This window comes from Paraburkholderia sp. GW821-FHT02A12 (assembly GCF_059422005.1).
The window spans coordinates 573,745-686,225 of sequence record NZ_JBWKWA010000001.1; the positions used below are offsets into that span (position 1 = coordinate 573,745).

105 protein-coding genes, 1 tRNA gene, 7 pseudogenes and 1 riboswitch (2 of these 114 only partly in view) are annotated in these 112,481 nt (G+C 62.2%); of the genes and pseudogenes, 59 read left to right on the forward strand and 54 right to left on the reverse strand.

The genetic code is table 11. The features are described 5' to 3' along the window. Together dnaJ and pabB are read left to right on the forward strand one after the other, a co-directional pair. Window positions 1-630, forward strand: partial view of a molecular chaperone DnaJ gene (gene dnaJ / locus AC07WT_RS02635; RefSeq protein WP_492593976.1) — the 3' portion only. Its footprint begins 513 nt before the window's first position; 630 of the gene's 1,143 nt are visible here — the last part of the coding sequence; its start codon lies off the left edge, out of view; it ends in the stop codon at window positions 628-630. A gap of 25 nt (window positions 631-655) precedes the next feature. Beyond that, the gene (gene pabB / locus AC07WT_RS02640; protein ID WP_494945940.1) at window positions 656-2,542 is read left to right on the forward strand and encodes an aminodeoxychorismate synthase component I; all 1,887 of its coding nucleotides are present in this window, start codon (window positions 656-658) and stop codon (window positions 2,540-2,542) included. 49 nt (window positions 2,543-2,591) lie between these two features. Here pabB and AC07WT_RS02645 read toward each other — a convergent pair whose 3' ends face one another. The 8 genes from AC07WT_RS02645 to AC07WT_RS02680 form a co-directional block, all read right to left on the reverse strand. Further along, a complete protein-coding gene (locus tag AC07WT_RS02645; RefSeq protein WP_492593974.1) occupies window positions 2,592-2,729 on the reverse strand; it encodes a hypothetical protein in 138 nt (45 codons plus the stop codon). A gap of 137 nt (window positions 2,730-2,866) precedes the next feature. Then, window positions 2,867-3,682 carry a 3-methyl-2-oxobutanoate hydroxymethyltransferase gene (panB, locus tag AC07WT_RS02650; protein ID WP_492593973.1) on the reverse strand — a complete coding sequence of 272 codons (816 nt, stop codon included), beginning with the start codon at window positions 3,680-3,682 and terminating at the stop codon, window positions 2,867-2,869. A gap of 39 nt (window positions 3,683-3,721) precedes the next feature. Then, on the reverse strand, window positions 3,722-4,402 hold the full coding sequence (locus AC07WT_RS02655; RefSeq protein WP_494945941.1) for a deoxynucleoside kinase: 681 nt from the start codon (window positions 4,400-4,402) through the stop codon (window positions 3,722-3,724). Continuing rightward, window positions 4,399-4,947, reverse strand: a complete 549-nt coding sequence (gene folK / locus AC07WT_RS02660; protein ID WP_492593971.1) for a 2-amino-4-hydroxy-6-hydroxymethyldihydropteridine diphosphokinase — start codon at window positions 4,945-4,947, stop codon at window positions 4,399-4,401. Before folK ends, AC07WT_RS02655 begins: the two co-directional genes overlap by 4 nt. Before the next feature lie 48 nt (window positions 4,948-4,995). Next, window positions 4,996-6,603, reverse strand: coding sequence for a polynucleotide adenylyltransferase PcnB (gene pcnB, locus AC07WT_RS02665; RefSeq protein WP_494945942.1), 1,608 nt, complete (start codon window positions 6,601-6,603; stop codon window positions 4,996-4,998). After that, complete coding sequence (locus tag AC07WT_RS02670) at window positions 6,600-7,286, reverse strand: histidinol-phosphatase (protein WP_494945943.1); 687 nt, start codon at window positions 7,284-7,286, stop codon at window positions 6,600-6,602. The genes pcnB and AC07WT_RS02670 overlap by 4 nt, the downstream gene beginning before the upstream one ends. Then, window positions 7,279-8,040, reverse strand: a complete 762-nt coding sequence (gene hda / locus AC07WT_RS02675; protein ID WP_494945944.1) for a DnaA regulatory inactivator Hda — start codon at window positions 8,038-8,040, stop codon at window positions 7,279-7,281. Before hda ends, AC07WT_RS02670 begins: the two co-directional genes overlap by 8 nt. A 62-nt stretch (window positions 8,041-8,102) precedes the next feature. Continuing rightward, on the reverse strand, window positions 8,103-9,179 hold the full coding sequence (locus AC07WT_RS02680) for an AI-2E family transporter (protein ID WP_494945945.1): 1,077 nt from the start codon (window positions 9,177-9,179) through the stop codon (window positions 8,103-8,105). Between the two features lie 94 nt (window positions 9,180-9,273). Between AC07WT_RS02680 and purM the strand changes: the two genes are divergently transcribed. Continuing rightward, the gene (gene purM, locus AC07WT_RS02685) at window positions 9,274-10,329 is read left to right on the forward strand and encodes a phosphoribosylformylglycinamidine cyclo-ligase (protein ID WP_492593966.1); all 1,056 of its coding nucleotides are present in this window, start codon (window positions 9,274-9,276) and stop codon (window positions 10,327-10,329) included. Between the two features lie 73 nt (window positions 10,330-10,402). Here the strand turns inward: purM and miaA are convergent, their stop codons facing one another. After that, window positions 10,403-11,350: a tRNA (adenosine(37)-N6)-dimethylallyltransferase MiaA gene (gene miaA, locus AC07WT_RS02690; protein WP_494945946.1), complete on the reverse strand. Its 948-nt coding sequence runs from the start codon at window positions 11,348-11,350 to the stop codon at window positions 10,403-10,405. 43 nt (window positions 11,351-11,393) lie between these two features. Continuing rightward, window positions 11,394-13,427, reverse strand: a complete 2,034-nt coding sequence (gene mutL / locus AC07WT_RS02695; RefSeq protein ID WP_494945947.1) for a DNA mismatch repair endonuclease MutL — start codon at window positions 13,425-13,427, stop codon at window positions 11,394-11,396. Between the two features lie 214 nt (window positions 13,428-13,641). On the opposite strand from mutL, the gene AC07WT_RS02700 reads away from it, so the two are divergent. Next, entirely contained in the window at window positions 13,642-14,316 is a 675-nt protein-coding gene (locus tag AC07WT_RS02700; RefSeq protein WP_492593963.1) for a DedA family protein, read from the forward strand. Between the two features lie 97 nt (window positions 14,317-14,413). On the opposite strand, the pseudogene AC07WT_RS02705 reads toward AC07WT_RS02700, so the two are convergent. From AC07WT_RS02705 to AC07WT_RS02715, 3 genes and pseudogenes are all read right to left on the reverse strand, one after another. Continuing rightward, window positions 14,414-15,225, reverse strand: a pseudogene (locus AC07WT_RS02705) (mechanosensitive ion channel family protein). Between the two features lie 258 nt (window positions 15,226-15,483). Continuing rightward, a complete protein-coding gene (locus AC07WT_RS02710) occupies window positions 15,484-15,666 on the reverse strand; it encodes a hypothetical protein (RefSeq protein ID WP_492593961.1) in 183 nt (60 codons plus the stop codon). Between the two features lie 542 nt (window positions 15,667-16,208). Continuing rightward, window positions 16,209-16,457, reverse strand: coding sequence for a helix-turn-helix domain-containing protein (locus AC07WT_RS02715; protein ID WP_492593960.1), 249 nt, complete (start codon window positions 16,455-16,457; stop codon window positions 16,209-16,211). A 107-nt stretch (window positions 16,458-16,564) separates the two neighbouring features. Between AC07WT_RS02715 and AC07WT_RS02720 the strand changes: the two genes are divergently transcribed. The 5 genes from AC07WT_RS02720 to AC07WT_RS02740 all read left to right on the forward strand — a co-directional run bounded on the left by AC07WT_RS02720 (window position 16,565) and on the right by AC07WT_RS02740 (window position 22,253). Continuing rightward, entirely contained in the window at window positions 16,565-16,837 is a 273-nt protein-coding gene (locus tag AC07WT_RS02720; RefSeq protein ID WP_494945948.1) for a hypothetical protein, read from the forward strand. 1,174 nt (window positions 16,838-18,011) lie between these two features. Next, a complete protein-coding gene (locus AC07WT_RS02725) occupies window positions 18,012-19,124 on the forward strand; it encodes a porin (protein ID WP_494945949.1) in 1,113 nt (370 codons plus the stop codon). Between the two features lie 354 nt (window positions 19,125-19,478). Further along, window positions 19,479-20,276: a tyrosine-type recombinase/integrase gene (locus AC07WT_RS02730; protein WP_494945950.1), complete on the forward strand. Its 798-nt coding sequence runs from the start codon at window positions 19,479-19,481 to the stop codon at window positions 20,274-20,276. Between the two features lie 46 nt (window positions 20,277-20,322). After that, entirely contained in the window at window positions 20,323-21,561 is a 1,239-nt protein-coding gene (locus tag AC07WT_RS02735) for a tyrosine-type recombinase/integrase (protein ID WP_494945951.1), read from the forward strand. Continuing rightward, a complete protein-coding gene (locus tag AC07WT_RS02740; RefSeq protein WP_494945952.1) occupies window positions 21,558-22,253 on the forward strand; it encodes a tyrosine-type recombinase/integrase in 696 nt (231 codons plus the stop codon). Before AC07WT_RS02735 ends, AC07WT_RS02740 begins: the two co-directional genes overlap by 4 nt. Window positions 22,254-22,488: 235 nt before the next feature. Here the strand turns inward: AC07WT_RS02740 and AC07WT_RS02745 are convergent, their stop codons facing one another. Continuing rightward, window positions 22,489-23,508, reverse strand: coding sequence for an IS110 family RNA-guided transposase (locus AC07WT_RS02745; protein WP_492592818.1), 1,020 nt, complete (start codon window positions 23,506-23,508; stop codon window positions 22,489-22,491). Between AC07WT_RS02745 and AC07WT_RS02750 the strand changes: the two genes are divergently transcribed. Together AC07WT_RS02750 and AC07WT_RS02755 are read left to right on the forward strand one after the other, a co-directional pair. Continuing rightward, entirely contained in the window at window positions 23,389-23,931 is a 543-nt protein-coding gene (locus AC07WT_RS02750) for a site-specific integrase (RefSeq protein ID WP_494948459.1), read from the forward strand. The genes AC07WT_RS02745 and AC07WT_RS02750 overlap by 120 nt on opposite strands. Next, window positions 23,928-24,572, forward strand: coding sequence for a tyrosine-type recombinase/integrase (locus AC07WT_RS02755; protein ID WP_494945953.1), 645 nt, complete (start codon window positions 23,928-23,930; stop codon window positions 24,570-24,572). The genes AC07WT_RS02750 and AC07WT_RS02755 overlap by 4 nt, the downstream gene beginning before the upstream one ends. 27 nt (window positions 24,573-24,599) lie before the next feature. Here AC07WT_RS02755 and AC07WT_RS02760 read toward each other — a convergent pair whose 3' ends face one another. From AC07WT_RS02760 to AC07WT_RS02770, 3 genes are read right to left on the reverse strand one after another with little or no spacing between them, the layout of a single operon-like run. After that, window positions 24,600-25,613: a site-specific integrase gene (locus tag AC07WT_RS02760; protein WP_494945954.1), complete on the reverse strand. Its 1,014-nt coding sequence runs from the start codon at window positions 25,611-25,613 to the stop codon at window positions 24,600-24,602. After that, window positions 25,606-26,553 carry a tyrosine-type recombinase/integrase gene (locus AC07WT_RS02765; protein ID WP_494945955.1) on the reverse strand — a complete coding sequence of 316 codons (948 nt, stop codon included), beginning with the start codon at window positions 26,551-26,553 and terminating at the stop codon, window positions 25,606-25,608. The genes AC07WT_RS02760 and AC07WT_RS02765 overlap by 8 nt, the downstream gene beginning before the upstream one ends. Beyond that, window positions 26,550-27,809, reverse strand: a complete 1,260-nt coding sequence (locus tag AC07WT_RS02770; protein ID WP_494945956.1) for a site-specific integrase — start codon at window positions 27,807-27,809, stop codon at window positions 26,550-26,552. Before AC07WT_RS02770 ends, AC07WT_RS02765 begins: the two co-directional genes overlap by 4 nt. A gap of 170 nt (window positions 27,810-27,979) precedes the next feature. On the opposite strand from AC07WT_RS02770, the gene AC07WT_RS02775 reads away from it, so the two are divergent. The 5 genes and pseudogenes from AC07WT_RS02775 to AC07WT_RS02795 form a co-directional block, all read left to right on the forward strand. Continuing rightward, window positions 27,980-28,423, forward strand: coding sequence for a tyrosine-type recombinase/integrase (locus AC07WT_RS02775; RefSeq protein WP_494945957.1), 444 nt, complete (start codon window positions 27,980-27,982; stop codon window positions 28,421-28,423). Window positions 28,424-28,715: 292 nt separating this feature from the next. Next, entirely contained in the window at window positions 28,716-29,594 is an 879-nt protein-coding gene (locus AC07WT_RS02780; protein WP_494945958.1) for a tyrosine-type recombinase/integrase, read from the forward strand. Between the two features lie 8 nt (window positions 29,595-29,602). Further along, complete coding sequence (locus AC07WT_RS02785) at window positions 29,603-30,811, forward strand: IS91 family transposase (protein WP_494945959.1); 1,209 nt, start codon at window positions 29,603-29,605, stop codon at window positions 30,809-30,811. Window positions 30,812-31,190: 379 nt separating this feature from the next. After that, window positions 31,191-31,355 (forward strand): annotated as a pseudogene (locus AC07WT_RS02790) (tyrosine-type recombinase/integrase); the annotation flags it as partial. Between the two features lie 19 nt (window positions 31,356-31,374). Beyond that, window positions 31,375-32,319, forward strand: a pseudogene (locus AC07WT_RS02795) (IS91 family transposase); the annotation flags it as partial. A 42-nt stretch (window positions 32,320-32,361) separates the two neighbouring features. On the opposite strand, the gene AC07WT_RS02800 reads toward AC07WT_RS02795, so the two are convergent. Continuing rightward, window positions 32,362-33,630, reverse strand: a complete 1,269-nt coding sequence (locus tag AC07WT_RS02800; protein ID WP_492596521.1) for an IS256 family transposase — start codon at window positions 33,628-33,630, stop codon at window positions 32,362-32,364. Window positions 33,631-33,687: 57 nt separating this feature from the next. Between AC07WT_RS02800 and AC07WT_RS02805 the strand changes: the two are divergent. Further along, window positions 33,688-33,921, forward strand: a pseudogene (locus AC07WT_RS02805) (IS91 family transposase); the annotation flags it as partial. A 595-nt stretch (window positions 33,922-34,516) separates the two neighbouring features. On the opposite strand, the gene AC07WT_RS02810 reads toward AC07WT_RS02805, so the two are convergent. Further along, window positions 34,517-34,783: a hypothetical protein gene (locus AC07WT_RS02810; protein WP_494945960.1), complete on the reverse strand. Its 267-nt coding sequence runs from the start codon at window positions 34,781-34,783 to the stop codon at window positions 34,517-34,519. Here AC07WT_RS02810 and AC07WT_RS02815 point away from each other — a divergent pair. From AC07WT_RS02815 to AC07WT_RS02825, 3 genes are all read left to right on the forward strand, one after another. After that, window positions 34,782-35,270 carry a hypothetical protein gene (locus tag AC07WT_RS02815; RefSeq protein ID WP_494945961.1) on the forward strand — a complete coding sequence of 163 codons (489 nt, stop codon included), beginning with the start codon at window positions 34,782-34,784 and terminating at the stop codon, window positions 35,268-35,270. The two genes, AC07WT_RS02810 and AC07WT_RS02815, sit on opposite strands and share 2 nt — an antisense overlap. 165 nt (window positions 35,271-35,435) lie before the next feature. Further along, window positions 35,436-35,615 carry a hypothetical protein gene (locus AC07WT_RS02820; RefSeq protein WP_494945962.1) on the forward strand — a complete coding sequence of 60 codons (180 nt, stop codon included), beginning with the start codon at window positions 35,436-35,438 and terminating at the stop codon, window positions 35,613-35,615. Between the two features lie 322 nt (window positions 35,616-35,937). Next, window positions 35,938-36,201: a helix-turn-helix transcriptional regulator gene (locus AC07WT_RS02825; protein WP_494945963.1), complete on the forward strand. Its 264-nt coding sequence runs from the start codon at window positions 35,938-35,940 to the stop codon at window positions 36,199-36,201. A 98-nt stretch (window positions 36,202-36,299) separates the two neighbouring features. Here AC07WT_RS02825 and AC07WT_RS02830 read toward each other — a convergent pair whose 3' ends face one another. From AC07WT_RS02830 to ydfG, 13 genes are all read right to left on the reverse strand, one after another. Further along, a complete protein-coding gene (locus AC07WT_RS02830; RefSeq protein ID WP_494945964.1) occupies window positions 36,300-36,872 on the reverse strand; it encodes a helix-turn-helix domain-containing protein in 573 nt (190 codons plus the stop codon). A gap of 372 nt (window positions 36,873-37,244) precedes the next feature. Further along, window positions 37,245-37,430, reverse strand: a complete 186-nt coding sequence (locus tag AC07WT_RS02835) for a hypothetical protein (RefSeq protein ID WP_494945965.1) — start codon at window positions 37,428-37,430, stop codon at window positions 37,245-37,247. 159 nt (window positions 37,431-37,589) lie between these two features. After that, entirely contained in the window at window positions 37,590-38,966 is a 1,377-nt protein-coding gene (locus AC07WT_RS02840) for a site-specific integrase (protein ID WP_494945966.1), read from the reverse strand. Between the two features lies 1 nt (window position 38,967). Continuing rightward, window positions 38,968-39,279, reverse strand: a complete 312-nt coding sequence (locus AC07WT_RS02845; protein ID WP_494945967.1) for a hypothetical protein — start codon at window positions 39,277-39,279, stop codon at window positions 38,968-38,970. 92 nt (window positions 39,280-39,371) lie between these two features. After that, window positions 39,372-39,447 (reverse strand) — tRNA-Lys (locus tag AC07WT_RS02850). Between the two features lie 188 nt (window positions 39,448-39,635). Beyond that, window positions 39,636-40,385 carry a tol-pal system protein YbgF gene (gene ybgF, locus AC07WT_RS02855; protein WP_494945968.1) on the reverse strand — a complete coding sequence of 250 codons (750 nt, stop codon included), beginning with the start codon at window positions 40,383-40,385 and terminating at the stop codon, window positions 39,636-39,638. Window positions 40,386-40,404: 19 nt separating this feature from the next. After that, window positions 40,405-40,914 carry a peptidoglycan-associated lipoprotein Pal gene (gene pal, locus AC07WT_RS02860; RefSeq protein ID WP_492593957.1) on the reverse strand — a complete coding sequence of 170 codons (510 nt, stop codon included), beginning with the start codon at window positions 40,912-40,914 and terminating at the stop codon, window positions 40,405-40,407. Window positions 40,915-40,947: 33 nt separating this feature from the next. Then, a complete protein-coding gene (tolB, locus tag AC07WT_RS02865; protein WP_492593956.1) occupies window positions 40,948-42,240 on the reverse strand; it encodes a Tol-Pal system beta propeller repeat protein TolB in 1,293 nt (430 codons plus the stop codon). A gap of 148 nt (window positions 42,241-42,388) precedes the next feature. Further along, on the reverse strand, window positions 42,389-43,399 hold the full coding sequence (tolA, locus tag AC07WT_RS02870; RefSeq protein ID WP_494945969.1) for a cell envelope integrity protein TolA: 1,011 nt from the start codon (window positions 43,397-43,399) through the stop codon (window positions 42,389-42,391). Beyond that, on the reverse strand, window positions 43,396-43,842 hold the full coding sequence (gene tolR / locus AC07WT_RS02875) for a protein TolR (RefSeq protein WP_492593954.1): 447 nt from the start codon (window positions 43,840-43,842) through the stop codon (window positions 43,396-43,398). Before tolR ends, tolA begins: the two co-directional genes overlap by 4 nt. Window positions 43,843-43,852: 10 nt before the next feature. Then, window positions 43,853-44,530 (reverse strand): protein TolQ, encoded by a 678-nt coding sequence (gene tolQ / locus AC07WT_RS02880; RefSeq protein ID WP_012431821.1) that lies wholly within the window; start codon window positions 44,528-44,530, stop codon window positions 43,853-43,855. Window positions 44,531-44,686: 156 nt separating this feature from the next. Beyond that, window positions 44,687-45,166, reverse strand: a complete 480-nt coding sequence (ybgC, locus tag AC07WT_RS02885) for a tol-pal system-associated acyl-CoA thioesterase (RefSeq protein ID WP_492593953.1) — start codon at window positions 45,164-45,166, stop codon at window positions 44,687-44,689. An 82-nt stretch (window positions 45,167-45,248) separates the two neighbouring features. Beyond that, window positions 45,249-45,995, reverse strand: a complete 747-nt coding sequence (gene ydfG, locus AC07WT_RS02890) for a bifunctional NADP-dependent 3-hydroxy acid dehydrogenase/3-hydroxypropionate dehydrogenase YdfG (RefSeq protein WP_494945970.1) — start codon at window positions 45,993-45,995, stop codon at window positions 45,249-45,251. 238 nt (window positions 45,996-46,233) lie between these two features. Next, a riboswitch (ZMP/ZTP riboswitch) is annotated at window positions 46,234-46,342 on the forward strand. Between the two features lie 166 nt (window positions 46,343-46,508). Between ydfG and glyA the strand changes: the two genes are divergently transcribed. From glyA to AC07WT_RS02925, 7 genes are all read left to right on the forward strand, one after another. Then, window positions 46,509-47,756, forward strand: coding sequence for a serine hydroxymethyltransferase (glyA, locus tag AC07WT_RS02895; RefSeq protein ID WP_492593951.1), 1,248 nt, complete (start codon window positions 46,509-46,511; stop codon window positions 47,754-47,756). A gap of 6 nt (window positions 47,757-47,762) precedes the next feature. Continuing rightward, the gene (nrdR, locus tag AC07WT_RS02900) at window positions 47,763-48,245 is read left to right on the forward strand and encodes a transcriptional regulator NrdR (RefSeq protein ID WP_115103844.1); all 483 of its coding nucleotides are present in this window, start codon (window positions 47,763-47,765) and stop codon (window positions 48,243-48,245) included. A 213-nt stretch (window positions 48,246-48,458) separates the two neighbouring features. Beyond that, a complete protein-coding gene (locus AC07WT_RS02905; protein WP_494945971.1) occupies window positions 48,459-49,025 on the forward strand; it encodes a GspH/FimT family pseudopilin in 567 nt (188 codons plus the stop codon). After that, a complete protein-coding gene (locus tag AC07WT_RS02910) occupies window positions 49,022-49,468 on the forward strand; it encodes a type IV pilus modification PilV family protein (RefSeq protein WP_494945972.1) in 447 nt (148 codons plus the stop codon). Before AC07WT_RS02905 ends, AC07WT_RS02910 begins: the two co-directional genes overlap by 4 nt. After that, window positions 49,465-50,274 (forward strand): PilW family protein, encoded by an 810-nt coding sequence (locus AC07WT_RS02915; RefSeq protein WP_494945973.1) that lies wholly within the window; start codon window positions 49,465-49,467, stop codon window positions 50,272-50,274. Before AC07WT_RS02910 ends, AC07WT_RS02915 begins: the two co-directional genes overlap by 4 nt. Continuing rightward, on the forward strand, window positions 50,265-50,795 hold the full coding sequence (locus tag AC07WT_RS02920) for a pilus assembly PilX family protein (protein ID WP_494945974.1): 531 nt from the start codon (window positions 50,265-50,267) through the stop codon (window positions 50,793-50,795). The genes AC07WT_RS02915 and AC07WT_RS02920 overlap by 10 nt, the downstream gene beginning before the upstream one ends. A 10-nt stretch (window positions 50,796-50,805) precedes the next feature. After that, the gene (locus tag AC07WT_RS02925) at window positions 50,806-51,234 is read left to right on the forward strand and encodes a type IV pilin protein (protein WP_494945975.1); all 429 of its coding nucleotides are present in this window, start codon (window positions 50,806-50,808) and stop codon (window positions 51,232-51,234) included. Window positions 51,235-51,550: 316 nt separating this feature from the next. Here the strand turns inward: AC07WT_RS02925 and AC07WT_RS02930 are convergent, their stop codons facing one another. The 3 genes from AC07WT_RS02930 to AC07WT_RS02940 form a co-directional block, all read right to left on the reverse strand. Continuing rightward, window positions 51,551-52,033 (reverse strand): DUF3318 domain-containing protein, encoded by a 483-nt coding sequence (locus tag AC07WT_RS02930; RefSeq protein WP_494945976.1) that lies wholly within the window; start codon window positions 52,031-52,033, stop codon window positions 51,551-51,553. 106 nt (window positions 52,034-52,139) lie between these two features. Then, window positions 52,140-52,526: a phage holin family protein gene (locus AC07WT_RS02935; protein ID WP_492596279.1), complete on the reverse strand. Its 387-nt coding sequence runs from the start codon at window positions 52,524-52,526 to the stop codon at window positions 52,140-52,142. Between the two features lie 136 nt (window positions 52,527-52,662). Then, entirely contained in the window at window positions 52,663-52,965 is a 303-nt protein-coding gene (locus tag AC07WT_RS02940) for an ElaB/YgaM/YqjD family protein (RefSeq protein WP_091796641.1), read from the reverse strand. Between the two features lie 372 nt (window positions 52,966-53,337). On the opposite strand from AC07WT_RS02940, the gene AC07WT_RS02945 reads away from it, so the two are divergent. Beyond that, window positions 53,338-53,976 carry a peroxiredoxin gene (locus AC07WT_RS02945; RefSeq protein WP_494945977.1) on the forward strand — a complete coding sequence of 213 codons (639 nt, stop codon included), beginning with the start codon at window positions 53,338-53,340 and terminating at the stop codon, window positions 53,974-53,976. Window positions 53,977-54,129: 153 nt separating this feature from the next. Here AC07WT_RS02945 and AC07WT_RS02950 read toward each other — a convergent pair whose 3' ends face one another. Continuing rightward, window positions 54,130-55,320, reverse strand: coding sequence for an acyl-CoA dehydrogenase (locus AC07WT_RS02950; RefSeq protein ID WP_115103859.1), 1,191 nt, complete (start codon window positions 55,318-55,320; stop codon window positions 54,130-54,132). A gap of 105 nt (window positions 55,321-55,425) precedes the next feature. Here AC07WT_RS02950 and AC07WT_RS02955 point away from each other — a divergent pair, with 105 nt between their 5' ends. Next, entirely contained in the window at window positions 55,426-56,211 is a 786-nt protein-coding gene (locus AC07WT_RS02955; RefSeq protein ID WP_494945978.1) for an IclR family transcriptional regulator, read from the forward strand. A gap of 80 nt (window positions 56,212-56,291) precedes the next feature. On the opposite strand, the gene AC07WT_RS02960 is transcribed toward AC07WT_RS02955, so the two are convergent. Next, on the reverse strand, window positions 56,292-57,125 hold the full coding sequence (locus tag AC07WT_RS02960) for an EAL domain-containing protein (protein WP_492596283.1): 834 nt from the start codon (window positions 57,123-57,125) through the stop codon (window positions 56,292-56,294). Between the two features lie 240 nt (window positions 57,126-57,365). Between AC07WT_RS02960 and AC07WT_RS02965 the strand changes: the two genes are divergently transcribed. From AC07WT_RS02965 to fahA, 3 genes are read left to right on the forward strand one after another with little or no spacing between them, the layout of a single operon-like run. Next, on the forward strand, window positions 57,366-57,548 hold the full coding sequence (locus tag AC07WT_RS02965; protein WP_494945979.1) for a hypothetical protein: 183 nt from the start codon (window positions 57,366-57,368) through the stop codon (window positions 57,546-57,548). A gap of 60 nt (window positions 57,549-57,608) precedes the next feature. Beyond that, window positions 57,609-58,964 (forward strand): homogentisate 1,2-dioxygenase, encoded by a 1,356-nt coding sequence (gene hmgA, locus AC07WT_RS02970; RefSeq protein ID WP_494945980.1) that lies wholly within the window; start codon window positions 57,609-57,611, stop codon window positions 58,962-58,964. Further along, entirely contained in the window at window positions 58,961-60,259 is a 1,299-nt protein-coding gene (gene fahA / locus AC07WT_RS02975) for a fumarylacetoacetase (RefSeq protein ID WP_494945981.1), read from the forward strand. Before hmgA ends, fahA begins: the two co-directional genes overlap by 4 nt. Window positions 60,260-60,268: 9 nt before the next feature. On the opposite strand, the gene AC07WT_RS02980 is transcribed toward fahA, so the two are convergent. From AC07WT_RS02980 to AC07WT_RS02990, 3 genes are all read right to left on the reverse strand, one after another. After that, window positions 60,269-62,008 (reverse strand): PQQ-binding-like beta-propeller repeat protein, encoded by a 1,740-nt coding sequence (locus tag AC07WT_RS02980; RefSeq protein WP_494945982.1) that lies wholly within the window; start codon window positions 62,006-62,008, stop codon window positions 60,269-60,271. A gap of 280 nt (window positions 62,009-62,288) precedes the next feature. Continuing rightward, window positions 62,289-63,455 (reverse strand): MFS transporter, encoded by a 1,167-nt coding sequence (locus AC07WT_RS02985; protein WP_494945983.1) that lies wholly within the window; start codon window positions 63,453-63,455, stop codon window positions 62,289-62,291. Window positions 63,456-63,677: 222 nt separating this feature from the next. Then, window positions 63,678-64,502 carry a crotonase/enoyl-CoA hydratase family protein gene (locus AC07WT_RS02990; protein WP_492596289.1) on the reverse strand — a complete coding sequence of 275 codons (825 nt, stop codon included), beginning with the start codon at window positions 64,500-64,502 and terminating at the stop codon, window positions 63,678-63,680. 62 nt (window positions 64,503-64,564) lie between these two features. Between AC07WT_RS02990 and AC07WT_RS02995 the strand changes: the two genes are divergently transcribed. Then, the gene (locus tag AC07WT_RS02995) at window positions 64,565-65,176 is read left to right on the forward strand and encodes a plasmid fertility inhibition factor family protein (protein ID WP_494945984.1); all 612 of its coding nucleotides are present in this window, start codon (window positions 64,565-64,567) and stop codon (window positions 65,174-65,176) included. 17 nt (window positions 65,177-65,193) lie between these two features. On the opposite strand, the gene AC07WT_RS03000 is transcribed toward AC07WT_RS02995, so the two are convergent. Continuing rightward, entirely contained in the window at window positions 65,194-66,384 is a 1,191-nt protein-coding gene (locus tag AC07WT_RS03000; protein ID WP_494945985.1) for a 2-hydroxyacid dehydrogenase, read from the reverse strand. A 13-nt stretch (window positions 66,385-66,397) separates the two neighbouring features. Here AC07WT_RS03000 and AC07WT_RS03005 point away from each other — a divergent pair, with 13 nt between their 5' ends. Then, window positions 66,398-67,621: a pyridoxal-phosphate-dependent aminotransferase family protein gene (locus AC07WT_RS03005; protein ID WP_494945986.1), complete on the forward strand. Its 1,224-nt coding sequence runs from the start codon at window positions 66,398-66,400 to the stop codon at window positions 67,619-67,621. A gap of 117 nt (window positions 67,622-67,738) precedes the next feature. Here the strand turns inward: AC07WT_RS03005 and AC07WT_RS03010 are convergent, their stop codons facing one another. From AC07WT_RS03010 to AC07WT_RS03020, 3 genes are all read right to left on the reverse strand, one after another. After that, a complete protein-coding gene (locus AC07WT_RS03010; RefSeq protein ID WP_494945987.1) occupies window positions 67,739-69,007 on the reverse strand; it encodes an IS256 family transposase in 1,269 nt (422 codons plus the stop codon). 322 nt (window positions 69,008-69,329) lie between these two features. Further along, on the reverse strand, window positions 69,330-69,497 hold the full coding sequence (locus AC07WT_RS03015; RefSeq protein WP_494948367.1) for a hypothetical protein: 168 nt from the start codon (window positions 69,495-69,497) through the stop codon (window positions 69,330-69,332). Between the two features lie 150 nt (window positions 69,498-69,647). Beyond that, a complete protein-coding gene (locus AC07WT_RS03020) occupies window positions 69,648-69,998 on the reverse strand; it encodes a hypothetical protein (protein ID WP_494945988.1) in 351 nt (116 codons plus the stop codon). 237 nt (window positions 69,999-70,235) lie between these two features. On the opposite strand from AC07WT_RS03020, the gene AC07WT_RS03025 reads away from it, so the two are divergent. The 13 genes and pseudogenes from AC07WT_RS03025 (at window position 70,236) to AC07WT_RS03085 (ending at window position 88,749) form a co-directional block, all read left to right on the forward strand. Continuing rightward, window positions 70,236-71,567 (forward strand): IS4 family transposase, encoded by a 1,332-nt coding sequence (locus AC07WT_RS03025; RefSeq protein WP_494945989.1) that lies wholly within the window; start codon window positions 70,236-70,238, stop codon window positions 71,565-71,567. Between the two features lie 92 nt (window positions 71,568-71,659). After that, a complete protein-coding gene (locus AC07WT_RS03030; RefSeq protein WP_494948368.1) occupies window positions 71,660-73,174 on the forward strand; it encodes an IS1182 family transposase in 1,515 nt (504 codons plus the stop codon). 427 nt (window positions 73,175-73,601) lie between these two features. Further along, on the forward strand, window positions 73,602-74,792 hold the full coding sequence (locus tag AC07WT_RS03035; RefSeq protein WP_494948369.1) for a carboxylate--amine ligase: 1,191 nt from the start codon (window positions 73,602-73,604) through the stop codon (window positions 74,790-74,792). A 97-nt stretch (window positions 74,793-74,889) separates the two neighbouring features. Next, window positions 74,890-76,143, forward strand: a complete 1,254-nt coding sequence (locus tag AC07WT_RS03040) for an NAD(P)-binding domain-containing protein (RefSeq protein ID WP_494945990.1) — start codon at window positions 74,890-74,892, stop codon at window positions 76,141-76,143. A 110-nt stretch (window positions 76,144-76,253) separates the two neighbouring features. After that, complete coding sequence (locus tag AC07WT_RS03045; RefSeq protein WP_494948370.1) at window positions 76,254-77,138, forward strand: polysaccharide deacetylase family protein; 885 nt, start codon at window positions 76,254-76,256, stop codon at window positions 77,136-77,138. Between the two features lie 148 nt (window positions 77,139-77,286). Beyond that, window positions 77,287-78,528: a glycosyltransferase gene (locus AC07WT_RS03050; protein ID WP_494948371.1), complete on the forward strand. Its 1,242-nt coding sequence runs from the start codon at window positions 77,287-77,289 to the stop codon at window positions 78,526-78,528. A gap of 1,021 nt (window positions 78,529-79,549) precedes the next feature. Further along, a pseudogene (locus AC07WT_RS03055) lies at window positions 79,550-79,754 on the forward strand (polysaccharide biosynthesis/export family protein); the annotation flags it as partial. An 88-nt stretch (window positions 79,755-79,842) separates the two neighbouring features. Continuing rightward, a complete protein-coding gene (locus tag AC07WT_RS03060; RefSeq protein ID WP_494945991.1) occupies window positions 79,843-82,059 on the forward strand; it encodes a GNVR domain-containing protein in 2,217 nt (738 codons plus the stop codon). A 144-nt stretch (window positions 82,060-82,203) separates the two neighbouring features. Further along, window positions 82,204-83,304, forward strand: coding sequence for a glycosyltransferase (locus AC07WT_RS03065; RefSeq protein WP_494945992.1), 1,101 nt, complete (start codon window positions 82,204-82,206; stop codon window positions 83,302-83,304). 4 nt (window positions 83,305-83,308) lie between these two features. Continuing rightward, window positions 83,309-84,508 carry a hypothetical protein gene (locus AC07WT_RS03070; RefSeq protein ID WP_494945993.1) on the forward strand — a complete coding sequence of 400 codons (1,200 nt, stop codon included), beginning with the start codon at window positions 83,309-83,311 and terminating at the stop codon, window positions 84,506-84,508. A 137-nt stretch (window positions 84,509-84,645) separates the two neighbouring features. Then, on the forward strand, window positions 84,646-85,539 hold the full coding sequence (locus AC07WT_RS03075; protein ID WP_494945994.1) for a glycosyltransferase family 2 protein: 894 nt from the start codon (window positions 84,646-84,648) through the stop codon (window positions 85,537-85,539). 217 nt (window positions 85,540-85,756) lie between these two features. After that, window positions 85,757-87,382, forward strand: coding sequence for a hypothetical protein (locus AC07WT_RS03080; RefSeq protein WP_494945995.1), 1,626 nt, complete (start codon window positions 85,757-85,759; stop codon window positions 87,380-87,382). 47 nt (window positions 87,383-87,429) lie between these two features. Further along, entirely contained in the window at window positions 87,430-88,749 is a 1,320-nt protein-coding gene (locus AC07WT_RS03085; RefSeq protein WP_494945996.1) for an oligosaccharide flippase family protein, read from the forward strand. Between the two features lie 63 nt (window positions 88,750-88,812). Here AC07WT_RS03085 and AC07WT_RS03090 read toward each other — a convergent pair whose 3' ends face one another. After that, window positions 88,813-90,024: an MFS transporter gene (locus tag AC07WT_RS03090; RefSeq protein WP_494945997.1), complete on the reverse strand. Its 1,212-nt coding sequence runs from the start codon at window positions 90,022-90,024 to the stop codon at window positions 88,813-88,815. Window positions 90,025-90,412: 388 nt separating this feature from the next. Here AC07WT_RS03090 and xdhA point away from each other — a divergent pair, with 388 nt between their 5' ends. From xdhA to xdhC, 3 genes are read left to right on the forward strand one after another with little or no spacing between them, the layout of a single operon-like run. Continuing rightward, entirely contained in the window at window positions 90,413-91,924 is a 1,512-nt protein-coding gene (gene xdhA, locus AC07WT_RS03095; RefSeq protein WP_494945998.1) for a xanthine dehydrogenase small subunit, read from the forward strand. Window positions 91,925-91,953: 29 nt separating this feature from the next. Continuing rightward, complete coding sequence (xdhB, locus tag AC07WT_RS03100) at window positions 91,954-94,320, forward strand: xanthine dehydrogenase molybdopterin binding subunit (protein WP_494945999.1); 2,367 nt, start codon at window positions 91,954-91,956, stop codon at window positions 94,318-94,320. A gap of 38 nt (window positions 94,321-94,358) precedes the next feature. Further along, entirely contained in the window at window positions 94,359-94,925 is a 567-nt protein-coding gene (xdhC, locus tag AC07WT_RS03105) for a xanthine dehydrogenase accessory protein XdhC (protein ID WP_494946000.1), read from the forward strand. A gap of 57 nt (window positions 94,926-94,982) precedes the next feature. Here xdhC and AC07WT_RS03110 read toward each other — a convergent pair whose 3' ends face one another. From AC07WT_RS03110 to AC07WT_RS03120, 3 genes are all read right to left on the reverse strand, one after another. Next, window positions 94,983-95,975, reverse strand: a complete 993-nt coding sequence (locus AC07WT_RS03110; RefSeq protein ID WP_494946001.1) for a LysR substrate-binding domain-containing protein — start codon at window positions 95,973-95,975, stop codon at window positions 94,983-94,985. Window positions 95,976-96,055: 80 nt separating this feature from the next. Beyond that, window positions 96,056-96,700 (reverse strand): 2-hydroxychromene-2-carboxylate isomerase, encoded by a 645-nt coding sequence (locus AC07WT_RS03115; RefSeq protein WP_494946002.1) that lies wholly within the window; start codon window positions 96,698-96,700, stop codon window positions 96,056-96,058. A 183-nt stretch (window positions 96,701-96,883) separates the two neighbouring features. Beyond that, the gene (locus AC07WT_RS03120) at window positions 96,884-98,428 is read right to left on the reverse strand and encodes a TAXI family TRAP transporter solute-binding subunit (protein ID WP_494946003.1); all 1,545 of its coding nucleotides are present in this window, start codon (window positions 98,426-98,428) and stop codon (window positions 96,884-96,886) included. Between the two features lie 524 nt (window positions 98,429-98,952). Here AC07WT_RS03120 and AC07WT_RS03125 point away from each other — a divergent pair. Continuing rightward, complete coding sequence (locus AC07WT_RS03125) at window positions 98,953-99,306, forward strand: BON domain-containing protein (protein WP_494946004.1); 354 nt, start codon at window positions 98,953-98,955, stop codon at window positions 99,304-99,306. Window positions 99,307-99,622: 316 nt separating this feature from the next. Continuing rightward, complete coding sequence (locus AC07WT_RS03130; protein WP_492594128.1) at window positions 99,623-99,871, forward strand: hypothetical protein; 249 nt, start codon at window positions 99,623-99,625, stop codon at window positions 99,869-99,871. Between the two features lie 25 nt (window positions 99,872-99,896). Here the strand turns inward: AC07WT_RS03130 and AC07WT_RS03135 are convergent, their stop codons facing one another. Beyond that, window positions 99,897-100,685 (reverse strand): sulfite exporter TauE/SafE family protein, encoded by a 789-nt coding sequence (locus AC07WT_RS03135; protein WP_494946005.1) that lies wholly within the window; start codon window positions 100,683-100,685, stop codon window positions 99,897-99,899. Between the two features lie 225 nt (window positions 100,686-100,910). Next, window positions 100,911-101,546, reverse strand: coding sequence for a LysE family translocator (locus AC07WT_RS03140; protein ID WP_494946006.1), 636 nt, complete (start codon window positions 101,544-101,546; stop codon window positions 100,911-100,913). A 275-nt stretch (window positions 101,547-101,821) separates the two neighbouring features. On the opposite strand from AC07WT_RS03140, the pseudogene AC07WT_RS03145 reads away from it, so the two are divergent. From AC07WT_RS03145 to AC07WT_RS03155, 3 genes and pseudogenes are all read left to right on the forward strand, one after another. Continuing rightward, a pseudogene (locus tag AC07WT_RS03145) lies at window positions 101,822-101,968 on the forward strand (hydroxymethylglutaryl-CoA lyase); the annotation flags it as partial. After that, the gene (locus AC07WT_RS03150) at window positions 101,965-103,188 is read left to right on the forward strand and encodes a CaiB/BaiF CoA transferase family protein (RefSeq protein ID WP_494946007.1); all 1,224 of its coding nucleotides are present in this window, start codon (window positions 101,965-101,967) and stop codon (window positions 103,186-103,188) included. The pseudogene AC07WT_RS03145 and the gene AC07WT_RS03150, both read left to right, overlap by 4 nt. Before the next feature lie 236 nt (window positions 103,189-103,424). After that, window positions 103,425-103,574, forward strand: a pseudogene (locus AC07WT_RS03155) (MFS transporter); the annotation flags it as partial. A 42-nt stretch (window positions 103,575-103,616) separates the two neighbouring features. Here the strand turns inward: AC07WT_RS03155 and AC07WT_RS03160 are convergent. Together AC07WT_RS03160 and AC07WT_RS03165 are read right to left on the reverse strand one after the other, a co-directional pair. Then, entirely contained in the window at window positions 103,617-103,760 is a 144-nt protein-coding gene (locus AC07WT_RS03160) for a hypothetical protein (protein ID WP_492594124.1), read from the reverse strand. A 130-nt stretch (window positions 103,761-103,890) separates the two neighbouring features. After that, on the reverse strand, window positions 103,891-104,805 hold the full coding sequence (locus tag AC07WT_RS03165; protein WP_494948372.1) for a helix-turn-helix domain-containing protein: 915 nt from the start codon (window positions 104,803-104,805) through the stop codon (window positions 103,891-103,893). Window positions 104,806-105,149: 344 nt separating this feature from the next. Between AC07WT_RS03165 and AC07WT_RS03170 the strand changes: the two genes are divergently transcribed. Together AC07WT_RS03170 and AC07WT_RS03175 are read left to right on the forward strand one after the other, a co-directional pair. Beyond that, window positions 105,150-105,926: an SDR family NAD(P)-dependent oxidoreductase gene (locus tag AC07WT_RS03170; protein WP_494946008.1), complete on the forward strand. Its 777-nt coding sequence runs from the start codon at window positions 105,150-105,152 to the stop codon at window positions 105,924-105,926. Between the two features lie 69 nt (window positions 105,927-105,995). Continuing rightward, the gene (locus tag AC07WT_RS03175) at window positions 105,996-107,534 is read left to right on the forward strand and encodes an amino acid permease (protein ID WP_494946009.1); all 1,539 of its coding nucleotides are present in this window, start codon (window positions 105,996-105,998) and stop codon (window positions 107,532-107,534) included. Between the two features lie 127 nt (window positions 107,535-107,661). Here the strand turns inward: AC07WT_RS03175 and AC07WT_RS03180 are convergent, their stop codons facing one another. Continuing rightward, on the reverse strand, window positions 107,662-109,203 hold the full coding sequence (locus AC07WT_RS03180) for a hypothetical protein (RefSeq protein WP_492594120.1): 1,542 nt from the start codon (window positions 109,201-109,203) through the stop codon (window positions 107,662-107,664). On the opposite strand from AC07WT_RS03180, the gene AC07WT_RS03185 reads away from it, so the two are divergent. Together AC07WT_RS03185 and AC07WT_RS03190 are read left to right on the forward strand one after the other, a co-directional pair. Then, window positions 109,178-109,594 carry a hypothetical protein gene (locus AC07WT_RS03185; RefSeq protein ID WP_494946010.1) on the forward strand — a complete coding sequence of 139 codons (417 nt, stop codon included), beginning with the start codon at window positions 109,178-109,180 and terminating at the stop codon, window positions 109,592-109,594. The two genes, AC07WT_RS03180 and AC07WT_RS03185, sit on opposite strands and share 26 nt — an antisense overlap. 761 nt (window positions 109,595-110,355) lie before the next feature. Continuing rightward, the gene (locus AC07WT_RS03190; RefSeq protein WP_494946011.1) at window positions 110,356-111,441 is read left to right on the forward strand and encodes a glycosyltransferase family 4 protein; all 1,086 of its coding nucleotides are present in this window, start codon (window positions 110,356-110,358) and stop codon (window positions 111,439-111,441) included. A 49-nt stretch (window positions 111,442-111,490) separates the two neighbouring features. On the opposite strand, the gene AC07WT_RS03195 is transcribed toward AC07WT_RS03190, so the two are convergent. Continuing rightward, a protein-coding gene (locus tag AC07WT_RS03195; protein WP_494946012.1) for a ricin-type beta-trefoil lectin domain protein crosses the window boundary here: on the reverse strand, window positions 111,491-112,481 show its 3' portion. Its footprint extends 1,394 nt past the window's final position; the window shows 991 of its 2,385 coding nt (coding positions 1,395-2,385); its start codon lies off the right edge, out of view; the stop codon is at window positions 111,491-111,493.

Here is a 112,481-nt window from a genome sequence, read left to right on the forward strand (position 1 = left end):
ACCTGTAGCGGTTCGGGTTCGGTGCGGATGTCACAGGGTTTTTTCAGCATCCAGCAGACCTGCCCGAAGTGCCACGGCGTCGGCACCTATATTCCTGACCCGTGCGCGCATTGCCACGGCGCGGGCAAGGTGAAGGAAACCAAGACGCTGGAAGTGAAGATCCCGGCAGGTATCGACGACGGCATGCGCATCCGCTCGGCCGGCAACGGCGAGCCGGGCATCAATGGCGGTCCGTCGGGCGATCTGTACGTCGAGATTCATATCAGGCAGCACTCGGTGTTCGAGCGCGACGGCGACGACCTGCACTGCCAGATGCCGATTCCGTTCACCACGGCGGCGCTAGGCGGCGAGATTGAAGTGCCGACGCTCGCGGGCCGCGCCAGCTTCACCGTGCCGGAAGGCACGCAGTCGGGCAAGACGTTCCGTCTGCGCGGCAAGGGCATCAAGGGGTTGCGTTCGAGCATTGCCGGCGATCTGTACGTGCACGTGCAAGTCGAAACGCCGGTCAAGCTCACTGAGCCGCAGCGCGATCTGCTCAAGCAGTTTGAAAAGGCACTGGTGGAAGGCGGCGCGCGGCATAGCCCGCAAAGCAAGAGCTGGTTCGATCGGGTGAAGAGCTTCTTCGATTAATGGCAGTTTGAAGTTGGCGGTAAGCATGACGGCAGATGAGCGCGACGCGGTTTTCGCCTTGCTCGACGATTGCGGCGCGACGGCGGCGCGCCGCTCGAGTCGTCTGTACGCGGGTTTTGCGCATGAGCGGGTCTGTACGGACGCATCGCGACTCGAAGCAGTGTGTGAAGCCGTGGCTGCTGATACGCAGCGCGGTTTGCATGCCGTTGTGCTCGCCGACTATGAATTCGGCCGGAATCTTGTCCTCGGGGACGTCCTCAGTTCGGGATTGGAAAAAACGCAGCGTGGCGATGCCACACTGCGTTTTTTATTGTTCGAGCGTTGTGTAAAGCTTTCGCGCGACGAAGTCGATGCGTGGCTGCTGCAGCGCGACGGCGGCGCGGCTGAGGCGTCGGTGGCGGGCACGGCGAACCTGCGCGCAAGCGTCGACCCAGCGCAGTTCAACGAAGCGATCGAGGCAATTCATGGCGCCCTGCGCGCGGGCGATTCGTATCAGGTCAACTACACGTATCGGCTCGGCTTCGATGTATTCGGCTCGCCTACGGCGCTCTATCGCCGGCTGAGAGTCCGTCAGCCTGTTCCGTACGGCGCGCTGATCGCGTTGCCGGACGACAGGTGGGTGCTGTCCTGCTCGCCGGAACTGTTCGTCGAGAAGGAGGGCGCCATGTTGCGCGCCCGGCCGATGAAAGGCACCGCGCCGCGTTCGGATGATCCGACGGCCGATCGCGAGGCAGCGCAGTTCCTCGCCGACGATCCCAAGAACCGCGCCGAAAACGTGATGATCGTCGATCTGCTGCGCAACGACCTGTCGCGCGTGGCGCAGACAGGTTCGGTCAGCGTGCCCGCGCTGTTTTCGGTCGAGCCTTATGCGTCGGTGTGGCAGATGACGTCGACCGTGCATGCGACGTTGCGCGCGCACACGTCGTTTGCCGGCATCATGCGGGCGCTATTTCCGTGCGGCTCGATTACCGGCGCGCCGAAGCATCGCACGATGCAACTGATCGATACGCTCGAAAGCACGCCGCGTGGTCTCTACACCGGTGCGATCGGCTGGCTCGATGCGCCTGCCGCCAATTCAAACGATAACGCTTGCGGCGACTTCTGCCTGTCGGTCGCGATCCGTACGCTGACGTTGAATGCCGTCACCCAGGACGGCGGGCGCCACGGCACGATGGGCGTCGGCGCGGGCATCGTGCTCGACAGCGTCGCCATCGACGAATATGCGGAGTGCCGATTGAAGGCCAGTTTTCTGACCGGCGCCGAACCGGGCTTCGAACTCTTCGAAACGATGTATGCGACGCGGGAGGACGGCGTGCGGCATCTATCGCGCCATCTCGCGCGACTTTCGGCAAGTGCCGCAACGCTGGGTTTCAATTTCGACGAGAACGAAATCCGCACGTCGCTCGCGGGGAAATGCGCGGCGCTGCCGGCGCAAACGCCCCATCGCGTACGCGTTGCGCTGAACAAAAGCGGCGCGGTGCAGATAACCGCCGCGGTGTTGGCGCCGCTAGCCGAACCAACTGTCGGCGTGCTGCTGGCGCCTGAGCATGGGTTCGCCGCAATGGAGGCAAACGATCCGCTGCTGCGTCACAAAACCACCCGTCGCGCGGAATATGATCGCGGCTGGCGCGAAGCGGAAGCGAAGGGCGCATTCGAAACGCTGTTCTTCAACGAACGAGGCGAGTTGACCGAAGGCGGCCGGTCGAACGTGTTCGTGAGACTGGCGGGGCAGTGGTGGACGCCGCCGCTGGAGTCTGGCGTGCTGCCTGGGATCATGCGGAGTGTGCTGCTCGAGGACACCAGCCTTCACGCCGCGCAGCGTGTGCTGACTCGAGCCGATGTGCAGAATGCCGAGGCGCTTCTGGTGTGCAACGCACTGCGAGGCGCAGTACCGGCACGGATTGTGGACTGAGGCTGAGAACGTGCTGCCGGCTTCGAGCGGCGCGAGCCCCGGCTGCGCCTCAGCGCTGGCGAACGTGCAGCAGGCGCGCCAACCAGTCAGTCAGGCGCGCGTGCCAAGTGGTGGCTTCACGCACGTCATGCGGTGCGGTGGTATGGTCGCGGATTCCCGCTACGTCGATCAGGCAAAAGGGGCTCATGGTCATCTCTCTTCGGCTCGCGGCAGGACCGCGTTAACAAGTAGACGAAGATAGACGACCGGGTTTCCATTCGAGATGGGACCGCTCTCAAAACGAGCTCAAATGCCCCGGATTAGTCTGATTCGCTGTCGGGGTGGTTAGAACGTGTGTTCCGGCCCGGGAAACGAGCCGTCCTTCACCGCGCGTACGTATGCTTCGACAGCAGCCAGAATGCTCGGCTGTCCCTGCATGAAATCCTTTACGAAGCGCGGCCGCTTGCCGGGGAAGATTCCCAGCATGTCGTGCAGCACCAGCACCTGACCCGAGCAATCCAAACCGGCGCCGATGCCGATCGTCGGAATCCGCAGTTGCTTCGTGACTTCGCTTGCGAGCAGCGTCGGAATCGCTTCCATCACGATCAGTTGCGCACCGGCGTCCTGCACGGCGAGCGAATCGCGCAGCAACTGGCTCGCGCCCGCCTCGGTTTTGCCTTGCACCTTGAAACCGCCGAACGCATGCACCGATTGCGGCGTCAGACCGACATGCGCACACACCGGGATCGAACGCTCGACCAGAAAGCGCACCGTGTCCGCGAGCCACTCGCCGCCTTCGAGCTTCACCATCTGCGCGCCCGCGCGCATCAATTCGACTGAACTCCTGAAGGCATCCTCCGGCGTGCCATACGTGCCGAACGGCAAGTCGGCCACCACCAGCGCCGACGGCCGCGCCCGCGCGACGCTCGCCGTGTGATACGCGATGTCCGCGAGCGACACCGGCAGCGTGGTGCTCTGGCCTTGCAGAACGTTGCCGAGCGAGTCGCCGATCAACAGCACGTCGACGCCCGCGCGATCCAGCAGCGCGGCGAAGCTTGCGTCGTAACAGGTGAGCATGGCGATTTTCTCGCCGGCGTCGCGCATCGCCTGCAGTTTCGGCACGGTGATGGCGTTCCGGCTCGCTTCCTGCAAATAGGTCATGGAGTCAATCCGTTGGAAAAGAAGAGGAGGCCGCGCGGCTTACAGCGACGTGCCTTTGACAAAGAATTCCTTACGGCCGCGCATGGTTCCGATGCGGTCGGCGAGCAGCGCAAGGTCCGCGTCGGAGTCGAGCGGATTCAGATGTTCAGCGTTGACCGTCAGCACCGGCGTCTGGTCGTAGTGATAGAAAAACTCGTTGTAGGCGTCGCACAGCGCGTGCAGATAGGCATCGGAGATCTGTAGCTCCATCGGCACCGCGCGCTTCTGAATGCGTGCGAACAGCACCTCGGGACTCGCTTGCAGATAGACGACGAAATCCGGCGTCGGCGCGCTCACGTCGATGCGCGCGGCAAGCGCGCGATACAGCTGCCACTCGTCTTCCTGCAGCGTCAGACGCGCGAAAATGTCGTTCCTCTGCGTCATGAAATCGGCGATCAGCGGCGTGCCGGACAGCTGCGCCGCGGCCACTTCCTGCGCCTGGCGCGCGCGTTGCAAGGCGAAATGCAATTGCGTGGGCAGTGCATAACGCGCAGTGTCGCGATAAAAGCGTTCAAGAAAGGGATTGTCCTGCGGACGCTCGAACAGTTCATGCATCGACCAGCGCTCAGCGAGACGGCGCGCGAGCGACGTCTTGCCGACGCCGATCGGCCCTTCGACCGCAAGATAGCCGAACGGCGGACGCAATTGCGGCGCGGTGACGGTGAGCGGCGGCGTGTTCATTCGCAACGGCCTTTAGCCGGCGTGCCGCTGCCGGCAGCCAATGCATTGAGCATCGGGCACTGACAGGGCGACTTGACCCTTTCGATGCGCTGATCGGCGACGCCGGCAAGCAGTGCATCGGCGCGGCCATGTAGCGGGATGATCAGCGCCGCATCGATTTCGACCAGCGGCACGAGGGCAAAAGCGCGTTCGATCAGACGCGGATGCGGCACGATCAGATCGGCTTCGTCGATCGATTGATCGCCGTAGAGCAGGATGTCCAGATCCAGCGTGCGCGGTGCATTGCGAAATGGCCGCTCACGGCCGAACTGATGCTCGATCTTGTGGCACAGCGCAAGCAGATGGCGCACGGGGAGCGTCGTATCGACCTTCACGACGCAGTTGAAATAGTCGTCGCCGCCCGCGTCGATCGGGGCAGTTCGATACAGGCTCGACTTGGCGAGCACGGTGATGGTGTGCTGTTGTGCGAGGCACACCACCGCGTCTTTCAGGGTCTGGCGCGCGTCCCCGAGATTCGCGCCGAGGCCGAGATAAGCAACCGTCATGGCATAACTTCCTGCAACTATCGTTCGACGGCTTCAGCGAACGCCGCGTCAGTCTTCGTGTGAGCCGTTGTGGCCCGCTTCGTTGACTGTGCGTTCGGCTGGCGTGCCGCCCTCCATTCCGTCACCCAATTTGCGGTTTCTTGCGCCACTGCTGCGCCGCCGGCGTTTTCTGGGGCTTCGGTCCTTCCCGCCTTGCGTAAGCAATGCCTCGCGCGCGGCGACGTCTCCTTCAATGAACTCCGTCCACCATGCACCGACTGACTCGTCGAGTTCGCCCGATTCGCAGCGCAGCAGGAGGAAATCATACCCCGCTCTAAATCTTTGGTGTTCCAGCAGCTTCAGCGCGCTGCGGCCCGAGCGTTTCTCGAGGCGCAGCTGCAGGCCCCAGATCTCGCGCATATCCGACGAGAAGCGCTTGTGAATCGCAAGTTTCTCGGTTTGCATGTCGAGGACTTCGTCCATCGCGCGATGCAGCGCGGGCACTGGATATTCGCCGTTCGCTTCAAATTGTTGCCAGCGCTGCTGCACGTCGTGCCACAGCAGCGTGGCGAACAGGAAGCCCGGCGACACCGGCTTGCCGGCGCGTACACGAGTGTCCGTGTTGGTCAGCGCGAGCGTGATGAATTTTTCGCCGATGGGCTGCTCCAGCACCACGTCGAGCAGCGGTAGCAGGCCATGATGCAGGCCTTCATGGCGCAGGCGTTTCAAACACGCCAGCGCATGGCCCGAGAGCATCAGCTTGAGCATCTCGTCGAACAGACGCGCGGCGGGCACGTTGTTGACCAGATCGGCCATTTTGGCGATCGGCGCGCGGGTCGCTTCTTCGATCTCGAAGTCGAGCTTCGCGGCGAAACGCACCACGCGCAGCATGCGCACCGGATCCTCGCGATAGCGCGTGGCCGGGTCGCCGATCATGCGCAACAGGCGCGCGCGCATGTCGGCCATGCCGTTGTGGTAGTCCAGCACGGTTTGCGTGGCCGGATCGTAGTACATCGCGTTGATCGTGAAGTCGCGGCGCGTGGCGTCTTCGTGCTGCTCGCCCCAGACGTTGTCGCGCAGCACGCGGCCGCTGGCGTCCACCGCATGGGTGCGGCGGTCGAGCTCGTCGCGCTTCAGGCGGCGTGGCGGCGCGGCGTCGGCCGCGGGCGGATCGACCAGCGCGCGAAACGTCGAAGTTTCGATGATTTCCTGACCGAACTGCACATGCACGATCTGAAACCGGCGGCCGATGATGCGCGCCCGGCGGAACAGCTTCTGCACCTGTTCGGGGGTGGCGTCGGTGGCGACGTCGAAGTCTTTCGGCGCGACGCCGAGCAGCAGATCGCGCACCGCGCCGCCGACGATGAACGCGCGGTGGCCGGCCTGCTGTAAACCTTCGGTGACGCGAATCGCGTTCCTCGAGATCAGCGAGGGATCGATGCCGTGGACGTCGTGCGGAATGATGACCGGCACGTCCGGGTCGCGCACGATTCTGGCGGCGGCGGGCCGCGCCGGTTTGCGGCGTGCTTTGCTGGCGCCGGACGCGCCAGCCGCGCTGCGTGCCGATGCGCCGCCGGTTTCGTCGGCGGTGGCTTCGGCGGTGGCTTCGGCGGGCGCGGTGTCGTCAGCGGGCGCCGGGTCCTGGCCGAATAGCTTGCGGATAAGTTTTTTGATCACGAGGGTTGGAAGAGTTCGAGGATGCGCCAGCCTTTGGCCTGCGCATGGGCGCGCAATGTGTCGTCGGGATTGGTCGCGATCGGATCGGTGACCTTTTCGAGCAGCGGGATGTCGTTGTGCGAATCGCTATAGAAATAGCTGTGCTCGAAGTCGCTCCAGGTTTTGCCGAGGGAGGCGAGCCACGCCTCGGTGCGGACGATCTTGCCTTCCTTGTAGCTCGGCGTGCCGGTGGGGCGGCCGGTGTACGGCGAATGCGGGTGGCCGTCCACGGTTTCCGCTTCGCAGGCGATCAGCGCATCAACGCCGAACGCTTGCGCGATGGGGCGGGTGATGAATTCGTTGGTGGCGGTGACGACGCAGCAAAGATCGCCTGCCTCACGGTGCTGCTTCACCAGTTCGAGCGCGGCGGGAAAGATCGCCGGCTTGATGACCTCATGCATGTACTGCGCGTGAAAGTCGGCGAGCTGCGCGCGCGTGTATTTCGCGAGCGGCGTGAGCATGGCGATCAGATAGGCGTGAATGTCGAGCTTGCCGGCCTTGTAGTCGGTGAAAAAGCGGTCGTTTTCACGCGCGAAATTTTCCGCATCGACCATGCCGTGTTTCACCATGAAGCGGCCCCATTCGTGGTCGCTGTCGGTGGGGATGAGCGTGTGATCGAGGTCGAAGAGTGCGAGATTAGCCATGGGGGCCTATTTTACTTGAAGCGGCGGATGAAGCGGATGAGGCGGGCGCCGTTCGCCGCTCGTCGGCGTCGGGCGATGCCAGCATGGTGCGCAGCAGCGGCAGCGTGACGGCGCGTTTCTGTTCGAGCGAGAAGCGGTCGAGCGCGTCGAGCAGCGCCATCAGGCTCGGCATGTCGCGGCGGAAATGCGTGAGCAGGTAGGCGGGGACGTCGTCGGCGAGCATGATGCCGCGCTCGCGCGCCGCGTGTTTCAGCACTGCGGCCTTGCCCTCGTCCGGCAGCGGCGCGAGATGGAACACGAGACCCCAGCCGAGGCGCGTGCGCAGATCTTCGCGCACCGTCATGCCGATCGGCGGCGCGTGGCCGGCGGCGACCAGCGCGCTGGTCGGATGCGCGCGCACTTCGTTGAACAGGTTGAAGACGGCGATCTGCTGTGCGGCCGACAAACCATCGCAATCGTCGACCGCATACAGTGCGACGCGCGGGTCGAAGGTGAAGGCGGCGAGACTGCTTTGCGGACCGGCATAGCGCGCATGACCCGGCGGCGCTTCGTGGACGAGCGCCTGCAACAGATGGGTGCGGCCGCTGCCGGCTTCGCCCCATAGGTAGAAGGTGCGGTCGGCCACCGGGCCGGCCGCGAGCGCGTTGTCCAGCTCGCGCAGCCGCGTGACCAGCTCGGCGTTGGCGCCGGCGAAGAAATTGTCGAATGTCGATGGCGGCGGAGTGCCGAGATCGAGCGTCAGTTGACGAAGCACAGTAGGTTAATGCCGAAAATGAGGCTCAGGCCGCAATGGCCCGTGCCTCGGGCCGAAAACAGTCAGTTGTTGTAAAGCGTGCTCGTCAGGTAGCTTTGGCGCAACTCGCGCAATGCCACCGACAGAATGGCGCTGACCGGCAGCGCCAGCAACACGCCGAAAAAGCCGAACAGCTGTCCGAACGCGAGCAGCGCGAAGATGACCGCGAGCGGGTGCAGACCGATCCGTTCGCCCACCAGCCGCGGCGTGAGGTAAAAGCTCTCCACGATCTGGCCGAGTCCATAAATCACCGCGACCGCGCCAAAGCCGTACCAGTCGCCGAACTGTAGCAGTGCCGCGAGCAGCGCCAGCGCCAGACCGGTTGCAAAGCCGATGTATGGGATGAAGACCGCGAGACCCGTGAAAATGCCGACCGGCAAGGCAATCTCGAAGCGGGCAAGGGTCAGCGCGATCGCGTAGTAGGCCGCGAGCACCGCCATCACGAGCAACTGGCCGCGCAGGTATTGCGACAGCATCTGGTCCATGTCGCGGGCGAGTTGCAGGGTCTTGTCGAGCCAGCGGCGCGGCACCACGATCTGCATGCGCGCGAGCATGCGGTTCCAGTCGTACAACAGATAGAACAGCACGAGCGGCACCATCACGACGTTGCCGATCACCGTGATCATCACGTTGCCGCTGGTGCGGATCGAGGTCCACGCGTAGCGCGCGACGGTCTGCGCGCTGCCTTCCAGTTGCCCCATCACGAGATCGCGGATGCTGGCGAAATCGAGCGAATCGGCGAGGCCCAGCAGGGCGAGTTTCGGCTGCAGCCACGCGCTGACATGCGCGAACAATACCGGCACCTGCTGCTTCAACTGCGGGCCTTCCTTCTGGATGACGGCCAGCACCAGCAGCACGAGCATCGTCATCATCAGCGAGAACAGCAGCATCATCAGCAAGGCGGCGACTCCGCGCGGCACGCGCCGGCGCACCATCCACGCGACGCCCGGTTGCAGAATGTACGCGAGAATCGCGCCGAGCAGGAACGGCGTGAGGACCGGGCTCAGTAGCCAGAGCAGAATGCCGACGCCCAGCGCAATGGCTAGCCAGATGAAGGCGCGGCGCTGAACGGGCGTCAGAATCGAGGGGTTTTGCTGCAAAATGAGTTTCCCAGGTGGCTGGCGCGGGTGAAAGTCCAGCCAACCGGCCGGCATCGGGTAAAATCGCATTTTACCGACCTTCTCGCTCTTCCCCATGAATCAACCGAAATCCGCCCCTGACGCCCAAGGTTTGTCGTATCGCGACGCCGGCGTGGACATCGACGCGGGCGACGCCCTTGTCGACGCGATCAAGCCCTTTGCCAAAAAGACGATGCGCGACGGCGTGCTGGGTGGCATCGGCGGATTTGGCGCGCTCTTCGAGGTGCCGAAGAAATACCGCGAGCCGGTGCTGGTCTCGGGTACCGACGGCGTCGGCACCAAGCTGCGACTGGCGTTTCAGCTGAACAAACATGACACGGTCGGCCAGGATCTGGTGGCGATGAGCGTCAACGACATCCTCGTGCAGGGTGCCGAACCGCTGTTCTTCCTCGATTATTTCGCGTGCGGCAAGCTGGACGTCGGCACCGCGGCAACGGTCGTCAAGGGTATCGCGCACGGCTGCGAGCTGGCCGGTTGCGCGCTGATCGGCGGCGAGACGGCTGAAATGCCGGGCATGTATCCGGACGGCGAGTACGATCTGGCCGGTTTTGCGGTCGGCGCGGTGGAAAAGAGCAAGATTATCGACGGCAGCACGATTGCCCCGGGCGATGTTGTGCTCGGTCTGGCGTCGAGCGGGATTCATTCGAATGGTTTTTCGCTGGTGCGCAAGATCATTGAGCGTGCGCAGCCTGATTTGAATGCCGATTTTGACGGGCGCTCATTGGCTGATGCATTGATGGCGCCTACGCATATTTATGTGAAGCCGTTGCTGTCGTTGATGCAGCAGGTTGCCGTGAAGGGTATGGCGCATATCACCGGCGGCGGGCTGGTCGAAAATATTCCGCGGGTGTTGCGCGAAGGTTTGACGGCAGAGCTGGATCATCAGGCGTGGCCGTTGCCGCCGTTGTTCTCGTGGTTGCAGAAACACGGCGGTGTGGCCGATGCTGAAATGCACCGGGTGTTCAATTGCGGGATCGGGATGGCTGTGGTTGTTTCTGCTGCCGATGCGGATGCCGCGATTGGGGTTCTGGCTGCCGCCGGCGAGCAGGTCTGGAAGATTGGCGTGATTCGCGAGAGCGCGGTTGGCGAGGCTCAGACCGTCGTTGTTTGATTCTTTTGCCTGACGCGGCGCAATGGGCTGTTTGCCTACGGTGAACAGCCAAAGCGCCGCGAGCGGCAAAACCTCAAATTAACCCTTCAACAACGCTAACAACCCGCGCGGTAGCGCCCCCATCGCAGCAATCGACAACGATCCTCTCAGGCATGCTCCGCAGCCACGTGAGTTGGCGCTTGCACAATTGCCGGGTGGCGAAAATCCCCTTATCCCGCATGGTCGGATAATCGATAACCCCATCGAGATATTCCCAAACCTGCCGATACCCGACACACCGCATCGACGGCATCCCCGGCGACAAATCCCCGCGCTCGCGCAACCTCGCGACTTCATCGACGAATCCGTCAGCCAGCATCGCATCGAATCGCCGTTCGATCCGGGCATGCAGCACGCTGCGATCGGAAGGCTCCAGCGCTATCGGCACGAATCGCCATGCCTGTGCAGCATCATCGGAGCGCGGGGGCGCCGCCAGCAGAACGGACATCGCCTGCCCGGTCAGCATGAACACCTCGAGCGCACGCTGAATTCGCTGCGAATCGTTCGGCGCGAGGCGCGCAGCAGTAGCAGGGTCGAGCGCGGCAAGCCGCGCATGCAGAGCCGGCCAGCCATCGCGTGCGGCGTCGGCATCGAGCGCCGCCCGGACGTCGGCGTCGGCGGCAGGCAGGTCGTTCAGCCCCTGCGTGAGCGCCTTGTAGTACAGCATGGTCCCGCCGACCAGCAGCGGTACCCGCCCGCGCGCGCTGATCTCGCCGATCAGGCGCAGCGCATCGGTGCGAAAATCCGCTGCTGAATAGGCGTCAGCCGGATCGACGATATCGATCAGATGATGCGGCGCCAGCGCGCGCTCTTCCACAGTCGGCTTCGCGGTGCCGATGTCCATCTCGCGATAAACCAGCGCCGAGTCGACGCTGACGATCTCCACCGGCCGCCGTGCGGCCAAAGCCAGCGCGGCAGCGGTTTTGCCGGATGCGGTCGGGCCCAGCAGGCAGGGGACGGGCGTGGGAATACGTGAAGTCATAGGCGAGCCGGTGCGTGCGGCAAAAACGTGATCGGGCTCACCCTCATTGTCCGCGCATGAACAGCCGGTCGAGATCGGACAGCGTCAGTTGATACCAGGTCGGACGCCCGTGGTTGCACTGGTCGGCGCGCTCGGTCGCTTCCATCTGGCGCAGCAGCGCGTTCATTTCATCGAGCGTCAGCCGACGGTTCGCCCGCACCGCGTGGTGGCACGCCAGTGTGCCGAGCAGCTCGTGCTGGCGCTCGGTCAGCACACGCGAGCCGCCGAACGCGTGCAAGTCGGTCAGGACCGCTCGCGCGAGCGCCTGCAAATCGGCGTCTTTCAGCAAGGCCGGCACCGCGCGGATCGCGAGCGTGGTCGGCGACAGCACGGCAAGGTCGAAACCGAGCGCGTCGAGCGTGTCGCGCTCTTCTTCTACCGTGCCGATTTCGATCGGATCGGCCTGCATCGTCTGCGGAATCAGCAGCGGCTGCACGGCGATCGTGCGATCGGCCAGCGCGTTCTTGAACTGTTCGTACAGAATGCGCTCGTGCGCGGCGTGCATGTCGACAATCACCAGCCCATGCGCATTCTGTGCAAGCACATAGATGCCGTGAATCTGGCCGAGCGCAAAACCGAGCGGCTGTTCGTCGGATGCGTGGAACGCGGGGGGCGCATACGGCGCGGACGCGTTATACGGCGACGGCGTTTCGGCGGCGGAGTCGCGCGCCTCGAAGAGCGTCGCGCCATCGGCGGTGCCGGCGTTCGTGTCTTTACGGCCGAACAGCGCGTCGTAAAACGCCAGCGGTTGCGCCACCGGGAGCGTGCCTTGCGTCATGCGCGCCTGGCGCATCCACGTATTGCCTGGCTGCGAGCCAAATCCACCACCGAGGCCGCCTGTTCCAGCGCCTGTGCTTGCACCTGCACCGAAGCCGCCCGTGCCCGCGCCACCGAGCGGCGTAGCGCCAAACGACGCCGGACCACCCGCCGCAGGTTCGAGGTGAGCCGCGTGACCGCCCGCCGTCGTTTCCGGTGACGCACCCGCATGCCGCGCCAACGCGCGCTGTACCGCGTGGAACACGAACTGGTGAATCGAGCGCGAATCGCGAAACCGCACTTCGATCTTCGACGGATGCACGTTCACGTCGACCGCTTCAGGCGGCAGGTCGAGAAACAGCACATAGGACGGATAGCGGTCGCCATGCAGCACGTCTTCGTATGCGGCGCGCACGGCATGCGTGAGCAGCTTGTCGCGAACGAAGCGGCCGTTGACGAAGAAATACTGCTGGTCGGCGCGCCCGCGGCTTGCGGTCGGCAGGCCGGCGCAGCCATAGACGGCAAGCGGTCCGGCGGATTCGTCGAGCGGCAGATGGGCCGTCGCAAAAGTCTCGCCGAGAATCTTCGCGACCCGCACAGGCGGCTCGCTGGCGTTCCAGTGCTCAACCGCGCGGCCGTTATGCAGCACCGAAATCGCCACGTCCGGCCGCGCCAACGCTGCACGGCGAATCTGTTCGAGGCAATGGCCGAGTTCGGTCTGCTCGCTTTTCAGGAATTTGCGGCGCGCGGGGGTGTTGAAGTACAGCTCGCGGACTTCGATCGTGGTGCCCTGGGTGCCGGCGGCAGGGCTCAGCACACCGGTTTGCGCGTCGATGCGCACGGCGTGCGGCGCGTCGGCGGTGCGGCTCGTTATGAACATCTCCGCGACCGACGCGATCGACGCCAGCGCCTCGCCGCGAAACCCCAGCGTGGCAACTGCTTCGAGTTCGGCGAGCGAGCGGATTTTACTGGTCGCATGGCGCATCAGCGCGAGCGGCAGTTCGCTTTCGGGGATGCCGCAGCCGTCGTCGGTAATCGAGATGCGTTTGACGCCGCCTTCGTCGAGCACGATGCGCAGGGTCTGCGCGCCGGCATCGAGCGCGTTTTCCAGCAACTCCTTGACCACCGAGGCCGGCCGCTCGACCACTTCGCCGGCGGCAATCTGGCTGATCAACTGGTCGGGAAGGGGCTGGATCGCCCGCAACGGGCGCGGGACGGGCGCGGCGGCGGGAGCCGCGGCCGCGGCGGCGGTGTCGGCAGGCGTTTGGGAGAATTCAGGCATGGCGAAATTATAGCGATTCGGCGCGCGCCGGCCGGAAGCGGGCGGAACCGGGACTACCCACGCGTCGCAGATTTTTAATCGCGCCCGGGCACTTTCGGTATCATGACGCGGTCAATTTCCGGCGGTAAGCTTGCGCTCGCCGCCCATCGCTCGCAGGCCCGCTAACGCGGCCCTTCTCGCCACCCGCACACATTCGCTCTATAAAGGACGCTTTTTGGACACGCTGCTGCAGTTCGCAAACCTTGTCTTGCACATCGACAAGTTTCTGGGAGTCTTCATCCACCAGTACGGCGCCTGGGTCTACGCGGTGCTGTTTCTGATCGTGTTTTGCGAAACCGGGCTTGTCGTACTGCCGTTCCTGCCGGGCGATTCGCTGCTGTTCATCGGCGGCGCTTTTTGCGCGACCGGCGAAATGAATGTCGGTTTGCTGATCGTGCTGCTGCTGGTGGCGGCAGTCTCCGGCAATACGGTCAATTACATGATCGGGCGGGCCATCGGGCCGCGCGTGTTCAATACGCACATACCTTTTCTGGAGCGCTTCCTCGACCGCAGCGCGTTGCAGAAGACCCATGATTTCTATGAGAAGCACGGCGGCAAGACCATTGTGCTGGCGCGTTTCATTCCGGTGGTGCGGACCTTCGCGCCGTTCGTTGCCGGCGCGTCGCAGATGACAGTTAGCCGGTTTCAGCTTTTCAACATCCTGGGTGCGCTGTCGTGGGTGTTGCTGCTGGTGCTTCTTGGCTACTTCTTCGGCAACATCCCGTTCATTCGTCAGTACCTGAATGTGATCGTGCTGGTGGGTATCGGCGCGGCCGTGGTGCCGATTCTGCTCGGCGCGCTGTGGAAGATGACGCGCAAAAACGCAGCCAAGACGACGGACAGCCGCTGACACTTCACACAGTGTGTGGCTCCGACGAACAAACGGCGTCGCGAATCTCGCGACGCCGTTTTCATTTGATTTAGAGAAACCCGTTGCTCACACGACCTCAGGTCACGGCGCGCGGCGCAAGCGGTGTTTCCGGTGTCGGATAGCCCGCATTCTTGAAGGTCTGGATGATCGCGCGATTGGTGTCGAAATAGACCTGCCAGTAGTTGCTGTTGTGCGTGTAGGGCCGCACGCACAACAACGGTCCTTCCGGTGTGAAGCTCAGCACTTCGATGTCCGGCGCGGGACTCTCGACAACGTTCGGAATCTTCGTCACCGCCGCCTTCAGCCGATTCATCGCATCCGTTGGATCGACGCCGTTGGCGATCTTCGCGGTCAGCTCGACGCGCCGTACCGGCAGCGCGCTGTAGTTCGAGATCGTGTCGGAGAAGACCTTGTTATTGCCGACGATGGTGGTCACGTTGTCGGGCGTCACGATGGTCGTGCCGAACAGGCCGAGTTCCGAGACTGTGCCGGTAACCCCGCCCGCCGTGACGAAATCGCCGACCTTGAACGGCCGCAATACCTGCATGAAGATGCCCGCAGCGAAGTGTGCGAGCAAGCCGCCCCACGCGGTACCGATCGCGAGGCCGAGGCCGGCGAGCAACGCGGCGAACGAAGTAGTCTGGACACCGAACACCTGCAGAATCGCGAGGATCAGCAGCAGGTTGAGCAGGGCGCCGAGAATCGAGCCGAGGTAATGAGCGAGCGTGGGATCGACATGGCCGTTGCGGGCCAGCACTTGCGGAGCATCCCGGTGATCAGGCCAATGATCCAGCGGCCGACGATCCACAAGACGATCGCGCCGACGACCTTGGTGCCGAGGTCGATGCCCCGGGTCACGATGAACACGCGTATGGTTTCGAGATCCAAGATGTCCTCGTTGGTTGAGTTGCCTTCGACTGATTGAATGGAGGTGGCGTAATACAGCGGCAAATACCCAGCGACGGGCGCAAACGGTAACTCTCGGTCTTGGGAAGTTATAGGCGACGGCTCGCGCGTACGCAAGGACCGTTCCCGTCTGTTATGCGGATTGCCTGGCCGGAGAAACGAACGGCGCAGCGGCTCCAATCTGAATGGATTGGGCCGGCCGCGCCTGGGTGTTTGTGGTGCCTGTTATCGTGCTGTGGGCTACGGTGTTCGGGGGTCTCCTGGTCTTACAGCAGCGTGTTTTCGTGCCGCAACCAGGTTCGTGAAGAAATCGAACAGAAAATTGGTCATGTTGACGGAATGAAAGCGCAGGAATCTGCGGCGTTGCCAAAGCGTCTGCTTACGCGGCGTTGCGGCGTGTTGTGCAGAATCGGCGGCGATCATTGTAAATCTCCACGTCTCAATAAATATCAACGTTCGGAGTCCGTTGTATTGGATTTTTTTTGAGGGCTGACGCCGTATCGATGTGAGAGGGCGGGCAACGGAGACAGCGCCGCGCCGCGCTCGACGACGGCACGGCGGTAGGCGAGGACGGCGGCGTTTTGTGCCGCTGCGATTCGTCCTTCAGCGATTCGAACGCGTCGTGCCGTTCGTTGCGGTGATCCATTGCGTGTGCGGGAAGCGAATCGAGCTCGATGTCGAACGGCGGATACCGATCGACGGGGCCGAATTGCGCTTGTGGCGCCGCGTGCACCGCGTGATCCGGATAGAGCGCGAGTGCTTCCCATTCGTCCGCGCCTTCGGTGTCGACCGTAGACGGAACGGGGGATGTGCGCCGAGCCGTACATCATGGAATGTCGTTTTGACGTGTGGTGACGGAATTGGTGAGCCCAATTTTAACGATGTGATTGCGCTAATTTCACGTGTATGAGTGTTGATGCAACATGGTTGCACTTAGCAGCGACCCGAGTTGCCGGCAATACTTCTCAAGCTCGGAGTCTCCCGTTGGAGATGATATGACCAACTTTGGCGTCGATCGCAGTTGCACTCGGATCGGCGGCGCCCGTCTCTACTCGACACGACTGCAGATAGGTTTTAAGGTCGTCGCTGCTGAATACGATCCCGCCACCGATTCGATAGCACAGAATGGGACCATCAGGCGCCGCAAGGTCATAGATGTGTCTCGGCGAAATTCCAGGGAACACGGCGGCTGCGTTTGCGTTGAGCATGTCCATGACGGTTCCGTAGTTTTCTCGGCTTGACCGAGCCGGCGGATGAAGCGGCCTCGTGATCGGCGTAGGATAGGCACATCAAGCAACGCTTCTGCGGTCGGAGAATTCGCATGGGAACGTTCTGCGTTGTTAACTCGCACAGCAAATGGAAAGGCGGCTATCCAGTTGCCCCGTTCGTAAGACTAGGAATCATGGGGTACGGCCAAGTTGAAGGCGTCGCGCTGACGTTAAGCCCGGATTTGATGACTGACGCGGAAATCGACGCGGAGATTGATCGTCTCAGGAAGGATTTGGATCGAATCGGGCTTGAGGCGAAGAGGACGCTCCACCGCGAAGAAGCTAGGGTGCTTGCGGCGGTGACGAGCAGCAGATCGGGCGAATAGCCTTGCTGTTCCCCGCAGCCAATCGTCAGGCGGCCAATTGCATTCAGCGGTTTAAGCGCGGATTTTTACAAGCGGCCCGGTTGCGGCGCAAACGCTACTGGACTGCCGATCGATCGACTCTCGAAGATTTTCGAGTATCCGCGCTGCCGACAGTCAGATGAATACATTGATCGCAGCAACCGTATTTTCTTCCTGAGTGGATCAGTTGCTGCATAGCAGTTGACCGAAAACTTGGGGCGGAAAAGCGGGGCGCACACCACCGACGACAGCATTCAAGGCAAGGACGGTTGCCCGAATCCGGTTGCCCAGCGGTTACGCGACGCTGAAAAAGAAAAGGGCTTACGACGCAAACGCGTGTAAGCCCTTGAATCTTTTGGTAGGCCGTACGGGATTCGAACCTGTGACCAACGGATTAAAAGTGCGAATCAGGGTATAACGCTGCTTGCGTATTCTACTAATAATCAATGACTTGGCGCAACTGGGCCGCAGTCGTCCGCAGTCAGAAGCAGGTGTTCGCAGCTCTGTCTGCCTCCCAATCTGCCTCCCGATTCCGCCGGCTCAGGCCCGTCACACGGGCAGTCGGCGGGGTGTGTGGGCGATCCGAGGTGGGTCGGGATGAGCATGCGTCGACGCTGTACCGAGTGAGATAGCGGAGTAGTCGAAACTGGCACACGCCGATTGGCAGTTCGACCTTTTTCGTAACAGTTGACCGAACCCAGCGGCTGACTTCGGTTTGGCCATTGCGGTGGTCCGCAACCCGTCGTGTCCCGCGCTCAGCGAACGGCCGCTTACGAGCGAGGCCTAGGACCGGAGTCGACCCATCTCAGACGGTCGTCCATGCAGCATCTAGACGACAGCTTTCGAGGTCAAACGGCCACCCTGGCTATTCTGGCGTCTAGTCGCGTTTCTGCGGCTTTGTGCCGTCAGCCTGGCCTGCAATCGGCTCAACAACGATGAGCAGCACGCATAACAGGGCAGGGCTGTTTCGACCATATACAAGAATTCGCTGGCAGTGTCCGGTGATACGAAAGTCAATCCAATGTTGTAAACGGGAGACACAAAAATTGAAAACAGGTCCCGATTTAATTTGGCGGAAATATCATTGCGCGCGGGCCAAAAGCCGCGCATGAACCGCAGCGGTTATATAGACCAGCGGCTTGCCTTACAACTAAACATGGGGAGACACTCTGTGAAGAAAACCATCAGCGCCATCGGCGGCGCACTTATCGCCATCGCGGCCCAATCTGCTTTCGCGCAGAGCTCAGTCACGCTGTACGGCATCGTCGACACGAGCGTCCGCTATCTCACCAACGCCAATGCGAACAACGACAGCCAGGTATCGATGGGCGTCGGCCCGATCACCGGAAGCCGTTGGGGCTTGAAGGGTTCTGAAGATCTGGGTGGCGGCCTGTCTACGGTGTTCCGGCTTGAGAACGGCTTCAACCTCTGGAACGGCCAGTTTGCGAGCCAGAATACCCTCTTCAACCGGATGGCTTATGTTGGGCTGTCTAGCAACCAGTATGGCACGGTGACCTTCGGTCGCCAGAATACGCCGCTATTCGACCAGCTAGGGAACGTCTACGACCCGCTGACCGTCGGTAACTACGATCAGGACGGCTGGCTGCCTGGCGCACTCGGCTACGGCCTGCGCCAGAACAACTCCGTCAAGTACAACGGCCAGTTCGGCGGCCTGAACGTGGAAGCCATGTATAGCTTTGGCGGTGTGGCCGGCAGCACCGGCGCGAACAACATGTACGGCTTGACGGCGTCCTATACGTACGGCGGCTTGTCCCTTGATGCCGGCTTTCAGCAGAACAGCGATGCGCACAACAACAAGTTCAATGTTGTCAACGTGAGCGCTGTCTATGCGTTCAGCACGATCAAGGCCTATGCAGGCTGGCTGCATGCGCAGGACAATACCGGCATCGTCGACCTTTACATGGCGGCCGCAAACTCGCCGGCTGCCGGCTTTTCGACGCCGGTGACGAATACCAACCGCATCGACGACGGCTTCTACGTCGGTACCACCTGGCAGGTCACGGCGCCGCTGCTGCTGACTGCGGCGGCCTACTACGATCACTCCCGCAATGCGTTGAACGCCGACGGCACCACGCTCGGCCGCGGCGTCCGCTACTCCGGCGTGCTGCTAGCCGAATACTCGCTGTCCAAGCGGACCGAAGTGTATGGCACGGTCGATTTCATCCGCGGCACTGGCGCGGCGAAAGCAGACTTTCCGGGCCGCAACAACCAGGCCGGCGTCGCGCTCGGCCTTCGCAACATATTCTGATTCGTGCTGCCCGGTTTGCCGCCGGGCGTCGCGCTTCCGAACCACCGGCGCGCGCCCAATGGTGCGCGCTTTTTCTATACGTGCGTAGGCGTGGCGCAATGTGTTGCGGATGACCGCTCCGGCCGACAACACGCCTGACGTGTGCTGCGCACGAAGGGCCGTTATCGAGGCGGAGCGGTCCTTCGAACGTCCGGGTGAAAGCGTGGGCCAACGTCCGTAGATGGCCGGCCGAACGAAACCGCTCGCGCGGTAGAGGGCTCCGGCCAGCGCGTGTGGTTCACGGGAGGTCCGCCGCGCGGTTCCGTATGTTGGCGAATGAGGCAATCCGCCTCGTTCTCCAGCAGGAGCCCAATCATGACCTCCCCACAGGCAAACGCCAGTCCACTGCGCATGCGCATGATCGACGACATGCGCATGCGCCAGTTGTCGCCGAAGACGCAGGACATCTATCTGCGCATCGTGCGCGAATTTGCCCGGTTTCTCGGGCGCTCACCTGACACGGCCACCGTCGAGGACCTGCGGCGCTATCAGCTGCATCTCGTCGATCACGGCACCTCGCCCGTGTCCCTGAATCACGCCATTACCGGCCTGAAGTTCTTCTTCGAGGTTACGCTCGACCGGCCCGACCTGATGGTCAGGATGCACCCGGTGCGCGTGCCCCGCACACTGCCCGTCGTGCTCAGCCCCGACGAAGTGCGGCGGCTGATCGAGGCGGCCGGCAACCTCAAGCACCAGACCGCGCTATCGGTCGCCTATGGAGCCGGGCTGCGCGCAAGCGAAGTGGTGGCGCTGAAGGTCACCGACATCGATAGCCAGCGTATGACGCTGCGCATTGAGCAGGGCAAGGGCCGTCGGGACCGCTATGCGATGCTCTCGCCGGTGCTGCTCGAGCGCCTGCGCGTCTGGTGGCACGTGGCCCGGGCCCAGGGCAGGATGCTGGATGGTGGGTGGCTCTTTCCCGGGCTCGATCCCGTCGACGCGCTCAGCACGCGACAGCTGAACCGCGCCATCCATGCCGCCGCGGAGGCCGCACACATCGACAAGCGCGTCTCCATGCATACCCTGCGGCACTATGTGCCGTTCCGGACTATGTCGGGTAATCCGGAGATAGCGCGGATTTCACGGGCGATTCAAGCGATCGGCTGGAGATAGTCTTGACTCCTTCCACCAGCCCCCGCATGTCGGGAAGGAGCTCATCGTGAAGTACGTCGTCCATGATCAGGTTGTGCTGTCGCGACCGCCTGAAGGGCCGCTTGCGGCCTATATCGCATCATTTGCGAGATCGCTCAGTGAGCAGGGATACAGCGCAGGATCACTGAAGCAGCAAGTACGGATCGCAGCGGGGTTTAGCCGTTGGCTTGAACAGACGGGTCTCGGAGTGCGCAGCATCTGCGCTGACCACGTGATACGGTATTTACGATATCGTGCGCGACATGTTCGGCCCCGCCGGGGGGACCAGGCTGCGTTCAGACACCTCATTAATTTTCTGCGCCAGGAGCAACTGACTCCTGCGGAGCGGGTATCACTGCCCCGACTGCCGTCTACTGAGTGCTGCGTACAGGCATACGTGGCGTACTTACGCGAAGCGCGTGCCTTGGCCACAGCGACGATCGTCAACTACGTGCCGTTCGTCCGCGGTTTCCTTGAAGACTGTTTCGGTAAAGGACGGGTCACACTCTCTCGCCTCTGTGCTGGCGATGTCGTGAGATTTGTACAACGTCAGGCGCCGCGTTTGCAGCCGAAGCGTGCGAAGCTTCTGACCGCTGCGTTGCGATCCTTTCTACGTTATGCGCGCTATCGCGGCGACATTACACTGGATTTGGCCGCCGCAGTTCCAGTCGTGGCCAACTGGTCGATGCCGTCAATCCCACGTGGGATCGCCCCAGATCAAACACGGCAGTTGTTAGCCAGCATCGATCAGCGAAGCGGAACCGGTCGTCGAGACTATGCCATTTTGCTTTTGCTTGCTCGATTGGGGCTGCGCTCCGGGGAAGTAGCGTCGCTTGAGCTGGATGATATCGACTGGAGCGCGGGACGTTTGAGTGTGCGCGGTAAAAGCGGGCAGCGCAACGAATTGCCATTGCCCGCCGACGTCGGCAAGGCGATCGCTACATACCTGATTCGTGGGCGACCGCGTAGCACTTGTCGTCGTGTATTTTTGCGCGTCCGGGCTCCGATCACAGGGTTTAGCGGGGTAAGTGGGGTTGGTTCGGTTGTGCGGCATGCTCTCCAGCGCGCCGGCATTGACGCTCCAACCATGGGGGCTCATCAGTTCCGTCACGGATTGGCCACCGAGATGCTGTGCCATGGTGCCTCGCTCGGTGAGATAGGAGAGTTGTTGGGGCATCATCACCCGCAGACCACGAAGATCTACACCAAGGTCGACATCAAGGCATTGCGTACGCTGGCTGTGCCGTGGCCGGGAGGTGTGCAATGAACACGCTCCGGCAGGCAGTTGCTCAGTATCTCAGTCTTCGACGCAGTTTGGGTTTCAAGCTGCACGATGCAGGCAAGGCGTTACTCGATTTCGTCACTTTCATGGAACAGCATCGCGCCCCCTACATTACCCAGGCATTGGCTCTCGCCTGGGCGCAACAGCCATTCGAAGCCCAACCCGCACACTGGGCGAAACGACTCAGCTTCGTACGCGAGTTCGCACGTCATCGCAGCGCCACCGATTCGCGCACGCAGATTCCAGCGCAAAGCCTGTTGCCGTTCCAACCGAAACGGGCTCGACCGTACCTCTATTCGGACGATGAGATTCGCGACTTACTGCGGGCCGCCCTTCAAATACCATGCCGCTATGAGCGCAGTGCACTGCGGCCCTGGACGTTCTATTGCCTGCTTGGGTTGCTGAGTGTGTCGGGCATGCGTCTCGGGGAAGCACGCAATCTTGAGCTTCGGGACGTGGACCTCACCACTGGGGTGCTAACAATCCGTGGCACCAAATTCGGCAAGTCCCGGCTCGTGCCTTTGCATGACTCGACTCGCGAGGTGCTCGCCGATTACATCGTGCGACGTAATCGTCATTGGGCCGGTCGGCCAGTGTCTTCCTATCTGTTCGTTTCCAACCGGGGTAATCTATATGAACGCGTCCCGTTTGCGCTAGTTTCTCGTGTGTTCCGATAGACAGGATGGGCTGCGGATCTATATCCGGCCTTGATGCAGCCACGACGTCTGCTGCTGGCCCCTATGAAATACGCTGACTCGATCCTCATTCGTCCGGCGAGCTCAAAGCTCGTATTACCCCTCAGGTCTATCGAGTCCCGGTCCTACCTGGCTTGTCATTACACTCGATTGCTGCGCAACCTTTCGACGTTCACCCTGTGCTAAAAGTTGATCTTCTACATCGTGTGCGAGCCTTTCAGACCGGCTTCACGCTCACATAGTCCTTCTGGTAGGGCCGGTCATGGGCCAGCACCGCCCAGATCGTTCGGGCCATCTTGTTGGCCAATGCGACGACCACAACGTTCTTCGGCCGTCGCGTCTTCATCTGCTCAACCCACTCGCCGGGCGCCTTCCCGCGTGTCACCACACTCCGTGCGCCGTGAATCAGCAGTGTGCGCAGATACGTGTCGCCCCTCTTGCTGATCCCGTGCAGGTTCACCTTGCCGCCCGAGCCCGTCTGCTTCGGCACGATCCCAATCCACGCGGCAAACTCCCGCCCCGAACTAAATGCTTTCGGATCGCCCATCATCGCGACTGCCGCCGTTGCTGTCAGCAGCCCCACGCCGGGAATTTCACTGATTGCCTTCACCGCTTTGTCTTCCTTCTTCCACTCGCGCATACGTCGCTCGATCTCGGCAACCTGTTCGTCTAGCTTCGTCAGGGCGTTCCACTGCTCACGAAACGTATCAATCAGCACGGCGGGCAGACGCTCAGCCAACCGTTCGAGCACAGCCGGTGTTTCCTTGTCCAGCTTGCTCCGGCTCTTGCTCATCACTTCGCCGTATTCCGTGAGCAGCCCTCTCAGGTTATTGATCTGCATCGTGCGGAACTTGATCAGTTGCTGCCGCATCCGGTGCAGCGCCAGCATCGCCTGCTGCATCTCGGTCTTCACTGCCACTGCCTTGCTCGGTTGCTGTACCGCCAGCCAGATCGCCCGTGCATCCGCCGCATCGTTTTTGTTCCGTATGTTGAACGCCTTGACGAACTCCGCTGGCATCAGCTTGACTTGGTGTCCCATCTTCGCCAGTTGCCGGGCCCAGTGGTGCGCTCCGCCGCACGCCTCCATCCCGATCAGGCATGGCGCACGATTCACGAAGTGCTCGAGGAACTTTGCCCGCTTGATCGGCCTGTTCACGATTTCTCCGGTTTCCTGATCGATGTAATGCACCTGAAAAACCGACTTTGCGATGTCAATCCCAACAGGCGTAAGCTTCACGATGGATCCTCCGGTTTGCCTGGAAAACTTCGTATTTTCCACGTGGGCACATCGATGCCGTTGGCCCGTGAGGATCCACCTTTCTTTGCTCACCTGGTCACGGGGTGGGACGCGTTCATTTCAATTCGTCTGGATGGCGCAGAGGTACATCGGACTTTCTATGCGCTGTCACGACAGGTCGGTCTGCGCGGCGTTTCCGACCATCATGGACCACGCCTGCACGATATGAGGCATGCATTTGCGACGAACACGCTTGTGCACTGGTACCAGTCTGATCAGGATCCAGCGCGTTGCCTGCCGATTCTGTCAGCCTACCTCGGCCACGTCCATGTCGCCGATACGCAGTGGTATTTAAGCGGCTCACCGGAACTGATGCACGAGGCCATGCGCCGGCTCGAACAGCGCTGGGAGAACCGGCCATGACCACGTCCGCCAGCTTCGCTCCGCTGATCGAGCGCTTCTTTACGCAGCGACTGATGCAGCAGCGCCAGGCTAGTCCTCACACAATCAGTTCCTATCGCGATACCTTCCGTCAATTTCTGAAGTTCGTACAGCAGCGTTTGCATAAGCTACCGTCACGCCTGAATATCGAGGAGATCGACGCCCCTTTGATCGTCGCGTTTCTGGACGACCTTGAGAAGCACCAGGGTGTTAGCATTCGCAGCCGCAATCTGCGCCTCACGGCAATTCACTCCTTCTTCCGTTACGCTGCCCTCGAAGCACCGGCGCATTCCGCACAAATCCAGCGGGTGCTTGCCATCCCCAGCAAGCGCTTCACCCGCAACGTGGTCAACTTCCTGACGCGGCCGGAAGTCGATGCCTTGCTTGCAGCGCCTGACCAGCGTACCTGGTCCGGTCGGCGTGATCACGCCTTCATACTGGTAGCTGTGCAGACGGGACTACGTTTGTCCGAAATGACCGGACTCAAACGCGAAGACCTCGTCCTCGGAACCGGCGCGCACGTGCGTGTGATCGGCAAGGGCCGTAACTATGACGATCTCGGGAATATGCGCAGTTCCGCGCCACGCAGACTCGTTTGTCCTTCTGCGATGGGCTATGCATAGCAGTTCCGTGGTGTGAACTGCGCATAATTACAGGTTTTCAAGGAACTGCATCAGACGATCGGGCGGTCGATACCGCGGGATTCCGCTGCGAGGTGGCTGCAACTTGTTGAGCGCACGCTCCTTCATCGCGAGGTCGGCCTCGACGTACATGTGAGTCGTAGCTGGGCTTTCGTGTCCAAGCCACAGTGCAATGACACTCAGATCAACGCCCGATTGCAGCAGATGAGTCCCAGTCGAGTGCCGGATGACATGCGGTGAAATGGGATGGCTTGATAGTTGAGGACATTGCCTTGTGGCTGTCTGCGCTGCGAGCTTGAGCCGATCCGTAACGTTGGAGCGCGTCATCGGATTCCCCGAGCGATTGGGGAACAGCATCTGGTCAGGCGATGACCCGATCCGGCGCAACCAGCTTCTGATTTGGCTCGCTGTCGAGCGCCACAAAGGTACGGTGCGCTGTTTCCGGCCTTTGCCGTGGATATGTGCACAGGGCGCCTTATCCAGAACGACGTCACCCACCCGCAGACCGATCAGTTCGGAAACGCGTGCGCCAGTATTGTATAGCGTTGCAAACAGTACCCGGTCCCGCTGCCCGCACCAGGTGTTGGGGTCAGGTGCGGCGAGTAGTGCCTCGATCTCGTCACGCGACAGGTGGCCGATGGGCGGCCTGTCGAAGCGCTTCATTGGGATAGCTAAAGTGCTTTGGATAACAGCCAGCGCAGAAATATCCTTGAGTGCCGCGTACGTCAGAAATGAACGGATGGCAACAAGTCGCGCATTCCGGGTGCGCGCGCAATTATGCCGATCGTCCTCCAGATGACGAAGGAAGGCGAGCACCAGATTCACGTTGATGTCCGCTAACGCCAGGTCGACAGGCGCCTTACGGAGACGCGCCTGAGCAAACTGAAGGAATAGTCGAAACGTATCCCGATAGCTGGCTATCGTCTGCGGGCTGACTGCCCGTTGTTGCATCAGGCGCTCAACGAAGAATTCCTGTAGCAGCGCCGCGAAGTTTGACGACGAACAATGCCTGTGCCTAGACATGACAGACTCCTTCTGTAAAGTGCTCAAAGCGCTGAGCCGCAATTGCCATCAGTTCCGGGATGCCCGTCAGATACCAATAGGTGTCGGTCACCTTGGCATGCCCTACGTAAGTCGACAGCATGACCATCGCGTTGTCGACGTCCACTCCTTGCTGGTACCAGAGCAACACCCGTCGGCAGATAAACGAGTGCCTCAGATCGTGGATGCGTGGAGCAGGATGATCACCACGGGCGACCCATCCCAACTGTGAACGCAAGGACCCGAAGACATCCTCAACCGTACTGATCTTCATGCTGCTTCCGTGCACGATGAAGAAGTGATCGCTTAGCGTGATGGGCCAATCTCGATCCCGCAGCTTTACGTAGCGTGCGAGTGCTCGCACGACGGTTAGATGAAGTGGAATGACGCGGGACTTACGATACTTCGTTTCCCGAATCATCAACAGGCCATGATCGAGGTCGACGTCTGCGCGTCTCAGATTAAGCGCCTCGGAAATCCGCAGTCCGGTGGCCGCGATCAGCCCGAACAGGGTTGAGTAGGTCACGGGCCGCAGTTTCTCCTTCGAGGGCAAGGTCAAAACGGCGGCGAGTAGTGTCCGGATCTCCTCATCGGTATAGATGTGCGGTGTCAGACGGCGATGGCACCGGCCGAACAGGTCACCTGCAGGGACCTCGGTGGCGGGGTCAAATTGTTGGAGATACCTGGCGAACGGGCGAACGATCTCGATCCGGCGGCCCCAGGTAATGGGCGTTTGAAGTGGTCCGGACCGCGCCCAGGACACTGCCAGATTTACGGTCAACGGGCCTTGATGAGCGGCCCGGTCGGAGAAGCGGGCAAAGTCAAGGAGCCGGCGTCCCGAGCACCGCAGGTCGAAACCGAGACGACGTCTTGATGCAAGGTAGTCCTCAGCGAGCGATACCATCCTGACTGTACGCTTCATGATGCTCTCCCCGGCCAGGGCAGCGCGACGCGGGCGAGGCTGCTGATATTGATCGTGGTGTAAATCGCGGTAGTATCCAGGCAGCGGTGTCGAAGGATATCTGCGATCTCCTTCATGGGAACGCCTGCCTGGACCAATCGGCCTCCTACGCTGTGTCGCAGAACATGGGTTCCCCGCCGATGTGGATCATTGCCGCATCGCGCGTGAGCGGCACGGACAGTATTGCGAACGACGCTCGAACCGACCGGTTCAATGAGTGGAGCGCGATGCCGCAGAAATACCGCCCGGCTATCGGAGACCGGGCGGCCGTCAGTCAGGTATTGAGCAATTGCGCGGCCCGTCCGGGGCGGTAATGGAAGCACATCTGTTCGCCGCGCCTTGCCTGCTTGTAACCGCAACGTCCGGTCGTGCCAGTTCAGATCGTCCAGCTGTAGCGAAGCCACTTCGCCGGCGCGTAGTCCCAAGTCGACCATACACCGGGCCATCGCGTAGTCTCGGCGGCCGATCGCGGATTTGCGATCGAATGCTTTGAGAAACCGTTCCAGCTCCGCCTCAGATAGCGTGTCTGGTAACGATTCGAACCGCCACTGGGCGATTTGCGGAATCCCGGCAATAAGGCTCAGGACGCGATCTCCGTGCATACCCCGGAAACGCAAGTAGCTCCGTAGTGCAATCCCAAGGACTTTGCCGGTGCTCGGCTTGCATCCTTCGAGGTGACTCACGACAAATCGATGAACATGTTCCGGTTTGACCTGCGCCATATTGATTCTCGATGCACCGAACCGTTCCGACAGAAATGTCCGTACGATGCGCGTGCGCGACCTCCTCGTCGATGCGGCCAGCCCGCAGACCTGGTCAAGGTGTGCGTCAAATTCCCTGATCTCCCCCTGTATCCCACGGGGCGTGAAATCAGGCCGCCGGGATATGTCCGCCCTCTGGCGCAGCACGACAAGCAGATGCTTCAAGGCCTGCCTAACATGGTTCCTGGATCGTGGTGTGCGCAATGGGCAGTCGCACTGAGGTAAGTGTTCATCCAGAAAGTAGCGTATCAACGCTTCGTCAATCTGACTGAGTTTGGCGCGTCGCTTGCGCAGCCAATACGCAAAGTGCGCGACGCAGCACGAATACTTACGGACGCTCCACGACGAATATCCTCGCCCAATCAAATACGTCAAATACGCTTGATAGCTGGGTTCGAGCACGCCGTCCATCAACCATGCCCGGGTCCGCTGCAGTAATACGACATCGTTGTCCATGATGTCCCTCCTCAAAAAACCGAACTACCTCCTGAGGAAAGCACTTTTATTATGCGCAGTCCACTACTGGCGGCAGCCGTGGAAAACCCATCGCAGAAGGACAAACGAGTCTGCGTGGCGCGGAACTGCGCATATTCCCGAGATCGTCATAGTTACGGTCATGGAAATATTTGCATGAGAACAAGGAACGCTGCACTCCCATCGCCAGATCCACGCTCGCAGTGCTGAAGGACTGGCTACGAGAACCTCAACGCGGGAGTGGTGAAGTGCTGTTTCCGAGTGCTAGGGGCGAACGTCTGAGCGTCCACGGTGTGCAGTACCTGCTAAACAAGCATCGCGAGGCTGCGTCCCGAGTTTGCCCTTCGTTGAAGCAGAAACGGATCACCGTCCACCGCTTGAGGCACACGATGGCCATGGAACTTCTGCAGGCCGGCGTTGATCGTTCAGTGATCGCGTTGTGGCTCGGGCATGAATCGGTGGAAACCACGCAGATCTATCTCGAAGCAACCCTTGCGATGAAGGAGCAAGCCCTTGCGAAGACATCTCCGCCACGGGGCAAGTCGGTTCGCTACCGGCCGCCAGACCAGCTCCTCGGCTTCCTGAACAGTCTGTAGGATAGACAAACTATGTCGCGTGATGCAGAGGGCTGCCTTGCGCGACGACGCACGAGTAGGGGGTGATCGTAAAAGCCCGGTCTCGTTACCCGACATAATCCGGAACGGCACATAGTGCCGCCTGTACTAAACCGCTGACGCGGTAGTGGGAGGTGGGCACAGGTCTATGGCTGACGTTTCATGAAGAGGGTTGTCTGGCGCTGGATCCCAGCGAGGTGGTGAGCGGTGTCGCCGGGAGCAGTATGTGAACGCCCGGTTGGGCATTCCACCCACTGCTTCCAGGAGGCTCGCCATGACGCCACTGCGCCAACGCATGCTGCACGACATGCAGATCCGCAACCTTGCTGTCAACACGCAGAAGACCTATCTCCTGCAGGTTTCCGGTTTCGCCCGACACTTCCGGCGCTCACCCGAGGTGCTCGGTCCCGAGGAGATCCGTGCCTGGATTATCCACCTGACCAACGAACGCAAGCCCGCGCCAGCCAGTGTCCAACTGGCCGTAGGCGCGCTGCGCTTCCTGTACCGCATCACGCTCAGGCGGGACTGGTGCGACGAGGACTTTCCGCTGCCCAAACGGCCCGTGAAGCTGCCCGTCATCCTGAGCTTCGAGGAAGTCACGCGTTTCTTCGAGTCGATTCCCAGCCTGAAGCAGCGCGCCATCCTGATGACGGCCTATGCGGCCGGCCTGCGTGTCTCCGAAGTCGTGCATCTGAAGGTCACCGATATCGACAGCCAGCGGATGATGATCCGTGTCCGCCAGGGTAAAGGCCGTAAGGATCGCTACGTAATGCTCTCGCCGCGTCTGCTCGAGGTCCTGCGACTGTACTGGCAGGACGCCCACCCGAGGGAATGGCTCTTTCCAGGGAGCATTCCGGGGCGGCCCATCAGCCGCCATGCCGTGGGCGACGCATGCCAGCTTGCACGTGAGCGCAGCGGCATCACGAAACCCGTTACACCACATTCTTTGAGGCACGCGTTCGCCACTCATCTGCTGGAAACCGGTGCCGATGTACGCAGGATCCAGCTGCTCATGGGACATCGCAGCATGGCGACCACGGCACGGTACCTCAAGCTGGCGACGAGCACCGTGTGCGCCACCACCAGTCCCTTCGACCTGCTGCCGCATCCCGCACCCGTTCCACCCCAGCCGCCTGCGCCCGAGTACTTCTGAAGCCGGCGATGCGACCGGCGCTCGAGGTGGCGGACATCTTCCGCCGCTGCGGCCCTCACTACCGGCAGACCCATGCCGACGCCCTCAGTCGTGCCCAGCGCCGCGCGATGAGCGCCATCGAGCTGTGCCGCACCGCCGCGCTCGGCGGTCATGCCGAGCAGTGCGATGCCTGCGGCCATCAGCGCATTGCCTACGACTCGTGTCGCCATCGCTGCTGTCCGAAGTGCCAGTCGCTTGCCCGCGCGCAATGGCTCGAACGCCGGCGCGCCGAGCTGCTTCCCGCGGTCGAGTACTTCCACGTCGTCTTCACACTCCCCGAGCCCATCGCCGCACTCGCGTACCAGAACAAGAAGACCCTCTACGATCTGCTGTTTCGCACCAGCGCCGAGACGCTGCGCATGATCGCCGCCGATCCGAAACACCTGGGCGCGGAACTCGGCTTCATCACGGTCCTGCACACGTGGGGGCAGAATCTGCTACACCATCCGCACGTGCATTGCGTGGTACCGGGCGGCGGCATCGCCCCGGCCGGCGAACGCTGGATCGCCTGCCGGCCAGGCTTCTTCCTGCCCGTTCGGGTGCTCTCGCGGCTCTTCCGGCGGCTCTTTCTCGACCAGCTGCGCCGCGCGTTCGACGCCGGCGCGCTGCGCTTCCATGGCCTGCTCGAGCCGTTGCGTGATCCGCGAGCGTTCGCCGCCTGGCTCGCGCCCACTGCTCACGCGGAGTGGGTCGTTTACGCGAAACCACCGTTTGGCGGCGCCGCACAGGTGCTCGATTACCTGGGCCGCTACACGCATCGCGTCGCCATCTCGAATAACCGGTTGCTGCGCTTTGATGGCGATTCGGTCCTGTTCCAGTGGAAGGACTACCGTCACGAAGCCCGCCACCGGACCATGACGCTCACGGCCGACGAGTTCATCCGCCGCTTCCTGCTGCACGTGCTGCCCGCCGGCTTCAAGCGCATCCGCAGCTACGGGTGGCTCGCCAACCGCCATCGGACAGCCCGCCTCGCCACCTGCCGGCGGCTGCTCGGCGTCGAGCCGCCTGCCGCTGCGTCACCCACCATCGGGGAAGACTACCGTGACCGTTACCAGCGGCTCACCGGCAGATCACTGCGCGACTGCCCCGTGTGCGGCAAGGGCCAGATGGTCCGTATCGAAGGCGGTGTGCCTGGCATCCTGCCGCGGGCTCCACCTGACCCGAGCCATGTGCACTGACCGGCATCAGCACCACCCACGCGCACGTTGGTCTTCCCCCATGCCGCCAACGCGAACCCACTCGTGCCTCAGCGTCGTCGCACCATCACAATGCCGCGAAACTCTGCATTCCCTGCCCATTGACGTCCGCATTCCCGCTGCGTTCGCACAATGGGCTCCGACAACCGCCGGGTTCCAGCGTGCGCCAACCGTGCGCCGGGCATCACAAATCACCGCGACGATCATTCAACGCCCATAAACGCCAGCGCCTGCGGAGCGGTTTAGCACAAACATTTTTTTGATTACCGATCGCGGACTGGCCCCGACCGGCATGTTCACGGGTCAGTAGCCGCGATCGCCAACCAAAAAAATCTCTGCCCTATCTACCCAGCGACATAGGCGCCACAGTTTTGCGACCCACCTGCTTGAACAGAAGGTGGATATCCGTGTGATCCAGGTGCTGCTCGGGCACGCGAAGCTGGAGAACACCGCGCTCTACGTCCAGGTGGCGACAGACCTGCTGCACGAGGTCACCAGTCCGCTGGACCGCCTGCCCGCCGGGTAAGCTCGCGCTGCAGCGCCTCATGCTGGAGGTTGCGGATATCTTCCGCAGTCGCGGGCCAGCGTGGCGAGCCACGGCACACCTGAGCCTGGGGCAGCTGAAGGTCATGTCGGCCATCGAACAGTGCCGCACCGCGGCGCTGGGCGGGCATGTGCTGCGCTGTTCCGGCTGCGACCACATTGAAGTCGCGTACAACTCCTGCCGCAACCGGCACTGCATGAAGTGCCAGGCCAGTGCCGCACGCCGCTGGCTCGAGGCGCGCCAGGCCGACCTGCTGCCCGTGGAGTATTACCACGTGGTCTTCACGTTGCCCGCGCCAATCAGTGCGATCGCCTGGTACAACAAGGCGGTCATCTACGGGCTCCTGTTCGACATCGCCGCCGAAACCCTGCGTACCATCGCCGCAGATCCGCGACACCTGGGCGCACAGATCGGCGCCACGCTGGTGCTGCACACCTGGGGCTCAGCGCTCACGCATCATCCGCACGTGCACGGTATCGTTCCCGGCGGTGGCCTGTCGCCCGATGGCAAGCGGTGGATCGCCTGCCGCCCCGGCTTCTTCCTGCCGGTGCGTGTGCTCTCGCGCCTGTTCCGCCGGCGCTTCCTCGAAGCACTCGCAGACGCACACCGACACGGCCAGCTGCAGTTCTTCGGCGAGTACACGGGACTTGCCAATGCGGCTGCCTTTGCGCGGTGGCTTGCGCCGCTGCGCACCTGCGAGTGGGTGGTCTACGCCAAGCGTCCCTTTGCAGGACCGCAAGCGGTACTCGAGTACCTCTCACGCTATACGCATCGCGTTGCGATCTCCAACCAGCGCCTGGTCGCATTCGATGAACGCGGCGTCACCTTCCGCTGGAAGGACTACCGTGCAACGGGACGCACCCGCTACAAGACCATGACGCTCGAGGCCGGCGAGTTCATGCGCCGCTTCCTGCTGCATGTGCTGCCCAGCGGCTTCCATCGCATCGGAGGTGTCAGGAATTTTGTGTGCTGAGGTCGGTTAAAAATCTCAGCTGATGGCGGCGGTGAAGCGCTCGCCGAACAGAATGGCGAACTGATTGACTGCTTGCCGCCAGGTAATAGGTGGCATCTTCCAATCCTTTTCGATGTTGCGCAAGGCCAGGTACAGCAGTTTGCTGGCGGCTTCGTCGCTGGGGAAGTGACCGCGGTTCTTGACGATCTTTCGCAGCTGCATATGCATGCTCTCGATCGCATTGGTCGTGTATATGATCTTGCGTACTTCCGGCGGATAGGCGAAGAACGGGATGACTTGCTCCCATTGGCGCTGCCACATCGCGGCCACGGTGGGGAATTTGCGCCCCCACTCGCCTTGAGAGAAGGCTTGCAGGGCGACTGCCGCCGCTTCGGCCGTGGCAGCCTGATAGATCGGCTTGAGCGCGGTTGCCAGCGGCTTACGGTCCTTCCAGCTCGCCAGATTCAGCGAATTGCGGATCAGGTGCACGATGCACGTCTGGATCTGCGCGGCTGGATACACCGCTTCGATCGCCTCGGGGAAACCGCGCAAGCCATCGACGACGGCGATCAGGATGTCGTGCAAGCCACGGTTCTTCAGTTCGTTGAAGACCTTCAGCCAGAACTTGGCTCCCTCGGTTTGCTCGATCCACAAACCCAGCACTTCCTTGCGGCCGTCGGCGCGAATGCCCAGCGCCAGATACACCGCCTTGTTCCTGACCGTGCCTTCGTCGCGGATCTTCAGCCGAAGTGCGTCGAAATACACGATCGGATACATTGCCTCAAGCGGGCGTTGCTGCCACTGTTCGACCTCGGCCAGCACCTCATCGGTGACAGTCGAAATCAGATCGGGCGACACCTGCAGGCCATACAGTTCCAGCAAATGGCCCTGGATCTCGCGCACGCTCATGCCGCGCGCGTACATGCTGATGACGTGATCGTCGAAGCCCGGCAGCCGGCGCTGATATTTGCCCACCAGTTGCGGCTCGAATGTCGCCTGCCGGTCACGCGGAATGTCCAGATTCAGTTCGCCGTTGGGCGTGATGACCGTCTTGCGGCTCGTGCCGTTGCGGTGGTTGCCGGCCTTGCCTTGCTCCGCCTCGTTCTCCAGGTGATGCGTTAGCTCCGCCGCCAGCATGCGCTCAGCCAGTTGTTTCTTCAGTTGCCCGGCCAGGCCCGATTCGCCGAGAACCGACTCCGCATCCTTGTTCTGAATCTGCGCCAGCAGTTGATCGATCAGTTCATCGGGGAACAGCTTCGGCGCCTTCGGGTTCTTGATCTTTTTAGTCACAGTTGCTTCGGTCATAGGACGTTGTTTCCGTTATCGTCTCATGACCTCGGCACACTAAAATTCTGACAGGCTCATCGCATCCGTCACTACGGCCTGCTCGCCAACCCCGTGCGTCGCGCCAGCCTCGCCAAGGTGCGTGAGTTGCTGGACGTCGTGCCCGAGTTCAACATGCCGCCGCAAGACGCGGTCGTCGCAGCCCGCCCCGCCTTCGTCTGCCGGCACTGCGGTGCGCCAATGATCGTCATTGAGATCCTGGAACGCACGGCGCCCATTCGCGCACCACCCATGCGACGAGATGCGACATGAGCGCAACGCTTCCTGCACCTCCAACCCGACCGTCGGCTTTGCGGCAACGCGGCCCACGAGCGGACGTCTGCGCCTGTCGCCTCGCGCAGTCCCTCGCACGTCCGCTTCACCGCCACAATTGCGCCACTGCACCGCTTCATCACTGCGTCAGCGCGCATCCAGCATCCCACCGCACCACGCATCCATCAACATTGCTGGCCATCCCGGCCTATCAATCGCCATAGCATCCAGGACTCCGACCGTATCGGAGCACTCCGCGGTTTCCTCCATCGAGGCTCGTTCGACGCCTGCCAGCGACGCACGGCGGCGCACTCACATTCCTGCGGGCGATGGCAGGCATCGACCAACCCTAAACGGCCACTGCCTCACGTGACCGCTTGTGATCGGCCTTGGCGGACGTTGGCCGATTGTGATTTCAGCGTCCGCTGTAGTTCACCAACCCGACGAAGGATGAACGGGCCAGTCGCAAATGGCCCGAATGAGGCCACTGGGCCAAGAGCGGGCAATAGCCTAGGCGGTGCTGTCAGCAGCTATCGAAATGAGCTGTCGATTGTCATGCTGAAAGTTTGGCTACCGCCAAAGGCGATTACTCTCCTTACTTTCGCCAGCGCTCGATGACCTGCGCGAAGACAATATCGCGCCATTGTTCCTTCCACTCCTTATGAACCGCTACGCTTTGCGAATGTGGTTCAGGGACCGGCAGCGGCATCTTGATCACGGCCGGCAGCAGCACCGCGTCACCGACCACCACGCACTCGCCCGGAGCAAGATTCGGAAGAATGTCCGTGATCGCGTTAGCGTTGTCGGGAAAGAGGCGCCGCACGTAGGTCTGATCCGCGTCGTTCGTCAGGCGCAGGGACATGAAGTTGTTGCACTGGGCGAATATCGTCTCCGATACTTCCGAGGGCCGCTGGCTCACGACCATCAGGCTCAGGCCATATTTTCGCCCCTCTTTTGCGATCCGCTCGATAGGCTGCGCGGTCGTCCCGTGGAACGTAGTTGTGTGCTTCCTCGCAAACGAGCATAACCGGGATGTCGTTGAGCTTGCCCTGGGCATGCCGCAGCTTGGAATAGTGGAAGCAGAAGTCGAAGATGAGGCGAGAGATCAGACTGACGGTGATGCTGAGAACCTCGAAAGGAACGCCGCTCAAGTCCACTATCGTGACGTTCGCCTTGTCAAGGTAGCCGATGAACTGCTTCATCAGCGTCTCGAAGTCCCCGGTGACATGGGCCTGCCCGTCAGCCCTCTTCGCGTTCAAAAGGAACCGCAGGCGCTTGTCAGCCAGTTTAGCCTGTCATTGATGAAGCGCTGGCGTTTCACTGGTTCCTGGACGCCAGCGATGTTGTAACCTGGAAAGTACTTGAAGCCTGGGACGGACAGGGCGGATTCCAGATTCTGGTTCACCACGAGGCCGAAGACGAGACCCGGCCACTGGTGATGCGCCTCGTTGACGGAGAGCACCTCGGTTCAACATTTTCCCGCATGCGCCACTATCGTGGGCGGGATATGACGGTTGAGTTCCTTGCGTGTGCCAGCTTCGCGTGCTGGCGACCGGGAACTGGACGAATCGTTCAGGGACTCTTTCCCGAAACTGGTCTATCAGAACTCGTTCATCTTCGCGACGCCGAAAGTGTTCGAATGCACCGCGGCGTTGCTGATGACGAACGACATCGGACCCCAGGTGCTGGACTAGCGTTCGCGCCGCGTCCGGTCAACGTTTCCGGCTGCACGCGGCAGCGTTCGGGCCGGGAATATACGGGAGTATTTCGCGTGCATCGTTCCGGCGCCGGTCGTAACGCCGGTTGGCGGGGACCGGTTTTCGCATCCGGCCGGTGTCCCGCATGCACGGGGCTTCTGCTCCGGCTTCCGTCTGCTCAAGACGCTGGTTCATCGGTCAGGGGACGGCGATCAGGGTAGCGTGCGAATCCTGTCCGGATTGCCGCTACCGCTTACAGCGGCCTGCGCGGATAAAACCGGTCGCTCTACTTCCCATCACATCAGCACTGGAAAGCATCATGCAAACACTGGATAAACCGGCGGTCTGCGAGCAGCTCGCCATCTCTGAGCGCACGCTGGACGGGTGGGTTCGCGAAGGACGGTTTCCACCGCCGGTACGGGTGGGCAAGCGCTGCTACTGGGCGGTCGAGGCAGTGCAGACCTGGTACGAGGCGCTGTTTGCAACGCAGCTCGCGTTTAACCCTTCGCTCGGTCGCCGGCCGGTCGAAGCCCCTGGCCCCGCAGGGCGGAAAGTGAGCCGAGGTACCAGGCCGGGCACTTAGTCTGTTGAAAACTCATGTTCGCCCGCTCGACCGTTCCGTCGGGATCTGTCAAAGGAAATAATGTCGCTTGAAACGTTCTGGCTTTTACTTTGCCATTGTCAACTCTTCCGGCGGACAGGCAATCCTTCAAGCTCCTTGTCGTAGAGGCCCATGCGCTCAGAAGCCTGCGTCGTACTGGCAAGCCCCTTTTTCTGTTTGGCTTTGGTCACTTCCTTGTACGCCAGCACAGCGGCCCGCTCTATCCGTCGATGACCTCCCTGGGTGTGACGGATCCCACCCAGCTTGCCTTCATCGACGAGTGTGTTCAGATGCGTACGGGAGACATGAAGAAGTTTCGCAGCTTCTTCACTCGTGACTTCACCAGCCTCGGGTGTGGCTTCGGCAATCTTCCGTGCCCGATCGCGTTGGGGCGCTATTGCAACGACCGGCTCCTCAAGGCTCCTTAGCTCGGCGGTACTGAGCAGATGGGCAAGCAACGCCCTGCGCCGACGCGTCAAGCCACCCGAACCCAGGAATTCCTTCACGAAGGCGTCCTCCAGAGCCATTGGGACCGTTGCTGCCAGCAATCTCTCCCACTCGGCCCAGTCCTTTATTGAAGCGCTCTGCTTTTTGAGGTGAGACCTCAGTTTCAGAAAAAGAGATTTAGTCAGTCCACTGATCACGTCGTGCACATCCTCACGTAACCATCCGTCGATTACGGCGGAACCTTGAGGTTTTGTTGGGACGCGACCCCCGGCGTCTGACCGACTCTTCCTCGAATGGCTATCGGCACGCGTAGTCATCAATACTCCTCGGCTGAAAAGTCATTGTAGCCAGAATCGACAAAAGCGTCAAAATCGAAAGCGGTCGACAGCAATACTGCGAGAGAAAGTGCGGGTATGACAAAGCCCCTGTAAGTCGCTGACCGCAAGAGCTTCTGTTGCAACCGGAGCGGCCGTCGACCGGTCCAGGCGGCCGGCTTGCGAAGGTGCGCGTAATCCGGCGTCGCCGCCGGAACTTCACCGGTCACCACGAAAAGTTTCAGCGCTGAAACTGGCCACCGCTCAGAGGTCAGAGCCCTCGCCATCCAGTCCGTCCAGAAATTCGTCAAGGTCACGAAAGTTGCCGGCGCGGATGTCTTGCTGCCCCATCTCCAGAATCTGCGGCAGCGCCTCCAGCTGCTCCATCCGTGCGTGCGCCTGGTTGTCCCGCGCAGCAATGTCAGGTGGTTTGCCCCGCGATGGTTTCACATCTACTCCATGAGTCCAGTTTGTTGAGGTCACTATTGCCTCCGCGTCGGATGTTCCAGCTGCGTGGTGGGCTCGCAGTGATTACGCGGACCGTTCGCCATGCACAGAAGCACGGTCCCGCTTGTCGGGGCCGTGCTGAAATGTCACGCGTGCGTCCGGTCAGGCGGCGCGCCGACGGTTTCGGAAATCGACCGCGACGATACTTCCGTTTGTCCCGGGCGAATTGGCAGAAGGAGGGGTGGGTTGTGCGTCCGGTGTGGGTTCGGCTGTCCCGGGCACGGATGCGTTCTCTTCCGCATGGGGGCGCGCATTGAGCCGCCGCGCCTGTGTTGCTGCGCGCGCCTTGCTGGCCGACTGCCCACGCAGGTCGGGTGGCAGGGGCGGCGTCAATGAGGGCTCGGTGGCATCGAGTGCATCAAGGACGTCATCCACGAACAGGTGCGTGTAGCGTGCGAGCATCGCGTCTGTCTTGTGACCGGTGATGCGTTTGAGCATCTGAGGATTGCGCAGCCGCCGCGCATGACGTGTGGTGCCAACGTGTCGCAGGTCATGAAAGCGCAGGTCCGGCAGTCCCGCCTCGGATGTTGCGCGATCCCAGGCGGAGTCGAGCGCGTCGGCGGTCATCGGGAAGACGCGTCCGTCGTTTTCTTCGCGCGGCAGGCGGGACAGGATTTCGACTGCGCGCTGTGTGAGCGGGACAATCTGGTTTTCGCCGGCCTTCGTGAGCCGCAGTGTCGCGGTGCGCCCGGTGAGGTCGACATCGCGCCAGCGCAGTTTCAGCAGACTGCCTCGCCGGCTGGTGGTTTCAATCGCGAACTGGACGATGGGGAGGATAAACGGGTTGTCGCACCGGCCCAGCGCTCCGAACAGCGCCTGCTCGGCGTCTTCGTCGAGGACAGCGGAGCGGCCCGGGCCGCCCTTTGGAACCGCGACGCTTGCCATCGGGTTTTCGAATCCCGCCCAGTTCCAGTGTTTCTGCGCACAGTTGAACGCGTGCTTGAGCAGCGCCAGTTCCTTCTGGATGGTGCTGTCAGTGAGCCCGTCCTTGCGCATCGCGGACATGAACCTGAGCATCGTCTGTGCGCTCACCTGCGCGACTGGCAGAAGGGCGAGCCCGGCCCGAAAGGCGTTGTTGCTTTCACGCGAGGCGGCGCGCTTTGCCCGAAGGCCGGCGAAACTGAAAGGCAGTTCCGTCGCAGGCGGCGCATCGGTCAGGTCGACACCGCCCTGTTCGGTGGCCTGCAACTGCAGGGTCGGCAGGCCGCCTGCCAGGAGGTAGCGGTTGATGAGGTTGATTTCCTGTTTCGCGCCGCGTTTGTGGATGGTGTAGAGGTGCGCGTATTCATAGAGCGTGCGGCCCACGGTTGCCTTCGCGGGACCTCCGAGCAGTGGTGCGTGAGCGTTCTGGAGTTCGCCGTGCAGTTGCGCGGCCCAGGTCTCGGCCTCCTTGCGGGTGCGGAAATTTTTCTTGTGGTTGGCGCCAGCGACGGTGACGCTGGCCTGCCACGCGTTGCGGTGACGATAGATGCTGGCCATGTCACGCCTCCTTGTGAGGAACGGTGACGACGGCAGGACGGCAAACGGGATACGGACAGGTACGGCTCATGGGCTGCTCCGGTAGTGAGTGGAGCAACGTGTAGCCCTGGGTTTTATTCGCGGCTTCGCGACCGGTCACCACACCGAACAGCACGTACCTCGTGACGTCGTGGCGGCCAATGGCCCGGGTGTCGGTTGGCCGGATACCCAACGGACCGGAGCGCGGATCGCTGAAAAAACGGTCCGCATCCGGCAGCAGTGGGGCGCAGTCAACGGTAGCGTGCTGCGGCCGACCGAAGTGGACCGCAGTCATTGCTGCCTCCCGATCTGCCTCCCACGGGCACCTGAAGTACAAAAAACAAAGGGCCTGCTTGCGCAGGCCCTTTGTTTTACTACAGGAATCTTTGGTAGGCCGTACGGGATTCGAACCTGTGACCAACGGATTAAAAGTCCGCTGCTCTACCAGCTGAGCTAACGACCCAAAAGAGAAGCGAAATTATAGCGATAGCCCTTGGGGGCTGTCAACCCGCCGCGGCCATTTCAGCACGCGGGCACTCCGGATAGCGGAAAGCCTGAGGTATTACTACCTCGGGCTTTCCGGCGAGAGGCGCGCGTGGCTTTTGACGACGGACACTGCGCGTTTACCGCGAACCGCTAAACGTCAAACAACTACTTGATCTGCGACAGCTTGCTTTGTGCCGTTTGCGCGACGTCCGAACCGCCGTATTGCGCGACGATCTGCTCCAGCGTCTTCTTGGCCGCAGCCTTCTGGCCTTGCTCGAGCTGATTGTTCGCAATCGCGAGCAGCGCTTCCGGCGCACGCGGATGCTGCGGGTAATTCTTCACGACGCCTTGCCACGTTGCCGTCGAGCCCTTGTAGTCGCGCAGTGCGTACAGCGCGTTGCCGAGCCAGTACTGCGCGGTCGGCTGGTAGGGGCTGTTCGGGAACTTGGAGATGAAGCTGCGAAACGACGCTGCCGCATTCTTGAAGTCGCCGCTGCGAAACTGCTGCGAGGCCGCGTTGAACGACTCCGTTTCACCCGGCTGAACCTCGCCCTGGACGCCCTCCACCGTCTGTTGCTGCGGCTCGAATTTCTTGAGGCGCGTATCCAGATCGGTGTAGTAGTCCTTCTGCTGCTTCTGCAGCGTGGCGAACTGGTTGGCCATGTCTTCGTTCTGCCCGCGCAGCGTCGCGACCTGCTGATTCAGCTGGTCGAGACGGTTGGACTGATCGAGGATCGTGCGCTGCGCCGCCGACAACTGGCTCGACAGGCTATCGGTCTTCGAACGCAGATCGAGAATGGCCTGACGGGCCTGATCGTCGTCGAAGATGCCCGCATGCGCGGGCACAGCCGCGAGGGCCGTGCCCGCGACGCAGGCCGCTGCGGCAAACCGCAGCCAGGAGAAACGATGCGTCATTCGGCTCACCACTCGTTACTTACTGTTGGTACACGAGGTCGGCGCGGCGGTTTTGTGCCCACGACGATTCGTCATGACCGGTTGCTTGCGGCTTTTCCTTGCCGAGGCTCACGGCTTCCATTTCCGAGTCCGTCACGCCCATCAGCGACAGCGAACGGCGCACAGCTTCAGCACGCTTCTGGCCGAGTGCCAGGTTGTATTCGCTGGTGCCGCGTTCGTCGGTGTTGCCCTGAATCAGGACGTGGCGTTGCGGATGGCTCTTCAGGTATTGCGAGTGTTGTTGCAGCAGCGATTGGTAATCGTCCTTGACCGAGTAGCTGTCGAAGTCGAAGTAGATGCTGCGCTTGGCGAGCGGGCTGTTCGGATCGTTCAGCGGATCGACGTTGACCTGTGCGACGTCGGTCGGGTTCGGTTGCGTACCGATTGCGCCGCCCTTATTGGCGTTTTCGTCGAGCTTGACGCCCGAATGGCATGCAGCCAGCGCACCGACCATCAATACGGCAAATGCGAAACGAAGTTTAGACATCATTTGTTGCTCTCCTTGTGTGTTGTTGCATAAACGTTATTGCATAAACGGGCCCCAGGACGGCTCACGTACGCTGCCGCCCTGAACGGACAGGACCTGCCGAGTGCGACCATCGGTCGAAACAGCGGCCAACACGCCACGGCCGTTCACCTGTGTGGCGTAAAGAATGTACTGACCGTTCGCCGCGAAGCTCGGCGATTCGTCATGTATGGTGTCGGTCAGGCCGGTGGCCGTGTTGCCCTGCAGGTCCTGGATATACAGCTTGAACCCGCCGCCGACGCGCGAAATATAGGCAAGCTGCTTGCCGTCCGGGCTCACGCGCGGGCTGGTGTTGTAGCTGCCCGTGAAGGTCACGCGTTGCGCGCCGCCGGCATTCTCGCCCTGGGCCGACATCTTGTAGATTTGCGGTGCGCCGCCGCGGTCGCTCGTGAAGTAGATCGACTGGCCGTCAGGAGAGAAGGACGGTTCGGTGTCGATCGAGCTGCCTTGCGTCAGGCGCCGCAGGCCGCTGCCGTCCGCATTGACGGCGAAAATCTGCGTGTTGCCGGTGCGCGAAAGCGCGACGGCCAGCGTGCGTCCGTCCGGCGACCATGCCGGCGCACTGTTATTGCCCTTCTGGTCCGATACGACCACACGACGGCCCGTGGGCAGATCGTGGATATAGACGACCGGCTTCTTCTTCTCGAACGAAACGTACGCGACCTTGGTGCCGTCGGGCGACCACGCCGGCGAGATGATCGGCTCGGGGCTCGACAGCGCGATGTGCGCGTCCTGGCCGTCGGAATCGGAAATCTGCAACTGATAACGGCCACCGGTCTTGATGACGTACGACAGGCGCGTGGCGAACGCGCCGCGGCCACCCATCAGCTTCGCGTAGATATAATCCGCGACCTTGTGCGCGCTCATGCGCAGCCCGCTTTCCGGGCTCACCAGCACGAGGCCGCCGAGGCTTTCCTGCTTGACGGTGTCGTACAGCTTGAAGCGCACTTCGTACTGGCCGTTCGGCAGGCGGTTCACGCTGCCGGACACGAAGGCGTTGGCGCCCTTGGCCTTCCAGCTGCCCAGGTCGACGGAATCGGTTTCGGAAACCGGCGTGCTGCCCGCGTCGATATTGGTGAATTTGCCGCTGCGCTGCAGATCCTGACGCACGATTGTGCTGACCTGCTGCGGCGAGTTCGCTTCATTGGCGAAATTCGCCGTTGCGATCGGAAACTGGGTGGACCCAACGCCCGTCACGAGGACGTTGAGTTGTGCGTGGGCGGCACCGCCCGTGGCGATCAGGCACGACGCTACAAGTGTCCGCAGGCCTAGCTTGGTCATCAAACTCATGCTGTATGGATTCCCCAAAAACGGTTTTACTAACACTTCACGACTGCAGACAGACCGGAAAACATCCAATTCGTTCCCGGGCGCGCCACGCTGGGCGGGGCGCTGCGTCTGCTGTCAACTCACCTTCACGTGGCGCTCCGCTTTCGCATCAACCGGCCGGCCGCAACGTAATCTTGAAGCTGGCGGGCGTCTTGCCGTCGATGTCCTGCGGCATTGGATCGGAGCGCTGGACGGCCCGCAGCGCGGCGTCGTCCCAGGCCGGATTGCCGCTGCTGTGCGAGATCGTCGCGCTCAGCAAGGTGCCCGTCGGCGAGCAGCGCACGGAGATCACGGTCTCGAGACCCTCCGTTTCGCCGCCCCACGAGATGTTCGGACGCACCACGCGACGCACCTTGTCCGCGTAACCCGGCGATGCTGCATTGCCGCCCGAGCCGCTGCCCATGCCGGTCTTGCCGAGCCCGTTGCCGGTCGAACCTGCGCCGCCGGCCATGCCTTGCATCTGTGTAAGGCGCGCAGTACGTTCCGCGTCGAGCTTCTTCGCTTGCGCGGCGGCATCGGCCTGCGCCTTGGCTTTCGCCGCTTTCTGCGCATCGGCCTTCTTCTGAGCCTCAGCTTCAGCCTGCTTCTGCCGCTCTTGCTGCTGCTGTTCTTTCAGTTGCTGCTGCTTTTGCTGCTCGGCCAATTGCTGTTGTTTCAGCTTGTCGGCCTGCTGCTGTTGCTGCTTCTGTTTGGCTGCCGCGGCTTTCTGCGCGGCGAGTTGCGCCGCCTGTTCAGCAAGCTGCTGCTGACGCTTGGCCTCGGCTTCCTGCTGGGCCTGCAGCTTCTCTTGACGCTGCCGCTCCGCGAGTTGCGCCTGACGCGCGGCTTCCTGTTGCTGGCGTTTCTTCTGCTGCAGCGCGATGTCGGCCTGTTCGTCGGGCAGCGGCGGGGCCGGAGCCACCGGAACGGGCGGCGGCGAGGGCACACGCGGAATCGCCGTGTCCGGCACTTCGGTCCACAGTTCGGCTTCCGCGCCTTCGGGCGTGCTGTTCTGCCATTGAATGCCGTGGTACAGGAAAAATCCGAGCAGCACATGCATCACCAGCGCGAACACAAAAGCTCGCCCGGTGCCGCGTTCACGCGGTGGCTGGAGCGGATATTCGGATTTCTTGCGGATCATTGCGATTTGACGAGCAATCCAACGCGCTTGACGCCCCGGGCTTTCAACTGGGACATCACGTTCATCACGACTTCGTACCTCACGGTCTTGTCGGCGGCGATCACGACGGGCTGATCAGGATGCGTCTGCGCGCGATCGGTGATGAAGCCGTTCAGATCAGCCTTCGTCATGTCTTCCTGCTGCTGTGCGCCCGCGTCGTCCTTGTATTTGACGCTCATATTGCCGTCCGCGCGAATGTTCACGATCACGGGCGGGGTTTGCTGCTGCGGCGCGGCGCCGCCGACGGTCGGCAGATTGACGATCGACGGGGCAACGAGCGGCGCGGTCACCATGAAGATCACGAGCAGCACGAGCATCACGTCGATGTACGGCACGACGTTGATGTCGGCCATCGCGCGGCGCGAGCGGCCGCCGCGCATGCTGGAGGGGCGAGAGCCTGCCATCGTGGACTCCTTACTGTGCCTGGCGCTGCAGAATGTTCGAGAACTCTTCGATAAAGGTCTCGAAGCGGATCGCCAGACGGTCGATGTCGTGTGCGTAGCGGTTGTAGGCGACCACGGCCGGAATCGCGGCGAACAGGCCGATTGCGGTAGCGGTCAGCGCTTCGGCAATGCCCGGCGCGACGTTCGCAAGGGTGGCCTGCTGCACGTTGGCGAGGCCGCGGAACGCATTCATGATCCCCCACACCGTGCCGAACAGACCGATATAAGGGCTGACCGAACCGACCGACGCGAGAAACGCCAGATTTGCTTCGAGCACGTCCATTTCACGCTGGAACGCGGCGCGCATCGCCCGGCGTGCGCCGTCGAGAATCGCGCCCGAATCGTTCAGGCGCTTTTCCTTGCCCTTCAGGAATTCGCGCATGCCGGACTCGAAAATCCGTTCCAGCGCGCCGATCGTATGACGGTTGTTCGCGGCGCTCTGGTAAAGGGCCTGCAGGTCGCCCCCCGACCAGAAATCGCGTTCGAAGCGTTCAGTTTGCGCGCGCGCCCGGCGGATCGCAAACCACTTGCGGAAGATGAATGTCCACGACAGCAGCGACAACAGCAGCAACAGCGCCATGACTGCCTGCGCCAGCAGGCTCGCATTGAGTACGAGAGAAACGATCGACAGATCTTGTGTAGTGTTCATAAAGGTTCGTTTTAACGTCCCGGAAGGGGGCGTCCGGCCTGCAAGGCCGCTCGAAGCTTGCCGTGAGCAAAACGGAAGCGTCGGCGACATGGCAAGCCGAACCATGCTTTGTGTTGCTTGATCGATACGAGTTCACTGGCCCCGTAACAACGGGGTTCAGACGTTGTTCGTTGACATGCCGCCGTCGTTCACGCCCGGCCCGCGCCGCAAGGCGGCGAGCACGGATGGAGGAATCGCGGCCGGCCGCAGCGCGGTGCGCTCGACGCAGCCGACCCGGATGGAACCGGCCGCAAGCAGCGTGCCGTCACGCCACGCCTCCTGCGCGAAGTCGACCGACGCCCGGCCAAGACGCTCGATCCGGCTCACTACCTTGACGATGTCGTCGAGCCGGGCCGGCGCCCGGTAGTCGACGGCAGTGCTGCGCACGATGAAGAGCGCGCCGGTTTCGTCCGCGAGCCGGTTCTGGTCGACGCCGCAAGCGCGCAGCCATTCGGTGCGCGCCCGCTCGAAAAACTTCAGGTAGTTGGCGTAAAACACGATGCCGCCGGCGTCGGTATCTTCGTAATACACGCGGATTGGCCACGTGAAGCCGATTTCCGTGCCTGGCTGGCTGGTCGACATATTCATGCGGCGCATTTTACCGGAACGCGCACCCCGAGGTCTGTTTCAAGATGTGCGCCCCGCCTGGCGGGCTTCTGCAGCAATTTCAGCCGAAAATTCAGCCGCGGTGAATCGCCAGGCCGGCGAACGACTGGGCCACCGGCATCAGCTCGATCGTGTTGATGTTGACGTGGGCCGGGCGCGTGGCGATCCAGTAGATCGAGTCGGCGATATCTTCGGCCGTCAGCGGCTGCACGTTCTGGTAGACATTGGCAGCTTTCGCGTCGTCGCCGCGAAAACGCACGTTCGAGAACTCGGTGCCGCCGCACAGGCCCGGCTCGATGTCGGTCACGCGCAGCGCGGTGCCAGCCAGATCGGCGCGCAGGTTCAGGCTGAACTGGCGGACGAACGCCTTGGTCGCGCCGTACACGTTGCCGCCCGCGTACGGCCAGCGGCCGGCTACAGAGCCGAGGTTGAAGATGTGCCCGCGGTTGCGCTCCACCATGCCGGGCAAGAGCGCGTGCGTGACCTGCACGAGGCCCGTGCAGTTGGTGTCGATCATGGTGTTCCACTCGTCCAGGCTCGCCTTGTGCGCCGGCTCGACGCCGAGTGCGAGGCCGGCGTTGTTGACGAGCACGTCGATCGCGGCGAATCCGGCCGGCAGCGCAGCCGGCATGGCTTCGACGGCGGCGCGGTCGCGCACGTCGAGTTCGAACGGCAGAAGTGCGTCGCCGAGTTCGTCGGCGAGCGCCTGCAGGCGATCCTTACGGCGCGCGGTGGCGACGACCCGATGGCCGCCGTTGACAAAAGCGCGAGCGATAGCGGCGCCGAATCCCGCGGACGCTCCGGTGACGAACACGATCATTGCAGTTCCCTGGTCGGTAAGAGAGAAAGGTCCCAAGCCTACTTCCAATGCGGCGCTGCGGCAAGGATGAACGAGCCGCACAAGTGGCTGTGACAGGGGCTCGGCCCGGCTTGCCAGCGAACTTTTGTCAGATGTTTGCGAAGCCCGGGCGCCGGCGCCGGGATACGTCCCGCGAGTGCCCGCCGGGGCGGCAGGAAGCCGGTTGCCTATTCGATCCGCTTCCAATAAACTAACGCGCTCATCCCTGCGTGACTGGCGATAGAACCGATACAACCAATCGGGTTCAAGGTGGAGCAACCCACCGTGAAGCGCAGGGTGCCGTTTTGCCGTTCGCCTGGGCAGCCGTAATCCGCGCGCATTGATCTGCGCTGACGGTGGCTGTCCTGCCTCGCGTGTGCGGCGTCTCTCCATCCGCCACGTCAGGGCTGGCCCAGCCGCCAGCAGCGCCGCGTACCCTCTACGCAAGATTCGGCGCACGATCCGGTCAACCTGAACACACTCAACGGAATCCGTATGTTTGACAGAGCCCAAAGCACCATCGCCAACGTCGATCCTGAACTCTGGAACGTCATCCAGCAGGAAAACCGCCGTCAGGAAGAGCACATCGAACTGATCGCGTCGGAAAACTACACGAGCCCGGCTGTGATGGCCGCGCAAGGCTCGCAACTCACCAACAAATACGCCGAAGGTTATCCGGGCAAGCGCTATTACGGCGGCTGCGAGTTCGTCGACGTCGCCGAGCAACTGGCGATCGACCGCGTCAAGCAACTGTTTGGCGCGGAAGCCGCGAACGTCCAGCCGAACTCCGGCTCGCAGGCGAATCAAGGCGTGTTCTTCGCCATGCTCAAGCCGGGCGACACGATCATGGGCATGAGCCTCGCGCACGGCGGTCACCTGACGCACGGTTCGCCGGTCAACATGTCGGGCAAGTGGTTCAACGTGGTGAGCTACGGCCTGAACGAAGCCGAAGACATCGATTACGACGCGGCTGAAAAGCTCGCACAGGAGCACAAGCCGAAGCTGATCGTGGCCGGCGCGTCTGCGTTCGCGCTGCGTATCGATTTCGAGCGCTTTGCGAAGATCGCCAAGTCGGTCGGCGCGTACTTCATGGTCGACATGGCGCACTACGCCGGCCTGATCGCCGCGGGCGCCTATCCGAACCCGGTGCCGCATGCCGATTTCGTCACCACCACCACGCACAAGAGCCTGCGTGGCCCGCGCGGCGGCGTGATCCTGATGAAGGCCGAGTTCGAAAAGCAGATCAACTCGGCCATCTTTCCGGGTATCCAGGGTGGCCCGCTGATGCACGTGATCGCCGGTAAGGCCGTCGCATTCAAGGAAGCGCTGTCGCCGGAATTCAAGGCGTATCAGCAGCAAGTCGTCGAAAATGCACGCGTGCTGGCCGAAACGCTGGTCAAACGCGGTCTGCGCATCGTCTCGGGCCGTACCGAAAGCCACGTGATGCTGGTCGACCTGCGCGCGAAGAAGATCACCGGCAAGGCTGCGGAAGCGGCGCTCGGCGCGGCGCACATCACGGTGAACAAGAACGCGATCCCGAACGATCCGGAAAAGCCGTTCGTGACGAGCGGCGTGCGTCTCGGCTCGCCGGCCATGACCACGCGCGGTTTTGGCGTCAAGGAAGCGGAGCAGGTGGGTAACCTGATCGCCGACGTGCTGGACAACCCGGAAGACGCAGCCACGATCGAACGCGTGCGCGGGCAGGTCGCCGAGTTGACCCAGCGCTTCCCGGTCTACCGCTAAGCCGTCATGCACTGCCCCTTCTGCCGGCATGCCGATACGCAGGTTGTGGATTCCCGCGTATCTGAAGACGGCGCGACGATTCGCCGGCGCCGCCGCTGTCCGGCCTGCGACAAACGTTTTACGACGTATGAGCGGGTCGAGCTGGCGTTGCCGTCGGTCGTCAAGAAGGATGGCAGCCGCACGGAATTCGACCGCCGCAAGATTGTCGCGAGCATGCAACTGGCGCTGCGCAAGCGCCCGGTGGCGGCGGACGAGATCGACGCGGCAGTCGCCCGCATCGAGTATCAATTGCTCGGCAGCGGCGAGCGCGAGGTGCGCAGCGAGCGCCTCGGTGAACTCGTGATGAACGAGTTGCGCGCGCTCGACACGATTGCCTATGTGCGTTTTGCCTCCGTATACCGGCGCTTTGAAGACGTTTCCGAATTCGAAGATGTAATCGAAGAATTTCGCCGCGCTTCCTCCCCGCCCAAGCCTCCCCGCAAGCGCTGATTGATATCGCGCCCGGACTCGCGTTCGAGTTTCTGGTTTTTGTCGCGCTCTTTGTCGCGCTTCTTCGCGTATTAGCATCTCCACCCCCCCGTTATGGTTCGTCACGCGTGCATTGTTGCGCGGGAGCGTGTCTGAGTGCCACCTGGCCATTCGGCCGATTGTTGGCGCGTTTCCAACTCGTTAGATTGACTGCATTCTTTGAAACGATCAGGGATGCAGATGAAATGGGATGCAGTCTGTTTACGGCCGCGTCGCGGCTTTACGCTTATCGAGACGCTGGTTGTCGTCACGCTGCTGGCGGTGATCGCGGTGATGGCGACACCGTCCTTTGTAGCGTGGCACCTGCGGGATCAGGTCGACGCGCGCGCGAAAGCGCTCGCTTCGACGCTTGCCTATGCGCGCAGTGAAGCATTGCGGCGCGGTGCGCGCGTTACCGTGTGCCGGATCGACGCTGCGCGGCGTTGTCTTGCCGCGGGGCAAGCGTGCGCCGATGGCGTGACCGACTGGTCATGCGGCTGGGCCGTACTGGCTGAGCGCGGCGGCGCGCTTTTACTGCTGCGCGCGCACCCGCAGCTTGCGGCGGTCAGCATCACCGGGGCGCAGACGAATCTCACGTTCACGCCGCCCGCCGGGCAGTTGATCGGCACATTTCGCAGCTTCGACATCGCGCCGCGCGATCCATCGAAAGCGACTCAGGGCGACAAGTGGCGGCGTTGCATTCGTATTGCGGCGGGTGGCCGCGCGCGGATCGTCGAGGGCGCATGCGGAGCGACATCATGAACCGGCATTCATTCAAGGTGAAGCTGCGCCGCTACGCATTAAAGCGTGGCGGCAGTTCGCTGATCGAAGTCATGCTCGCCGTAGCACTGATGGCGGTGACGGCGCTCGGATTGATCGCCGGTCAATTGTGGACTGCACGTGAAGCGCGCGCGGTGGCAATGCGCGAGCACGCCGCATGGATAGCCGATTCCGTCGCCGAGGCGATGTGCGTGCCGTCTGCGGGCGAATCCGCGCTCAGGCAATGGAGTGCGCGCGCGGCGTCCCTGTTGCCACACGGCGCAGCCTCTGTGGGTGAAAGCGGGGGCGTGTCCTCCGCGCGCGTGATGTGGGCGGCGCTGCGCGACATGCCGCGCTCCGGCGACGTAATCGACAAGCCTGAGTCCTGTGGCGGCGTGGACATTCCCGCAGGCTCCTCATGCGTTGCAATGGCGGTTGCGAAATGACGCAACGTTTGCTTGTTGCGCGCGGCCATACGCTGGTCGAGCTTGTGATCGCAATCGCGCTGGGACTGGTGGTGACGGCGGGCGCGGTGTCGCTCTATACCACGCAGCGGACCGCATTCGTGCGCGCGGGCGATGCGCTGCGGATCCGCGAAGCCGGCCTGACCGCGCTCACGCTGATCGGCCAGCAGCTTCAGATGGCCGGTTTCGTGCCCGCGGACGTCGCGAGGTTCAACAGTCCGCCACCGTTGTTCGGGTGTTCGGGTGGCCGTCCGATCGGCGCGGACGACAGTCTCGCCTGCGAGGCGCTGGCGAATCGTTCCGACGGCGTCGCGGTCCGCTATGTCGGCGACAACGTGTCGACGTGGCCGTCGGCGGCCGGTCAATCCACCGATTGCCTGGGGCAGGCCGTGACCAGCAATAGCGCGGCGCTTGGTGGCCAGGGCGTGTCGATCGTCAATCGCTATTTCGCCAGAATCAGCGGCTCGACGGGCGAACCGGAGTTGTACTGCGAAGGCAACGGCAAGGCCGGATCCGCGCAGCCGCTGGTAGAAGGCGTCGAGCGCGTGCGGCTCCGGTACTGGCTGGCCGGCAGGCTGAGCGCGATTGACGCCTCGGCGCTGAGCGCCGATCAATGGACGAAGGTCGTCGCCGTCGATCTCTGTGTACTCGTACGAGGCGCGCCGCAAGGGCGGCGTGTGCGCTACGTCGATTGCGACGGCGCGAGCATCGTCGGCGCCGATACGAGGCCGCGGCAGGCGTTCTGGCGACGAGTCGCGATCCGCAATCAGGCGGAGGATTGGCTGTGACGAGCCGCACCGATCACATCTCCCGACTCCGCAGCGGCGGCGCTGTTTTGCCGATTGTCCTGCTGATTTCCGCGATGCTGTTGGCCACCTCCGCTGCCTGGTTCGAGACATCGCTTGCGGCGGCGCGCGGCACGACCAACCTACGCGACTATTTGCAGGCATTTCACGCCGCGGATTCGGCGCTGACTTTGTGCGCCCGCAGCGTCGTCGCAGCAGCAGCCGTTGAGGCGGCGGCCGCTGCGCCGGTCGCAATCGGTGAGCCTACGCAATGGAAGCTCGAAGCCGCCTTCGAGACGGGCGCCGTCACGCCCGTCTCACACTGGCCCGGCTCGCTGCGCGCGCCGCAGTGTCTGATCGAAGCGTGGCGGCTCGGCACGCGTGCCAACGCCCGCGCGTATTTACTGACCACGCGTGGTTTCGGCCGGGCGAGAGAGTCTCAGGTGTGGCTGCAGATGGAACTCGTGATTGACGGCGCGCGGATCGAGCGGCATTGGCGGCGCGTTGTCGCGCGGCCATTCTGAAGGGAGGTTCATGACGAAGCCGTACGCATTCGCATTCACGCTACTCGAACTCATGATCGCATTGGCGATAGCCGCGACGCTGGTCGTGTTTGCGGTGCCGTCGTACCGGAGCCACGTTGCGCGGACGCACAGAATTGATGCAGCAGCCGCACTTTATCGGGCAGCCCAGTTCGTCGAAGGAACGGTAGGCGGGAGCGCTGCGACATTGCCGCCCGGCCTGAATCAGGCGCCGCAATTCGGCACGCCGATCTATCGGCTGCGGGTGCTGCCGGCTGACGACGCAAACGGCGGGTACACAGTGGAAGCTGCGCCCACCGAGCCCGGCCCGATGCGGGACGACGCCTGCGGCATCTTCACGCTCGATGCAACGGGTCTGCGAAGCAATAGTGGCGCAAGCGGCGCGGTGCTGGCCAGCGCCGAATGCTGGAATACGAGTTAGAGGAGCGAGCTGAAGGGTGCTCGCTGGGCAGCGAAACGAGCCGGCGTTCTTCAGCGCCGCCGGCTCGAAGGCAAGCCAGACTCGAAGGCAAGCCAGACTCGAAGGCAAGCCAGACTCGAAGGCAAGCCAGACTCGAAGGCAAGCCAGACTCGAAGGCAAGCCGGACTCGAAGGCAAGCCGGACTCGAAGGCAAGCCGGACTCGAAGGCAAGCCCGACTCGAAGGCAAGCCCGACTCGAAGGCAAGCTCGGCTCGAAGGCAAGCCACACACACAGATCGATCGATCAGCTATCCCGAGAACTTCGTAGCCGCGCGGTTCAGGGGCCGCCATCGGCAGGTCCTGCTTTGCCACCACCAGCGGACGCATTGGAATCGTTCTTTATCTGCTGCCAGATCCGGTACGCTTCCCAGCCGGCAAGCGCAAGGCCGCCCCACTTGATCACAGGTTTCGCGCTGGCCAGGACGGCCGCGCGTAGCGGCTTGGCCAGCAAGATCGAGGCGATCGAACTGATGAGCGGGTACTGTTTGAGTAGCACGCCGATGTTTGCTGCGTTCAGGATGCCTGCTTTCGATCCGCTGCCCACGCGCATGCCGCCGAAGCCCGGCACGATGAATTTGAGCCAGCTGAAGTGCGTCACGGCTTGCCGCAGTTCGACGGTTGCCTGAGCGAGTTCCACCCGCTCCACGTCCGCGCGCACCATCAGCAGTTCCTTGCGCAACGCGCGCAGATGCGGCGCGCTCAAATCTCTCGCCTGGTGGCGCTTGTTGCGGAAAGCGGTATCGGAATGGCTTTGGCTCATGGCGGGTGGGCGGCAGTAATGGAAGGCAGTAAGACGGCGCTGCTAAACGCTGGCGGCAGATGCGGAAGGCGCAGGGCGCTTCAATCACCGCTTACGCGTAGCCGTGTCACTGTTTGCGGAAGATATCCCGGTCTTTCTCGAACTCGGCAATAGTGGCTTCGAAGACCATCGGCGCATTGCGCAAACCGCTGCGCGCCTTCAGCGCACAGGCCAGTCCGGCAATCGCATAAACCGCCGTGATGCCGGCGAGCGCCTGCCATCGGTACGTGTCCCAGAACGCGATAGCAATCAGCGCCGTCAAGGCGACCAAGGCCATCGTAGCGAGCATCATGGCGGCCAGGCAGAGGAACAGCACGCTGAGCAGACGGTCTTTTTCTTCGGCGAGTTCGATGCCGACCAGTTCAAGCCGCGTTTGCAGAATGGCAAACACAGAACCGATGATGCGGCGCAACGGACTGTGTTCTCCGCGCTGCGATTGTGTATCGATCGTCATGGCAGTGGGCGTTGCGTGTGAAAGCCTAACCGGCGCGGGAGCGAGCGCGCCAGGAAAAGCGGACCGGCCGGGCATGCGCCGGTCAACTCCATTTGCTGGTGTGCCGGACGTCGTTCGCCCGGCAACGGGACCGGTTTTACTTGCGGTTGATCAGCAGTCCCAGCAGCACGCCGGCGCCCGCTGCGATGCCGATGGATGCCCACGGATGTTCGTGCACATAGTCGTCGGTGGCGCGGGCGGCCTTTTTGCCTTTTTCGACCACTACGACCTGCACGTCAGCCGCCTTCTCCCGCGCCTGCTTCAAACGCGTAAGCGCCGTTTCGCGCAGTTCCGAAGCACGTTCGCCGGTGGCGCTCGCGGCCTGTTTCAGCAGATCTTCAGCGTCCGCGAGGACGGTTTTGATATCCGACATCAATCTCTCCTTGTTGACTTCCGACATTGACAGCTCCCCTTCGTGTCACGCCACGCGTGAATCGTAACCAAAGAAACGGCCGCTGGCGAGCACAGTGCCCGATTCGTCAAAACAGACGCACGAACCGTTCCCGGTTGAGGTAAAGCCAGAAAATTCCACGATCGAGTACACCGTGCAGCAAAGTTTGCCTGAGATGGAGTTGATCTGTCCCGCAAAGTTTCCACCAAAGCAGTGAAAATTACAAAAACGCATAAAGTAGTGACGCAATCTTGGTTCGTCGTGTACGGCCGCCCCCGTATGCTGTATTTTTTGCGGGGCGCGCCTAGCGGGGCGCGCCTTAGCGGGGCGCTGCGGGCGAACGCTCGCGCGAAATGTCCGAATACATCAAGGAGCTGCAACATGAGTCTACGTCTTGGCGACATCGCACCGGATTTCGAACAGGAGTCGAGTATCGGCCGCATCAGATTCCACGAATGGCTGGGCGATAGTTGGGGCGTGCTGTTTTCGCACCCGGCGGACTTCACGCCGGTCTGCACGACCGAACTGGGGTTGGCGGCCAAGCTGGCCGGCGAGTTCGAAAAGCGCAATGTGAAGACGATCGCGTTGTCGGTCGACAGCGCCGAGTCGCACAAGGAATGGATCAAGGACATCAACGAGACGCAGGCCGCGAGCGTCGGATTCCCGATTCTCGCCGACGGCGATCGCAAGGTCGCCGAGCTCTACGACATGATCCATCCGAACGCCAACGAAACGCTCACGGTGCGCTCGCTGTTCGTGATCGATCCGAAGAAGAAGGTGCGGCTGATCATCACGTACCCGGCCAGCACCGGCCGCAACTTCGACGAAGTGCTGCGGGTGGTCGACTCGCTGCAACTCACCGACAACTATTCGGTTGCCACGCCCGGCAACTGGAAGCAGGGCGATGACGTGGTGATCGTGCCGTCGTTGAAGGACGAGGAAGTGATCAAGCAGAAATTTCCGAAGGGCTATAAGGCGCTGCGTCCGTATCTGCGTCTGACGCCGCAGCCTGACAAATAAGCCGCGAAGCAAACCGCGAAGCAAGCAACGAAATAAGCCACGCAGGAAGCCGCGGCATAAAGCCGCGACACAAAGCCGCGGCGCTACAACGAAGAAGGCCGGTTCGAAAGAACCGGCCTTCTTTATCGCGCGACGCCAACTAGCGACGCATCATCAGAAAAACGCCTGAATCCCAGTTTGCGCGCGCCCGAGAATCAGCGCGTGAATATCGTGCGTGCCTTCGTACGTGTTCACCACTTCCAGGTTCACCAGATGCCGCGCGATGCCGAACTCGTCCGAGATGCCGTTGCCGCCGAGCATGTCGCGTGCGAGACGCGCAATGTCGAGCGCCTTGCCGCATGAGTTACGCTTCATGATCGAGGTGATTTCGACAGCCGCGGTGCCTTCGTCCTTCATCCGGCCGAGGCGCAGCACGCCTTGCAGACCGAGCGTGATTTCGGTTTGCATGTCGGCGAGTTTTTTCTGGATCAGCTGGTTCGCGGCGAGCGGCCGGCCGAACTGTTTGCGATCCAGTACGTACTGACGCGCCGTGTGCCAGCACGATTCAGCCGCGCCAAGCGCACCCCAGGCGATGCCGTAGCGCGCCGAATTCAGGCACGTGAACGGACCGCGCAAGCCGCTGACTTCCGGGAAGCGGTTTTCTTCCGGCACGAACACTTCGTCGAGCACGATCTCACCGGTGATCGAAGCGCGCAGGCCCACCTTGCTATGAATGGTCGGCGCCGACAGCCCTTTCCAACCCTTCTCGAGAATGAAGCCGCGAATCGAGTCCTTGCCGTTTTCTTCGAGCTTCGCCCACACGACGAAGACGTCGGCGATCGGCGAATTGGTGATCCACATTTTCGAGCCCGACAGCGAGTAGCCGCCGTCGACCTTCTTCGCCCGCGTGACCATGCTGCCCGGATCGGAGCCGTGGTCCGGTTCAGTCAGGCCGAAGCAGCCGATCCACTCGCCGGTGGCGAGCTTCGGCAGGTACTTCTGCTTTTGCGCATCCGAGCCGAATTCGTAGATCGGCACCATCACCAGCGACGATTGCACCGACATCATCGACCGGTACCCGGAATCGACGCGCTCCACCTCGCGCGCGATCAGGCCGTACGCCACATAGTTCAGACCGGGGCCGCCGTATTGCTCCGGAATGGTCGGGCCGAGCAGGCCGAGTTCGCCCATCTCGCGGAAGATCTCGATGTCGGTCTTCTCATGACGGAACGCTTCGAGCACACGCGGGGCAAGTTTGTCTTGCGAGTATGCGGCGGCGGCGTCGCGCACCATCCGTTCGTCTTCAGTGAGCTGCTGATCCAGCAGCAACGGGTCTTCCCAGTGAAACTGCGCGGCCTCGGCCATGACGTATCTCCTGATTTCTGTGACTTGAGTTTGCCTTGACGAACTTGACTTAAGTTCCGCTATGCGAAACAATGTTCTGCAAACTACGATCGAGTGTATCACCACATGACGCCCACATCCACTCTCTCCGAACCGCTCGACGAGCGCAAATTCGTCGTCGCCCTGGCACGCGGGCTGGATCTGCTGCGCGCGTTCAGGCCGGGCGAAACGATGCTCGGCAATCGCGATTTCGTCGAGCGAACCGGCTTGCCGAAGGCGACCGTCAACCGTCTCGCCTACACGCTCACCGTGCTCGGCTATTTGCGGCTCGACGAATCAGTCGGCAAATATGCGCTTGATGCCGGCGTGCTGTCGCTCGGTTTTGCGCTGCTGTCGGGTACCGACACGCTCGAACTCGCGCGCCCCCATATGCGCACGTTTGCACGCGAAGTGGGGGCGGCGGTGTCGCTCGGTTGCCGCGACGGCCTCGACATGATTTACCTCAATACCATCCGCAGTGAAACCGCGCTGACGCTCGGGCTCGCCTCCGGCTCAAAACTGTCGATGCTGACGAGTTCGATGGGACGCGCTTATCTCGCGGTGCAGCCGTCCGACGTGCGCGTGGCCTTGCTGGCCGAACTGAAAAAGGCCGCGGGCAAAGACGGCCCGGCTTTAGTGGCCGACGCGGAAGTCGAAATCGAAGCCTTCGCGCAGGAACGCTGCTGCTATTCGTTTCGCGCCTGGCATGACGATGTGAACGCAGTGGCGGTGCCGTTTCGCGAGCCGCGCGAAGGGCGCTGGCTGGTGCTCAGTTGCAGCGGACCGGCGTCGTCGATGGGAGAGGAGGTGTTTCGGGAAAGCGTCGCGCCGCGCCTGAAAGCCCTGGCGCGACGCCTGGGCGATACGGGTTGACGTGGCGGGTGAGGCGCTAATCGGCCAGAACTAATACTCAAGCCAAAAACGCAGCGGCAACATAAAAATGCTCGAGCGCCTCAAGCCGCCCGATCGTGATAATGCGCGTTGAACAACGGCCCTTGCACGAAGCGCACGTCGTATTGCTGAAGCGCGTCGAACTGCGGGCCGTCCATGACGCGATTGAAGATCAGCGGAATCCGTAGCCGGCTCGCGTAACCCACGAGCGGTTTGACCATCGATTCGCGCAACGCGACTGCCGCATCCATCTTGATGAAGTCGAGCCGCGCTGTATCGGACACCGACAGAATCTGCCCGGCATTCGACAGATTGCCCGCCACCTTGAAACCGTAGCGCTGATAGCTCCTGGTCAGATAGCCGAGGAAGGTCTTGTGCGCGACCGCTGCCGCCGGCAACTCAATCACCACGCGTGACGGATTCAGTCCGAACGACACCAGCACGCTCGAAAAATGCCGTCCGTGGTCGTACTTCACGCTCTTCAGCAAGCGCTCATGCACGCGCAGAAACAGCAGTCCATGCCGCTGCGTGCCGAAGAAATTGATTGCGTGCAGCGCGCGTGACATGCGGTCGAGCGCGACCAGCTCCTGATCGTCGGCAATCTGATCGAATGGGTCGAAGACGTCGAACGGCTCGCCATCGAGACGCTGCGTCACCGCCTGAAAACCCAGTTCATCGCCGAAACGGTCCACGCCCTCGGGACCCGACGAAAGCGACTGCGCCAACGAATGCACGCTGATATCGAAGATCGGCTCATAGGCGCTGCCGAGTCGGATGCCGTCGAATTCGGCCATGGCGTATTCGCTATGCACGCCTGTTCCCATCGCCAGATGTTCGCCGAGAAACGGGTGACCGGCGGCGCGGGCAATGAGGTCGGGGATGGTCGGCGGAATCATGAAGGACGAATGGATGGCAGTAGATGCGCACTCGGCGCTCGGCAGCGCGACTCGATTGCCGCATTTCCTGATGGTAGCAGTCCGCACCGCGCGCACATGAACAAAATGCTCATAACGTTATCGGCCGAACGCTTGTGCCATGGGCCGTTCCGGCTTCCGGACAGATCATTCAGGGTATACGTTAATTTCACTATCCGTAATTGGTTTTACTATACGTAAATTCAAGCGCGACTGCGATGGGTGAGTGCGTATGCTGGTGCTAAAGGGGCGCAGCGCGCGCTGCGCTGGCTCGCGAACTTCGATCCGACGCCGCCGATCGATGCGAACACACGTGTCGTCGTACGTGAGAAGCGTAACGACGGCGCGCCGCTCGCCGGGCTGTTCCGCGCCGGCCGCGGCCCAGCGGCGCCGCAGACCGCCTGACGTAGACAGCTCGCGTCGGCAGCTCATGTCGACAGCTCAAGTATCAACGGAGAACCTTGCATGAATACCGCAACAACCCCATCACGCACGCCGAATACCGCCAGTTCGCGGCTCGAAATCGAGCCGGGCTATCAGTCGGGTTTTGCGAACGAATTCGCAACCGAAGCACTGCCGGGCGCGCTGCCCGAGGGCCGTAACTCGCCGCAGCGCGCGGCCTATGGTCTGTATGCCGAACAATTGTCGGGCACCGCGTTCACCGCGCCGCGCGGCCATAACCGCCGTTCATGGCTGTACCGGATTCGTCCGGCCGCGGTGCATAAACCGTTCACACCGCTGCCGTCGGACCGGCTCGTCGCCAACTTTGCCGAAGTGCCGCCGACGCCGCCGAACCAGTTGCGCTGGGACGCGTTGCCGATGCCCGCCGAGCCGACCGATTTCATCGACGGCTGGGTGACGATGGCGGGCAACGGTTCAGCGGAAGCGATGAACGGTTGCGCGATCCATCTGTATGCGGCGAACCGGTCGATGAAGGACCGCTTCTTCTATAACGCGGACGGCGAGTTGCTGATCGTGCCGCAGGAGGGGCGGCTGCATATCGCGACCGAGTTCGGCCGGCTCGATGTCGAGCCGTTCGAGATCGCAGTGATCCCGCGCGGCGTGCGCTTTGCGGTGAGCTTGCCGGATGGCGCGGCGCGCGGCTACCTCTGCGAGAACTTCGGTGCGCTGCTGCGCCTGCCGGATCTCGGCCCGATCGGCTCGAACGGCCTCGCCAATCCGCGCGACTTCCTCACGCCGCATGCCGCCTACGAAGACCGCGAAGGCGCCTTCGAACTCGTCGCGAAGATGAACGGCAATCTGTGGCGCGCGGACATCGGCCATTCGCCGCTCGACGTGGTGGCGTGGCACGGCAATTACGCGCCGTACAAATACGATCTGCGCCGCTTCAACACGATCGGCTCGATCAGCTTCGACCATCCGGATCCGTCGATCTTCCTCGTGCTGCAAGCGCAAAGCGATACGCCGGGCGTCGATACGATCGACTTCGTGATCTTTCCGCCGCGCTGGCTCGCTGCCGAGGATACCTTCCGCCCGCCCTGGTTCCATCGCAACGTCGCGAGCGAATTCATGGGCCTCGTGCACGGCGTGTACGACGCGAAGGCCGAGGGGTTTGTGCCGGGCGGCGCGAGTCTGCACAACTGCATGTCGGGTCACGGCCCGGACGCGGACACCTTCGGAAAGGCTTCGCATAGCGATACGTCGACGCCGAACAAAGTCCGCGACACGATGGCCTTCATGTTCGAAACCCGCATGCTGATCAAGCCGACCCGTTTCGCACTCGAAACCGCGCAATTGCAGGCGCATTACTACGAGTGCTGGCAAGGTCTCAAGAAACATTTCAATCCGGAGCAACGATGAACGCATTGAGCGATCTTCAGGCGACGCTCGATCCGTCGCGCAAGAGCTGGATCGAATCGGCCAACGAATCGACGAACGATTTTTCGATTCAGAATCTGCCGTTCGGTATTTTCAGCGACAGGAACAATGCCGCGCGCCGCGTGGGCGTGGCGATCGGTGACGAGATCGTCGATCTGGCGGCGCTCGAGGCGGCTGGTGTGCTGAAGGTCTCGAAGGATGGCGTTTTTGCCCGCGACACGCTCAACGATTTCATCTCGCTCGGCCGCGATGCATGGCGCAGCGTGCGCATTCAGTTGAGCAGCCTGCTGGCGCGCGACACGGCGAGCTTGCGCGACGATGCTGCCTTGCGTTCGAAGGTGCTGGTGCGCCAGGCCGACGCGCAACTCCATCTGCCGGTGCAGATTCCCGGCTACACCGATTTTTATTCGTCGAAGGAGCACGCGACCAACGTCGGCTCGATGTTCCGGGATCCGAAGAATGCGCTGCTGCCGAACTGGTCGGAGATGCCGATCGGCTATAACGGGCGCGCTTCGTCGGTGGTGGTGAGCGGCACGCCGGTGCGCCGTCCCAACGGTCAACTGAAGCTGCCTGATCAGGAGCGCCCGGTATTCGGCGCGTGCCGCAAGCTGGATATCGAACTGGAGACGGGTTTCGTGATCGGTCGGGGTAACGCCTTGGGCGAGCCGATCGCATGCGCCGATGCCGAAGCGCATATCTTCGGCATGGTGCTGCTGAACGACTGGAGCGCGCGCGATATCCAGCAGTGGGAATACGTGCCGCTCGGACCGTTCAACGCGAAGACTTTCGCGACCACCATCTCGCCGTGGATCGTCACGCTCGACGCGCTCGAGCCGTTCCGCGTCGCGCAGCCGGTGCAGGAACCGCAGCCTTTGGCGTACCTGCGTCACGACGGCGAGCATGCTTTCGACATCTCGCTGGAAGTGAAGCTGCGGCCACAACACGCGAAGCAGGCGAGCACGATCGCGCGGACCAACTTCAGGCACATGTACTGGACGATGGCGCAGCAACTCGCGCATCACACCGTGTCGGGATGCAATACGCGCGTCGGCGATCTGATGGGTTCGGGGACGATTAGCGGTCCGGCCGAAGATTCATTCGGCAGTCTGCTGGAGCTGACCTGGAATGCGAAGAAACCGTTGGCCTTGGAGGATGGCGGCACACGTGCGTTTATCGAAGATGGTGATGAGCTGACCCTCGCCGGGTGGTGCCAGGGGGATGGCTATCGAGTCGGGTTTGGCACGTGCGTCGGGGAGATTTTGCCGGCGCTCCGGTAGCGCCGTGGCTCACTTCGCCAGCAATCCAAACACGGCAACCCCGTTCGTCGTACCGACATAAACCTTCCCATTGGCAATCATCGGCGTGATGAACTTGTTCCCCACGCCGAACTGGTCGCGCGTACCCATCTGATTGCTGTTATACAACTCGGTGGCAAGATTGCCGGGATCAAACGCATGCAACGCCGCAACGTTGCCATTCTCAGCCGCCCACACAATCCCGTTGGCAGAACCATTGGCCGAAATGCTGGGCGTCGTCCCAGGATAAACAAAAGTCATCGCGGTCTGACTGGAAGGCGTCGCCGATAACCGCGCATTGGTGATCGTGAACGCCTTCAAATGATCGCTGACGGAGCCAAAATAAACCGTGTTGTTGAAATAGGCCGGCATGCCGAATTCGCCGCCGCTCAACTGCGATGGAATTTCCTGGTAGATGTTGTCGCCGGCCGGATTGAATTTGCCCATCGAGTCGCGATTCAGGACGTAAATAATGTCGTCCTTACCCGTGCCCAGCGTGAGATGGTGAACCGCGCCGCCCGCATCCGCGAGATCGGGCAGCACGAGCGCGCCACCCGAGCCGAGATCCTCGTCGGCGTTCGACTCCTGAACGACGCTCGACATCGCGAAGTAATCCGCGACCGACAGCCCGCCAACCGTGCCGAGTTTCAGATACGTATTGCCATAGTCGCCTTGAGCGGGAAAGCCGCTGGCGTTGAGCGTCGTATCGAACGTGCCGTTCGCGTCGAGCAGATAAATCGACGATCCGTCCGACGCGGGGCCGGCGCCGCTCATCCAGATCGCGCCGTCAGAACCATTCGGCGTGACGTCGAGCACGGAAGTCTGCTGCAAGGTATCGGCGCTGTAGCCGATGATCCAGCCGGTGTAAGCGCCCGCGTCGCAATGCGAGGTCCACGTCGTGTAAATGACGCCGTTGAGCAACAGCAACGCCGCGCGATCCGCGTAAGACGACGGCGCGAATATGACGCTGCCGTTCGAATTGTTGGCGCCGCTGCCCGGATACGACGCAGTGACTTCGGTCGGGCCGTTCAGCAGTTCGGCGCCGCTCGCGAGGTCGAGCGCGTGCACGCGCTGGTGGTAGGCGCCGGCCGCGTCTTTCGTCATCGCGACAACATAGATCGTGCCGTGCGCCCCGCGTGAGCGGTCGATTACCGGCGTCGACGTGATGCCGATCTCCGGGGTGATCCGGGGGCAACCGAGATCGTCGCTCGGCGTTTCGCCGACGCGGAGCGCCGATACTTTCCACAGTTGCGCGCCGGTATCGGCGTCGAATGCAAATACGCTGTCGTGCTCGGTCACGACGTACAGCACGTTATGCGTGCCGCCGGCAATCGCCAGCGATCCGACGAACAGCGGCTCGCCATCCACCTTGCCGTCCACCGTAAAGAAGCCGACTTTGCCGAACGTAGTCGCGTTGACGTTCGCGGGGGTGAGGATCGTTTCGTTGAGGTTCTGGCCGGTGCGCGCGATGTCGTTGTGGTAGGTCGCGACATCGCCGGCCGCGGACGTCACTGTGCCGCCTGACGACATGCCTGTACCCGAAGTGCCCGTGCCGCCCGTCGTGCCCGTGCTTCCCGTTCCACCGGTTGCGCTGCCGGTGCCGCTGCCACCGGCGCTGGCCGCACCTGAAGTCCCGCCGCCACCGCCGCCCCCGCAACTCATGAAGATCGACGCGCAAACAATCAGCACGCTCAGCAGGAAAAAACGACGCGGGATGGGCAGAGTTGGCATGGCGTTCTCCCCGATGCCGGCCACTGTGCCATGAGACGTCGGCTGTCCTGGCGAAGCGCCGTGCAAAGTGGCACCAAAATTAGCACCAAACGTGCAATCGGAAGCGCCAAAAATCAGTGCCGGAGCGTCATCCGATCGCGCGCAGCGGCGCCCGCCGGTCATTCACATCTTTGCGGGGCCTGGTGTGGGGCTTTGCGAGGATTGGGCGAACGCGGACGGTGGCCGCGTTCGGCGGTATTTTCCAGGGGCGGCCGGGGCGATCCGCCGGCCGCGTCAGTGCTCAACCCGGCACGGCCATCCGTTGCGTACGCCGGTCGATCGACACCGACCACAGCGTCAGCATCAGCGCGCCGGTCGAGGTCGCGACGCCGACCCACGGCAAGGTAGTCAGCTGCGCGCCCGCGCCGATCGCCATGCCGCCGAGCCAGGCGCCCGTCGCATTGCCGAGGTTGAAGGCGCCCTGATTCAAGGTCGATGCCAGATTCGGCGCATGGTTCGCGCGGTCGACGATCAGCATTTGCAGCGGCGGCACAATCGCGAAGGCCAGAACGCCCCACACGAAGATCGTGATCATCGCCGGAATCTCCGCGTGCATCGTGCCGGCGAAGACAGTCAGGATCACGACGATCGCCAGCAAAAACGCCACCAGCGACGGCAGCAGCCGCCAGTCGGCCAGCTTGCCGCCGAGCGTGCTGCCGACCGTCAGGCCGAGGCCGAACAGCAGCAGCACCAGCGTGACCGCATGCGGGGTGAAGCCGGTCACGTCTTCGAGAATCGGCGTGATGTACGTGAAGGTCGAAAAGAGGCTGGCCGATGCGAGCACGCTGATGCCGAGCACCATCAGCACTTGCGGATTCTTCAGCACGCTGAACTCGCGCACGAGGCTGGCCTTCTGCATGTCGATTTTCGACGGCAGGCACACGGCGAGCGCGCCCGCGGCGAGCACGCCGATGCCGGTGACCGCCCAGAAGGTCGCGCGCCAGCCGACCGCCTGGCCGAGCGCGGTGCCGAGCGGCACGCCGAGCACGTTGGCGAGCGTGAGGCCGGTGAACATCAGCGCAATGGCTTGCGCGCGGCGGTTCGGCGCGACCAGACCGGCCGCGACCACCGAACCGATGCCGAAGAACGCGCCGTGGCAGAACGCCGTGACGATGCGCGCGGCCATCAGTACCGCGTAACCCGGGGCGACCGCGCACAGCAGATTGCCGACGATGAACACGCCGATCAGGCACATCAGCGCCTTCTTGCGCGGCATGTTCGCCACCGCGATCGCGACGATCGGCGCGCCGATCGTGACGCCGAGCGCGTAGGCCGACACCAGCATGCCGGCAGCGGGAATCGACACGGCCAGGTCGCGCGCGACATCGGGCAGCAAGCCCATGATCACGAATTCAGTGGTACCGATTCCAAAAGCGGCAACGGCAAGGGCGAGCAGGGGTAAAGGCATGATGATGGAGCGAGAATCGGCGTGGCGGGGAGCGCCACGCGGCAGGCGCGCGTTTTCGGGGCGAAAAGCGCATGCGCCGTGCAAGGGGTAAACAGTAAGGGATTCTACCTAAGTCAAAACGGCTTTGCTGAGCGTCAAGCGGACTGTTGTTTTTCGCTGAAAGACGCGGCGGGGCGGGCTTAAACGGCGATGGTCCGGTGTTTGGCCGGTGTTTGGCCGGCCCTAGCGGCCGCTGCCGCCGGGGCCGAGCGTTTCGCCGTGGCGGCCGGCGCCGTCGGCGAAACGGGCGGCGCCCGCGACGCCTTCGTCGAACACCGCCTGATAGCCGCCGGCGCCTTCGCGCCGCAGCGCGTCGGCGAGATCGTCGAGCATGCTGTGCTCGAACGCGGAGCGGCGGTCGGCCAGCAACGCCGCTTGCGGAAACGCTGCCAGCTCGGCGGCCAACTGTTCGGCCGCTGCGCGCGCCTCGCCCGTGCGCACGATGCGGTTGGCCAGACCGAAGCCGAGCGCTTCCTCGGCATGCACGGCGCGGCCGGTCAGAATCAGGTCCAATGCGCGCGAGAGCCCGATCAGGCGCGGTAGCCGGATCGTGCCGCCGTCGATCAGCGGAATGCCGACACGGCGGCAGAACACGCCGAGCACCGCGTCTTCTTCGACCACCCGCAGGTCGCACAGCGCGGCCAGTTCCAGACCGCCCGCGACGGCGTATCCGGCGATCGCCGCGATCACCGGTTTGCTGAAGGCCATGCGTGTCGGTCCCATCGGGCCGGGGCCGCTGCCGTCGGCATGCAGTTCGTTGCGGCGCGCGTCGTCGGCGAGCGCGGTGAGGTCCGCGCCGGCGCAGAAGGTGCCGCCCGCGCCGAACAGCACCGCCGCACGCCACGCCGGTTCTGCTTCGAAGCGGCGGAAGGCGGCGCTGAGCGCATCGGCGGTAGGGCGGTCCACGGCATTACGCCGGGCCGGACGATCGAGCACGATAGTGGCGACGCCGGTAGTCTCATTGGCCTCGATGCGCACGTGGTCAGTGAAATTTTGGGTGGATATCATCGTTGTCTCCGTAAGACCTGCGGACGCCCGCCGATGCCGGGTGATTAAACCACTGGCTTGTCATGCTTCTTACACAATCGACTCGTAGCGTAGGCGCTCTTTTAACCCGCTGGCGCTTGCGCGCTGGCTTATCGAGCCTGCCTTTGCCATTGTCCAACCCATCGTCCGCTGCCGCGCCGGCCGGTGCCGAGCCGGTCTGGATCGTGCCTCTGCATGACCATCCATGGTACGACCATGTGCGTCTGAAGCGCGTCTTCGTCACCGACGGCACGCGGCATCAAGTGGTATTGGTCGACGCGCGCAAGCTGCTGGCGTGCGCGGATCGCGACGACACCGGTTACGTGTTGAGGCCGGTCGCCGAATGGCATTCGGGCAAGATGCGCGGCATCCGCGAGTTTCTCGATCCTGACAACCCACGCATTCCGGCGATGCCGTACGTGACGGTCACGACGCGTCGCGCGCCGGGTTTGTTGGGCTGGTTGGGTCTGGAGCGCGAGGGCGTGGTGGCGTTTCGCAATGGCCAGCATCGCGCGCGCTATCTGGCCGATGCCGGCGCGCGCTGGTTTCCGGTGGAAGTGCACGAACGTGAGGCGGCGTTGCTGCGCGCGGTGTGCGGCGCCGCGGACGATGCCCGCACGGCGATTCGCTCGATTACGGTGGAAGGGGGCGCCTAGCCGGGGGCGCCGCCCGCCTAACCGCGCGCCTGCACAACATTGCGCGGCGTACCCGCCTGCCATGCCGCGACGTTATCGAGCGTGGTCTGCGCGATCTCGCTCATCGCCTCGCGCGTGAAGAACGCCTGATGCGCGGTGACGATCACGTTCGGAAACATCAGCAGACGGGCCAGCACGTCGTCCTGCAGCGGCAGGTTCGAGTGGTCTTCGAAAAACAGGCGGCCTTCTTCCTCGTACACGTCGAGTCCGAGATGGCCGAGCTGCCCGTCCTTCAGCGCGCCGATCAGCGCATTGCTTTCGACGAGGCCGCCGCGCCCGGTATTGATCAGCATCGCGCCCCGTTTCATCTTGGCCAGCGCGCGGCCGTCGATCAGATGGTACGCGCCGGGCACCAGAGGACAGTGCAGGCTGACGACATCGGCTTCCGCCAGCAGGGTATCGAGCGGCACGTAGCGAGCGCCGAGCGCGAGCAGGTCTTCGGCGGGCGTGCCGGGGTCGTGCGCGAGCACTTGCATGCCGAAGCCCGCCATGATGCGGCCGAACACGCGGCCGATCATGCCGGTGCCGATCACGCCCACGGTCTTGCCGTGCAGATCGACGCCGAGCAGTCCATGCAGGGAGAAGTCGCCTTCGCGCGTGCGCGCGACCGCGCGCGGCAGCCGCCGGTTCAGCGCGAGAATCAGGCCGGCCGCATGCTGGGCGACGGCGTGCGGCGAGTAGGCCGGCACCCGCGCGACTGTGATGCCGAGACGCTCGGCCGCGGCCAGATCCACATGATTGAAGCCTGCAGGGCGCAGCGCGATCAGGCGCGTGCCGCCGGCATGGAGTCGCTCGAGCACGGCGGCGTCGACGTTGTCGTTGACGAACGGGCAGACCACTTCATAACCCTGCGCGAGGATCGCGGTTTCGCCATCGAGGTGCGATTCCTGGAAGTGCAGTTCATAGCGATGCCTGCCGTTTGCCTCGGTGAACGTGTCGCCGGCGTTCTGAAGTTGCTGGTACTGGGTCTGCTGTCGCTGTGGCCACCGGCAAGAAACTCGACAAGAGCAAGGTGAAATGACGCATTGATCTGTACATTGATCGACGTTTCCGGGCGCTGAGGCATAGTCAAAAAACTTGCGCAATCGCTCGGATCGGTGAATGATCGAATCGACGGCCTCGCCAATGTCATCGTTGGCGAGGCCGCTTGTTCCTTTGCGCTCGGACATTCACGTATCGATCATGCCGACCTCATCATCCAATTCCGCGTTCCCCGCAGTGCCCTGTCCGGTTGTCGAATCGCTCGACGCCATTCTTCCCGAAGAGCCGTTGCTGATGATGGGCGCCGGCCCGGTGCCGATTCCCGCCGCCGTCGCCAAGGCCAACACGGTCGTGATCAATCACCTGGGCGGCACGATGGTGAAGGTGATCGGCCAGGTGAAGACGATGGCGCGCTACGTGTTCCAGACGAATTCGAAATGGGTGCTGGGCGTAGCGGGTCCGGGTTCGGCCGCGATGGAAATGGCGATCTCCAATCTCGCGTGGGAAGGCACGCGGGTGCTGAGCATCAAGAACGGCTTTTTCAGCGAGCGCATGGCGGAGATGGGACGGCGGGTAGGCGCGCAGGTGACGACGTTGGAGGTCGCCGACCGCTCGGTTGCGAGCCTCGACCAGATTGCCGAGGCGATCCGCCGCGAGCGTCCGGAGATCGTGACGGTGGTGCAGGGCGAGACGTCCAATACGGTGTGGAATTACCACTTGAAGGACATTGTGGCGTTGGCGAAGGCCGCGGGCGCGCTCGTGATCGTCGACGCGGTGTGCACGTTGAGCACGATGCCGCTCGAGATGGACGCATGGGGGATCGATGCGGTGATTACCGGCGGACAGAAGGGGTTGTCATCGATTCCGGGTGTGTCGCTGATTGCGTTTTCCGATGCGGCCTGGGAGCGGGTGAAGGGCCGCACGGCGCCGAATGCGCATTGGTGTCTCGACGCATCGCTCGCTGAGAACTTTTGGCATAACGCGGGGTATCACTACACTGCGCCGGTGTCGGGCGTGCTGGCATTACACGAGGCTTTGCGTCTCGTGTGCGCCGAGACTTTGGAAAAGCGTTTCGCGCGGCATTTGAAGTGCTCTTTGGCCTTGCAGGAAGGCGTGACGGCTTTGGGCTTGCAGTTGTATACGCCTGCGGCTTGCCGGTTGAATTCGGTGGTCGGGATCGAGGTGCCCGTTGGGTTGAGTTCCGCGGATGTTTGCTCGCATATTTCGCGGCAGCATCAGGTGGAAATTTCGGGTTCGTTTGGATTGCCTATTGTCCGGATCGGGCAGATGGGGGAGCAGTGCCGCGAACATAATCTGTTCCGCACGGTGCATGCGCTGGGAAGGACGATGGTGGATCTTGGCGTTAAGGTTGATTTGCCGGCGGGTGTGGCAGCGCTTGAGCGCGGGTTGTCGGAAGGGAAGTAAAGGTTGTTTGCCTGCGCGGTGGTTTGTTATGGTTTCCAGGGGCTGGTCGTTGCTTGTTCTGGTTTCTTTGGGCGCGGAGGTGTCAGGAATTTTGTGTGCTGAGGTCGGTTAAAAATCTCAGCTGATGGCGGCGGTGAACCGCTCGCCGAACAGAATGGCGAACTGATTGACTGCTTGCCGCCAGGTAATAGGTGGCATCTTCCAATCCTTTTCGATGTTGCGCAAGGCCAGGTACAGCAGTTTGCTGGCGGCTTCGTCGCTGGGGAAGTGACCGCGGTTCTTGACGATCTTTCGCAGCTGCATATGCATGCTCTCGATCGCATTGGTCGTGTATATGATCTTGCGTACTTCCGGCGGATAGGCGAAGAACGGGATGACTTGCTCCCATTGGCGCTGCCACATCGCGGCCACGGTGGGGAATTTGCGCCCCCACTCGCCTTGAGAGAAGGCTTGCAGGGCGACTGCCGCCGCTTCGGCCGTGGCAGCCTGATAGATCGGCTTGAGCGCGGTTGCCAGCGGCCTACGGTCCTTCCAGCTCGCCAGATTCAGCGAATTGCGGATCAGGTGCACGATGCACGTCTGGATCTGCGCGGCTGGATACACCGCTTCGATCGCCTCGGGGAAACCGCGCAAGCCATCGACGACGGCGATCAGGATGTCGTGCAAGCCACGGTTCTTCAGTTCGTTGAAGACCTTCAGCCAGAACTTGGCTCCCTCGGTTTGCTCGATCCACAAACCCAGCACTTCCTTGCGGCCGTCGGCGCGAATGCCCAGCGCCAGATACACCGCCTTGTTCCTGACCGTGCCTTCGTCGCGGATCTTCAGCCGAAGTGCGTCGAAATACACGATCGGATACATTGCCTCAAGCGGGCGTTGCTGCCACTGTTCGACCTCGGCCAGCACCTCATCGGTGACAGTCGAAATCAGATCGGGCGACACCTGCAGGCCATACAGTTCCAGCAAATGGCCCTGGATCTCGCGCACGCTCATGCCGCGCGCGTACATGCTGATGACGTGATCGTCGAAACCCGGCAGCCGGCGCTGATATTTGCCCACCAGTTGCGGCTCGAATGTCGCCTGCCGGTCACGCGGAATGTCCAGATTCAGTTCGCCGTTGGGCGTGATGACCGTCTTGCGGCTCGTGCCGTTGCGGTGGTTGCCGGCCTTGCCTTGCTCCGCCTCGTTCTCCAGGTGATGCGTTAGCTCCGCCGCCAGCATGCGCTCAGCCAGTTGCTTCTTCAGTTGCCCGGCCAGGCCCGATTCGCCGAGAACCGACTCCGCATCCTTGTTCTGAATCTGCGCCAGCAGTTGATCGATCAGTTCATCGGGGAACAGCTTCAGCGCCTTCGGGTTCTTGATCTTCTTAGTCACAGTTGCTTCGGTCATAGGACGTTGTTTCCGTTATCGTCTCATGACCTCGGCACACTAAAATTCTGACAGGCTCTTGGGCGCCCGCTTGCTTTGTTCGGAGGGTTATTGGGTTCCTCCCCTGGGCCCAGGCGGTCGATCGTGTTTTCTGGCGAGGTAACCGCCGAGCCTTGCAATCCGGAGCACGACTTCGGCTAACGACAGAATCCGGGTGGGGGGCTTGTCGGTACTGTGGATGCGGCAATACAGCGCGCGCCATACGATAGGTTGCAACAGCACGTCGCACGGCAGTTCGCCGTCCAGTCGAGCCGTAGGGTCGCAAAGAAGATGCGCCAGCTGATTACCGCAAACAGAGAGCGGTGGCGCGCACGAACCGATCGAGGTTACCGAATTGCCTTGCCTCGATGCGGCAGCCACTCTTGAGTACGCGATGCCACGATTCGATGGTCCAGCGCCGCGCGTATAACGCAAGGCGTTCGAGTACTTCTTCGCGCGTACGTACGCGCAGGCACCGAACTGAGCAACATCCATTCGAGCGGCTCGATCCCTTCGGCGGCGTCGGTTTCCAGCGCGTGGATGGCGAATACTTCGACTTCTGGCAACCCTTTGTGGTGACGGTGGCGCGGCGGGCGAAGCCGCACCGGCGCGCATCGCAGCGTCAGCCGCGCGCTGCGCGCAGGCGCCCTGCCCGAGGCGGGTATCTGCAACTCGGTCCGACCCAGCATCGGCGTTGCCGCGACGGTGTCCCAAAGATACTTCTCGGGATGGCCACGCTGCGGTTCCACGCCGCGCGAACCAGCCAATCGATGCCGGCGCCTCGTTCAGCCACGAACACATCATAGATATCGCCTTCACGATCGCACACGCCGACGATGTGCGTATCGGGGCAATGCGCCTTGAGTGTGCTCAGATGCTCGAGGCCCTCAAGCCACTTTGCGCTTTCCTTGTCGCGAATGCAGCGTTGCCGACCCTTGCCGAACTCATCCGGTGCACGCGCCCTGGTCTTCATGCCCAGCACGCCCAGCAACTTCTACGCTGATATGCGAACAATTCACCGATTTGCGGGGAAACTTCAGCCCTGAGCGGGGGAAGAGCGGGGTCCAATGCGAAGGGCCGCATAGCCCGCTGCAAAGAAAAAAGCCGCTCTTTGGAGTAATGCCGTTCAGTTAAGAACTGAACGGCATTTTTGTTTTTGGGGCTGGAAGAGGTTGTAAACGAGGCGTCGAGGTGTTAACTTTTCGGCGCGATGCTCTCCAGCCACCTCACCTATCTGCTCGAAGTACAACAGCCGGTTGCCGACCTGAGCCGGCTGGCTGAGCATCTGCCGTACGAGTGGATTGAACGCGCGGTTCACGCGACGGGCACCGCAAGCATCCGGCGTCGGCGCTTGCCGGCTGAACAGGTCGTCTGGCTGGTGATCGCGCTGGCGATGTACCGGCACTGGTCGATCAGCGAGGTGCTCGACAGTCTCGATCTGGCGTTGCCCAACGAACATGCGCCGTTCGTGAGCAAGAGTGCGGTGGCGCAGGCGCGCCAGCGTATCGGTGAGGCGCCGCTGGCGTGGCTGTTTGAACAGACCGCACGCGCCTGGACGACACAGGACGCAGACCATCATGCATTCAAGGGCTTGAGCCTGTGGGCGATGGACGGCACCACACTGCGCACCGCCGACAGCCCGGCCAACCGCGAGCACTTCGGCGCCCAGGTCTATCCCAGCGGCAAGATCGCCAGCTATCCGCAGGCGCGCGCAGTAACGCTGACAGCGATTCCGACCCACCTGGTTGCCGGCATCAACTTCGGCCGCTACGACACCAACGAAATGGTGTGCGCCAAAGGCCTGCTGCCGCAGATACCGGACGATTCACTCACGGTGTTCGACAGTGGCTTTATGGCCGCTGAAATCCTGTGCGGCCTGACGATGAACGGACGTAACCGCCACTTCCTGATTCCCGCCAAGAGCAATACCTGCTGGGACGTGATCGCTGGCACAGCTGACGATGCAACGGTGCGCATGCGCGTTTCACCGCAGGCGCGCAAGAAGTGTCCTGCGTTGCCCGAATTCTGGATTGCACGCGCAATCCGTGCCATCGATGCGCGCGGGCGCGAACGCATATTGCTGACCTCATTGAGCGATCGCCGACGCTTTAAACCCGCCGATATCGTCGCCTGCTACGAGCGCCGCTGGCAGATCGAAACCAGCTACCGGGAGCTCAAGCAGTCGATGCTGGGCATGGAGTTGACCTTGCGCAGTCGCACCGTCGACGGTGTCCGTCAGGAGATCTGGGGCGCGTTGATCGCCTACAACCTGATTCGCCGTGAAATGGCGAGTGCTGCATGGGAAGCGAAACTTGCGCCGACCGACATCAGCTTCGTGCGCGCCTTGCACACCATCCAGCACGAAATGATGTGGGCCGCCGTGACACCGGCATACGCAAAACTGCCCGCCTGCCTTCAGCGTCTACGTGAACGCCTCAAGGCTCTACCCAACGAAAAACGACCCGACCGCACATGCGACCGGGTCGTCAAATCACGCCCTCAACGCTATACCGTTCGACATCTTAAGAGGGACCTTAACTGAACGGCATTACGCTCTTTGGAGCGGCTTCAGACTGCTGACAAAGTACCCCCAAAGCCTGGCCACGCGCCAGGCTTTGTCGTTTAATGAGCGTCATGCTCAGGAAACCGACGGCCATGCAGCACGAACTCGAGATGGTGACGCTCGAGGAACTCGTGCCAAAGGACCACCTGCTGCGCAAGATCGACGCGGCGGTGGATTTCGAATTCATCCGCGAGAAGGTGGCGCACCTGTACTGCGCGGACAACGGGCGTCCCGCGCTCGATCCGGTGGTGATGTTCAGGCTGCTGTTCATTGGCTACCTGTTCGGGGTGCGCAGCGAGCGCCAGCTCATGCGCGAGGTGCAGGTCAATGTCGCGTACCAGTGGTTCGCGCGGTTCCGGCTGACCGACCGGGTGCCGGATGCCTCGACGTTCTCGCAGAACCGGCGCCGGCGTTTCACGGACACGACGGTCTACCAGCAGATCTTCGATGCAATCGTTGAGCAGGCGATGGGGCGCGGCATGGTCGAGGGACGGGTGCTCTACGCCGACAGTACGCACCTGAAGGCCAACGCCAACAAGAAGAAGTTCGATCTGGTGCAGGTTGAGCAGAAGCCGTCGGCGTATCTGGCCGCACTGGATGCCGCGGTCGACGCGGATCGTGCCGCGCACGGTAAAAAGCCACTCAAACGGGACGAACGCAAGGCGGACGGGGACAAGGACAACAACGACGAGGGGCCGGGTTCACCGGAGGCGGGCAAGGACAAGGAAACGAAGGTCAGCCGCACCGATCCGGACAGCGGCTACATGGTTCGGGACGACAAGCCCACCGGGTTCTTCTACTTGGATCACCGCACGGTCGACGCGCGCTATTCGATCATCACCGACACCCACGTGACACCGGCCTCGGTGCACGACAGCCAGCCGTATCTGGCGCGGATGGACCGGCAGCGCGAGCGCTTTGGTTTCCATGTGCAGGCCGTGGGGCTGGATGCGGGCTACTTCGCGCCAGCGATCTGCCAGGGACTGGAGGATCGGGGCATTGATGGCGTGATGGGCTATCGCAAGCCAAACCACAAACCGGGGTTCTTCTACAAACGCAACTACGGGTACGACCGGTATCGCAAGGAATACACCTGCCCGCAGGGACAGGTGCTGCCCTACAGCACCACGAACCGCGCGGGCTACCAGGAGTTCAGGTCCGATCCGGCGCGCTGTGGCGCCTGCCCGGTGCGCAGCCAGCGCACGGGCAGCGCAAACCACGTGAAGGTGGTCATCCGGCACGTGTGGGAGCGCGCAAAGGAGCGGGTGGACGCACGTCGCCTGACCGACTGGGGCAAGGCGATCTACAAACGCCGCAAGGAGACGGTGGAGCGCAGCTTCGCGGATGCCAAGCAGTTGCATGGACATCGCTACGCGAGGATGCGCGGGCTGCGCAAGGTGGCCGAGCAGTGCCTGTCGGGCGCGGCCGCGCAGAACATCAAGAAGATCGCCCTGCTGGTGGCACGCCTGCGGGCGTGTTTATGTGCGTCTCACGGCTCCTGCATCCGTCTGCAGAGCCTCGGCGGCTCGATTCTGGCCTTTATCGCCCGAAATCTCGTACCGCACGTCACGATTCGCGTCGCCTGAAAAACAAAACCCCACGCTCCGAAAAACGTGGGGTTGGTCAGCAGTCTGAGGGCGATAAATCGCGCCTTTTAACTGGTGCGGCGGGTTGCCGCTTCCGGTCGACTGCGACGCGATTCTCCTCCCGATTTTTTATCGGCGATTGTGCGCCTGCGCACAAAGCGGGACGTTGCTACGCCCGTAGAGTTAGCGGGCAGCAGGAGCCTCAAGCCGCGGTACGGAGAAGTACTCATCGTTTGAGACACGGCGCGTGCCACGATGCGCCGGCTCGCGCGCGAGCAGGGTTTCCGTGCCGCGTCAAAGCTTGTACGCCAGCGCGCCCTTAACGAGGCGGCAGTTGGATTTCTGCTCGGATTCAATTATCGACCGCGCGATTTCCTGCGATGGTTTCGAAGGTTTACGTACGTATGACGATCAAGGAATCGATACTATGGCGAGCGGATACGGTTCTGATCAAATGGTAGGGGTCGTCGTGGGCGCCGAACTCAACGGACTCGGCGTGGCGAGGTCGCTCGCCTGTGCGCGCGTTCCGGTCATAGCGGTCGATACAAAGACTATTCGTGCCGGAATGTGGTGCCGCTACGTCCGCGGTCACTTCATCAAAAGCTTTATCGGAAAAGCTTTTGCCGATGACATGATCGAGCTCGGCAAAAGGTTCGATCAGCCTCCGGTTCTCATTTTGACCGACGAAGACGCGGTGCATGCGGTGTCGGAAAATCGCGAAGCGCTTTCCAACTGGTTTCGTTTCCGCCTTCCGATGGACGACACCGTCAAGATGTTGTCCAGCAAGGCTAGATTTCACGACTTCGCCTTGAAACACGGCTTTCCGGTTCCGCGGTCCGTGATTCTCGAGAAACTGTCCGACATTGAACATTTGTCGGCGTTACGCTATCCGTGCGTGCTGAAGCCGGACGACAAACGCAATGTATTGAGGGGCGAGAAGGAGCGCGCAGTGCGCGTCGACTCTCTCAGCGCTGCGCGGGCGCGGGCTACCGCCATGCTGGCCTCGCCCGGCGGCATCGTGGCGCAGGAGTGGATCGAGGGGCCCGACAGCAACATCCATTTCACGCTTTTCTATCGGGGCAGCGGTGGGCGTGTGGTCAGCATCTTTACCGGGCGCAAGGTTCTCAGTTCCCCGCCCGGTGTCGGTAATACCGCCATATGCGTTGCCGCACCTGAAGCGCGCGAAGTGCTCGAGCCGCTGACATTGTCGTTCGCCGAGCGAGCCGGCTTCGACGGCATGGGCAGCATCGAATACAAGTGGGACGACAACTACAGGCAGTTCGTGATGGTCGAGCCGACGGTCGGCCGTACGGACTGGCAGGAAGAAATCGCCACGCTGTGCGGGGTCAATATTCCGCTTGCCGCTTACCGGCATGAACTCGGACTGCCGCCCGTACCTGATCGATCGTGCCGGGTACCGGTCGCATGGCGCGCGACGTTTGCCGACCGCGCGCCGCCTCATCTCCTGCGCGAGCGCACGAAGATCGTCGACGGATATTTTCGCTGGAGCGATCCCTTTCCAGCACTGCAGTTTTATTGCCTGCTCAGTCCACTGCGACGCATGAAGCGCAGGTGGAAGGCGATCAAAGCACCCAAATCGCTGCAAGTGAAAGCTTAGCGTGGGCTGGCTTTGACAACGTGTCGCGTTTCGCGACGCTGGCCTCGCGGATGGGCGCTTTGCAGCCGTGAATGCCGTCCCTGGATGGAGATGATCAATGTCCTTGACCGACACCGCCATCATTGGCGCAGGGCCCTATGGGTCGTCTTTGGCCGCACACCTGAGAGCCGCGGGTGTGGCCCATCAGATTCTCGGGCAGCCGATGCGCGCCTGGATCAACTTCATGCCGCCCGGCATGCTCCTACGTTCCGAGGCGTTCGCTTCGAACCTTCATGCGCCGCAATGCGGATTTACGCTCAAGGACTATTGCCGCCAGAAGGGTCTGCGCTATCAGCCGATGGGCATGGCAGTGCCGCTCGAGACGTTCGTGGACTACGCGCTTTGGTTTCAGTCGAATCTCGTCGGCGATATCCAGGCGGTCGACGTCGTCAATCTGCGACGCATCGACGGGAACTTTCAATTGGCGCTGAGCGACGGCCGCTCCCTCGTCGCGCGCAAGGTGGTGATCGCTTTGGGACTCAAGGGGTTCGCGCAAACCCCTCTCGCACTGCAAGGCCTGCCTGAACGCTACGCGTCTCATTCGGCGCTGTATGGGAACCTCGCATGGGCGCAAGGCAAAGACGTCGTCATTGTCGGCGGCGGACAGTCGGCGCTGGGACTCGCCGCGCTGCTGCACGAGCGGGGATCGCGTGTTCACGTGCTCATGCGCGAAGCGGGCGTGATATGGCATGCAAGACCGGAAGCTTCGCGCGGCATCGTATCCAGGCTTGCGCTTCCCGACGCGGGCCTCGGACGAGGCTGGCGGTCGCTCTTCCTGTCTGAATATCCGCGCCTTTTCCACATGCTCGATCACGGGCGGCGCAAACAGATCATGGAGAGGTCGTCTGGAGCGTCCGGCGCCTGGTGGCTGCGCGATCGCGTCGTCGACAAGGTGAAGATCTCGTTTCGGACGGAGGTTCGGTCCGCCGCTATCGACAACGATCAGGTCATCCTGCGCGTGATGAGCGAGAAGAAAGAATCGTTCGTCGCCGCCGACCATGTCATTGCCGCGACAGGCTTCAAGACCGATATGAGACAGCACGAGTTTCTATCGAAGGAAATCGTGGACGCGATTTCGGTCAACGGTGGGCTGCCCGAACTCACGTCCCACTTCGAAACACAGGTTCGCGGCCTCTATGTGATCGGCCCGGCTTCCGCTCACAGTTTTGGGCCCGTCATGCGGTTTGTCTACGGAACGAAGCACGCTGCGCCCAGCGTGGCGCGGCATATCGCCGATTCGTTGAAAGCGGGCGCGAGAGAAGACGTGTGGTCCGCTGGCGAAGCCCCCATGCCCGAGCGAACGGGCGATTAGCCGCATCCTTTCAGGCAATCCGCCCGGTCCTTGATGTTCCGATGCAACACAACACCGGGCGCAATCATCGTGGCACCAGGTTCTCCAAATCGCACAGAGTGGGGAGCGATATGAAACGGGGTAAGGCATTACTTAAAGAGATCCTTGCCGCGCTCGTCGTCCTGACGGGCATTGCCCGAGCGACGCGCGTATGGCTATGGCGCGACCGGGTGGCGGTCCTGCTCTATCACGACCCCGACCCGCCGACGCTCGACAGGCATCTCGCCTATCTTCGGGAAATATGTGATCTGGTGCCGCTGACAGACGTCGCCGCGCCCGGCCAAGGACGCCCACGCGCGGCCATTACATTCGATGACGGGCATGCGGGCAACGCAAAGTTGCTGCCGATCTTCATCAAGCACAACGTGCGGCCGACGATCTTCCTCTGCAGTCGCATCGTCGGCCGTCCGCGCAGCCATTGGTGGCTGCATCCCGGTGCGCTGCGAGCGGGCCACGAGCGGCTGAAGCGGATGACGAATGCGGAACGCCTTGCCGAACTCGCGGCATATGGTTATCACCAGGACGCCGACGATCGGGCGACCGGCCTCAGCATCGAGCAAATGGAAGCCATGCGTGCGCACGTGGACTTTCAGGCTCATACGCGGTTCCATCCCGTATTGACCCGTTGCAGCGATATCGAATGCGCAGACGAAATTGGCAAGAGCAAGCATGAGATCGAGGCTCTGCTGCGCAATGTCTGCGAGCACTTTGCCTACCCGAACGGCAACTACGGCGATCGCGAAGTCAGTCTCGTGAAAGCGGCGGGATTCAAGAGTGCGCGCACATGCGATATCGGTTGGAACGATCACCATAGCGACCCGTTTCGACTGCGCACGATCATCGTCGACGACAGTGCGTCGACGCGGCGGTTTGCGGCGCAATTGACCGGCATCCCGCTCTTCTTGCGTTACCTGAAGGAAGGTGGCGGTTGGAGAGGACGGTTTCCCCAGTTTTGATGGTGCGTTGCCGTCATGTTGCCGCTACGTGTGCTGACAAACATAGCCGTCGAACGCGAAGCGCTAGTATTTTCCGAGCGATAAATCACCGCCGATACGGTCCATGTTTTGCGTGATTGCATTTATGCATTCAAAGAAAGGAGGGGGCATGGAACGCTGCAGGGTGTTGCTGATCAACGATTTTATGCACTGGGGCGGCGCGGAGGTTGTCTATCAACAATCCGCAGACCTGTTGAGTACATTATCCGGTGTCGATGTCGAGCGCTTTGACGATAGTCGATTCGCCGTGCGATCGTCTATGTTCTCTCGATTGTGGAATCTGGCTGCCGCTCGCGCGCTCGAGAAAACCATTCTCACGTTTCGGCCGCATCGGGTGCTGGTGCATAACTACCATAACGTTCTATCGCCTTCGATCTTGAGCGTCATCGCGCGTTACAAGCGCACCCTAGGCTACCGCACGTACCATACGTGCCACGACTACCATCTGGTCTATTACAACCCCTCGCTACAATACTTCGAGAACGGCCGGCCCGTGATTCTTCCGCTCGAAGCGTTGCGTACGCGCACGGCGTTCACGCTTCGTTCGACGCCAAAAGGCCTTGTACACGACCTCATGACAAAGGTGTACTGGCATGCCGTCCGTGCAGCGTACCAACCGGCGCGCGTATTCGATCAGATACTCTGCCCCAGTGCCTTCATGCAGGAAGCGCTGCACCGCAGCGGGATCGACAACACGATGATCCTGCTTAATCCGTCCGCTGTCCCGGCTGCGCTGACTCCATTGACCGTCCGCGGCAAAGAGCGTTTCAACCTCGCGTTCGCTGGAAGAATTTCGCAGGAAAAAGGCCTTGCGCAGTTCATCGAGCTTGCGCAAGCGGCGGAGTTCGAGCATATCGACTCTATCGGTGTATATGGCGACGGTCCGCAACGCGCGGCCATCGAGCAACGCTTCGCGCCGCTCGTCGAGCGTGGCAAGCTGATTTTTTTCGGCAGCTTGCCGCAGGAGCGGTTGTTCTCGGACATCCGGCGCTTCGCCGATGCGGTAGTCGTACCGTCGGTGGGTGCGGAAAACGCGCCGCTCATCATCATCGAGGCTGCGATGCTCGGCCTGCCTGCGCTCGTCCACGATGGCGGAAGCATGGCGATGACCGGAGACGCCGTAGGCAACAAGATCAAATTCCGCGCTAACCCGGACAGTCTGAAGCTGGCGCTTGGGCAACTGGCTATGCATCTTTCGAACCCTGAGAGAAGGTACGACGTCGGCGAATACCTGCCTGAGCATTACGCCGAGCGCCTCGCCGAGATCATGCATGTCGGCGAAGGCCCAACGCCTTCCGCACACCCTGAGTTGGCCGCGCAATGTATGGATAATCCGCGCCCCGCCAGGTGAAACGAAAGCGTTGATCGCAAGAAGAAACAAGATTCAGAACGACAGGAATCTTTCATCGGGCGAATTGCTTTTTAGTAGTCCAGAATTGTCTGATGCGAGAAAAGCGCCGATCGGCTTTTATGTGCGCTGGCGAACGTTCCGATAGCCGCCAGTTTGAATACTATCTATTCAAAAGAAATGGGCCTATTTAGATTAGAGATGCCGAGGCTAACGATAGCCCGCTCCGCAACGCAAAGCGATCGATTGCACGTCGAGCAACTTGGAGGAACGATGGTATGCGCAGCTCGTGAACGTTTGTGTAGAAGCAGACGCGGACGAGAAGCAACTCATCGGATATGCATTGCTGCCGTGCCGAGCCACCCGTCCGTGATCGGCCAGGCCGTAAGAGGCCACCGTTTAGGCGAAAAGGGCTGAATCCGAATCGCTTCACGCTTCTGCCATTGCTAGCGCGTGCTGTATGGGTCGGACGTCTGGGGAGACGCGTAGGTCTGGTCTGCATTCCATAGATCGTTGCTGTAAGACCCGGCCGCAGCTGCTGAGGCCGCGGCGTGGGCGGGCTGCGTAAGGCGCGGGCGCGCACGTTTTACGCGATTGTCTTGCGATCCGGTGTTGATGGGGGGCGGAAGATAATGACCGTCCGCGTGCTGAGTGAGGGCCGAATCGGCTCTGTAGACAGTAGTGCCACTCGCGGGGCGCGGGCTCATTACATCGAACTGCGAACGCTTTTCGACGTAATGCGGTACATAGTGGGGCGCGGCAACGGACGGAACGCTTTGAGCGGACGCGCCTTGAGTGGCCAGCGATATCAACAGAGCGGATGCGAGTCGTTTTTTCATTTTCGGTCGAGCGTACGGTTAGGTGGCCGGTATGTCGTCGGAACGCTGAAGATCGGACGAACGATCAAGAGGCTAAAGGCGCGGAATAAGAATATTTCGGCCTCAATGCGAATGCGTTTGATGTGATGTTAGGAAATCGAGGCAAATTAGCATAGGCGCTGTTGCACAAAGCAGGTGATGTGGCGCAATTCGCCTATGCCGGTCCGATCAGGCAAGGCGGCTATATCAGGAATGTGCAGGCGACATTACGCATTCAGGCTTATCGCGGCAAACGTGTTTATGTCGATGGGGAAGTGCGCAATCCCGACAGTCGGATCCCCAACGATTTGCCGATGAGTTACCCGAGGCGATCAATCGGGCAGTGGCTTCACGGAAAGCGGCGACCGTTCACCGGACGGCGACCGGTCAGTGCCAGCGGTGACGCGCTGGTCCCGGCGCCTGTCTCAAGTGGCAGACCGTCGACTATTGGAGAACGAGCATGAACCGAAGCAGCACATCGCTCGATAACATAGATCCTGACGAATATCGACCGGCGCGGCTCGCCAATTATCTCGATGCGCTTTATGACAGCCGGAAGCTGATCGCCGTCACGACGGCAGTGGTGCTGGCCATCGGCGTCGGCTATGCGTTCTTTTCTCAACCCGTCTACCGCGCGGATGTCCTCGTGCAGGTCGAGGAGAACGCGAATACGACGACGAAGAATGTTCTGGGCGACCTTTCCGCGATGTTCGATGTCAAGACGGCGGCGTCCGGCGAAACCCAGGTGCTCGGCTCGCGGATGGTGGTGGGCAGTGCGGTGGACAAGCTCAACCTCTTCATCGACGCCTCTCCGCGCTATTTTCCCGTTATCGGACGCTGGATAGGCCGGCACTCGGAGCAGTGGTCGACGCCGGGCCCGCTGGGCTACGTCTGGGGCAACGAGCAAATCGATGTTGCGAAATTCGACGTGGCGGAGAAACTCTATGACAGCCCGTTCATATTGACGAAGGGCGACGGACTGAACTATCAGATCCGGCACGGTGAGATCAAGCTGCACGGCACCGTCGGGGAAGTGCTGAACGCGACGACTGCCTACGGTCCGCTCGCGCTGCTGGTCGAGAGAATTGACGCGAAGCCGGGCGCCACGTTCGAGCTGCGGCGCTTTTCTGCGCTGACGACGACGGAGAAGCTGCGCAGTGAACTCTCGATCGCTGAAAAAGGCAAGGAGTCTGACGTCATCGGCGTGTCGCTCGAGGGTACCGATCCGAAAAAGATCAGCGCCATTCTGGAAGCCATTGCCGCCGAGTATGTGGGCCAGAACGTAAAACGTAAATCGGAGGAGGCGGAGCGCTCGATCCGGTTTCTTGAGTTGCAGTTGCCGGAGATGAAGCAACAGCTCTTTGAATCGGAGACCAAGTTCAACAAGTTTCGCGCGCAGCACGGGACGATCGACCTCGACGAAGAGGCGACAAATCTGCTGCAGCTCTCGGTCGCCACTCAGACGCGGCGCGTCGAGCTTGAGCAGAAGCGCAAGGAGTTGCTCACACGCTTCACCGAACAGCATCCCGCGATTCAATCGATCGAGGCTCAGTTGCAAACCTCACAACAGGAGACCGCGCGAATCGCGAAACGAACGGAATTGTTGCCTCCACTCGAGCAAAACGTATTGCGCTTGCAGCGCGATGTGCAAGTGGGCACCGAACTGGACACGATGTTGCGAAACACGCTCGAACAGCTGAAGCTCATCCAGGCGGGAAAAGTCGGCAACGTCAGAATAGTCGATATGGCTGTGATGCCTGACACGCCCATCCGGCCCAAACGCGCGCTCATCATCCTCGCGTCGATGATGCTGGGGTTGTTCGCAGGGGCTGTCGCTGCATTGGCGCGCCAGCGTCTCTTCGATGCGATCGACGACCCGTACGAGATCGAGTTGCGCACGGACTTGCCCGTCTATGCGAGCGTTCCATACAGCCGGCAAGAGAAAGAGCTCGCGCATAGGCGCCACCGCCCGGAATCGGAGAGCCTCGTATTGGCCAGCGAATCGGCGATCGATCCGGCGATCGAAAGCCTGCGCGGTTTTCGCACCGCTCTCGAGTTCACGATGCTCGCGGCGCGCAATCGCATTGTGCTTATCACCGGCCCAACGCCCGGTATCGGGAAGTCGTTCGTCGCGCTGAACCTCGCCGCGGTCGTCGGTGCGTCGGGCAAGCGCGTGCTGCTCGTCGACTCGGATATGCGCAGGGGCTTCCTGCATCATCATCTCGGCGGCGACCGCGGTCCTGGCTTGTCGGACCTGATACAGGGGACGTTGCGCGCCGACGAAGTGATCCGGGCGACCCGCTTCGCGGGCGTCGATTTCCTTGCGAGCGGAGGGCAGGTCGCGAGTCCGAGCGATGTGCTCTCGAACGCAAAACTGGAAGTGCTGTTGAGTCGGCTCGCCGCAGGGTATGACGTCGTGCTGCTCGACGGGCCGCCGATTCTCTCGGCCGCGGATGCGTTGCGTCTCGCGTGCGTGGCGGGCACCACGTTCCTCGTTGCGCGGCAAGGCATCACCGGGATTGGGGAACTGCGCGAGTCCGCCCGGCAACTGGAGAAGATCGGACTGCCGGTTCGCGGCGTCATCGTCAACGGGTTGCGCCTGAGACCGGGACGCTATAGCTACGGCTACGGGCGCTATCGATATGCGAGCTATATCTACAAGCCGTACGAAAGATGAAACCGGGAAGATCGCTTGTTCGGCGATCGGCACGGAATAGTGAAGCTGAAGCGGGCGATTTGCGTGATTCGAACACGACCACGCGAAGGCATCTTTCGGCGTCGACCGCTGACTGTCCGCAAGAAGAGGGAAGGGGTTAATCGAATGAAACAGCTATTTGTCACACCTTTTCTACCTCAGAAAAACGCGCCGCAAGCTGGCCACCGCCTCGCTTTCGACTATTTGACCAAACTGTGCGCGGAATCGGACGTTGATGTGGTCATCATTTCACGTGTCGCGATCGAGGAGAAGGATATCGAGTTCCGTGCGAACGTGGACCGTGTCTACGTCAAGCGTGTGAGCAGGTTAGACATGATCCCGCTGTTCATCTCGAGCCCACTGAATTTCACTCCGCGTTTTTATACAAGGTATAAAAAATCGATCGGCGATTTTCTGGGTGATCTCGTCGAGAAGAACGGATATGACTCGGTGCGGCTGGAGTTCTCTCAGTGCTTTACCTACGCGCGAGATCTGCGGCGCAGATTCGGTAACGACATCGCGCTGGTCATGGCTGTCCATGATGTGCAGATTCAGGTGGTGCTCAGGATCAGGAGCATAGAGGGGTGGTTGTTCGCCAGGCAAACGTTCGAGCTCGAACAACGTCTGCTGAAGCTGGCGGACAAGGTGTTGGTGTTGTCGAACAAGGATGCGCAACTGATACAGGCGCTCTATCCGGGCGTCGGCGCGCTGCAGGTTGTCCCGGTATCGCTGCCTGCTTTTGTGAAGGCGGTCAGACGATCGAAGGAAACCGTGAAGAAGGGGCACGTATTGTTTTGGGGGGCGATGCAGCGCAAGGAGAACGAAGAGGCGCTGATCAACTTCATCGACTCGACGTTTTTGCCGCTGCGCCGGCGCGGCCTGCCGCTTAAATTGTTCGTGGTGGGCTCGAACCCGAGCGATCGCGTCAAGCGATTGAACAGCGACGATATTTGCGTCACGGGATTCGTGGACGACCCGAGCACATATTTCGAAGCCGCCGCTATCGGCGTGGTGCCTTTGCTATCGGGTGCGGGCGTCAAGTTGAAGACACTGGAAATGCTGGCAGCGAGGCTTCCGGTTGTCTCGACGCCATTGGGCGCGGAAGGCGTGGATCACGACGGGACTTTGCTCACTGTTTGCGAAATAGACGAGTTTGCAGACGTAATTGAGCGAATCTACTTGGCGGGCGAGCAAAGTGTCGACGCCGCCGAGGCATATCAGGCGTGAAGAAATGATCGCGACGATCTGTTATTTGCTCGCTGTCGTGCTCTGTGCCATTCGCGGAGTGCTGGAGTTCGAAATAGGAAAGAGCGCGGCATATGTGGTCCAGGTCGGCGGCGTCGTCGCACTGCTCATGTGGTACATCTCGCCTTCAGCGTTGAGCGCCTACTTCCGGCGGGAGGGAACCTGGTCGTTCTGGTTCGTTGCGGGTCTGGTCTTCACCGTCACCGTATCGATTGTGATCACGCTTGCTGAAACAGGCGTGTTCGGATTCTCCTATGTGTTCCTGCTTGCGTTCACGGTTTTTATCTATTTCTATTCCGTATCGAATCATCGAAAGCGGTTCATCCGGCCGGGAGTCGCCTATGCGGGCCTGGTGTTGATTGCACTCATCGAGGCCGGCATTGCCGTGGCCCAGCAGCAAGGCGCCTTCCCTGTCGTGTTGCCCGGTACGACATACGGGTTTGACAACCTGCGTGTGCCGTCTCTGACAGGCAGCTATCTGCACTACCCGCTCTTCATAGCGATCGTCGCGTCGTTGTGCGCGGCCGATTACCTGGCGCACGGGAGAAAGCTGTCCGCGCTCGCCTGTGTGGTGCTGACGGCATGCATCTTCTCCTCCCTGTCCAGAAGCGGAATGCTGATTATCGTGGGCACGTTCGCTCTCGCGTTCGTCAAGGAGCCCATCGGATTTCTCAACAAAAACGCGAAATTGATCATGGCCGGATTGCTCGCTAGCGCGGCGATCGTTGTTCTCGGTGGAGCGAGCGGCGATAGGAGCGATAGCCTCGTGAGCGTCGGAGCGCAAAGAATGGTGGGAGCGACCAACTTATCGTCGGAAGGTAACGACGGCCGCACTCAAGCATGGGACAAGGCTGCTGCGTTGGCGTTGCCCGTCAACGTGATTGCCGGGTCGTACTTCGGGCTCGTCACAAACTCAGCGTCGGATTCTCTAAAGAACGAATACGGCATTGTCGAATCGAGCCTGCTTCAGCAGATATTGAACATCGGCCTGATAGGGACCATCTTTTACTACGGCTTGCTCATATCCATTACGAAGCTGGTTAGTCAGGATAGCAAGATAACGCTTTGCGTATGGTCTGCTTTATTGCAAACGCTTTTCTATCAATCGATAGAAGTCGTTCCGTTTGTATTCATGTTGATGACGCTGCCAGTGTTTGATGCCGCAGGCGGGCCGCGTCGAAATTAGTGATTGCGCGCACCCATTCGTGCCGGAACGGATTTGCGGTCTTGCCGCGCGATGGCGCGGCGCTTTGCACGGAAAAGAAGAAGTCTGTTTGATCACGGGGGATTCCACGAAAGCCTGATGCCTTGCAGGAGGTGAGAATGAGCTTGATCGGAATGTTTAGCGTGATCATCGTCAACTACAACACGCCGAAGCTGGTACGAAATTGCGTGAAATCTGTGCTCGATTCGTCGATTGCCGGTCACGAGGATATTGTCGTGGTGGATAACGCTTCCACGGACAATTCATTCTTTTATTTGAAAGAAACGTTGCCGGCCGGGATTCGCCTTGTGAGGGCTTCGATAAATCGCGGGTTTGCGGCCGGCGTCAACTTCGGCATGGTCGGGTGCGCGAGAGAGCTGGTCCTGGTGTTGAACCCCGACACTTACTTCGTCGACGCATCTCTGGAAAACGTGGTCACGTTGTTGAGAAATGAGGTCGATGTGGGGCTCGTCGGTCTTGATCTGATCTATCCGGATGGCGAACGGCAGTTCTCGGCGCGGCGATTCTACTCGTTGCTCGACATTGTGAGCAGGCGTTCGCCCCTTGGCCGGCTGGATGCGTTCAAGGGCAGAATGGACGATCATTTAATGCGCGAAGCGTGGAAGGCGGGCACACCGTTCGAGGCCGAATGGGTCGTGGGGACCGGCTTTATCGTTCGTCGCAGCTTGTACGGAGACCTGGGAGGGATGGACGAGCATTTTTTCTTGTACATGGAAGACGTCGATTTTTGCGCGAGGATATGGCAAGCGGGCTACCGCGTGCTCTGTGTGCCGGGCGCGAGGCTTACCCATGAACATCAGCGGGCGTCTGCTTCGGGGTTTCTGAGCAAGGCAGGCCGAATGCACATGAACAGCCTTTGGCGGTTCAGCCGCAAGTACCACGTGCCTCTCTTCAAGCCTCCCGGCGTCAAGGGATTGATACGCGGCGGAAAGCCGCAGCCGATACCGATCGGCATGCGCCCTGCATCGGAGCAGCCGGAAGCCGCGAAGTGACGACATTTCGCCATGCGAACAGAAGAGGAAACTTTATGATAAGGGCCATGGGATGAAGACCCGGCGGCAGGCGATCAAGATGTTCCTGCTCGGCGGCCTCGCCGGGGCCTGTGCAACGACAGCCGACACTCGCCTCGCGCGCGCGTCGAACAACGCGCTTCGCGAGCGGGACGCACTCGCGAGCGCAAGCGCAACGCCCGGCCTGGCCGACGACCTGTTGGGCAATGACGCGTTGAGCATTTCGCGCGACGGTGTCGCTCGGGAGGGGAAGATCAGGCAGATCGCCGCTTATGTGCAGGGACATCCGCTTCAGGACCCGGTCGCGCCCAGTTATCTGAAGACGATCAGCGACATCGTGGCGGGGCAGGAGGTGAGCCTCGCCCGCTTCGTCGACCCGCGCAAGTTCGCTGCTATCCAGCGGGGCACGTCCACCTACGATTGTGGTGCCGATCTGGCGTCGGCCTTCGCGAGCGGCGCACGTGGCCTTTATATTCCTCGTGGCATATGGCGGTATGGAGGTGAATTGACGACGGCGGCCGGCTCGAAATTGCGTGGTGACGGAGGCGGAGAATATACGGTGATAAGCGGTGTCGCATCGGCCGCAACGGTGCTGGAGAGGCAAGATCCCGGCGGCCCATCGTCGGCTGTGCTGACGCTAGGGGTGGCGTCGAATGCGGAACATCTGCAGGTTCGGCCGGCACATTACGCGCTCGTGATCTATTACCTGGCCGACTATCCGGCTCATACGACTAACACGCCCGTCGGAATGCGTTTCTCAAAAGCGAGCGCCGCCCGTCACTGTACGGCCGTGGGGCTGCCGCGAACCGGTTTCGAATTGAATGTGACATCGACGGTGGAGCGTTGCTATGCGTATATGTGCGACCGCGGTTTCCATTCGGCGCGCAGCACGGACGGATCGTTACTCAATTGTGTCGGCATGTTCTGCCACACGGCCGGTGCCGATCTGGTCGACAACTTTTGGCAGGTCATAGGCGGAAGATGGGAGTGGAACGCTCGTTATGGGGTCATGCTAGGGGCGGAATCGATCATCGTCGGCGCGGTGTTAGACCGGAACGGATTTGCCGGTGTTTGTATGAAAAGCGGCAATTGGGGGAAAGTCGTGAACGGCAATTACTTTTCGAGAAACGGGTGCGGCGGAAATGGATCGCTGGGCCGCTGGAAGTTCTCAAAGCCGGCTCATCCATCGTATGTTGAAGTCCCGGCCGGCCGTAGCTGTCACATTCAAATCGATTATCAGCAAGGCGCAACGATCGTCGGCAACCGGTTCCGGCATGGCAAGGACGACGATGACGACGGTTGTGACGGCCCGCAGTTCGTCTATGGCAGTTCAACCACGTCCGGCAGCACCCCGCTCGATGGCATCGCGATTCACGGAAATTTTGGCGATCGGTCGGGCGATACGATCGTCGGATTCAACAAGGCCTATCCGGGCGGCGGTTCCTTTGCCGGCGGCAAAGATACCAATCTTGTCAGGAGCCTGAATCTGGGCGTCGGATTCGAGCGCGGCGGCGTGGCATCGGCACTGCATTGCGGCGAACAGATGGTTTCGCCGAAAACGGCGCAGGTCGCAGTCAATGTCTTGCGGGCATCCTCTGGCCGCGTGGTCGTGAGAGCGGCCACGGAAGTACGTGCGCAACTGGCTGAAATTCTTTTCGCTACCGATGCATCCGACGGCGGCTACAAGGCGATCGTCAACAACCTCATTGGTAACGCGGTGAAAAGCGCTGTGTTTGCGGCGAATCCCGCGGACGATCGTTATAACAGGATCGACATTGGTCTGATCGAGCCTTGCTTCGTGTCGTATTCTGTCTTTTCAACTTGAGAGGCGATGCGCCGGGTGCCGATTGATATGGAACTATTCGAACGGATTTGCGTGACGAGGAACTGGAAACAGGACGAATTGTGTCGACGAGAAACGTAATCATCGCTCTTTACTCGGTCTACGCGCTCAATTATGTGCTCCCGTTGGTCACGTTACCGTATCTTTCACATGTACTCGGGCCGGGCGGGTTAGGGGTGATCGGCTATGCGCAGTCTATTTCGCAAATTCTGCTGGTCGTGGTCGACTTCGGTTTCGGCCTCAGTAGCGCGCGCAAGGTAGCCGTTCATCTCGATCAGCCGGAAGTGGTGAGCCGGATATATTGGGCGGCGACGATCGGTAAGGCGATGCTCGCCGTGCTTTCGTCGCTGGTGCTGGTCGCATGGGCGTTTGCAGCCCACATGTCTCCTGACGAGCGGGGGGCCACGCTGCTGGGCGTTTTGGTCATATGGGGCGGCGTCATCACGCCTGGGTGTTTCTATGAGGGATCCCAGCGGTTGCCCGTGTTGGCGGGTACGCTGTTGGTGACGAGAATTGGTCTGCTGATCCCGCTGTTTTTGCTCGTTAAGAGCCACGACGACGTTATCATCGCGGCTTCGCTGCAGTATGCACCGACGTTCGTCTGCGGCTCGGTCCTGACGGCCTCGTTGATCTGGAAGCGTGAGATATTGCTGAACGTCAGGATTCGTCTTCCAGATGTGCTTGCCGAAGCAAAAGATGCATATCACATCTTCCTCGGCTCGGCGCTCACGTCCGTGTACATGTACGCCAACGTCATCATGTTGCGGATGATCAGCGGCCCCGGCGCCGTCGGATATTACGTGGCGGCGGAGAGGCTGACAAATGCGCTTCGGGCGTGTACCGCTCCCGCGATTCAGGCGCTCTTTCCCAAGATATGCGTGGCGTACGAGCGTGGCGATCTCGCTTTCGTGCACAAGATCAATCGACGGTTCATGGGCGCCTTCGCCGCCTCGGCGATATTGATTCTGGTCGGCTTTTCCGTCCTGGGCGAGTGGTTCGTGGCGAGATTTCTCGGCGAAGCTTTCGGTGAGACGTTCCTGATTCTGAGAATCCTCGTTTTCGTGCCGGCGATCGTCGGCATGACGACGACGCAGGTGATGCTCACCATCATTGCGTCAGGCAATCAGTCTTTGCTGAAGAGAATCTATATTTACGGCGCGCTGTTCCACCTCGTTCAGGCTCCGATTTGCATCTATTTGTGGGGCGGCGTCGGGACTGCATGCTCCGTTGCCGCAACGGAGCTGTTCATGCTCATCGGGGTGTACGGTGTTTCGACGAGAATAAATCGCGGTCAAATCGCGGTACGGGCGCAGACGCTCAAACAGGAGATGGCGGCCGAAAGGGATTGACGACGCACAAGACTCACACCGCCCGCGCGGACGAACAGGCGCCGCGCGCCGATCCGCGAAAATTCACAACGCAGCGGGCAGATTGGTCACCTTGGCATTGCGCAGATAGAGCACAGTGGAAAGTCCCACCGCTGCGGCAGCGGCAATCGCGGCAAAGAGAAACACCGAACCGTACCCGAACTCTCCCGCGATATACCCGGCCAGCGGCCCGGTAATCCCGAGCGAGAGATCGAGAAACACGGAATAAGCCGACAAGGCAGCCCCGCGGCTGGCGGGCGGCACGAGCCCGACGGCTTCGACACCCAGAGCGGGAAACACCAGAGCAAACCCAAACCCGGTCAACGCCGCCCCAGCAAGGGCAATATGCGGTTCAGGCGCCAACCACAACATCAGCAACCCAACGCACTCGAAAGAAAAAGAAGCAATCGCGACCCGAAACCCACCGTAGGTCTTGATCGTATTGGCGAACAACAACCGCGAGCCGATAAACAGCGTGCCAAAAACAGTCAGCGACAAAGCGGCATTCGGCCAGTGCTTCGCCGCATAAAACAGCGTGATAAAAGTGGCAATCGACCCAAACCCGGCGGAGCCGAGCGCCAACCCAATCCCGTGCGGCAACACCCGCGTGAACACGCTCCGGTAAGACATCCGTTCGCCGTGCACGATCGGCACGGGCGCCATCGGCCGGGTCAGATAAAACCCGAGCGCCGCCAGCAAAATCACCAGAATACCCAGCGCGGCAAACCCAACCGTGTGCGCGATCGCCACCCCGAGCGGCGCGCCGACAGCCAGCGCGCCATAAGTGGCGATGCCGTTCCACGAAATCACCCGGGCATTGTTGCTCGTGCCCACCCGGCCAATCCCCCACAGAATCGCGCCAGTCCCGCACAGGCTTTCGCCAAATCCGAGCACGAGGCGGCTGCACACCAGCAAGACCAGACTCAACACCGGCCAGCGTGCGCACAACACCGCCAGCAGCAAGAAGATCCCGCTCGCGCCGCAGCCAAGCAGACCGATCGACACCGTCCGCTTCGGCCCCAGCGTGTCCGCCGTGCGGCCTGCCAGCGGCCGCGATGCCAGCGTCGCCAGGTATTGCACGCTGATCGCCGCGCCGGCCAGCACCGCGCTGTAACCGAGGTCGTCGTGGACGTACCCGGGCAGCACGGCGAGCGGAATTCCGATCGTCAGGTAGCAAAGAAACGTGAAAAAGACGACCGGAATGATCTGCATGGTCGTCGCATATTCGCTGCGAGGCGTCGCTGAGTCGGTGGACATGGGGAAAACGAGACTTGAAAACGGCGGGAAGCCGCAATTTTCCCATGGAACCGATTCTCTTGCAGGAGTCGCTTAATAATTTCGCGGGCCGAATAACGGTGCCAGATGGATATAGTGATCGGTCTTCGCAGGGCACCCGCCAATTTCTGCGCCCCAGCGCGGTGGTGCGCCCTCAAACCAATGGCCAAAAAACTGCAGAAATTAAATAAACACGGCAAAACTGTTGGGTCAACATAAGCCAACCGCGCCTCAAACCTATCTCTATATCGTTTTGCGGATATGTCCCGCATGCGATCCCCGCTATGGGTTGTATTTATTGACGGTGATAGTTTTCGAACCGTCACCGCAGCACGTCCCACGGACACAGAACATTCGAGAGTAACGACACATGACTGAGCCGATTCGCTTCTACCACCGCAACGCGATCCGCGAGATCAAGGACGCGCCCGTCACCCGCACGGTCCTGCAGTATCTGCGCGAGGACGCGCATTGCACCGGCACCAAGGAAGGTTGCGCCGAAGGCGATTGCGGCGCGTGCACGGTCGTGGTCGGCGAGCGCAACGAGAAGGGCGGCGTCGACTTCAAGGCGGTCAACGCCTGCATCCAGTTCGTGCCGACGCTCGACGGCAAAGCGCTCTTCACCGTCGAAGACCTGCGTCAGCCGGACGGCTCGCTGCATCCGGTGCAGGAGGCGATGGTCGAGTGTCACGGCTCGCAGTGCGGTTTCTGCACGCCGGGTTTCGTCATGTCGATGTGGTCTCTGTACGAAAAGCACGGCCACGAGCATCGCTGCGCGAACAGGACCGTGCCGTCGCGTGAAGCGATCAGCAATGCGCTGACCGGCAATCTGTGCCGTTGCACGGGCTACCGGCCGATCGTCGACGCGGCCGTCCGAATGTTCGAAGCCCCCGCGCCGAAAGCGCCGGTCAATGTCGATGCGCTGGCCAGGACGCTTGCCACGCTCGAGCGCACCGGCACGTTCCACTACCAGCACGCCGGCCAGCAGTTCGACGCGCCGCGCACGGTCGAAGCGCTCGCGAAGATCAAGGAAGCCGAACCCGCCGCGCGGATTCTCGCCGGCAGCACGGACATCGGCCTGTGGGTCACCAAGCAGATGCGCGAGCTCGGCAACATCGTCTATGTCGGCCAGATCGCGGAGATGCAGAAGCTCGAAACCAACGGCGACTGGATCGAGATCGGCGCGGGCGTCACCGTCGAGAACGCCTACGCGGAGATCGCGAAGCAGTATCCGGAGCTGACCGAAATGTGGCAACGCTTCGCGTCGCTGCCGATCCGCAATGCGGGTACGCTCGGCGGTAACGTCGCGAACGGTTCGCCGATCGGCGATTCGATGCCCGGCCTGATCGCGCTCGGCGCGCGCGTGATCGTGCGCGGCGGCGAGATCGAACGCGAACTGCCGCTCGAAGATCTGTACGTCGCGTATCAGAAGAAGGACATGGCGGAGCATGAGTTCGTCGTCGGGCTGAAGGTGCCGACGCGCACCGGCGCGCGCAAACATCTGCAATTCCGCACCTACAAACTCTCGAAGCGTTTCGATTCGGATATCTCGGCCGTGTGCGCGGCGTTCTCGTTCATCGCCGACGGCAACGTGATCCGCGAGCCGCGCATCGCATTCGGCGGCATGGCCGCCACGCCGAAGCGCGCGACGCACGCCGAGGCCGTGCTGCGCGACGCCGAATGGCACGAAGCCACCGCGCAGGCCGCGATGCTCGCGCTCGGCAACGACTACGCGCCGCTTTCCGACATGCGCGCCACCAGCAACTATCGCCTCGAAGCGGCGAAGAACACGCTGTACCGCTTCTGGCTCGAAACGCGTCCGCACAATCCGCTGCCGAAGAGCGCGCTGGACGTTCGCGCGGTCGCTGCGGCGAGCGCCTGAGAAGCCACAAGGATACGGAGAATAGAAGAATGAATCAGCATGCCGAACCGTTCCTGAAAGACCTTCAGGAACAGGAAGACTTTACCCAGGTGCACATCTCGCGTCCGCACGAATCCGCGCATCTGCACGTGAGCGGCCGGGCGACCTACACCGACGACATTCCGACGCTCGCCGGCACGTTGCACGCCGCGCTCGGCCTGTCGCCGAAAGCGCACGCGAAGATCGTCTCGATGTCGCTCGACAAGGTGCGCGCGACGCCCGGCGTGGTCGCGATCTTCACCGCGGACGATATCCCCGGCGTCAACGATGTCGGTCCGATCATCCACGGCGACGATCCGATTCTCGCCGACGGTGTCGTGCAATACGCCGGCCAGCCGATGTTCATCGTCGTCGCGACTTCGCACGAAGCGGCGCGTTTGGCCGCGCGCCGCGCCGAAGTCGTCTATGAGGAGCTGCCGGCGATTCTCACCGCGCAGCAGGCGCGCGCCGCGAACCAGCACGTCTTGCCGCCGATGAAACTCGCGCGCGGCGAAGCCGGCACGAAGATCGCCCGCGCGGCGCATCGCGAAGCGGGTGAAATGCTGCTCGGCGGGCAGGAGCAGTTCTATCTGGAAGGCCAGATTTCGTACGCGGTGCCGAAGGACGACGACGGCATGCACGTCTACTGCTCCACGCAGCATCCGACCGAAATGCAGCACATGGTTGCGCACGCGTTGGGCGTAGCGTCGCACAACGTGCTGATCGAATGCCGGCGGATGGGCGGCGGCTTCGGCGGCAAGGAATCGCAATCGGGCCTGTTCGCGTGCTGCGCGGCGCTCGCCGCGTGGAAGCTGCTGTGCCCGGTCAAGCTGCGTCCGGACCGCGACGACGACATGATGGTCACCGGCAAGCGCCACGATTTCCACTACACGTATGAAGTGGGCTACGACGACACGGGCGTGATCGACGGCGTGACGGTCGACATGACCTCGCGCTGCGGTTTCTCCGCCGATCTGTCCGGTCCGGTGATGACGCGCGCGCTGTGCCACTTCGACAACGCGTACTGGTTGTCCGACGTGACGATCGACGGCTTCTGCGGCAAGACCAATACGCAGTCGAATACCGCGTTCCGCGGTTTCGGCGGCCCGCAAGGCGCGTTCGCGATCGAGTACATCATGGACAACGTCGCGCGTTCGGTGGGCGTTGATGCGCTCGACGTGCGCCGCCGCAATCTGTACGGCAAGACCGAGCGCAACCAGACGCCGTACGGTCAGGTGGTCGAAGACAACGTGATTCACGAGCTGATCGACGAACTCGAAGCGACCAGCGAATACCGGGCGCGGCGCGCGGCGGTCAACGAGTTCAATGCGAACAACGAAGTGCTGAAAAAGGGGCTCGCGCTCACGCCGGTCAAGTTCGGCATTGCGTTCAACGTGACACACTTCAACCAGGCCGGCGCACTGGTGCACATCTACACCGACGGCTCGGTTCTGGTGAACCACGGCGGCACCGAAATGGGCCAGGGCTTGAACACGAAGGTCGCGCAGGTCGTCGCGCATGAACTGGGCGTCGGCTTCAAGCGCATTCGGGTCACGGCCACCGACACCAGCAAGATCGCCAATACGTCCGCCACCGCGGCATCGACGGGTTCCGATCTGAACGGCAAGGCCGCGCAGGATGCGGCGCGCCAGTTGCGCGAACGTCTGTCGGCATTTGCGGCCGAGCGCTTCGGCGCAGGGCAGGTAAGCGCCGCGGACGTGCGCTTCGCGCACGACCGCGTGCTGGTCGGCGATATCGTGGTGCCGTTCGAGGAAGTGATCGCGAAGGCCTACGTCGCGCGCATTCAACTCTGGTCCGATGGTTTCTACGCGACGCCGAAGCTTTACTGGGATCAGTCGAAGCTGCAAGGCCGGCCGTTCTATTACTACTCGTACGGCGCGGCCGTGTCGGAAGTCGTGATCGACACGTTGACCGGCGAAATGCGCGTGCTGCGCGCGGACGCGTTGCATGACGTGGGCGCGTCGCTGAATCCGGCGCTCGACGTCGGCCAGGTGGAAGGCGCGTTCATTCAGGGCATGGGCTGGCTCACGACCGAGGAACTGTGGTGGAACGCGGGCGGCAAGCTGATGACGCACGCGCCGTCCACCTACAAGATTCCGACCGTCAACGATACGCCGCCGGTCTTTAATGTGCGGCTATTCAGGAACCGCAATGCGGAGGACAGCATCCATCGTTCGAAGGCGACCGGCGAACCGCCGTTGCTGCTGCCGTTCTCGGTGTTCTTTGCGATTCGCGATGCGGTGTCGGCCGTGGGCGGCCACAAGGTCAATCCGCCGCTGAACGCGCCCGCGACGAGCGAGGAAATTCTCAAGGCTGTCGGCGCGGTGCGGGCGGCGACAGCGGCGGCACGGCAGTAGCCGCGGCTATAAAATACTCACTGGAATGGTGAAACGCCATGAACGACTTTTCTTCCGTTCAGATCGGCCGGCGCGGCGCCGTGCAAGCGGCGCCTGCGGCGCCGATGCACATCGTGCTGTTCGGCGCGGGCCACGTCGGCCATGCGCTCGTCGCGCTGCTTGGGCGCTTGCCGTGCGTCGTCCAGTGGGTCGACGAACGCGATGAACTGTTCCCCGACGAAACGCCCGCCAACGTGCAGATCGAGGCAACCGACACACCCGATGCGATCGTCGACGCGGCGCCGCCCGGCGCGTACTTCCTCGTGATGACGCACAATCACGCGCTCGATTTCTCGCTCGCCGAGCGCATCATGCGGCGGCGCGATTTCACCTACTTCGGCATGATCGGCTCGAAGACCAAGCGCGTGAAATTCGAGCGGCGCTTGCTGGATCGCGGTGTGGATCTGGACCGGCTGGTGGAGATGACTTGCCCGATCGGCGTGGCGGGTATCGTCGACAAGGCGCCGCCGGCCATTGCGGTGGCGGTGTGCGCGGAACTGCTGCAGGTTCGCGCGCGGCAGGCCGCGGCCCAGGCGGCGACGCACGGGCTCTGCGCGAGCGTCTGAGCGGTCAGTTCAGGCAGTCGAACCAGACAGTCGAACCAGGCGGTCAAATAGGAAACGTCAGCGCGCCCAGGTTGACGTCTCTTCTGAGGTTTTCTTTTCCTGCGGCCGTTTCACGCGCCGCGTCTTTTGCGCCACCAATTCGTCCGACACCTGCGACATCAAAGTCCGCAGCCAACCGACGTCGCTCGGCCGATCCGCTTGCGGATGCCACAATTGATAGCACTTGATACGCGGAAACGGAATCGGCACTTCGACGACCGCAAGCGGCAGCATGTTCGCGTAGTGCGTCGCGAAGCGGCGCGTGGTGGTGAAGATCAGATCCGATTGCAGCAGCGTTTGCGGCACCAGGCCGAAGTAGGGCAGCGTGGCGACGATGCGCCGCTCGGCACGCGCTCTCGCGAAGCCGATGTCGATGGCGCCGCCGCGCGCGCCGCTATAGGGCGTCGGCGCGAGATGCGGGGCGGCCAGATACGCTTCACGCGTCAACGGCGCGCGCGTGAGCGGATGATCGGCGCGCATCAGGCACACCACCGTGTCGGAGAACAGATCGCTGCGCTCGAAGCGCGGATCGGGCTTCGGCCAGTTGCCGATCACCAGATCGAGTTCGCCCGCATCGAGTGCGGCCGAGTGATCGAGCATCGGGCTCAGCGAATCGATTTCCAGACGCGCATGCGGCGCTGCCTCGCGAAACTGCGCGATCACGGTCGGCATGAAGAAGTCGTTCAGATAATCCGGTGCGGCCACGCGAAAGGTGCGGCGCGAGCGGCCGGGATCGAAGTCGCCGTGCGGTGTGGCGACGAAATCGACTTCGCGCAGCACGCGTTGCGCGGACGCCAGCAGCGATTCGCCGTATTCGGTCGGCACCATGCCCGACTTGCCGCGCACGAGGATCGGATCGCTCAGCGTTTCGCGCAGCTTGCGCAGCGCGGTGCTGATCGCAGGCTGGGTCTGGTTCAGACGCAGTGCGGTTTGCGTGACGCTGCGCTCGACCAGCAGTGTGCGCAGCACGCGCACGAGCCAGATGTCGAGGGAGGCGGCGGTGTCGTCCATGGTTCAGGCGAGGCGGAGCAAGCGGATCGGGCTCGGGTGAGGCATCGTATGGAGCTGCCCGCACGATGGCTCGCCTGCGCTTAGTTGTCCGCGAGGCCCGACGGCAGCGAACTGACCCGCTTCACTTCCTGCGAATCGAGCCAGTTCGGGCTGCGTGCGCAATACAGCACCATCGGCAGCGCGTCTTCGCCCCAGAACAATTGATCGTTCAGACGGAAGGTCGGCACGCCATACACGCCGAGGCCGATCGCGTCGGCAGTGTTGCGCTGCAATTGCGCTTTTACGGCTTCGCTCCTGATCAACTCGGGCCCGTCCGGCTGGCCGACGCGTTCACACAGTTCGGCGAACGCTGCGTCGCTCGATGGATCGCGGCCTTCGAGCCAGATGAAACGGAAGATCTCGCGCACGAAGGCGATCTCGCCCTTCGCCGCGGTGGCAAGCAGCAGCGGCTTCATCGAGTCGAACGGATGAGCCGGCGGCATCTTGAACGGAATGCCGAGCTGCTCCGCGCGAAACAGCGCGTGCCGGTACATGAACACGCGCTTGGCGGGCACGCTGTAAGCCGGCCGCTGACCCCAGTGACGATACAGGTCGTTCAGCACGACCGGCGTGAACGCGAAGTCGAAGCACGGCCATTTGTCGTGTTGCTCGAGCAACAGGTACGTAAACGGCGAGACAAAATCGTAAAACCACAGCGGTTGCGTGGCGTCGATGCCAACGGTCATATATGTCTCCCGGATTGCCTGCTCCGAACGGTGTGCGTCTGCTGCGCGCGTCTGCTGAACCGTCGGAATTGTAATGATCTTACGCGGTGCGGCCGCTGCTTGCAGCGGTCAATAGGGTGGGGAGCCGGCGGGCTGCCGTTGCCGTGCGCGTCAGGCCCGGCTGGGGGCAGGGGATGCCGGCCCTCATGCAGGGCGAGGGTGCTCGTCTGAAGACTCGTGCGCCTTGTCGCCCGCCTCGCTGCCTTCCCGTGCTTCACCTCGTGCTTCACCTAAATCGGCCGCTTCATTTGCCTCGTTTGCCTCATGCGCCTCGGGCGGCGTGGGTCCATCGCCCGGTTCAGCTGGCTCACCTGGTCCAACTGGCTCGGCCGGCGCGTCGCGCTGGGCCTCGCGGCTATGCGTCAGCCGCTCGCGCACGAAGCCGATGTGCTCGCGCAGCACGTAGAACTGATCCGCATAAGCTAGCGGCATCTTCAGGCCGTTGACCGAGTCCTCGATCGCGTCGAGCCGTTCGATCAGCGTGGTGCGTTCGGCGGCCGAATACTCGCTGAGCGCGCTGCGTTCGATCGCGATCAGCGCGCCGTACCAGCGATAGATGCGCGACTTCACCCGCCACGCATACAGCGACGGCACGACGCGCAGCGCCGGAATCAGCAACACGATCAGCGGCACCACGACCACCAGCAGCCGGTCGGTGAGACTCGCGAGCCAGAACGGCAGGATCCGGTAGAGGAAACCCTTGCCCGACTTGTAGTAGCGCGCGGCGTCGTCGCTGATCGGGAAATCGTGCGCGTGCGGTGCGGGGAACTCGCCGGCCCGCTGCATGATGTTCGCCTTGCCGTGCACCTCGCGCGCCGCTTCGATCAGCAGATCGGAGAGCGCGGGATGCAGCGAGTCGCGCGCCACCAGTTCGGCGGTCGGCGCCACCATGTGAATCGGCGCGGAGGGCAGATTCTTGCCGAGGTCGAACGCGCCCATCGGCATCACGAGCTGCGTCAGATACGGAAAACGGCGCGTGTACGCATCGGCCTGGGTGAAGTCGTAGAACTGCACGTTGGGCGTGCGATAGAGCTTGCCCATCACCGCCGGCTGCGCCGAATCGCCGGCCAGGAAGGCGGCGTCGACTTTGCCGGAGATGAGCGCCTGCGCGGCGTCGTCGCCGGAGAGCGGCAGCAGCTTGGTGGCGCCGCCCGGCTCGATGCCGTTCGCCTTGAGCAGCGCGAGCGCCAGTTCCCGCGTGCCGCTGCCTTCGGCGCCGACCGCCAGACGCGAGCCCTTGAATTCGGAGAGCCGCGTGACGGTCGGGCCGTGATAGAAAATCGCCAGCGGTATATACGCCACGCTGCCGAGCGACGTCAGACCGTCGCTGACCGGGCCTGGCGCGACGCCGTCCTGCACGAAGCCGACATCGACGTTGGAGTTCGGGTCCGAGAGGCGCTTGAGATTCTGCAACGAGCCTTCCGACGGCAACACGTTCAAGGTGATGCGGTTGCGCGCCAGAATGGCCTTGTACTTTTGCGCGGCGGTCCAGAACGTGCTGCCTTCGGGACCGGCGCTGATCGTCAGCGTATTGGGCGGGGCGGGCTGGATCAGGCGCACGGCGACCCAGATCGCCGCGATGGCGACCAGCAGGATCGGGCCGAACGAGACAGCCAGATCGCGCCACGAGATCGCGACGAAACGGGCAACGAGGCGGGGACGGCGTTTGCGGCCGGTGGCAGGCTTCATCGGATGACGTGACGGCTACGGTCGAAGGTGAACAAGGATGCGGCAGCGCTTTAGCGTAGCGCAAGTCGAGGCGCTCGCGCCATGCCCGGCTCGATGCCGGGCCGCCAGGCGGCGGCGCGCGTCCGCGCCGATGGTACCTGAGATTCGCGTGGCGGCGGCATTCACTGCGCATCGACGGCGTCGGGTCCACGCCCCGAGCATGACTAAACCCTTTGCGCTTCTGGCCCGGCTAGATTAAATTGTGCATCGCTGCCGCGATTAGACGTTTGCGCAGCGCGACCCGGCACGACACAGGAGAACCGGGCGCGTTGGCGGACTTCGCGGCTTGCCGGCCTTCATGCCGCAGCGCATGCGTGTCATCGCGTGCGGCAACGGCGGCCGGCCTCTCTCGCCTCTCGCACACCGTGTTGCAGCCATAGTCGGCCGTCGCTCAGCCACGCCTTGTCGCGCCCGGGCCCGGCCGCCGGTAGTCGTAACGAAGCCGCTTGGTAGATGCGGTCCTATGTGAAGCAAAAGGAGAAATTATGAAATCGGTCGGTTTTCTGAAGACGCTGGGTTCGGTGGTGGCGATGGTGGTGGCGTGCAACGTGTACGCTCAGGCAAGCGATGCGATGGCAAGCGGCACCATGGCCGCCCCGGCTGCGAGCGCCAAGACCGTCAAGAAGGCCGATAGCCAGCTCGGCCGCAAGGTGCGCGGCGCGCTCGCCAAGGCGCAAGGCATCGACGTGTCGAGCATCGCGGTGCGCGCTCGCGGCGGCGCGGTGACGCTGACGGGTTCGGTGCCTGACCAGGGCCAGATCGACAAGGCGGGCGAAGTCGCCAAGGGCGTCGCGGGTGTGACGTCGGTGTCGAACAAGCTGAGCGTCGAGCAGCAGTAAGCGGGTGGCACGAGGGGCAATACGCGCAATAAGTGCATGAGGCGCCGCGAGGCGCCCTGCGCGGCACGCTCATGGAGCGTGCGATGGGTGCCCCTTGCGTCATCTTGATGCATGCCAGCAAACGGGTTCCAGCAAATGGCCGGAGCCCGTTTTTTTGTTTTATTTTTCGCAGCGGCGATTTTTGAAACGGTGATGATGAATCGGGGCACTTCGAGGCTGTAGGCAGCACCGCAGCGGACCGCCCGGCGTGCGCAATGACACACAATCGACCGGTCGTGTGGCGTACAGTGAGGCAAGGGGAACCGGAGTCAACGCCATGGAAACCACGTTTTTGCGCTATACCGATCTGCCAATCGGCGATCGGGCGGCTTTCGAACTCGTGTGCGCGCGGCACGGCTTCGCGCCGGCGCATTTTGACATCAGCGCCTGCGCCGATCCTGACGACGCCGCGCATGAGCGCCTCGTCACGGTGCGGCGCGGCGGCTGGGCGCAGTCCTATCGCGACCAGCACGGCAAGTGGGTACGGCAGTTCGAGACCGATCTGACCTGCCGTTTTTTCAAGTAACCGGCGCGCCGGTCTGGCCCGGCGTTCAGGCCAGCACGAGGCGCACGCCGACCAGCGTCAAGGTGGCGGCGAGCAGGTTGCGCAGCAGCGCATCGGGTGCGCGCGACGACAGATAACTGCCGATTGCGATACCCGGCAGCGAGCCGACCAGCAGCGACGACAGCATCGACCAGTCGACCGAACCCAGCAGCCAATGCCCGGCGCCTGCCAGCAGCGTCAGCGGCACTGCATGCGCGATGTCGGAGCCGACAATGCGCGTGGTCGGCAGCAGCGGATACAGCAGCAACAGCACCGTCACGCCGATCGCGCCCGCTCCCACCGAAGTCAGCGACACCAGCACGCCGAGCACCGCGCCGGTCAGCATGGTCAGCGCGAGCGTGCGGCCCTGGTTCGGCACGCGCAAGCGGTGCGCGCCGAGCGCCGCGAGCTGCGGCCGGAACACCAGCGCGACGGCTGTCACCAGCAGCGCCACGCCGAGCACGATCTGGATCAGCCGGCTCGCGCCCGGCGTGTCCATCCCGTAACGATGCAGCAGGAGCAGCGTGACGGTCGCCGCCGGCACGCTGCCGGCGGCCAGACGCAGCGTGATCTGCCAGTCGACCGAGCCTTTCAGGCCGTGCACCAGCGTGCCGGTCGCCTTGGTCGCGGCCGCGTACAACAGATCGGTGCCGACTGCGGTGGCCGGATGCACGTTGAACAGCAGGACCAGGATCGGCGTCATCAGCGAGCCGCCGCCGACGCCCGTCAGTCCGACCAGAAAGCCGACGAACAGGCCGGACGCGGAATACAGCAGATCGATATGGGGAAAGGCCATTGAGCGGACCGCTGACGGTCGGGTGGGTTGGGTAGGTTGGGTGGCAATGCCGGCATGCGGCTGTCTTCGATGGTCGATGGACAGGCGCGGTGTCGGCGTGGCGAAAGGCGCTATTGTCGCAAAACTGCCGCGCTTGCGTATAAAGACGTCGATCGGCGCGGCTTCAGCGGAGGTTCAGGCGCGCTTTTCCCCGACGATCCATGCTCTCTCCCCAACCTCCGCCGCTCAAAGCGCGCGGCGAACTTCGACGATGCCGAATGCCGCCAGCGTGATCCCGACGATCCGGTCGATCGCGAGCCGCAGCTTGCTGCCGATCGCGTGGCGCGCGAGCGACACCACGGTCACGAGAAAACACCACCACGCGATCGAGCCGCAAAACACGCCGCTCACCGTCGTCAACGCGATGCCCGATGAAAATGCGCCGCGCGGCGCCAGCGTCGTGAACAACGCGGCGAACATGATGACGGTTTGCGGGTTGGTGAGCGTGAGCAGCAGCGAACTGGCGTACGCGCGCAGCGCGCCGGCGCGGCCGATCTGCGCGAGCTTGCCGTCACCGTTCGGCGCGTCGGCGGGCGGCTTCTGCAGCAATGTGCGCACGCCGAGGTACAGCAGAAACAGACCCGCTACGAGATGCAGGGGCCGATCGTAGGCGAGCATGAACTGCGAAATGCCGACCAGCCCGAGCGCCGCGATCAAACCATAGGCCGCATCGCCGCTGGCGATGCCGAAGCCGATCGCCAGCCCCGCGCGCGGACCGCCGGTCAGCGTGCGGCGGATGCACAGCATGCCCATCGGGCCGACGGGCGCCGCGATGGCGAGGCCGACGCCCGCGGCGGTGAAGAAGAGGCTGGTGGTGGACATGGAGTTTCCTGGTCGATTGCGCTGTCTGGCCCGCTGGCTGGCCGTGGTTCGTGCGGTGCCGTTTGCTTGTCCTGGTTGTGCACGCGTTGCGTTGTTGCGTTGTTGCGTTGAATAGGCATTGAGCACGCCGGACGCGTGCGTCAGCATAGCCAGACCGAAAGTTTCCAGCAAGGCGGCGCGCAGAAAAGCTGTACAACGCAGCGCGCGGCGGGCGTGAATACCCTGACTTGGGTTCGGCCGCCGTTTTCCTCGGGCATAATTTTCCCACTTCGCTTGTCCACCTCGTCCGTTTGATCGCGTCGCGTGCGGTGCTGGCCGACGCCTTACCCGGCGAACCGCTGTACGGCTACCTGGCGCGCGCCGGTTTGCCGAAGCAGTTCACCGCCACCGCTCAACTTTCCGCATCACAGGTGCTGCAATGAGTCCGCTTTCGTCTTCCTCCCAACCGGGTGCGGGTGCGTTGCCGCTCGCGGGCATTCGCGTCGTCGAGCTGTCGCATATGGTGATGGGGCCGACCTGCGGGATGATTCTCGGCGACCTCGGCGCCGAGGTGATCAAGGTCGAGCCGCCGCGCGGCGACGGTACGCGCCGTTTGCTCGGCACCGGCGCGGGCTTTTTCCGCACCTTCAATCGCAACAAGAAGAGCGTCGCGCTCGACCTCGATACCGAGGCGGGGCTGGAGGCGCTGCATAAGCTCGTCGATACCGCCGACGTGTTCGTCGAGAACTTCAAGCCGGGCCGCATGGCGAGCCTCGGTCTCGATTGTGCGTCGCTGCGCGAGCGCAATCCGCGGCTCATCTACGTGTCGCACAAGGGCTTTCTCAACGGTCCCTACGAACATCGTCTCGCACTCGACGAAGTCGTGCAGATGATGGCCGGCCTCGCCTACATGACGGGACCGGTGGGCCGCCCGCTGCGCGCCGGCAGTTCGGTCAACGACATCATGGGCGGCATGTTCGGCGCGATCGGCGTGCTCGCCGCGTTGCACGAACGGCATACGAGCGGGCGCGGCAAGGAAGTGCAGAGCGCGTTGTTCGAAAACTGCGTGCTGTTGTCCGCGCAGCACATGCAGCAGTTCGCGGCGACCGGCGTGCCCGCCGCGCCGATGCCCGAGCGCATCAGCGCATGGGCGGTCTACGACGTGTTCAAGCTCGCCGACGACGAGCAGATGTTCATCGCCGCGACCGGCGACGGGCAGTGGCGCGCGCTGTGCGCGATTCTCGGCCGCGCCGACCTGCTGGCCGACCCGCGGCTTGCGACCAACAATGATCGCGTGCTGGCGCGCGACTGGCTGCTGCGCACGCTCGGCGAAACCTTGAGCCGTTTTGAAGGCGCCTCGCTCGTGCCGTTGTTCGAGCGCGACCACATCCCGTTCGCGTCGATCACGCGGCCCGAAGAGCTATTCGACGATCCGCATCTGAACGCGAGCGGCGGCCTCGCCCGTTTGACGCTCGATGACGGCAGCGAAACCGCGATGCCGCTGCTGCCGATCTCGATGGACGGCGAACGCCTGCAACCGCGTCAGCCGATCGCGAAGATCGGCGAGCACACCGCCGAAGTGCTGCGCGGCTTGGGCTACGACGATGCGCAGATCGCGACGCTCGGCGGCGGCTTGGCTCGGACGCCGCGCGAAGCCGCCTGATTGTCGTTTGAGTTTCAAAAGCGTTGTGGATAGCCAATCAATTTCATCCGGCATCAGACTGGAATTCAGCAACCATTTTGCATGGGATCGGAGCGCTCTGCGTGGGACCGGAGTAAGTGCTGAAGCACTAACTCCGGATCGACATAAGTGCTTTGCATGGGACCAGAGTAACGCGCTATGGGGCTGGAGTAAGCGCTAAAGCGCTAACTCCAGCCGACACGCGAACTCCGATCGACAGCGCGTTCGTGATCGCGGCGTGTTTGGGCCGCTTTGGCGTGAACGGGATGTTCGCGTTTATTTCAGGGGCGATGGTGATCGTGATGCTGGCCATCGCTACGCTTGGGCCTAAGACGCGCGATGTTGCGCTGGAGGATATTTCCAGATAGCTCTTGCTGATGGTGCCCGCCTTGGCGGGCGGGCTTGCCTTTTTAGTGCTTCTTTTGGGTCGTTGCGGGCGTGCTCGGCATCACGCGGATCGGCGGCGCGCCGGAGGGCGAAGTGGCTGGTTTGGGTTTCTTTTCCTGTTTGGGTTTTTTCGCTTCGCGGTTACTGCGGAGTTGACCTTTTGCCATGATGGACTCCCGATTGGCTTTTTTGGCTCCGCGAGGGAGCTGAGGGTAGTGTGCGCTGGTTTTGTTTTTAGTGGTTGGGTTTTTTGCGCGTAGCGAACGGGTTGGCGGGTCAACTTCACTCCAGGAAAAACTACACCATCCGACTCCGGCTACGTCGCCAGGTTTCGCTGGGCAGTTCCCCAAACTGCCCCCTATACTCGTTGGAGAAATTCCCAAAATGCCAGAACCCCCACCGCGTAGCGACTTCGGTAACTGAAGCAGACTCCCGCAATTCACGTCTCACATGGTCGAGCCGGACGGCTCGTATATAGGCAGAAGGATTCACCCCAAGGGTGTCCTCAAAAGCATATTGCAAGGTGCGCCGGCTCGCGCGAAACCGCGCACAAAGCTCCGCCACGGACAGCGGGCAATCAGGCGACCTCTCGACCAATTCGCGAACACTTCGCACGAGCTGCCAGTTCCTCGCGGTACGCGCTTCAAGATGTCCATGAGGATCGGCACTCTGCATTCCCTGCAACGCGTCAGCCAGGCCGAATATCACCGATTTCTCAAACGCCGCGGCTACGCCCGCGTCATCGAGCAAAGTCGGCGTGGCAGCCACCGCATCGAGCAACGGCTTCAGGACCTCGCGAAAGCTCTGCAGCCGCGCAGGATCGACATTCAGCACGCCAGGCCTCACGCCCAGCAGCGGCGTCATCTCATCGAGCTGCGATCGCACCAGCCGATCGCCAATCGCGCCAGGCTCGATCTCCAGATTCACCACCACGTGTTTGTCAGGCGATAAGAACTCGAAGCCGCCCTCGCCGGAAAACACGTGCAAGCCGTCGCGATGACTGGTCTGCCCGCATAGCAGCGCATGTCCCTCGAGTTGAAACGGAACGCTGACAGCCAGCCTGGACGCCGCCACCTGGCCGCGTTGATACACCGTGCGGTTCAGCCGTTCGACCAGCACGCGTACGCCGCCCGCCAGAAAAGAACTCACCGAGCCGTCGAAGGCGCCGCGAGAAATCTGGCAATAGCTCTGGTTCCATGCGTCGAACAACATCGCCTGCTCGTCGATGTTCCGGCAACAGCGAATCTCGACGGCGCTGCTTGTCTGGTGGACCGGTTGCATAGCTTCTCCCGATTCTGGTGGCGCTCCCCGAAAAGCTCGTGCCGCCCAGTGTATGCGAAAAAAACCCCGCGCCGGAGTTGTGAAAGGAGTTGTGAAAGAAGCCGTCAGCCTAAGCCGGCGCCGCGCGCAGACCCGGCCGTAACGTGGCTTTGTAATGCTTTTGTCAGCAAGGCGGGTTTTTACGGGATTTTTACTTTTTGCCAATTTTGGATAGTCGCCGCTTTTTGCCGCCCCTACTTTGTGCACAACGCAATGCACCAGAACGGGAGTCACGCATGAGCAGACCGGCAGGCAGGCTGGAAGGCAAGATCGCAATCGTGTCGGGCGGCGCAACGGGCGCAGGCGGCGCGGCGTCGCTGCTGTTCGCACAGGAAGGCGCGCAGGTCGCCGTCGTCGATATCAATACCGATGCGGGCGAGGAAGTGGTGACGCGGATTCGCGCCGCAGGCGGCACGGCCGAACTGTTCGCAGCCGACGTGTCGAAGCGCGCCGCAGTGGATGCGGCGGTGGCGAACATCGTCGCGCGTTTCGGACGCGTCGATGTGCTGTTCAATCACGCCGGCAGCATCGTCGTGAAGCCGTTCGTCGATACCACCGACGAAGACTACGACTGGCTGATGAACGTCAACGTGAAGAGCATGTTCATGATGACGCGCGCCGTGCTGCCGCACATGCTGGCCGCGGGCCGCGGTTCGATCGTCTGCACGGCGTCGATCTCGTCGGTCGCGGCGACGCCGCTCGAAGTGCTGTACTGCACGACCAAAGGCGCATGCGCGATGTTCGCGCGCTCGATCGCCGTCGAGTATCGCGATCGCGGAATCCGCTGCAACGCGGTGTGCCCCGGTTTCATCGATACGCCGCACGGCCGCCGCGAAATCAGCGCGCTGGCGAAATACGGTTTCGATGCGAGCGAGGCTGCTTTGTCGGTGCAGCAGGGCCGCCTGTGCGCGCCGGAAGAGGTCGCGCGCGCAGCGCTCTTTCTCGCCAGTGACGACGCCAGCTTCGTCAACGGCGCACACCTGTATGTCGATAACTGCTTCACGGCTGCGTGAGCCGGTTTCCCGTCGCGCGGTCACGCCTCTTTCGCCGCACCGTCATAACCCTGTTCAAAGGATCGCGTCATGGACATCAACACGGCCGTGCCGTCGGCTGAGCCCGCCGACAACGACGTCAAGCTGCTGCACAAGATGGGCTACGCGCAAGAACTGTCCCGGCGCATGGGGGCGTTCTCGAACTTCGCGGTGTCGTTCTCGCTGATCTGCATTCTGTCGGGCGGCATCACGTCGTTCCAGATGGGCTTGTCCGCGGCGGGCGGGGCGTCGATCGGACTCGGCTGGCCGCTCGGCTCGCTGTTCGCGCTGGTGGTGGCCGCGGCGATGGCGCAGATCGCGTCGTCGTATCCGACCGCCGGCGGTCTCTATCACTGGAGCTCGATTCTCGGCGGCAAGACGTGGGGCTGGCTCACCGCGTGGCTGAATCTGCTCGGGCTCGTATTCGTGGTCGCCGCGATCAATTACGGCACCTATGATCCGTTCTTCCGCACCTTGATCGCGCCGATGTTCGGCGTGAAGCCCGAGGCGCTCGGCTGGTGGCATCAGACGATCTTTCTGACCGTCATTACCGCCTCGCAGGCCATCCTCAATCATCGCGGCATTCGCATCACCAGCAAGATCACCGACCTGTCGGGCTATCTGATCTTCGTGGTGACGATCATGCTGGTGGTGGCGCTGCTCGCGTATTCGCCGGTCAAGACCGACTTGTCGCGGCTTTATACGTTCACCAATTTCACCGGCGTCGACGGCGGCGCGTGGCCGAAGCAAACCATCGCCATGGCGTTTCTGTCCGGCCTGCTGCTGACCGCTTATACGATCACCGGCTTCGATGCGTCCGCGCATACGTCCGAGGAGACGCATGAGGCGGCGCGCAACGTGCCGCGCGGCATCGTCGGTTCGGTGTTCTGGTCGGCCACCTTCGGTTACGTGATGGTGTGCGCGTTCGTGCTGGTGATGCCGGACATCGGCGCCGCGGTGAAGCAGGGCACGGGCTTCTTCGAAGCGATCCTTGCGCCGATTCCGGGACCGCTGCGCATCGTGATCGAATTGCTGATGTTCTTCATCAACTATGTGTGCGGTCTGGCAGCGGTGACGTCGACCTCGCGGATGATGTTCGCGTTTGCGCGCGACGGCGGCCTGCCTGCTTCGAAGTGGCTGCGCAAGGTGAACGCGGCACATCGCACGCCAGGCGCTGCGATCTGGACCTCGGCGGTGCTGGCGATCGTGGTCACGCTGTACGGCGATGCCTTCACCGTACTGAGCGCGGGTAGCGCGGTGTTCCTGTTCATCTCCTATGCGATGCCGATCGCCGCGGGAATTTTCGCGGAAGGCCGCACGTGGAGCGAGAAGGGCCCATTCCAGCTGGGCATGCTGTCGAAGCCGTTCGCGGTGGCGGCGGTGATCGGTGCGCTGGTGCTGGCGTATGTCGGCATGCAGCCGCCGAACCAGAAAGTGGTCTACGTGATCGCCGGTTTGCTCGCGGTGTTGCTGGCGGTCTGGTACGGCGCGGGCGTGCGCAAGCGCTTTGCGGGGCCGCCGATCGGCGGGGTGTCGAAGGAGCGCGAACGCGAATTGAGCGGGATGGAGGGACAGTTGGGGGAAGGTTGAGCCTCGGTCGAGCCTGCTTCCGCCTGCTAGAACCCTGCATGTTCTGAAATGACGTCAGCCGGCCATCGGACCGGCTGACGTTTTACTTCGGCTTCCTGATTTCAGCTTCAGTGCTTAGCTGCCGGCCTTAGCTGCCCGCATAACCCACCGGAACGGTCGCGTTGGCTCTCGCGACCGACGCGTTGTTCGACACCACATACATCGGCGATTCCGTCAGTGTGAGGGTCAGCGTACCGTTGCTGTAACTGGCGGTCGACGCATTGCCCATCATGTCGATCACCTGCACCGTTCCGCTCGTGCCCGGCGCATCGACGGTGAGGCTGTACGGCACGCTATAGGTCGAACTGAACCCGGCGCTCGCATTCCACACGTTGTTGTTATGCGCCCACAACGCGGTAATCACCGCGCCGTTGCCCACCTGCTGGAACGCGTAGGCGTAGACCCCGGCCGGCGTGCCGTTCACCGGCCCCAGCGTGTTGGTGCCGTCGAGCGCGCGCGTCATCGCACTGATCGCCATCGCGACCGGCTTCGGACTGATGTTGGTTGCGCCGAACGCGCCTTGCGCATCGTTCAGATCGAAGAACGTGCCGTAGCCGACTTCGTTCGGATAGTCCGCGCCATAGAACACATAGACCTGATCCGCACCTTCGCCGAGCGTGATGATGTGCATGCGCGCCGCAACCGCGGCTTGCGCGTACAACACGTTCGCGCTCGGATAGTTCGGACCGTACGAGCTGCCGAGGTCGTAGCTGATGCCGGCTTCGGTCGAGAACAGCTTCATGCCGGGACGGTAATCGGTGGCCATTTCGGCGCGCAGATTGCGCATCTGGCCGCGCAACGAGCCGGCGGCGGTGGACGGGTCGCTATCGTAGCGCTCCGGCGGATGCGAAGGCGAGGTGCCCGCGTCGTAGTAACCGTGCGTCGCCACGCCGTCGATGTATTGACCGAAGCCGAGCGGCGCGAGGCGCTTCAGACGCGTCGTGGTCAGACTCGGGAACGCATCGGTCGGGCCCATCACCACCGCGTGCGGATCGGTCGAATGAATGCCTTGATAGACGGACTGATACAGCGCGACGAAGTTAGCGTCCGTGTCGGTCCACATCTGGTTCGGCTCCCATGTCACCTGATAATAATTGGCCGACTGCTGCGGGAAATAAGCGGTGCGAATCGCATTCGATTCCGTGCCCACCCGGCTCATGTAGTTCTGGTAGTACAAAAGATCCTTCGGCAGGCCGGTGTCGTCCTGGAACGCGCCGGTGTTGCTCGCCCAGGCGGGAATCCCGTCGAGACGGATCAAACGCATCACGTTGCCGGTCTTGTAGAACGGATCGAGCGTGCTCGTTGACGGGTTGAACGTGTTCGCTGCGTTCGGCTCCATCGTCGAGAGCTGGCGATCGTCGATGGTGGAGCTGATGCCAAGAGCGGCAAGCAGCGAGCCGTTGTCGTTCGCGCCTTGCATGCCGAAACGATGCTGCTCCTGATGCGCATAGCTGACGGCAGGAACCGCGCCGGAGAGATTGGGCGTCACCCCGAAGGTCGCGATGCCGACTGGACGCGTGCCGGCTTGCGGCAACTGGCCGCCGTTTTGGGCGAGCGTGCCCGACGCCGCGAAATAACCGGCGAGCGTCGAGGTGCAATTCAGCGTGATGGTCTTCGAGCCGCTCGGCACGGCGGTGCTGCCGCTCGCCGCAACCCTGCCGACGGTGTCCGTGACGGACCAGTTCAACGTGTCCGCGGACGGCGCGTTGGTCGTGAAAGTAAGCTGGAAGGTGCTGCCTGAAGCGAAGATGCGCGTACCGTCGGCACTAGGCGTATCGGCTGAGATGATGGCGCTGCCGGAGCCCGCCGAAGTGGCCGGCGCGGCGCAGCTGAACTTTGCGTTGGGGTTGGCGGAAAGGACTGAGGCGGCCGAGTTGCCGTTTGCACCTGCGGCGTTGGTGGTGGAGCCGCCGGTGCCGTTGGCCTGGGTTGCCGCATTGCTGCCGCCGCCACCGCCGCAACCTGCTAGTGCCAATGAGAGTGTCGAGAGTAGGAGTAGATGCGATTTCATCAATCTGTGAGCAATCCGCTATCGGATGTTCGTCCATCCCGCCAGCGCGAGGCGCACCGCGAAACGGACTGAACATAGGGTTCAGTTGCAAGCGAGCCGATGACCGAGATTTCGGCATCGGCCATCCTGTGTGCGCAGCCATGCGGCTGCGCAAAATGTGACGTCTTCCCGGGTAATTTGGGTCCCGAAGAACTTTTCCGCTGGAGAAATTCTTGAGCAGACGAATCCCTGGCCGCCGTGATGGTCAGCCCGCGGATATCGAACAGCGTGGGACGCGCGATGAAGGAGAGCTTTGGTGGGAAGAATCGAGTGCAACCATACGCACTAGTGTGCTTAAAAGACGTAACGAGCTGTAACGTATGAACATTGGCGCATGAAAATTGCTCAGTGGTACGAAAGCTGTAAGCGCATGACGATCTGCATCGATATTGGGCGTGCGAATTGGGGTCGAAAAAAATTAATACACGGCATGCCTAACTATGCGTATGGAGGACAATCGGCGGGGAAATGGGTGTTAGCCCTCATTCCACAGCGGATCGCGCCTGGGCGCTGGCGTAATAGTGCTGGTGCTTCGGTGTAAAGTTTCTTCGCGACGGTGACTTCGCGGCGGAACTGTCGCTGTTCTATGGGGACAATGTCGCGTCCCCGGAATAAAGGGCGCGACAGAAACACGACGATGGGATGCCGGTGCTTCTTTAGGCCGGTGCGTTTGCCGGGCCGGCATGTCCATCCGCTGCGTACAGAATGCGGTTATCCCGAGAGAGATAAATCGTGAGGATTCTTCAGCTGGTTCACGCGCCGCGACTATCCGGGGCGGAGGTGTTGGTAAAAGGTCTCGCCATTCATCATCAGCGCGGCGGCCATGAAGTGTGCATGACATCGCTGCTCCCGCAGCAGGACGATTTCGCCAGTATCCGGGCTGAGCTCCAGGCCGCCGGGGTGACCTGTCTCTTCCCCACGATTCGCTACGGGCGCGTGGGCAAGCTGCTGCATCTGTATCGCGTGGTGCGCCGGTTCCGGCCTGATTTCATCGTGGCTCACGCAACGCTTGCCGCACTGTATGTGCGTCTGTTGCCGGTCCATACGCCGATCGTCTGGGTCATGCACTCCGGCGTGAACGACTTCGAGAACGGCGCGCTCAAGCAGGCCGAGCGTCTGCTGTCACGGCGGGCGAGGGCGATCATCGGCGTGTCGCAGCAAAATATCGACGACTACCTGAGAGAGATCGGCAAACACCCTGCTCTGGTTGTCATTCCTAATGGCGTGGACGCGTCGCAGTTCGCGGAGGACATCGATGCACCCGCGCCGGATACCGATGTGCCCGCGAAGCAGATCGTTCAGCTTGGCCGCTACATCGAAGCGAAAAGCCAGTTGGACACGATCCGCGCGTTTGAACGCGTGCTGCACAACGAGCCTGATGCGCGTTTGCTGCTGTGCGGCGTGGTTGAAGACATCGCGTATCACGAGGCGGTGCGGGCGCTGGTCAGCCAGCTCGGGTTGGATAGCCGCGTGACGGTCAGCGGACCCCGCTCGGATGTCGCCGCCATCCTCCGGTCGTCGCGCGTCTTCGCGATGCCTTCGCGTTTCGAAGCGCAGAGCATCGGTTTTCTCGAGGCGCTCGCGTCGGGCATTCCGGTCGTGGCCAACCGGATTCCGTCGTTCAGTTTCGCGAGCGGATTTGCCGGCGTCGATCTCGTCGATACGACCGATCCGGACGCTTACGGCCGGGCATTGCTCGCGGCGCTGAGCACGCCGCGTGCGAACCGCCAGCTGGCGGGATACACGCTGCATGACACGGCGGATCGCTACATGACGATTGCACGGAAGTTCGTTCGGCCGCTCGCGGTTTCAGCATGAGCGACTTCGCGAGCGGCTTCATGAGCGACTGCTGATCGGCCGGTTCGCGCTACTGTGCCAGCCGGTCGATCCGCAAGGTCTCCGAGAAGAGCCCCGGCAGCTCGCCGAGATCCTGCGCGGTCCCCAAAGCGAAACCGTCCCCGACGGGGTAGCGCAGAAGCGCCGCTGAGCCCCCGGTGAAATAGAAGTCGCCGAGCGTCGCGTCGGTTCTTCGATAGAGCACGAGCGCCGTATTCCGGTTGTCACGCACGAAAGCCGGAAAGACGTCCGACCACGACATGCCGCGCAATGTCGCCGCCTGGACCGGTGTGTTCGCCGTGCCCGCCAGGTCCACGGTAGCAATGTCGATGACGGCGTCGTCGCTCGCGCCGTCGAGATGCGGTGTCAACAGGATCAGCGCGTCGCTGTCTTTGCCATGCAGCGCGCCAATGGTCGCTTTGACGAACTCGGGTACGAAACGCGCCGGCAGTACGCTGCGTTCGCCGTTTAGCAGATGCGCTCCGTCGTTGGCGATTTGCGTGAACGCGAGCCGGCCGTCTGAACTGTCGAGTGCAACCAGGGAGGCCCGCGAGCCTGCCACGTGGACCGGCAGAAAATAGGTGTTTTGCCGCAAATTCCTTGCTTGCGCCCATAGAGCCGGCGCGGCACTGGCTGATCCCGTGGCGGACACAAGCCAAAGATCGAGTCCGCCATCGGCTCGTTTCTGGGCGATCAATACGCTCGCGCGTCTTGTTCCGGTGAAGTCGGCCGCGACGTACTGCTGAGTCAGTTCGGGCTTCAAGGCGCTGCTTGTCTGCAGCCAGAGACGCGGCGCCTCGAATCTGTTTCCTGCATTGCGCAGCAACCAGAACGCGGTGCCGCCGCGGCGCGCCGCAATGACCATCAGATCGGCGCGGCCGTCGCCATCGAAGTCCCCCAGCACGAAGCGCACGCTGTCGAAGCACAGCTTGTCGCCGGCGCAGCTCGGCGTCGTGGAACGGTAGTCGAACGGGACGGGGTTGGCGTACCAGAGCACGGGGCGCGCTGCTTTCGACAGGGAT

Bases quoted from the DNA above. Each gene is read 5' to 3' on its own strand.
- pabB (WP_494945940.1), top strand. From the start codon at position 656: ATGACGGCAGATGAGCGCGACGCGGTTTTCGCCTTGCTCGACGATTGC.
- AC07WT_RS02645 (WP_492593974.1), bottom strand. From the start codon at position 2,729: ATGAGCCCCTTTTGCCTGATCGACGTAGCGGGAATCCGCGACCATACC.
- panB (WP_492593973.1), bottom strand. From the start codon at position 3,682: ATGACCTATTTGCAGGAAGCGAGCCGGAACGCCATCACCGTGCCGAAA.
- AC07WT_RS02655 (WP_494945941.1), bottom strand. From the start codon at position 4,402: ATGAACACGCCGCCGCTCACCGTCACCGCGCCGCAATTGCGTCCGCCG.
- folK (WP_492593971.1), bottom strand. From the start codon at position 4,947: ATGACGGTTGCTTATCTCGGCCTCGGCGCGAATCTCGGGGACGCGCGC.
- AC07WT_RS02670 (WP_494945943.1), bottom strand. From the start codon at position 7,286: ATGGCTAATCTCGCACTCTTCGACCTCGATCACACGCTCATCCCCACC.
- purM (WP_492593966.1), top strand. From the start codon at position 9,274: ATGAATCAACCGAAATCCGCCCCTGACGCCCAAGGTTTGTCGTATCGC.
- miaA (WP_494945946.1), bottom strand. From the start codon at position 11,350: ATGACTTCACGTATTCCCACGCCCGTCCCCTGCCTGCTGGGCCCGACC.
- mutL (WP_494945947.1), bottom strand. From the start codon at position 13,427: ATGCCTGAATTCTCCCAAACGCCTGCCGACACCGCCGCCGCGGCCGCG.
- AC07WT_RS02710 (WP_492593961.1), bottom strand. From the start codon at position 15,666: ATGATCGCCGCCGATTCTGCACAACACGCCGCAACGCCGCGTAAGCAG.
- AC07WT_RS02715 (WP_492593960.1), bottom strand. From the start codon at position 16,457: ATGGACATGCTCAACGCAAACGCAGCCGCCGTGTTCCCTGGAATTTCG.
- AC07WT_RS02720 (WP_494945948.1), top strand. From the start codon at position 16,565: ATGGGAACGTTCTGCGTTGTTAACTCGCACAGCAAATGGAAAGGCGGC.
- AC07WT_RS02725 (WP_494945949.1), top strand. From the start codon at position 18,012: ATGGGGAGACACTCTGTGAAGAAAACCATCAGCGCCATCGGCGGCGCA.
- AC07WT_RS02730 (WP_494945950.1), top strand. From the start codon at position 19,479: ATGACCTCCCCACAGGCAAACGCCAGTCCACTGCGCATGCGCATGATC.
- AC07WT_RS02740 (WP_494945952.1), top strand. From the start codon at position 21,558: ATGAACACGCTCCGGCAGGCAGTTGCTCAGTATCTCAGTCTTCGACGC.
- AC07WT_RS02755 (WP_494945953.1), top strand. From the start codon at position 23,928: ATGACCACGTCCGCCAGCTTCGCTCCGCTGATCGAGCGCTTCTTTACG.
- AC07WT_RS02760 (WP_494945954.1), bottom strand. From the start codon at position 25,613: ATGTCTAGGCACAGGCATTGTTCGTCGTCAAACTTCGCGGCGCTGCTA.
- AC07WT_RS02765 (WP_494945955.1), bottom strand. From the start codon at position 26,553: ATGAAGCGTACAGTCAGGATGGTATCGCTCGCTGAGGACTACCTTGCA.
- AC07WT_RS02770 (WP_494945956.1), bottom strand. From the start codon at position 27,809: ATGGACAACGATGTCGTATTACTGCAGCGGACCCGGGCATGGTTGATG.
- AC07WT_RS02780 (WP_494945958.1), top strand. From the start codon at position 28,716: ATGACGCCACTGCGCCAACGCATGCTGCACGACATGCAGATCCGCAAC.
- AC07WT_RS02785 (WP_494945959.1), top strand. From the start codon at position 29,603: ATGCGACCGGCGCTCGAGGTGGCGGACATCTTCCGCCGCTGCGGCCCT.
- AC07WT_RS02800 (WP_492596521.1), bottom strand. From the start codon at position 33,630: ATGACCGAAGCAACTGTGACTAAAAAGATCAAGAACCCGAAGGCGCCG.
- AC07WT_RS02815 (WP_494945961.1), top strand. From the start codon at position 34,782: ATGAAGTTGTTGCACTGGGCGAATATCGTCTCCGATACTTCCGAGGGC.
- AC07WT_RS02810 (WP_494945960.1), bottom strand. From the start codon at position 34,783: ATGTCCCTGCGCCTGACGAACGACGCGGATCAGACCTACGTGCGGCGC.
- AC07WT_RS02825 (WP_494945963.1), top strand. From the start codon at position 35,938: ATGCAAACACTGGATAAACCGGCGGTCTGCGAGCAGCTCGCCATCTCT.
- AC07WT_RS02840 (WP_494945966.1), bottom strand. From the start codon at position 38,966: ATGGCCAGCATCTATCGTCACCGCAACGCGTGGCAGGCCAGCGTCACC.
- AC07WT_RS02845 (WP_494945967.1), bottom strand. From the start codon at position 39,279: ATGACTGCGGTCCACTTCGGTCGGCCGCAGCACGCTACCGTTGACTGC.
- ybgF (WP_494945968.1), bottom strand. From the start codon at position 40,385: ATGACGCATCGTTTCTCCTGGCTGCGGTTTGCCGCAGCGGCCTGCGTC.
- pal (WP_492593957.1), bottom strand. From the start codon at position 40,914: ATGATGTCTAAACTTCGTTTCGCATTTGCCGTATTGATGGTCGGTGCG.
- tolB (WP_492593956.1), bottom strand. From the start codon at position 42,240: ATGAGTTTGATGACCAAGCTAGGCCTGCGGACACTTGTAGCGTCGTGC.
- tolA (WP_494945969.1), bottom strand. From the start codon at position 43,399: ATGATCCGCAAGAAATCCGAATATCCGCTCCAGCCACCGCGTGAACGC.
- tolR (WP_492593954.1), bottom strand. From the start codon at position 43,842: ATGGCAGGCTCTCGCCCCTCCAGCATGCGCGGCGGCCGCTCGCGCCGC.
- tolQ (WP_012431821.1), bottom strand. From the start codon at position 44,530: ATGAACACTACACAAGATCTGTCGATCGTTTCTCTCGTACTCAATGCG.
- ybgC (WP_492593953.1), bottom strand. From the start codon at position 45,166: ATGCGCCGCATGAATATGTCGACCAGCCAGCCAGGCACGGAAATCGGC.
- ydfG (WP_494945970.1), bottom strand. From the start codon at position 45,995: ATGATCGTGTTCGTCACCGGAGCGTCCGCGGGATTCGGCGCCGCTATC.
- glyA (WP_492593951.1), top strand. From the start codon at position 46,509: ATGTTTGACAGAGCCCAAAGCACCATCGCCAACGTCGATCCTGAACTC.
- nrdR (WP_115103844.1), top strand. From the start codon at position 47,763: ATGCACTGCCCCTTCTGCCGGCATGCCGATACGCAGGTTGTGGATTCC.
- AC07WT_RS02905 (WP_494945971.1), top strand. From the start codon at position 48,459: ATGCAGATGAAATGGGATGCAGTCTGTTTACGGCCGCGTCGCGGCTTT.
- AC07WT_RS02910 (WP_494945972.1), top strand. From the start codon at position 49,022: ATGAACCGGCATTCATTCAAGGTGAAGCTGCGCCGCTACGCATTAAAG.
- AC07WT_RS02915 (WP_494945973.1), top strand. From the start codon at position 49,465: ATGACGCAACGTTTGCTTGTTGCGCGCGGCCATACGCTGGTCGAGCTT.
- AC07WT_RS02925 (WP_494945975.1), top strand. From the start codon at position 50,806: ATGACGAAGCCGTACGCATTCGCATTCACGCTACTCGAACTCATGATC.
- AC07WT_RS02930 (WP_494945976.1), bottom strand. From the start codon at position 52,033: ATGAGCCAAAGCCATTCCGATACCGCTTTCCGCAACAAGCGCCACCAG.
- AC07WT_RS02935 (WP_492596279.1), bottom strand. From the start codon at position 52,526: ATGACGATCGATACACAATCGCAGCGCGGAGAACACAGTCCGTTGCGC.
- AC07WT_RS02940 (WP_091796641.1), bottom strand. From the start codon at position 52,965: ATGTCGGAAGTCAACAAGGAGAGATTGATGTCGGATATCAAAACCGTC.
- AC07WT_RS02945 (WP_494945977.1), top strand. From the start codon at position 53,338: ATGAGTCTACGTCTTGGCGACATCGCACCGGATTTCGAACAGGAGTCG.
- AC07WT_RS02950 (WP_115103859.1), bottom strand. From the start codon at position 55,320: ATGGCCGAGGCCGCGCAGTTTCACTGGGAAGACCCGTTGCTGCTGGAT.
- AC07WT_RS02955 (WP_494945978.1), top strand. From the start codon at position 55,426: ATGACGCCCACATCCACTCTCTCCGAACCGCTCGACGAGCGCAAATTC.
- AC07WT_RS02960 (WP_492596283.1), bottom strand. From the start codon at position 57,125: ATGATTCCGCCGACCATCCCCGACCTCATTGCCCGCGCCGCCGGTCAC.
- hmgA (WP_494945980.1), top strand. From the start codon at position 57,609: ATGAATACCGCAACAACCCCATCACGCACGCCGAATACCGCCAGTTCG.
- fahA (WP_494945981.1), top strand. From the start codon at position 58,961: ATGAACGCATTGAGCGATCTTCAGGCGACGCTCGATCCGTCGCGCAAG.
- AC07WT_RS02980 (WP_494945982.1), bottom strand. From the start codon at position 62,008: ATGCCAACTCTGCCCATCCCGCGTCGTTTTTTCCTGCTGAGCGTGCTG.
- AC07WT_RS02985 (WP_494945983.1), bottom strand. From the start codon at position 63,455: ATGCCTTTACCCCTGCTCGCCCTTGCCGTTGCCGCTTTTGGAATCGGT.
- AC07WT_RS02990 (WP_492596289.1), bottom strand. From the start codon at position 64,502: ATGATATCCACCCAAAATTTCACTGACCACGTGCGCATCGAGGCCAAT.
- AC07WT_RS02995 (WP_494945984.1), top strand. From the start codon at position 64,565: ATGCTTCTTACACAATCGACTCGTAGCGTAGGCGCTCTTTTAACCCGC.
- AC07WT_RS03000 (WP_494945985.1), bottom strand. From the start codon at position 66,384: ATGTCCGAGCGCAAAGGAACAAGCGGCCTCGCCAACGATGACATTGGC.
- AC07WT_RS03005 (WP_494945986.1), top strand. From the start codon at position 66,398: ATGCCGACCTCATCATCCAATTCCGCGTTCCCCGCAGTGCCCTGTCCG.
- AC07WT_RS03010 (WP_494945987.1), bottom strand. From the start codon at position 69,007: ATGACCGAAGCAACTGTGACTAAGAAGATCAAGAACCCGAAGGCGCTG.
- AC07WT_RS03020 (WP_494945988.1), bottom strand. From the start codon at position 69,998: ATGAAGACCAGGGCGCGTGCACCGGATGAGTTCGGCAAGGGTCGGCAA.
- AC07WT_RS03025 (WP_494945989.1), top strand. From the start codon at position 70,236: ATGCTCTCCAGCCACCTCACCTATCTGCTCGAAGTACAACAGCCGGTT.
- AC07WT_RS03030 (WP_494948368.1), top strand. From the start codon at position 71,660: ATGCTCAGGAAACCGACGGCCATGCAGCACGAACTCGAGATGGTGACG.
- AC07WT_RS03035 (WP_494948369.1), top strand. From the start codon at position 73,602: ATGGCGAGCGGATACGGTTCTGATCAAATGGTAGGGGTCGTCGTGGGC.
- AC07WT_RS03040 (WP_494945990.1), top strand. From the start codon at position 74,890: ATGTCCTTGACCGACACCGCCATCATTGGCGCAGGGCCCTATGGGTCG.
- AC07WT_RS03045 (WP_494948370.1), top strand. From the start codon at position 76,254: ATGAAACGGGGTAAGGCATTACTTAAAGAGATCCTTGCCGCGCTCGTC.
- AC07WT_RS03050 (WP_494948371.1), top strand. From the start codon at position 77,287: ATGGAACGCTGCAGGGTGTTGCTGATCAACGATTTTATGCACTGGGGC.
- AC07WT_RS03060 (WP_494945991.1), top strand. From the start codon at position 79,843: ATGAACCGAAGCAGCACATCGCTCGATAACATAGATCCTGACGAATAT.
- AC07WT_RS03065 (WP_494945992.1), top strand. From the start codon at position 82,204: ATGAAACAGCTATTTGTCACACCTTTTCTACCTCAGAAAAACGCGCCG.
- AC07WT_RS03070 (WP_494945993.1), top strand. From the start codon at position 83,309: ATGATCGCGACGATCTGTTATTTGCTCGCTGTCGTGCTCTGTGCCATT.
- AC07WT_RS03075 (WP_494945994.1), top strand. From the start codon at position 84,646: ATGAGCTTGATCGGAATGTTTAGCGTGATCATCGTCAACTACAACACG.
- AC07WT_RS03090 (WP_494945997.1), bottom strand. From the start codon at position 90,024: ATGTCCACCGACTCAGCGACGCCTCGCAGCGAATATGCGACGACCATG.
- xdhA (WP_494945998.1), top strand. From the start codon at position 90,413: ATGACTGAGCCGATTCGCTTCTACCACCGCAACGCGATCCGCGAGATC.
- xdhB (WP_494945999.1), top strand. From the start codon at position 91,954: ATGAATCAGCATGCCGAACCGTTCCTGAAAGACCTTCAGGAACAGGAA.
- xdhC (WP_494946000.1), top strand. From the start codon at position 94,359: ATGAACGACTTTTCTTCCGTTCAGATCGGCCGGCGCGGCGCCGTGCAA.
- AC07WT_RS03110 (WP_494946001.1), bottom strand. From the start codon at position 95,975: ATGGACGACACCGCCGCCTCCCTCGACATCTGGCTCGTGCGCGTGCTG.
- AC07WT_RS03115 (WP_494946002.1), bottom strand. From the start codon at position 96,700: ATGACCGTTGGCATCGACGCCACGCAACCGCTGTGGTTTTACGATTTT.
- AC07WT_RS03120 (WP_494946003.1), bottom strand. From the start codon at position 98,428: ATGAAGCCTGCCACCGGCCGCAAACGCCGTCCCCGCCTCGTTGCCCGT.
- AC07WT_RS03125 (WP_494946004.1), top strand. From the start codon at position 98,953: ATGAAATCGGTCGGTTTTCTGAAGACGCTGGGTTCGGTGGTGGCGATG.
- AC07WT_RS03130 (WP_492594128.1), top strand. From the start codon at position 99,623: ATGGAAACCACGTTTTTGCGCTATACCGATCTGCCAATCGGCGATCGG.
- AC07WT_RS03135 (WP_494946005.1), bottom strand. From the start codon at position 100,685: ATGGCCTTTCCCCATATCGATCTGCTGTATTCCGCGTCCGGCCTGTTC.
- AC07WT_RS03140 (WP_494946006.1), bottom strand. From the start codon at position 101,546: ATGTCCACCACCAGCCTCTTCTTCACCGCCGCGGGCGTCGGCCTCGCC.
- AC07WT_RS03150 (WP_494946007.1), top strand. From the start codon at position 101,965: ATGAGTCCGCTTTCGTCTTCCTCCCAACCGGGTGCGGGTGCGTTGCCG.
- AC07WT_RS03160 (WP_492594124.1), bottom strand. From the start codon at position 103,760: ATGGCAAAAGGTCAACTCCGCAGTAACCGCGAAGCGAAAAAACCCAAA.
- AC07WT_RS03165 (WP_494948372.1), bottom strand. From the start codon at position 104,805: ATGTTGTTCGACGCATGGAACCAGAGCTATTGCCAGATTTCTCGCGGC.
- AC07WT_RS03170 (WP_494946008.1), top strand. From the start codon at position 105,150: ATGAGCAGACCGGCAGGCAGGCTGGAAGGCAAGATCGCAATCGTGTCG.
- AC07WT_RS03175 (WP_494946009.1), top strand. From the start codon at position 105,996: ATGGACATCAACACGGCCGTGCCGTCGGCTGAGCCCGCCGACAACGAC.